This window comes from Paenibacillus sp. Y568 (genome assembly GCF_059445545.1).
This window is the reverse complement of sequence record NZ_JCAIUM010000001.1, coordinates 519045-616438: the sequence shown is the minus strand read 5'-3', so window position 1 is coordinate 616438 and position 97394 is coordinate 519045. Positions and strand designations below refer to the sequence as shown.

The window sequence follows — 97394 nt, the reverse complement described above, 5'->3', positions numbered from 1 at the left end:
CTGTATCGAATCATTTCACAGTATTCTTAAGAAGGAATATGTTTACTGCACGACATTTAAGACCAAGAAGCAAGCATATGATGGAATCTTTCAGTATATTGAATTCTTTTATAACCGTAAACGTATCCACAGTAAACTTGGTTATTTATCGCCGGTTCGCTTTGCTGCGCTCTTTCAAAAGAAGAAGAATGCATAATAAATTTCTTAACGGAGTGTCTACTTTCTTGACGGTGGTCCAGATTTCCAGTTAGTAAGAGAAATGATGGCCTATCCCACTCATTTAACAGGAAGATTTCCCGTTAATGAAACTCGAGAACTCAGCCAGCATTCAATCACAATAACAAGGGTCCTATTATCTAAACGGCCCAGTTCTTAACTTCGTTCAAGAATTGTATTCAACGTCGTACGGTCTAAGCCTTTTACTAAGGTAATCAAGAGCTCCTTAGCAGCTTCATAATCGTCTGTATGTATGATGGAAGACGATGTATGGATGTAGCGAGAACAGATCCCAATCACTGTTGAAGGAACACCGATCCCACTAAGATGAACTTGACCTGCATCTGTGCCACCAGGAGATACAAAGTACTGGTATTTAATTTTATGTGTGTCTGCTGTATCTTGAACATACTCTACCAGTCCACGATGGGTTAGCATAGTTGGGTCAAATATACGTAATAATGCACCATTACCAATATGTCCGAATGCCTGTTTGTCACCAGTCATATCGTTGGCTGCACTAGCATCTAAGGCAAAGAAAATGTCTGGTTGGATAAGGTTAGCTGCTGTGCGAGCACCTCTTAATCCTAGTTCTTCTTGAACCGTTGCACCGATGTACAATGTATTTGGAAGTTTCTCTTTGTGTAGTGCTTCTAGAGCTTCAATGGCAAGACCTAGACCGTAGCGATTATCCCATGCCTTCGCCATAATTTTCTTAGGATTAGCAAGAGGTGTGAAATCACAGATCGGTACGATCTGCTGTCCGGGATGAATACCGAAAGATTCAGCTTCTTCTTGGTTGTCAGCACCAATATCCAGATACATAGACTTGATGTCGACTGGTTTACTACGTTGTGCTTCATCTAATAGATGAGTTGGAGTGGAACCAACTACGCCAATAATAGGCCCATTTTCTGTGATAATCCGAAGGCGTTGTGAAAGTACGGCCTGACTCCACCATCCTCCAAGAGGTTGAAAACGAATCATACCTGTAGGGGTAATCCCTGTTACCATAAATCCAACCTCATCGAAATGCCCAGCAACCATTACCTTAGGACCATTCTCATCTCCCCGAACAACACCAAAGAGACTTCCTAGTCGGTCTTGTACAAACTCTTCCGTATATGATGACATGGCATCTTTGACCCATGCACGCAATTCTCTTTCAAATCCTGATGCAGCTGGAAACTCAGTAAGTTGGCGGAACAATTCCATCGTTTTTTGATTCATTGAAAGAAAACTCCTTTTCATGTGTGATTTTCATTGATAAGTATGAACTTTGTCTTGTCGATTGTCCACATTAGAATTGACCTTGCACTTTTCATGCTTGATAGGCATAACATGTCAATGGGTGAATGTTCTGTAGTAGCTATTGAGAAGGGGGCACATATCATGAACTTGACGTTGAGGAAACGTATTCTGATTTATGTGTTGTTTATTTTGTTGATCATTATTTTGATTTGGCTTTTTTAAATGAGGTTTAAGAAAAATTCTGTGAGCGACATCGTTATAAAGTCGAAGTCGCTCATCTGTCATGTACAGTTATTACGTTTCATTTGATTTCTTTTTTTACCGTTGTATTCTTACATTAAGATGAGATGACGATCAATTTAGGAATTATGCCCAATATACTTAAAACTATGCATCATGTACAATGTAATAAATGTAAGAAACAGGAGGATTTAAATAACTTATGCCGATCCGTAAAGAATCCATTCAAATCGTTAATGATCTTCAATCTAATCTTGAATCTTGTATCTTAGGGAAGTCTCTAGAAATACAATTATTACTCACTGCGCTTCTTGCGGGGGGACATGTTCTTATTGAAGATGTGCCGGGAACGGGTAAGACTCAATTAGTTAAAGCTCTCGCTAAATCAATAAGTGGCGATTATCGTCGTATTCAGTGTAATCCTGATATTCTACCTAGTGATATCACAGGGGTGTCTATATTTCATCCTCGCGATCAACAATTCTATTTCCGCCCTGGCCCAGTAATGACTAACATATTACTTGTTGATGAGATTAACCGAGCAACGACGAAGTCTCAATCCGCATTGCTTGAAGTTATGGAAGAGCGTAACGTTACCGTGGACGGAGAGACACATGATCTACCCCATCCATTTATGATGATAGCCACTCAGAATCCAATTGATTTCGAAGGTACATATATTCTTCCGGAAGCTCAGCTTGATCGGTTTATGATGAAGATTAATCTTGGATATCCAGAGGCTTCGGTTGAGAAAAGTCTGTTGTTGCAACATCAGATGGGACAACCTGTGAATCGATTAGAGTCTGTCACAGACATGGAGCACATTGCTACGATACAGCAAGAAATACGGAATATACATATGAGTGATGTAGTTGTTGATTATATGCTTGCATTAGTTCGGAGAACTCGTGAACATCAAGCCGTTCTACTTGGTGCAAGTCCCAGAGGCTCATTATCTTTTATGTTGGCATGTAAGGCTTTTGCTTTTCTTCATAATCGAGATTATGTACTTCCTGACGATGTTAAGAATCTAGCTCCATATATTTTATCCCACCGGATTTTACTCCGTCCAGAATCACGTCTTGAAAGTATGCATACAGAATCTGTTCTTCAGAACATCATCCAACAGGTTAAGATACCTGTAACCATGATGACGGGCGATCGGGGATGAATGCTATTCTGACGTCCATTAGAAAAGGGTTACGTAAGCCTAGATTGTGGGCGGTTCTTTTAGTATGGGGAGTCAGTCTGATGTATTTATTATTTCAAGGCGGAAAGACATCTTCCATGCTGTTCGCAATGTGTAGCTTAGTATTAGTGTATTTGCTACTTGGTGGATATAGTGGGGTTAGCCGAGCAGTGGGGAGACGTGAACTCACGTTATATGATGAACGATTGGATGTAGTTCATGCTGGAGAAAAGATCAATGTGAAACTCAATATTCATATTCCAGGGTTTCTTCCTTTTCCTTATATTATCGTAAGAGAAGTATTGAAAAGACATAATGGTCAGTCGTGGTCTTTTGAAGAGAGCGTGATCCCTAGCTTCCGTGGGAAGGCTCAACTCGTGTTTAAAACGCCCGAATTGGAACGTGGTCGATATGATTTCATGGATTCAGAATGTGTGAGTGAGGATATTTTTGGATTATTGGAACATAAAGGGGCAATTCACGCTCCCGGGCAATTTATCGTCCTTCCACGAAAGGTCTTTATTCCATATTGGGAACTGTTCGATCGTCATTCTCGCTTCGCTGGGCCTCAGACGGCATTATCTTCTTCACGCAGAGAGACGACACAAATTAACGGGGTTCGTGATTATGTTTACGGTGATCGTATTACACGAATTCATTGGAACGCGACAGCGAGGACTGGAACTTGGAAGTCCAAAGAATTCGAACATGAATCGGTTCCCAAAACAATGATCGTTCTGGATTCTTTAAAAGCGAATTATAGTTCAGATGAACAATTTGAACTTGCTGTTTCTACGGTATCTTCACTCTTAGAATACGGCATTCGTGAACGAATAGGTATTGGGTTATGTACTCTTGCAAGTCGGTCTCAAGTGTTTACTCCATCGGAGAGCTCGTTAGAGCGGCAGAAAATGCAACACCATTTAGTAGATTTGAATGCTGATGGAGTCGGCAAATTACTACCTATGTTAGAATCGGCGTCAAGTCTCTTTCCACGAGGCGCTTATTTTGTTCTAGTCAGTCCAACCAGTGGACAAACTGTGATGGAGTTGTTCCGATGGGCGGATACGCGTGGGATGAGTCCATCTCACGTGCACATTCTTCATACAAATGGGAATCCCGCAAAGGATTGGTCATCCGTGCTAAGAGCACGTGGTATTCGTGGGTGTGCTGTTTCCTCATTAGAGGAGTTACCTAACGCAATAGGAAGGGGATCGGTATGACCAAGCGTAAAGCTATTTTCAAATATGATTGGTTAACCTCAATCTCTTTCTTGTGGATATGGATAGTTGCTAAACAATGGGTATCCTTTACGGAAGAATTATGGTTTGAAGAGACAACTTCTTTAGTCAGCAGAACCATTGTAATAATTATCGTTATAGAAGTTTTACTCCCATTAAAGAGGGGGTATCGCCTTATTATTGAATGTGCATTGATATTACTGACCTTGTGGTCCACACTTATTGATTATAAGGTATATAATCCGACGGAAGAACTACAAAGTGGGATGAATAACTTTATATCTGCTATGCAGCCTTATGTGTGGTTTGCATTTAGCGCAGCAATATTATGTCTATTCATAGCTAAATTTATAAGAAGTCAACGTTGGATCCTTCTATTTATGGGTCTAAATGTTATCGCAATGGCCATACTCGACTCCTTCACAGAGACCATACTTTGGGATAAAGCTGCATGGATGGTATTTGCTATGATGGGATGGTTGGTGAGTCATCATTTTCAACGTTTTAAAAGTAGATATCCTGTAGGTTGGAGAAATTTACTTCGTTCACCTTTTGAGATGATAGCGCATATCGTACTGATTTTTGCTGTAATCTTTTTACTGGGTGTTAATATGCCGAAGGTGTCTCCTATACTTACGGACCCATACACAGCATGGACAGAGCGAAATAGCGATTCAACCGATGTAAATAGTAAGCAAGTGGAAGTTAAAATAGCTAATGCACAGCCATCTACTTCTGGATATAGTATGGAAGATAATCAGCTCGGGGCTGGGTTTGACTTCGACTATTCATTAGTAATGACAGTTAAATCGTCCCAGCGTAATTATTGGCGTGGAGAGACACGAAGTGTCTATTCAGGTACGGGCTGGAAGAATGAGACTCGCAAAGAAAGCTCTCTGGATGATGTGACGGCAGAAGAAGAATTGGAACGGGAATCGTCGTCCGCTATTATACAGACAGAGAAAGTGCAACAGCATATAACGATCTCAGATGGTAAAGAATATCCGGTATTATTTGGAGCATTTGCGATGTCTTCTGTTCAGACGTTAAACAGTGAGAAGGATATGAAAGGCATTCAGTGGAATGCCCCACAGGCAGAACTTCATTGGGATGCTGAGCAAAAGTATCCACAGAACTATCTTGTCACTTCAGAGATTCCTATTATTCGCGTAGAAGAATTAAGAATGAAATCTTTCGATGATTTATATGACAATTTCACCGAAAAAGATTATTTACAGATTCCCAAAGGTTTTCCCAAACGAGTTGGAGAATTAGCTGCTAAAGTCACAGAATCAGCCGAGACACCGCTTGAAAAAATCGCTTTATTGCAGACCTATTTAGGAGAGACATATGAATATACCAACACGCCTGATGTCTCTCGTAAGATTAGTGATGATTTCGTAGACAGTTTTCTATTTGAAATACGTGAAGGATATTGTGATTATTTCTCTACTTCGATGGTCATGTTAGCAAGATCTCTAGATATTCCAGCTCGTTGGGTCAAAGGATATGCTCCAGGGCGACAACCTCAATTGGACGATCTCCGCATGATGCAACAGGGACAGTCTGATTCAGGAACGTATATCGTGACCAATGCCGATGCTCATTCTTGGGTGGAAGTTTATTTTGGCCCATATGGTTGGGTACCAGTTGAAGCAACACCAGGGTTTGATATGCCACTCCTTAAGGAAATGGACAATACTGCTAATACTCAAGAGGTAGATCCGCAAGAAAAAGAAGAGAATGAGGATAAGACGCCAGTTGAATCCACAGATAAAGGTGTGAAATCTATTTGGATAAAAGGGATATCCGTAGCATCAATCCTTTTGATTCTTTCGTGGTTGGGGTATAAGGGATGGAAATCCCGTCATTCACTACACTTTTTGTGGCTTCGTCTTCGAATGGGAAAAGAACTATCCCCTGCTGAGAAAGTGGTTGCGGAAACGGAACGTTGGTTGCGGTCTGTACACAGACATGGCTTAACTCGCGGGAAGAATGAGACGTTACGTGAGTCCGTGGCGAAATGGCACAGTAGTATACCAGCACTAGGAGAATCTCTGGACGTCCTTCTGGAACATTTTGAAAAAGCTCGGTATAGTCCAGAGGCAATTGCAAGTGATGAATGGCATGTAGTTCAGAAGGTTGCGGAACAGTTAAAAGTCGCTCTTAGGGCGAAAAATAATACTTAGCCATACCCTCGTCCTTTTTGCCTATGCAAAAGGGACGGTTTCTTTTGTAATAACTCATGATATTATGGTATAGTTTGTCGTATGAAACTGAGGTGACTTGACTTGTTTGAAATGCTGATGCCTAAATTACGGGTGAATACAGTATTCGATATTGACTTGGAAGATTTATATGCAAAGGGTTACCGAGGGATTATTACGGATTTGGACAATACGCTTGTAGGTGCAAAAGCACCGCTTGCCCATCCGGAATTAATTGCTTGGTTTGAATTGGTGAAAAAGACAGGGTTTCAACTAATCATTGTATCTAATAACCATTTGGAGCGAGTATCCTCTTTTGCTACTCCATTGGACATTCAATATGTACATGAAGCCCGCAAACCTTCCCTTAAGCCTTTTAAAAAGGCTATGAAGATGATGGGACTTTCGAATACAGAGACGATCATGGTAGGCGACCAAATGATGACCGATGTGTTCGGTGGGAATCGGCTCGGACTACTTACAGTATTAGTGCTACCCATCTCGATTCAGGACGAAGGATGGACAACAAGAATCAATCGAAGAGTGGAGCGTATTGCGCTTACAAATCTTCGCAAAAAAGGATTATGGCTTGAGGAGGAACACAAAGAATGAAAGAAACAATTGGCGAGCAAGAAGCCAGGCACTGTAGTGGATGTGGTATTACATTGCAGACGGAGCAAACTGATTTACCAGGATATGTACCATCCAAAGCGCTAGAACAAGAACGGATTATCTGTCAGCGCTGTTTCCGTATTAAGAATTACAATGAATCCTCATCTGTTACCGTGGATCAAGATGAATTCTTGAAGCTGTTGAGCCAGATCGGCAATAAGAATGCACTTGTTATTCATATTGTAGATTTGTTCGATTTCCAGGGAAGTATGATTTCTGGATTACAACGCTTTGTTGGGAATAACCCTGTTATTCTTGCGGTAAACAAGATTGATCTACTTCCGAAAGTTACGAATTGGAACAAGATTAAGAATTGGGTTCAGCATCAGGCTAAAGAGAATGGTCTGAAAACGGAAGAAATCGTATTATGTAGTGCCAAGAAAAATCAGGGATTTGATCGTTTGCTTGAGACCATCGCTACGTTCCGTGGAGACCGGGATGTATATGTTGTGGGTGCAACAAACGTAGGCAAATCAACCTTGATTAATCGTCTCATCCGCGATTACAGTGACCTTGAACAGGAATTGACGACATCACGCTATCCAGGTACTACACTGGATATGGTTAATATACCGCTTGATGATGGTCACCACATTATTGACACACCAGGAATCGTATACCCTTGGCGTTTCAGTGAGCTTGTGAGTCGTGAGGATCTTGGAGCTACCATGCCAGAGAATCCACTTAAACCAATGGTGTATCAACTCAACGAAGGACAGACGTTATTCTTCGGGGCTATGGCTCGATTCGATTTCGTACAAGGTGAGCGACAATCATTCACTTGCTTCCTTAGTCCGCAGATTGGAATTCACCGTACGAAGTTAGAGCGTGCAGACTCTTTGTATGCAGATCATGCAGGAGAGATGCTCTCACCTCCTAACAAGGAGAACCTAACGAAACTTCCCGAGTGGACAAGACACGAATTCAGTATTAAAAGAGGGGCTCATTCCGATATATTTATCTCAGGATTAGGATGGGTCAAAATTAATAGTGATCAGGGTGCTATCATAGCAGTTCACGTGCCACGTGGTGTAAAAGTTCTATCTAGGCCTTCTTTGATATAGTGAAAGTCACCAATTTGCAATAGGGTTGGGCCAAGCATGATCTAGATAAATCAATATAAAAGCGGGTGAAATGGGAGTATGTTATGGAGAGACTTGCCTTCACAACCTAACAAGATGACGATGCATCTTGCGGTCATAGGAGATCCTATCGCACATTCTAAATCCCCATTGATGCATAACGCTGCTTTAGTTGAGCTTGGAATCGAGGGTGAATACGTTCCTGTACACGTTAGTCGTGAGGATCTCGGCAGTGCGATTACTCGCATGAAAGAACTTGGATTTAGAGGGATCAATGTGACCATTCCACATAAAGTTGAGGTTATGAATTATATTGATCAAATCGACGAATCCGCAGCCCGAATAGGTGCTGTAAATACGATTGTGAATGAGAACGGTATTCTTACGGGATACAATACGGATGGGATTGGTTATGTCCGGTCGCTGAAAGATGAGACCCAAATTGATTTACGTGGCAAGTCCATCATGGTCTTAGGAGCAGGTGGAGCCGCTCGGGGCATTGTCTACGCACTTGCGCAGGAAGAACCCAAGAATATAGTGATTGTAAATCGATCTGAAGATAAAGCCCTGCAGATGGTAGAGGAATGGAAGTCAATTGTGAATATCACCGCACTCGCCATGGACAAAGTCCATTCCCTAATGCCTGCAATGGATGTTGTCATTAATACAACATCCATTGGGATGCATCCTCATGTGTCACAATCGGTTATTGATCCAGAGATAATACCAGCAGGAATTATCGTGAGTGATCTAATCTATAATCCGCTCACAACTGAACTTTTGAAGAAAAGTCAGGAGAGAGGCTGTATCATACATGGTGGTCTCGGGATGTTTGTCAATCAAGGTGCCTATGCCCTTGAGTATTGGACAGGAATGCCTGCACCGATTGAGAGTATGCGAACTGCGGTCTTGAAGAGTCTTGGGAATGATAAGTAGTAGAACAATAGGCTCTGAATCTAACTAGTCCTTGAAAGCAATATGTTAATGACAGAACGTAGCGAAGGGGACGGAATTGTACTGAAGAAGCGATAGCGTTCGCCTACAAGCTTTCCATAGGAAAGCTACTTCGAAAGCATATACTTATCCTCTGATTTCTACCGCTATAAGCGGTTAAATCAAGAAATCAGAGGATAACAGCGATCGTAAGTACAATCCGCCACCGTAGCGGTCAGCTATAGCTTTGTTTTCAAACACTAGAAATGTTTTGAGCCACCAAAAGATTAATTAATTGAATTGAAGGAGTTTGGATATTACATGTTAACCGGAAAACAAAAACGTTATCTACGTTCATTAGCGCATCATTTAGATCCTGTGTTCCAAGTGGGTAAGAATGGAACGAACGATCATTTGATTCGTCATATTGAAGAAGCTATTGAGAAGAGAGAACTGATGAAAGTAACAGTTCTTAACACATGTCTTGAAGATCGGAACGAAATCGGAGCCGAATTGGCTAAAGAGTCTGGTTCTGAATTAGTTCAGGTCATCGGAAAAGTAATCGTATTGTATAAAGAATCAAAAGATAATAAACAAATTCAACTGCCATAAGTAGGGGAGGATTCAGCATGAAGATAGGTATCATGGGAGGGACCTTTGATCCACTTCATATCGGACACTTGCTCGCAGCAGAATCTGCAAGGGATTCTTATCAGTTGGATGAAGTCTGGTTCATGCCAAGTCATATTCCTCCTCACAAAGAAAAGGCAGGAGCAACGGGTGAAGAGAGGCTAGCGATGGTAACCGAAGCAATTAAGGACCATCCTTCCTTTCGAACTCTGGATATCGAGGTGAAACGGGGCGGTGTATCCTACACCATAGATACGATCGAAGAGCTTCATGAGATCCATCCAGGAGTTGACTTCTATTTTATTATTGGAGCGGATATGGTTAACTATTTACCTAAATGGGATCGGATTGAAGACTTGTCGAAGATCATAACCTTTATTGGTGTTGGGCGCCCAGGTTCTCCTATAGACCTGAGTGCATTACCATGTTACTTACAGGATAAAGTTTTGTTAGCTGACATGCCACTTGTAGACATATCCTCAACTGAGATTAGGGAGAGGGCAGAGACCGGGCATTCCATCCGTTATATGGTGCCTGATCGTGTATATGAATATATACTAAGGAGCGGGATCTATGGAATATAGCCGTGATGATCTTATTAGAGTTGTATCCTCTCAGATGCCTGAGATGCGCTGGAAACATACACAGGGCGTTATGGAGACAGCTGTAAAGTTGGCAGAACAATATGGAGCAGATCCTGTAAAAGCTGATTTAGCTGCGATTCTGCATGATGTGGCTAAATATTGGCCCGTAGAGAAGCTAAGAGCGATTCTAACCGACAATCAGTTATCTGATGATTTGTTATTATATAATAAACAACTATGGCATGCTGAAGTAGGTGCATATGTAGCAAGTCATGATTATGGAATAGACGATATCGAAGTATTAGATGCTATTCGTTATCATACTTCTGGCAGAATAGGTATGACTTTATTGGACAAAGTGGTATGTCTAGCCGATTATATTGAACCGGGTAGAGACTTTCCGGGTGTGAATAATATTCGAGAACTAGCCAACCATAGTTTAGAAGGAAGCCTAGTTGCTGGATTAGACTCTACAATTCATTTCTTGATGTCACGTACGCAAATTATTTATCCGTTAACAGTATTAGCACGTAATGATTTAATAAAGCAAATGGAGGCGAATTCATGAATCAAAAGTTTGTTAGTCCTGAGAAGTTGTTGGATTTGGCAGTAACTGGTGCACAAGATAAAAAGGCAATGAACATCGTTGCACTGGATTTAAGAGGAGTTTCAATGGTTGCTGATTATTTTGTGATTTGTCACGGTAACTCTGATGTACAAGTGCAATCCATCGCTACAGAAATTCGTAAGTCGGCTATGGAAGCAGGTACAACAATTCGTGGGATCGAAGGTATGAACGCTGCTCGTTGGGTACTAATGGATTTAGGGGACGTTATTGTTCATGTCTTCCACCGCGATGAGCGTGAATTCTATAATCTTGAAAGATTATGGTCTGATGCTAAGGTAGTGGAAATGGTATGAGTTTAGTTGCGGGTACAGTTGTCTCACTAGAAGTGGCCCGTGAAGTGTCTCCATACGGATTCTTTCTATATGGGGATGATTTCGATGTGTTACTTCATTACACGGAGATTACAGAAGAAATAAAACCAGGTGATATCGTAGAAGTATTCATTTTCTTTGATACCGAAAGTCGCTTGGCTGCAACGATGAAAAAGCCACTGTTGACACTGGGTGGAATAGCCAAATTGGTAGTAGCTGATATCAATCCACGTCTAGGGTGCTTCCTTGAAATGGGCCTTGGTCGTCAATTGTTACTTCCTATACGCGAGTTACCTGAGATTAAAGAACTACATCCACGTGTCGGTGATTCTGTGTTTGTTACCATGGAACATGATAAGCAAGGGCGTCTACTTGCCAAGTTAGCTGGGGAGTATGAGTTAGAGACACTGACTTTTGCTGCCCCTACCTCATGGATGAATCAGTGGGTGACTGCAACCGTGTATAAATCGCTCCAAATGGGCACATTTGTGCTTGTTGATGGTGGTGTAGTTGGATTCGGGGTCATTGGTCTAATTCACGCTACGGAACGCACTCGCATGCTTCGTCTTGGCGAAGAAGTGAAGGCACGTATTAGCCATATTCGTGAAGATGGCAGAGTCAATCTTTCCATGGCACCATTGAAAGAGGTTGGAAGAGATCTAGATGCAGAGCGTTTGCTAGAATTCCTCAAGGATCGTCCAGGTGGTGGAATGCCTTATTCCGATGCTACTCCTCCGGATATCATTAAAGATCGATTCGGCATTAGTAAATCTGCATTTAAACGGGCTATAGGTAAGTTGCTGAAAGATGGCCTAATTACGCAAAAAGAAAATTGGACGTACTTAGTGAATCCTGAATCGAATTCAGAATCGGATTCGAATGAAGATATACAGTCTTAATCCTATAAGTACGTGTTCAAAAAGTCGGATTTTCAGCACCAAGAGTACTTCGTGATCAAAAGATGACTTTTTGAACAACCTCTATAATGGATTCATAGTATTCCAAAGAAAGTGTGGTGTCATCATGTCATCCTACCGGAAATTTGCATATGTCTACGATGAGTTAATGGAAGACATGCCATACCCTGACTGGATACGTTTTGCGCGAACAGCTTGGGAGAAACATGGGATGCCTCATACTGTAGCTGAGCTTGGCTGTGGAACGGGTAGCATCACCATACCACTAGTGAATTCTGGATTTGAAGTAACAGGTATAGATCTTTCATCAGATATGTTATCCGTTGCACGTGGCAAAATGGATATGACTCCACAAGGTAGCCGCCTTTATCGTGAAGGTAGTATACGTTGGGTAAACCAGGATATGAAAGAGTGGGAACTGCCAGAACCAGTGGATTCTGTGATATCTTTTTGTGATTGTATTAATTATCTCGTTGAGGAAGCGGATGTCATATCTATGTTTGCACGTACATATGAGGGTCTAAAACCAGGTGGATCATTTCTTTTTGATGTACACCACCCCAACACGATGAAACGTTACGATGATGAACAACCATTTGTGCTGGATGAACGTTCAGTTTCATATATTTGGACTTGCGATTTGGATGTACAGAGCTATGCTATTGAACATCATTTGCGAATTTTCGTACGTGATGAACAAGGTAGCGATCAGTATCGACGTTTCGATGAGATTCATGTTCAGCGGGCTTACGATCCAGAGTGGATGAGAGTGGAGCTTACCAAAGCTGGATTCCGTGATATCAAAATATACGCTGACTTTGAATGGGTCGAAGCTGAAGATGATGCGCAGAGATTATTCTATGTTGCGATCAAATAAGTATGTGTATGAAGCCTTGGATAGATATCAGGGCTTCATTTTTTTAATATAGATCCTTTTTAGTATATACTTGAGAAGTGAGTTTGATTGAAGACTATCGATATAACACATATGAAGGAGTGAATGAAATGGAATTGAAGAATAGTACAGCCATTATTACTGGAGCAGGAAAAGGAATTGGTCTAGCTATAGCTACAACCCTTGCTAAAGAAGGTGTTAATCTAGGGCTAATCGCTAGAACAACGTCAGATCTAGAAGGACTTCGTAACACTTTGACTGAAACTTATGGCGTCAAGGTTAGTATTGCTACAGCGGATGTTTCTGTAAAGGATGAAGTGGACAAAGCAGTGGATAGTTTAAAAGAACAACTAGGTTCAATTGATATTCTGATTAATAATGCTGGATTTGCAGAATTCGGAACATTGTTAGAGATGGATCCTGAAGTATGGGAGAGAATGATGCGCGTTAACCTAATGGGAACTTATTATGTAACTCGTGCGGTACTTCCTACGATGGTAGAACAGAATAGTGGTAACATTATTAATATCTCATCCACTGCAGGTGAGAAAGGATTTGCAACAGGTTCAGCGTATTGTGCTTCTAAGTTCGCGGTATTAGGATTAACGGAATCCGTTCTGCAAGAAGTTCGCAAATTCAACATTCGTGTTGTTGCACTGACTCCAAGTACAGTGAATACAGATCTTGCTAAGAATGCGGGCTTAAAAATAGGTGATGAAGATCGCATGATGCAACCTGAGGATGTGGCAGAGTTAGCTCTGGCTACCCTGAAACTTCCACAGCGCGTGTTTGTAAAAACGGCTGGACTTTGGACAACAAATCCGCAATAATGGATCATCAAACAAGCCTTGGATCCTTTGATCCAAGGCTTGCTTTTGCGTGTGTTACTAAGGAGCATGAGATCAGATCTAATGTCCTTATTGTCTCTCCAATTTAACGATGTTCTACAAGGTCAATACTTCCAAGGATAATATGTGCTAGACCGAAGCCTAGTACGCCATACGCAGCAAGCTTATACTTACTTCCAAGTAACGCAGCACCAGATGCTGATACAACAGTTCCAAGAACAGTAGGAATCATCCCTTCGCGCATATGAACACTCCCTTAGATTGGTTTGGAAAGACGTATAGTAGTCTTTGTCAAAATATAATGAACTATACGCTTGAGACATGATCAGTAACCTATATATTTGTCGAGGGTCATTTGTTGACTTATCTTCCTTAATTCTGTATAATATGGTTCATCAAAATGCATATTTTAAACGTTGATGAGGAGTATTAATTTCGAGAAATATCACTCAGAGAGCCGGTGGTTTGCTGGAAGCCGGTTGATGATCCGAAACGAACTTACCTTGGAGTCATGATATGATTATGGAAGAGCTTAAACGTTCTACGATGTAGATCGTCAAGAGTTTCTATATCTAAAATATCGTCGTCTTGCCCGCGTTAAGGGTTCAAAGTGAGTGGAGAACAAAGAATGTATTCCACTAACTAGGGTGGTACCACGGGAATTCAGACCTCTCGTCCCTAGCGATCAAACGCTAAGGATGAAGAGGTTTTTTTGATGGGCAAATGTAAGAGGTCTGCTTTTCAGACAAATTACATATTACACTGCACGAATTTTGAAGGAGGACAAATAATCATGAGTGAACAGCAACAAGGTCAAGGTTATCAACCACAAGCGATTGAGCCGAAATGGCAACAATATTGGGAAGAGCATAACACATTTAAAACAGGGGAAGATCCAGCTAAACCGAAGTTCTATGCTTTGGATATGTTCCCATACCCATCGGGTGCAGGTCTTCATGTAGGCCATCCTGAAGGTTATACAGCGACGGATATTGTCTCTCGTTATAAACGTATGCGTGGATACAATGTGCTTCATCCTATGGGATGGGATGCATTTGGTCTACCAGCGGAGCAACATGCTATTGACACAGGAGAACATCCAAAGGGATTCACAGTTCAGAATATTAATACTTTCCGCCGTCAGATCAAATCTCTAGGTTTCTCATATGATTGGGATAGAGAGATCAGTACGACAGATCCTGAATATTATAAATGGACACAGTGGATATTTATACAGTTGTATAATAAAGGACTTGCTTATGTAGCTGAAGTGCCAGTCAATTGGTGTGAAGCATTGGGTACTGTACTTGCGAATGAAGAAGTCATTGATGGATTAAGTGAACGTGGAAGCCATCCTGTTGTCCGCAAACCAATGAGACAGTGGATGTTGAAGATTACGGAATATGCAGATCGCTTGTTGGACGATCTAGAGGAATTGGATTGGGCTGAGAGTATCAAAGATATGCAACGTAACTGGATTGGTAAATCCAAAGGGGCTGAAGTGACATTTGATATTCAAGGTCACGAAAAGCAACTCGTGGTATTTACAACTCGTCCAGACACGTTGTTCGGTGCAACGTATTGCGTTCTAGCTCCAGAACAAGAGTTAGTAGATCAAATTACGACAGAAGAACAAAAGGCAGCTGTAGAAGCTTATAAGATCCAAGCTTCACACAAAAGTGATCTTGAACGTACAGATTTGGCTAAAGACAAATCAGGGGTATTCACAGGGGCTTATGCTGTTAACCCAGTAAATGGCGCTACTATGCCAATCTGGGTTGCAGATTATGTTCTTGCTGGATATGGTACGGGAGCTATTATGGCCGTACCAGGACATGATTCACGTGACTGGGAATTTGCCAAACAATTTGGGATCGACATCGTGGAAGTGATTAAAGGCGGTAATGTTGAGGAAGAAGCATACAGCGGTGACGGTGAACATGTCAATTCCGATTGGCTTAACGGTCTAAACAATGTCGATGCTATGGCGAAGATGATCACTTGGCTAGAAGGGAATGGCAAAGGTCAAGGTAAAATCACCTATCGTTTGCGTGACTGGTTATTTAGTCGTCAAAGATACTGGGGAGAGCCTATTCCAATCCTTCATCTAGAAGATGGGACAATGAAGACGATTCCTGAGGACCAATTACCACTCGTTCTACCTGACGTTGAACATATCAAGCCATCTGGCACAGGAGAATCACCATTAGCTAACGTTCTTGAATGGGTGGAAACAATCGATCCTGAGACGGGAATGAAGGCTCGTCGTGAGACCAATACCATGCCTCAATGGGCAGGTAGTTGCTGGTATTACTTACGCTTTATTGATCCACACAATGATAAAGAGTTATGTTCTAAGGATAAGCAACAACAATGGCTTCCAGTAGATTTGTATATCGGTGGTGCAGAACATGCTGTACTTCACTTGTTATATGCACGTTTCTGGCATAAGGTGTTATACGATCTTGGCATCGTAGATACGAAAGAACCATTCCATAAACTTGTGAATCAAGGGATGATTCTAGGTACTAACAATGAGAAGATGAGTAAATCGCGTGGTAATGTCGTTAATCCAGATGAAATTGTCCAAAGTCACGGTGCGGACACACTTCGTATATACGAAATGTTCATGGGACCACTAGAAGCGACTAAGCCTTGGAGTATGAATGGTGTAGAAGGAAGCCATCGTTTCCTTTCTCGTGTATGGCGTTTAATCATCAATGACGAAGGCACTTTAAATAGTAAAATTGTCGATGGTGAAGGCAGTGATGAATTTAAACGTACTTGGCATAAGAGTATTAAAAAGGTAACGGAAGATTTGGAGAACTTACGCTTTAATACAGCGATTAGTCAGATGATGATCTTCGTAAATGAAGCATACAAGGTTGAAGAGTTGCCACGTGTCGCTGTGGAGAACTTTGTACAACTTCTGTCACCACTGGCACCGCACATTTCCGAGGAATTGTGGCAGCGCCTTGGGCATGAAGACAGCATCACGTATGCTGAATGGCCAACATATGATGAATCTTGGACAGTGGATTCAGAGATTGAGATCGTCGTACAAGTGAATGGTAAGATTGTAGAGCGTACCATGATTGCGAAGGATATGGATAAAGATGCCATGCAAGAGTATGCTTTGGCTCTTCCTAGTGTTCAGCAAGCTATTGCGGGTAAAAGTATTCGTAAAATGATTGCTGTTCCAGGTAAATTAGTTAATATTGTGGTCGGTTAATTTCACTGAAATATTCATTTAGCTTATCTACATCTTCATCATATTTATTGTGAGTTGTGGTAATAAGATTGTGAAATATACCATCTAAGCTGCGGTCTAATTGAGATAAGGCTTGGGCGGTAATACCACCAGGAACGGCTACCAGTTCTTGAAGTTGTAGAGGGGTTAACCCTCCTTGGGTTAACAGCTTGCCCGTACCCATCATCATCTCACTTGCAAGACAGGTTATTTCCTCTTGGGAAATGCCTGTCATTTCCACAGCAGCATGGATCCATTTTACTAAGAAGAAACTCATAAAAGCAGGCCCGCAACTTGTGAAGTCAGAGTTAATGCGTGCCTGCGATTCTTTTATTTCTATCGGCTTGCTGATGAAAGAGAGTAGATTATGCAGGAGTTGCTTATCTTTCTCTTGAATTCGGCTACCATACATAACTAATGAAGCACCACTTCCTACCTTATGAGTTACACTTGGAATCACCTTAGCAATCTTACAGGGAAGATGCTCCTCTAAATGCTGTAACTGTACAGGACTAGTGATCGACACGAATATTTGGTCATTTCGAACATGATCCTTAATTTCTTGAATTAAACTAACGAATTGAAGAGGTTTGACACAAACGAATAACACGTCACAATTGGTTACTGTCTCGATGTTGTTGCTGCACACATTTAGACCCTTGTGGCGTTCAGAGAGTAATAGTGGCTTTTCTATAGATCGATTACTTATAAATAACTGCTGAGGCTCTATTGCACCAAAATTGATGAAAGCGTCGATTAAGAGGCTTCCCATACTTCCGGTTCCAATTAGTCCAATCCTCATGGGACATTCCCTCCTTTCATAATTACGGTAATCACATAGTCCTTCTTCTTAACATATGCATTAGAACCTTTACAACATGACGAATTTACAGATTAGACAAGTAATTATATTTATTTGTATTAAGATGTTGCAGTCAAATTTCGTGATTCTATTCATTCCAATGTGATAGAGGTGTAGTGTAGTGAAACGTAAAGGGGTAGGTATTATGATTGCTCTGTTAGGCAGTGGGTGTATTCTTTTATCCGGTCTAGGGGGTAGCGAAGAAATTGAGGATTGGGAACCATTAAATTTACAAGTAGCACAAGCGTTAGGAGAAGAGATATCTTCTTCTGATCCAAAACAAGAGGAACAAGTAGCGCCCACAAAGACAGTGTTGAGTTCAACTACGGATTCGAAGGCTTCTGTGTCGAAGAACAATGTTAATGAGGTAAATCCGCCCGTTGCGGAGAATAAATCGGCGACGACGATTGTCGAACAGAACGGAGAGCAAGTTAAAGTTGACGCAAAGACGGACTCTAAGGAAACTTCAGCAGATCAATCGAATATTCATAAAATAAACGTGAACACCGCGGATGCCAAAGATTTAATGGAACTTCCGGGGATTGGAGAGAAAAAGGCACAGGCTATCATAGATTATCGTACACAGAATGGTCCCTTTCAAAAAGTAGCCGATCTTAATCATGTGAAAGGGATTGGAACGAAAATGATGGAGAAAATAGCGCCATATGTAGCATTATAGGATTATAATAAAGAAATATAGAGGGGAGGAGAATATCATGATAGATACACGAAAAGACTGGGACACGTATTTCATGGACATTGCATACATGGTATCTACCCGTTCTCGTTGTGCTCGCCGACATGTAGGAGCTTTACTTGTGCAAGGTAAGAAGCTACTCGGCACAGCTTATAATGGTGCTCCAATGGGGATGCCTGATTGTTCAGAAGCGGGCTGTATGATTACAGAGGAAGTATCCTTGTTTGAAGTAAATGGAGAACAACAGATGGTTACGAAGCAACGCTGCATCCGCACCATTCATGCGGAACAGAATTTACTGCTTTTCACAGACCGGATTGATCGAGAAGGAAGTACCGTATATGTAACAGACGAACCGTGTTGGACATGTGCGAATATGTTGGCGAATAGCGGAATTGTAGAAATTGTATTTCATAGATCCTATCCTAAAGATACCGACAAAGTGACAGAGATGATGAATAGTAAAGGTATTAATTTTCGCCACTTACAATCTTATGAACCACCGAAAGACACATTAACGTCCGTTTCGAACTAACTAAATAATGTAACCTGTAGGACTTTTCAATCTTATAGTGAAGTTTGATAGAGGAAGAACCTCTTTTGCGAGTTAGTCGCAAGAGAGGTTCTTTTTATTCTATATAAAAGGGATCGTGATAACGAATGCAAGGTAGGCCACTGTTGTTATTTACTCTCTGTTGGGTTATTGGAAGCAGTACAGCATGTCTATACTCAGGCATTGCGTTAGGTTTATTAATGGTTGGGATATCGGTTGCACTTCTAGTAGCTTTGATATTTATGAAAATAAGACGGGTAACGATTATGGTGTTGTGGCTAGCACTCACGGTTTCATGTGGATACTGGGAGTGGCATGATCACGCTAATGTTACTTCGTTACCTCAAGCTGTGAATAAAGACATAGCTAAGCTTACAGGGCTTACTGTAGATGTAGAAGGTATGGTTGTAACCACGGTGAATGTAGATGGAAATCGAGCAGATATGAATGTGTCACTCTCTGGATTGAATTCACATTCTGTATCAGAGAAGGTGATTGTGCAAGTGAAGTTACAGACAAAGGATCAGCAACGAGAGGCTGAGAAATGGCAACGTGGAGACATGGTTAAGCTAAGTGGTACTCTTGAGATTCCGGCAAGTGCTCGCAATTTTGGTGGTTTCGACTATCGAAACTATTTGCGTACGAAAGAAATTCATTGGGTCATGAAGGTCACAGGACTTGAGAATACGGTAGTCGTACCTCCTACTTCATGGAATAGAATCTCTCTATTTCGTGTGAATGATAGACTGAGAGAGAAGATGGCATCCAAGATTGAACAAATATTTCAAGAACCTCATGCTGGATACATGAAGGGTCTGATTATCGGAATGCAAGATGATGTAGATCCTGATACGTATAGCGAATTCTCTCAACTTGGATTGACACATATATTGGCAGTATCGGGCTCCCATGTAGCTGTTTTTGTAGCATGTATGATGATCTTACTTAAGGTGTTCAGACTTTCTCGTGAGACGAAACTTACGATTGTTATTCTGCTAGTCCCTTGTTATGTTCTTTTGACCGGATTTAGCCCCTCGGTTGTTCGCTCCGGAATCATGAGTATGATTACACTTTATGCAGCAAGACAAGGGTTATTAAAGGATGGACTTCATATTATTAGTGCTGCAGCTCTCATGATGCTGGTATGGGATCCTTATTTATTAGTAAATGTAAGTTTTCAGCTTTCTTTTATCGTTACTGTAGGCCTAATCGTATATGTACCCTTAACCATGCCATTATTGGGACGATTGCCCCGTAAACTATCAGGTGCATTAGGTGTGACCGTTATTGCTCAATTGACGTCATTTCCACTAACGATCTATTATTTCAATCAATTCTCATTGCTCTCTTTAGTGGCTAACTTTTTACTGGTTCCTTTAATCTCCATGCTAGTTATGCCACTAGGGATGATTTCATTAGCATTAGGTTCTATATGGTTGCCTCTGGGTCGATGCATAGCATGGATTACGGAGTGTCTTGATAACATTACCTTTACGGTGATCGAATGGATGAATAATTATCCAGCTTTTATAACTATATGGCGATCACCTTCTCTATTATGGATAGTTACCTACTATATTTTGGTATACGTACTCCTGAAATTAGGTAATATATGGGTCGATCACGTGCAACCGTTACCCATCAATACTGACGATACCGTTCCATTAGAAGTGTCTTTTTTGAAAAAAAGCCCATTAGAGGGTGAGGCCAATAAGCTTTCTTGGAAGCAATTTATGGTAGCTCCACTGATGATTTCGTTTATTATCTTACTGGTTATAGGGTATCGACCACAGTCATTGAAGGGTGCTGGATTGGTACAATTTCTAGATGTTGGACAAGGGGATAGCATTCTATTAACGACTCCTGAAGGTAAGAATATTCTTGTGGATGGCGGTGGGACACTGAATTTCAGCAAGCAGAACGACCAGTGGAAGATGCGTAAGGAACCTTTTGAAGTAGGAGCAAAAGTGTTAGTGCCTTTGTTGAAAAAGCGTGGTATTCATCATCTAGATGCTGTGATACTTACGCATGGTGATCAAGACCATGTTGGTGGATTGCAAGCCGTGTTAGATCAGATCCCAGTTCGGGCATTGTTATTTAATGGAACATTAACAGGAACGGCGACATTAGAGAAATTATTATCAACGGCTATAGCCAAAAATATTCCAATATATGCTGTTCATGATGATATGGAGATGCACCCCGATTCATTTACAAACATGATCTTCTTAGCTCCAACTATGACACAAGATGAACAGATAAAGTTGCCTATTGTAGAGGAACAGAATCATTCCTCCCTAGTGTTTATAGTTGAGATGAATGATGTACGTGTTTTATTAACAGGGGATATGGATGTGGCTAGTGAGGAATATATTTTAGAAGACGCAACGAATTCAACAAGGGTCTCTAAAGGTATAGATATTATAAAGATTGCACACCACGGAAGCAAGACATCAACGTCTAAAGAATGGCTGGCACGTGTGAAAGCTACAGTTGCTGTTATATCTGCAGGCGTAAATAATTCATATGGCCATCCTCATCCTGATGTGGTTAACCGAATTATAGATCAGGGCTTAGGCATATTTAGAACGGACCAACAAGGAGAGATACAAATGAAGCTTCATCATAAAAAGGTGTGGGTCAGGAATAAGCTAAAATAGATGGATTGAACTAAATTTTTGCATGGAAGGTGCTTCTTTGGTTCTATCAATATAGGCAGGGGACTTGAACTTCATCGCGTACTCTTGTAAGATTCCCATAGAGAGAGTTTTTATAGAACTTTTCATCATCAATCTCCATTGGGTTAGGGAGGTTGAGTTTTGTGTGATTAGATCATGTATATTTTTGGTACATAATACTATGAAATACTTTTTAAAAAATGGTTACAATTTGCAACAATTTGATGGTCTTACACGTCAATAAGATTGCAGGGAGAGGGGGATCCTTTGTGGTAGAGCTCGGACTCATTAGAGCGGCTCAATCGGGCGATCGCGACGCTCTAATTACCCTATTACGAGATATTGAACAACACGTATATCGTACAGCCTTTTATATTCTGAACAATGAACAGGATGCGCTGGATGCTGCTCAGGAATCATTAATTCGTATTTACACTCGAATTGACTCTTATGAGGAGAAGGCGAAGTTCAAGACATGGGTTCAACGGATTGTTACTAATATATGTATTGATAAATTTCGGCGTAATAAGCCAACTGTATCGATGGATGAGCATGATTTTGGTTTTCAAGATAAACAGGATGTTGAGCAACTTGTTCTGTCATCTTATATGGCACAAGATATTCAGGATGCGATTAATCAACTGCCGGAACATCATAAGACCGTTATTGTATTAAGGTATATACAGGATTTCTCATACAACGAAATCGCTGAATGTTTGAGTTTGCCTCTGAATACGGTTAAATCATATCTTTTTAGGGCAAGACAGCAATTACAGACTATGCTACAAGAGTATCAGAAAGGAGGTGTGTCAGGATGAAATGTCCAGAGGTGGTGGAATGGATGCACCGTTATTTAGATAACGACCTTAATGAAGTGAATACCTCTGAAATGATGGAACATATAACGCATTGTTCACAATGTTCAGAAACCTTTCGTATCTTAAAGTCGTTGTCCCATGAATTAGAAGAGCTTCCTCATGTTATACCTAGGTATAGCTTGGTAGATGCTATTATGCCTCAGCTAGATGCTATAGATCGTGCACGTCTTGAGAAGAGTGCCGCTCAGGAACGTTCGGCTGATGAAATGGTCCCAGTACCATTACCACGTGCAAGCGACCCTAGGAAACGGTTCCTTTCAAGTACGGCTGCTAGAACAATGATCGGAGCCGTCGCAGCCGTGGGGATCATAGGTGTAGCTATCTTTACCTATTCTCCGGAAGAGGTATCGGAAGCCGAGATTCAGTACAAAGAGGAAGCTACTACAAGTACTGATACTGGAGATGTAACGAATGATAAAGTTACGAAGAATGCATCTAATAATGTAAAGGGTGTAGCGCCAACTTCTTATGATACTGTGGAGGATACAGGATCGTCAGAACCTGAGGGTATATCTAATCAGGATAAGAACACGCCAGATTCAAATTCAACACAAGGAAATGAATTAGAAGCACCTACAGAATCCATAGAACCAATTTCACCATCTACTGTTGCAGAGGTTCCAGATTCAAGTTCAGTGAAGGTGGATGATCCAAGTCAGCAGGCGTTAGAGAATTCTAATCCATCAGCTAAAGTTGGAGAAGATAAAGCTAAAGCTAGTGGAGCAGATACCACAAGAGTAGCAGATACCTCACGAGTAGCGGATACCTCGCAAATAGCAGATACCTCGCAAATAGCAGAGTCGAACCCAGAGGATGCTCCAATGAGTAAAGTGAACGTTGACCCACCTAAGGAGGATAGCTCTAAGAAGATAACAGATGGGATTGATCCGATTCCAACTAAAGATAACATTATGTCGGGGATCACTTCATTTAGTGCAACAGTGACACCCCAGTTATGGGATTCGCCGGATGGAAAAGTGACTGCAGTTCTTGAAAATGAGAAGCTAGTTATATATCAATTACCCATTGAAGGGGAAGTTGAAAAGTCAGTTATTCAGAGTATTAAAATAGTGGGTACTTGGGTGACTGGAGGATGGTCTTCAGATGGCAAAGTATTTACGTATCAGACATCCGTGGATGATAAAGTAACTGATCACACCTATAATTATGTGCCGGAAGCTCCTACACCTTAATATTCGTTAGAAATGATGCACCGTTTGTGTAGCTGTGGAATATGTTGTGTTATGGAACAATTCGCAGAATCACTCAGATAATCAGCCATCCATATAAATGTGAAAGTCCTAGTCATTATGACCACTGGCAGAAAAGTTTCTAGAGCTTTTTGTTGTCGGTGTTTATATAGATGTGCTGGAACAAGGAATCTTGGGCGAAAGCTCGGGGTTCCTTTGTTCTGGTTGGAAAGTCTTTTTTTTGGTAGAATCATAAAAGGGGTTATGCGTAGAAGTATAAGAGAGGGAGCTACCATGGATATTAAAACAGCAACAAAAGCGATAAAACATGGAGACGTATCTCCTGTGTACCTGCTATATGGATCGGAGAAGTACCAAATAAAAAAGTTTACTACCTTGTTAGAGGAGCAATTGCTTCAAAAGGAAGATCGCGATTTTGCGATTGTGAACTATGATTTAGGAGATACTCCATTACAGGTTGTCATTGAAGAAGCAGAAACCGTGCCTTTTATGGTACCACGTAAGTTAATCTTTGTTCGTGATGCTTCTGTCTTTACGGCAGGCAAAGAAAACGGGAAGATTGAGCATCGTATAGAAGTACTTTTGGAATATATGAAGAATCCGGCTGAATACAGCATCCTTATATTTCTGGTACACCATGAGAAGTTAGATGAACGGAAGAAAGTAGTCAAAGCGTTAAAATCTGCTGGGGTAGTCCTTGCCTTCACTCCAATGGGTGGAGAGGAATTACTTAGTTGGGTAGCTAAGGAGACGAAGCAGAGAGGCTGTATGTTAGCACCAGGGACAGCAGAGGCTCTTATTAAAAATGCGGGTACACAACTTCAGACATTAACTGCTGAGCTCGATAAGCTATGTTTATATGCGGGTAACGGTGGAACGATAGACTGCGATACGGTGGAGCAGTTAGTAGCTAGGAGTACGGAGCAGAACGTCTTTGCTCTTATTGAGGATATTGCGAACCTGAGATTAGAACATGCATTGGGTATCTTTTATGAGCTTCTTAAGCAACGTGAGGAGCCGATTAAGATAGCGGCACTGATTACAAGACAATTTCGGATCATGCTACAAGTGAAGGAATTGGCGAGCCAAAGTTACTCCCAGCAACAAATCGCTTCACAATTGGGACTTCATCCTTATGCAGTTAAAATAGCGGGGGAACAAGCGCGGAAGTTCAACTCAGATAATCTTAGGGGAATACTGAATCGACTGGCTGATTTAGACTACCATATGAAGACGGGGCGAATTGATAAAGTGCTTGGGTTAGAGCTGTTCCTATTACGACTTGGACTTTAAAAAAATAAAATGCTAAAAAGTCCTGATCAGCGTTGCTGTTCAGGACTTTTGCGTTTGTCGTATGAATAGCGCATCTTAAGCTTGAGCATTAAGGGCGTTAAGTTTTTTCGCCAAGCGAGATTTCTTACGAGCAGCCGCATTCTTGTGGATTAAACCTTTAGTTACAGCTTTATCCAGCTTTTGGGAAGCCGTTTGAATGGCAGCATTTGCAGCTTCAACTTCATTATTTGCCAGCGCATTGTCAGCAGTTTTAACAGCTGTACGTAGAGCGGATTTTTGGGAAGCGTTGAGCGCACGGCGTTTGTCGTTCGTTTTTACGCGTTTGATAGCGGATTTAATATTTGGCATTGCATTCACCTCCTGAAAGACATTCGATAGATCGAAATGATTCACAACTTAAAATAGTTTAGCATGAGGCACTCTAAAAAGCAATACTTAAAAGGCTTTGTATAAACTTCCCCTTACTCTCGCACACTATCGTGAGAAGAAGAAGGAGGCCAAATTCGGATGACAATAGATTTGCAAAAATATACCGTTCGTACAGATCTTGCAGTAGATGCTAAAGAGATGGCTGAAAAAAAATACAATGCACCTCTTTCAGGTGTAGATGAAGAAATTTCCGAACAGGATGGAATCAAGGTTACTCGATTAAACGTACTTAATGATGAAGGATCGAAGATGATCGGTCGCGTGAAAGGGCATTATGTAACGATTGAAGTACCTGGACTCCGGGGTGGAGATACTGGATTACAAGAAAGAGTTGCTGAAACCTTTGCTCGTGAATTTGAAGACTTTCTAACACTAATAGGAATTAATAAGACTAGGTCAGTACTCGTTGTGGGTCTTGGGAATTGGAATGTAACTCCCGATTCCCTTGGACCACTTGTCGTAGAAAATATATTAGTTACGCGGCATTATTTCGAATTGGTACCTGACCAGGTTGCTCCAGGCTACCGACAATTGAGTGCCATAGCCCCTGGAGTACTAGGTGTCACCGGAATTGAATCCAGTGAAATTGTACAAGGGATTGTGGATCGTACGAAGCCTGATTTGATTATTGCAGTAGATGCTCTTGCATCGAGATCCTTGGAACGAGTAAATACTACGATCCAGATTGCTGACATCGGTATTCATCCGGGCTCTGGTATTGGTAATAAACGGCGCGGAATAACGAAGGAAGTGTTGGGGGTACCTTGTATTGCAATCGGTGTACCTACCGTTTGTTATGCATCTACTATTGTGAACAATGCCATTGATATGATGAAGAAACATTTAGATCAAGAAACAAATCATACAAAGGAAATTATGGGGATGCTGGATGATATGCCTGAAAATGAGAGATTAGGGTTAGTTAAGGAAGTGCTTGAACCCCTTGGTCATGATCTCATTGTGACGCCAAAGGAAATTGATGAGTTTATTGAAGATATGGCGAACATCGTTGCATCGGGGTTAAATGCTGCTCTACACGATGCTATTGATCCATCCAATGTCGGAGCATATACCCATTAAATTTAAATAACTAAGAAGTTCCGGAATCTATCGGAACTTCTTTTTTTTTGTGTTTTGGTTCTAGTGAATCTCTATAGTTCATAGATTTGAAGTATAAGAGAGTTCAGGAGGACATCAGAAATGAAAAGAAAATGGTTTCAAATTTGGAATATACACGAAATGAGAGTCAAATGGATGTCTATTCTAACGATGGGACGCACCTTTTTACTGCTGACGTTAAGTTCTATGGTATTTTTCGTGGTGTTAGGCATCGGAGGCATGGCTGAGAAACAGTTTAATTCATCGCCCGTGTCATCCATGAAGGGATTTGCAGCATCGCTTTCTAGTGGCTTTTTTCAGGATATGTTAGGAATGGAGATCCCCCACTTAAGTAGTGGAAAAGAATCCTCATCAACCCTATCTGGTGAAAAAATGACGACATTTGTGTTCCAATTACTAACAAGTGTGAATCCAAAAGATCCTAAAAGCCTGTTGGCACGCGAGATACCGGGAATGAATAGTCAAGATCCTGTCCTTCTCCGTAGTGCATCAGGGAATAAAGATATGATAGCCCCAGAAGATTACCATCCTGATTCTGCTAAGGTTGTGGCTAGTGCCAAATCCCAAGAAGGAATAATCGAACCTATAGAACCAATCGAACCTTCGGTCCCTGTTACGCCAGAGCCAAGTACGAAACCTAATGATGTTGACAAAGGTCCTGTAGATAACGGAAATACTAAAAATACACCCGTTAATAGTGACAGTCAGGTACTAATCTATCATTCTCATCCTCGAGAAGCTTTTAATCCATTACTAGGAACGATTAGTAGTAACCCGAACTCAGCAGTCCCTTCCAAAAATGTGATGAAAGTGGGGGAATTTATTTCCACAGAATTGAAGGCAAAAGGGGTTGCTGCGATACATCTACAAGATGATTTCCCATCTTATGTAAAGGACTATAGTCATAAATTCTCATATAAATATTCCCGTCAATCCGTGAAAAAGGTACTTGCACAAAATTCTAAAATAACCTATTTACTAGACATACATCGTGATTCTGCGCGGCATAAGCAAACAACGACTGTAATAAATGGTGTGAGTTATGCCCAATTGTACTTCATTATAGGTCATGAGAATAAGAACTGGCGGCAAAATGATGCCTATGCGAATGCTATAAATACACGTTTAGAAAAGTCATATCCAGGTATATCAAGAGGGGTATGGGCGAAAACAGCAGAGCAAGGTAACGGAGAATATAATCAGTCACTTTCACCAAACAGTCTGGTGATTGAGATGGGTGGAGTGGATAGTACGAAGGAGGAGCTTCAGCGTACAGCTCGTGTGTTAGCAGATATCGTATCCGATGTGTATTTTGAAGATCAAAAGGCGAAGAAGGCGAGTACCGTGAAATCTGGCATAAGTGCTAAAAGTGGTGGATAAATATAGATTGGATGACCAAGGGAGGTTTGTATATGTCTCGTTTTGCTAAAAAAATGTGGATTATAATCATTTGGACGGGACTAGGACTCCTGCTTGGTATGCAGTTAGCCAATCCTAATAAGGATTCGTCACCCCTACCTCAACAGAACATTAGTAAGGCGACTTCTAATGCACTACAGGAGATTACGGTACCATTGCCGCAGATCGATCAGAACTTGGGTGCAGGTTCTTATACGATTACGGTTCAGGCTAATCCTGGACAGGAACAGCAACAAGAACAAGAACAAGAACAAGTGGAGGTTCCCGCCTATTCTGATAAAACACCTCAGGAGATCTTAATACCCGATAGATCGAAACCTACAGTAGATGTTTTAGCAGATAAAACAGGCAACCTTCTTCAAAAAGCCTCTCAAGAGAGCATTCGTTTCGTCGTATCTCTGTTCAGTTCTGCGACTGAATAACAAAATAAAAGGCACCTATTTTTAAGAATGTGTGTGGGATTGCCGCTCTAACCCAATACTGTTATAATGAGGTGATTGATACATCAGGCTAGTTGTGGGGGTAAGGCATGACGGACGTATTCGAAAGACAAAAGAAAATTCGTAATTTTAGTATCATTGCACATATAGACCATGGTAAATCTACTTTGGCTGACCGTATTCTAGAATACACAGGTGCACTGACTTCTCGGGAAATGCAGGAGCAAGTGCTCGATAAGATGGACCTCGAACGCGAGCGTGGAATCACCATTAAGTTACAGGCCGTGAATTTAATATATCGTGCCGACGATGGTGAAGAGTATATTCTGAATTTAATTGATACACCAGGACATGTAGACTTTACGTATGAAGTGTCGCGTAGTCTTGCAGCCTGTGAAGGTGCCTTACTCGTAGTTGATGCTGCTCAGGGTATCGAAGCCCAGACGCTTGCCAATGTCTATCTAGCATTGGAGAATAACCTGGAGATACTGCCGGTTATTAACAAGATCGATCTGCCTAGTGCGGATCCGGAACGAGTAAGACAAGAGATTGAGGATGTCATCGGGTTGGATGCGAGTGATGCTGTATTAGCTTCAGCTAAAGCAGGTATTGGGATCAAGGAAATATTGGAACAGATCGTAATGCAAGTTCCATCCCCCACGGGCGATCCAGAACAACCACTTAAAGCTTTGATCTTCGATTCTCACTATGATGCATATAAGGGCGTTATCGTCTATATACGAGTAGTGGATGGAAGTATTAAGGCAGGAACCAAGATTAAAATGATGGCAACCGATAAAACGTTTGAAGTTATCGAAGTCGGTGCTTTCATGCCTAGCATGACCATCGTAGATGAATTGAAAGTTGGAGATGTTGGCTTTATTGTTGCTGGGATTAAGCATGTTGGAGATACGCGAGTTGGGGATACAGTAACCAATGCGAAGAATCCAACACCAGAAGCATTGCCAGGATATCGGACAATCAATCCGATGGTATATTGTGGGCTATATCCAATTGAGACTTCAGAATATGTTGATTTACGTGAAGCGCTAGAAAAGCTTCAGTTAAATGATGCATCTCTAAGTTTTGAGCCGGAGTCTTCTAGTGCGCTTGGCTTTGGATTCCGTTGTGGATTCTTAGGATTGCTTCATATGGAGATCATTCAGGAACGTATTGAGCGTGAATTTAATATTCCGTTGATCACGACTGCACCAAGTGTAATCTATCGGATTGCGATGACGAATGGCGACATCATTACGATTGATAACCCATCTAATTATCCGGAGATCGGTAAGATCGACCATGTGGAAGAGCCGTATGTTAAAGCTTCAATAATTGTGCCGAATGATTATGTGGGTATGGTTATGGAACTTTGTCAGAACAAACGTGGTGAATTCATCAACATGGAATACTTGGATGATAAACGTGTTACGATCATCTACGAAGTTCCACTGTCTGAGATTGTCTACGATTTCTTTGATAAGTTGAAATCCGGTACGAAGGGGTATGCATCGTTTGACTATGTCATATCTGGCTATCGCACGTCTAATCTAGTCAAAATGGATATTCTGCTTAACAATGAACAAGTCGATGCTCTATCATTCATTGTACACCGTGATCGTTCTTTCAATCGTGGACGTATTATTTGTGAGAAGCTACGTGAGATTATCCCTCGCCAAATGTTTGAGGTTCCGATTCAGGCTACAGTGGGTACGAAGGTAGTTGCTCGTGAAACGGTAAAAGCGATGCGTAAAAACGTATTAGCTAAGTGTTATGGGGGAGATATTTCCCGTAAACGGAAATTGCTTGAGAAGCAAAAAGAAGGTAAGAAGCGCATGAAGCAAGTCGGAAGTGTTGAAGTGCCGCAGGAAGCATTTATGGCGGTATTGAAAATTGACGATTGATCAGCTAAGGTAAGTGCGTATGAATGTAGAGTAATCTAATCACAGGGGAGCCGCTGCGGCTCCCCTTTTCTAACAATAAATAGGGAAAATGAGTATTGTGTTTGAAACTAAATTAGTGGAGTGAATGAATATGGCCGAACATCAGCACGACAAGCAAAATGGACAAATGTTAAGCCGTAAACCTCAAGCGGTTTATTTGCACATTCCTTTTTGCACCAATAAATGTTTTTATTGCGACTTTAATTCGTATGTTCTAAAAGATCAGCCCGTCATGGATTATTTGGTAGCATTAGATCGAGAAATGGAACTAACGGTGCAGCAAACGCCTCCAGGTCAGATCAAGAGTATCTTTGTTGGCGGGGGAACACCTACCGTTCTTAAGCCCGATGAGATGGCCTATTTTTTGAAATCGGTCCGTACACATTTCCCTGATTGGTCAGATGATATCGAATTCTCGATGGAAGCTAATCCAGGAACAACGGATCTAGAGAAGCTAACGGTGATGAGACAAGGCGGTGTAAACCGTGTCAGCTTCGGCGTACAAGCTTTTCAGAATGAACTCCTTTCAGGAATTGGAAGAATTCATAATACAGATGATGTCTATCATAGTCTCGAAAATGCTCGTAAAGCAGGTTTTGATAACATGTCGATTGACCTCATGTTTGGTCTTCCTAACCAGACGCTTGAGATGTTGTCGGAGAGTGTAACGAAGGCTTTAGAACTTAATCTGAATCATTATTCTATATATAGTCTGAAGGTTGAGGAGAACACACTCTTCCATACGATGTATCAGAAGAATCAATTACCTTTACCTCATGAAGATGAAGAGCTTCAGATGTATCTTTTGTTGATGGATCGGATGAAACAAGCAGGTTATAGTCAATATGAGATTAGTAACTTTGCTAAACCAGGGTTTGAGAGTCGTCATAATATGACCTACTGGTTGAACGAGGATTATTATGGTCTTGGTGCAGGTGCACATGGATATGTGGGACGTCAGCGCCATATGAATATCAAAGGTGTAAATCCCTATATAGAAGCTGTGAAGCAAGGACTACCCCGTTTAGATAGTTTTCCTATATCGAAAGAAGAAGCTATGGAAGATTTCTTAATGGTGGGATTACGAGTGATGCAAGGGGTATCCAAAGCCCATTTTGAGGAGCAATTCCAAGATCAGATGGACGTCATATTTGCACCACAGCTAGAAAAAATGTTGAATGCAGGTCTACTTGAGACGACACCTGTGGGTTATCGACTAAGTGAACAAGGAATATTATTCGGAAATGATGTATTTGCTGAATTTGTAGGGTCAATCGTGACAAATTAACGTCTTGAACTTTTATACGTGCTGTTGTATATTTATTCATAATGATGAGCAGCATGTGTAAGGGGGAAGAGGTATGTCGGTGTTATGCAGGAGAGCAGTACCTGAAGATGTTGAACATCTTTTTATAATGATTCAGGGTTATGCTGAAAGAGGAATCATGCTGCCTAGATCACGTAAGGTATTGGAGCAACAGTTGGACCAATTTGTTGTAGCAGAAATACTAGGTGAAGTCATCGGATGTGGTTCACTATGCCGACTTGGGGATGATTTAGTAGAGATCCGTTCACTAGGTATATTGGAAGAATACAAAGGCCGAGGGATCGGTTCCATGCTGGTAGACACCTTACTAGAAGAGGCGAGACAGCAACAGATTCCTAAAGTGATGGCTTTAACATACGAAGTTTCCTTTTTTGTGAAGAATGGGTTCGATGTCGTGGAGAAAGAGATTTTTCCGGAAAAAGTATGGACGGACTGCGTCTTCTGTAGCAAGCAACATTGCTGTGATGAGATAGCCGTTCTTAAGATTCTGGGTTGATTCAGATCATTCATCGTGAACAGAAATCAACTTCAAAGCATGAATAAACACTAATTTTTTTGGTTTTTTATATATAGATAACTAGGTTGGGAAATGACCTTTATTATTCTAGACCACAATGTCGTTAGGAATGAATATGACTAATGATGAGTGGTTTTTTTGTTTTTTATAACCATGTAAAATGAATAAATAACATATTAGCGTCATAAAAGAGTATTTAAGATATTGAACTGACTTGACAACAATTAGGTCAGTTTGGTATTTTTGTATTAGCAGTTAGCACTCATTGCATGCGAGTGCTAACGATAGCGGAATAAGATTGCTGCGAGGAGGAGAAAGAGTTGTTAACTGAACGCCAAAGAATGATTTTAAATGTGATTGTTGACGATTATATCCGTTCTGCCGAACCAGTCGGTTCTCGCAGCATCTCCAAGAGAGCTGATGTTGGATATAGCCCAGCAACAATTCGTAACGAAATGGCTGATTTAGAGGAATTGGGATTTCTTGAACAACCCCATACATCTGCGGGTAGAATACCTTCACATAAGGGGTATCGATATTACGTTGATCATATGACACCTTGGAATTCAATCCAGCCAGCTGAGCTAAATACGATACGAACCTTTTTTGCGGAGAAGTTGAATGCCATGGAGCAAGTTATCCAGGAATCAGCTACGATCCTTTCGCACATGACGAACTACACATCCATCCTGCTTGGACCCGAAGTTTTTCACACTTCACTACGTCACTTTCAGTTGCTTCCTCTTAATGAGACGACAGCTGTAGCGATTATCGTGACGAGTACGGGACAGGTTGAGAATAAGACAGTTGCAATTCCTCCAGGAGTATCTGTTTCCGAAATGGAGAAAGTGGTAAATCTACTTAATAGTAAATTGGTTAATGTTCCATTGTATAAGTTGAAGTCACGCTTGTATTCTGAACTTGCTGAAGAACTTGAGAGATACACCACCCATTATGAGGAACTTCTGATCGTACTGGATTCTGTATTAGATAGTGAACATGATCATCAAGTGTATCTAAGTGGTACAACGAATATGCTCACGCAACCCGAATTTAAAGACGTTGATAAAGTTAAAGGTATCCTTGATTTACTTGGAGAAACGCCTACACTCATGAAAATGATGGCGCCCACGGCTGGAGAAAGTGGAATTCAAGTAAGAATTGGTACGGAGAATAATCACCAGGCTTTCGCTAATTGTAGTTTAATTACGGCAACTTATTCCTTAGAAGGAGAGTCCTTAGGTACCCTGGGTATATTAGGACCTACTCGAATGGAATATGCCAGAGTGATGAGTATTATGGAGATTATCTCCAAAGATTTGACAACACTATTGTCACATTGGTACAAATAGGGAGTGGTAAAGATGAGCCAAGGACAGCAACCCGCTCGTGAAGGTGAGGAGCGATACGCAACCTTACTGAACAACAGCAATGCGGTCCGTGCCATTACTTCTGCAGTTGAAGGTACACTGGGTCCTAAGGGACTTGATGTGATGCTTGTCGGTGCCAGAGGGGAAGTAATCATTACCAATGATGGCGTCACTATTTTGGACAGAATAGATGTAAGTCATCCTGCTGCAAGCTTGCTTATTCAAGTGGCAAGATCTCAACAAAGAAAAGTGGGAGACGGTACAACCTCGGCAACAGTACTTGCAGGTGCATTAGTACAAGAGGGTGTCGCTCAGATTATGAGAGGTGTTCCAGCTTCCAAAGTTGTCTCAGGCATGCAACAAGGCATTGAATTCGCAATCCAGTCCATGGATCGTCGAAAGAGAATGATTACTGGATTAATGGACCCTTTGGTAGAGAAAACTGCCTATGTTGCAGGTCGAGAACGAAAGAACATTGTGAAGTTAATCATGGAAGCTGCTGTTAAGATAGGCATGGACAGATTAATGGATCCCACATTTAACTTTGCTGGTTGTGTGATCGCAATTGAAAAAGCTAACTATGAAGTATTTGAAGGGTTGTTATTGCGTCAAAAACCTATTCACTTTTTTGGGAATAAGGTTTTTGAAGATACACGTGTATTAGTCCTTCAGGATGCGTTAGAACCCGAAGTTTTAGATGAAGAAGTATTAACAACCGAAGCGGGATTTACCCGATATATGGAATTCCGAGAACAGTTCGGTAGAGAATTACTGAAGTTGACTAAACTAGGTGTGGGTGTGATTTTGCTTGAACGTGGAATTCATCCTGATGCTGAACAGTTTTGTCTCGATCATGGTATACTTGTCATTCAACGCGTAAGTCGTCTTGATCTAAATCGTGTATGTGAGATGACAGGTGCCGTTCCTATACGACGTACTGCTTTACATAAAGATTTAGATCAATTGCAACGTGTACTAGGGATATCACCGCGAGTGTCCTATGATGAAGATCTTCAACGTGTTCGCATGGAAGCAGAAGAAAGCGTTCGAGAAGCTTTTGTTACTGTGATTGTAGGGGCAAGCACGGCTGAAATTGTGGGAGAATCAGCACGGATCGCAGGAGATGCAGCATCTGCCATACAGGCTGCTGTATCAGGAGGCGTGCTACCTGGTGGAGGTACAACGGAGTTGGCTGTTTCCTATGAATTGGAGCGCCACCGGGAAATGGTTACAGGTATGGAAGCTTACGGTATTGAAGCCGTTTCAGCAGCTCTAAGGAAACCAATGTCCCAAATTATGCTGAATGCTGGTTACAATCCTCTTGAGAAATTAGAAGAAGCACGAGCAGCTCAAATTGCTGAAGATTGCGATAGCATGGGAATCGATTGTGATACAGGGCTTGTTATTAATTATGAAACTGAAGGAATTATTGACCCTGCCCTCGTCAAATCCCATGGTCTAAAGGCTGCTGGAGAAGTGGCAACCGCAGTGCTTCGTATTCACAATGTGATTAAGATGAGGGAAGAGGATGGACGGTCAAATATGTAATGTAATACCGTCGTTCTCATTGAACTCGTATAACATAATCAAAATCAATCATTTCATTTAAAGTTTTTTTAAGGAGGTGAAGACATCATGAAAGAAGAACAACAGGATATAAATGCGGTACCGGAAAATACAGATGTAGATACGGAAATCGTCGAAGAAGTAAACGAAGAACAAACGTCTTCGCTAGAACAAGAATCGAATCATACAGCTGAGATAGAACGACTACAAGCCATCGCGGATGAGAATCAGCAACGTGTTTTACGTACACAAGCCGATTTCGATAATTATCGCAAGCGTACGCAGAAAGAGAAAGAAGAATTCGCTAAATATGCATCGACTAAGCTAATTACTGAGCTTCTACCGGTAATGGATAACTTTGAACGAGCTTTTAGCACCGGCGTTGAGGATTTGAATGAGTCCTTCAGCAAAGGAATGAATATGGTTTTTCGCCAACTAGAAGCCGTGCTACAGGCTGAAGGATTGGCTTCTATGGAAAGTGTTGGGCAACCCTTTAACCCTGAATTCCATCAGGCAATTATGCAAGTTGAAAGTGAAGATTATCCAGAAGGCACTGTTGTTGAAGAAATTCAAAAGGGCTATCTGTTGAAGGATAAAGTACTCCGTCCTGCTATGGTTAAAGTAAGTCAATAGATGTTTAATTACATCCATAAATAAGTCAGTTTTTATAAACTACAATAAAAATGATGTCTACTATTTGAAGGAGGAATTTTATAATGAGTAAAGTTATCGGGATTGACTTAGGTACAACGAATTCATGTGTTGCAGTTATGGAAGGCGGCGAAGCCGTAGTTATTCCTAACCCAGAAGGCGCACGTACAACACCATCGGTTGTAGGTTTCAAGAAAGACGGCGAACGTATTGTTGGTGAAACAGCAAAACGTCAATCCATCACTAACCCTGATCGTACGATCATGTCTATCAAACGTCATATCGGTACAGATTATAAAGAAAAAATTGACGATAAAGATTATACAGCTCAAGAGATTTCAGCTATTATCTTGCAAAAGCTAAAATCAGATGCTGAAGCTTACCTTGGACAGACTGTTACACAGGCTGTAATCACGGTTCCAGCTTATTTCAACGATAGTCAACGTCAAGCAACAAAAGATGCTGGTAAAATTGCAGGTCTTGAAGTTTTACGTATTGTCAATGAGCCTACAGCTGCAGCATTAGCATATGGTATGGAAAAAACAGAAGATCACACAATTCTTGTCTATGACCTTGGTGGGGGTACGTTTGACGTATCGATCCTTGAACTTGGCGATGGCTTCTTTGAAGTAAAAGCTACAAGTGGAGATAACCGTCTTGGTGGAGATGACTTTGACCAACTCGTTATTGATTATCTAGTAAGTGAATTCAAAAAAGATCAAGGTATTGATCTAAGTAAAGATAAAGCAGCGGTACAACGTTTGAAAGATGCTGCTGAAAAAGCTAAAAAGGAATTGTCGGGTGTAATGACTACAACAATCTCCTTGCCATTTATTACTGTAGTTGATGGCGTGCCACAACATTTAGAAGTGAACTTAACTCGTGCTAAATTCGACGAATTAACAGCTTCATTGGTTGAGCGTACACTAGGACCTACTCGTCAAGCACTTAGTGATGCAGGTATGACTGCTACTGATATTGACAGAATCGTTCTTGTTGGTGGTTCTACACGTATTCCTGCAGTTCAAGAAGCAATTAAGAAATTGACAGGTAAAGATCCTCATAAAGGTGTTAACCCTGATGAAGTTGTTGCTCTAGGTGCGGCTGTTCAAGCGGGCGTATTGACTGGTGACGTGAAAGACGTAGTTCTTCTTGACGTAACACCATTGTCCCTAGGTATTGAAACTGCAGGTGGTGTATTTACGAAGATGATCGAACGTAATACAACGATCCCTACAAGTAAATCACAAGTATTCTCAACTTATGCAGATAATCAACCAAGTGTTGAGATTCATGTATTGCAAGGTGAGCGCCAAATGGCTGCTGGCAACAAGACACTAGGACGCTTTATGTTAGGTGACATTCCACCAGCACAACGTGGTGTTCCTCAAATTGAAGTTTCATTTGATATTGATGCTAACGGTATTGTTAACGTGTCTGCTACAGATAAAGGAACTAACAAAACTCAGAAGATTACCATTACATCTTCAAGTGGTTTGAGTGATGAAGAAGTTGAACGTATGATGAAGGATGCTGAAGAGCATGCGGAAGAAGATCGTCTACGTAAAGAGTTGATTGAAGCGAAGAACAATGCTGACCAACTTGTATATTCAACTGATAAAGTGATTAAAGACTTAGGTGAGAAGATCGATGCATCTGAAGTTGAGAAAGCAGAAGCAGCAAAAGAAAAAGTGAAGTCTGCTCTTGAAACGGATAACCTTGAAGATATTAACAAGGCTGCGGAAGAGTTAACAGAAATTGTTCAACAATTGTCTATGAAGCTATATGAGCAAGCAGCTGAAGCAGAACAAGGTGCTGAAGGTGAAGCAACAGGCGCTGCTAAGAAGGATAATGTAGTAGATGCTGATTACGAGGTTGTTGACGAAGATAAGAAACAAGAGTAACCTATAGAAAGTTTCCTTCATAAGGTATAGAAGGAGAAAAGGGAAGGTCAAAGCCGGGGGCATCCCGTGCTTTGGCTTTCCCTTTGTTACAATGTTATCATATCTACTTATAAGATAAATAAGATGTTGTGGGGTGGAAGAGTGGCTGAAAAGCGCGATTATTATGATGTGCTGGGCGTTAGTAAGAACGCATCAGATGAAGAGATCAAGAAATCCTATCGTAAACTTGCACGACAATATCATCCAGATGTGAATAAAGCGGATGATGCTGAATCCAAGTTTAAAGAAGTCAAAGAAGCCTATGACGTTCTAAGTGATGGACAGAAGAGAGCTGGGTACGACCAATATGGACATGTAGATCCTAACCAAGGAATGGGCGGAGGAGGTTTCTCCGGCGGCGATTTCGGTGGTATGGGTGATATATTCGATATGTTCTTCGGCGGTGGTGGCGGACGGCGTGACCCGAACGCACCACAACGTGGGAATGATCTACAGTACACGATGACGGTTGAATTTAAAGAAGCTGTATTTGGAAAAGAGAGTGATATTACTATTCCACGTACGGAAACTTGTGATACATGTCATGGATCTGGTGCGAAAGCAGGTACGAAACCTCAGACTTGCCAAGTGTGTCATGGTAGTGGACAAGAAGAAGTGGTACAGAATACGCCATTTGGCCGTATGGTCAATCGTCGTGCATGTTCAACATGTAGTGGTAGCGGTAAAATCATTAAAGAACGCTGCACAAGTTGCCAAGGCCAAGGGAAAGTCAAGAAACAACGTAAAATACATGTCAAGATCCCTGCAGGTGTTGATGATGGAGCTCAACTACGCATGACGGGTGAAGGCGAAAGTGGATTACGTGGTGGACCATCGGGTGATCTATATATTGTTATCCGTGTGAAATCTCATGACTTCTTTGAACGTGAGGGCGACGATATCTATTGTGAGGTCCCATTGACTTTTGCTCAAGCAGCATTGGGTGATGAGGTTGAAATTCCGACGTTAACGGAAAAAGTGAAACTTAAAATACCAGCAGGTACGCAGACGGGTACATTCTTCCGTCTTAGAGGTAAGGGTGTCCCTCGTCTTCGTGGCATCGGTCAAGGTGATCAACATGTTAAAGTTGTGGTTGTTACACCAAGTAATTTGAGCGATGAACAGAAAGATTTACTTCGTCAGATTGCATCCTTAGACGGAGAAAAGACACATGAGCATGAACAGTCTTTCTTTGATCGCGTGAAGAAGGCATTCCGAGGAGATTGATCTTTTAGTAAATCATCTTATATAAGTGCTGTGAAAAGAAAGTTCGTCCGAAAGGATTGAGCTTTCTTTTTTTTTGTCATTTATTAAATACGCATAATTAGAAGAATAGAGCGGTAAGCTACGGGTATGTGATTGTTAGATTCAATAAGATAAAAGTGTAGGTGACATGAGAATATGAGTGAGAGAAATATTCTGGCTTATTTCAAAAGCCCTGAAGAAGCTGATCAGGTATCACGAAAGCTGGAATCGTTACGAGTTGTTGAAATGTCTATCAATCGCTTCAGTGCGTTCCAAGGTAAAGAATTAGATGTTGCATCTAGCGGAATGAGTGATGGAGGTCTGGGGGAAACGACAGGGTATGATATTCTACTTACAGTTGTGGCAGAGGATAGCTCTTTCGACCAAGCTATAAGAAGTATTGAAGAGGCTGGTGGAAGGGTCTAATAACGATGGAGTTCAATACAGAAAGGGTGAGAAGAATGACTAAATATACGCATGAGAAGAATGTGAAATTGACAAAGACGGAGAAGATTATTGAACTGATGTCGAGGAAACAAGAGGATGTTGAATTCTCAGCACTTGAATCAGATGTAGAAGATGTTGAAGCACTAAGACGAAGTGAAGCAGCAGATAAGAGACAAATAAAGATGATGAATTCCGAAGAGTAAATTCCTCCGTTGTGTTATGGAGTGATAAAGATATGAATATGTTTGTATAAAGGCTATGACGTCTATAGAAAGGACGTCATAGCCTTTTATTATACCTAGGCTTGAAATGTTGAATGAAATTTTGTACACTGATCTCTTTGTATAGTACAATAATAGTTACGCAAAGGTACAAGGGGGATATTTACAACATGTTATTTCATGAATTTACGATACACACCACAGAAGAATCCGTTGAAATGATTTCTAATTTCTTACATGAGGCGGGCGCTGGTGGTGTATCCATTGAAGAATCAGGAACGCTAAATAAAGAACGCGATACGAAATATGGCGAGTTGTATGATACACCACTCAATGACATTCCAGAAGGTCAGGCAGTTATAAAAGGGTATTTCGCTGAAGAGACAGAACTTGACTCCATTATCTTAACGTTGAAACAACGTATTGAGGAGCTGAGTCAGTATGATATCGATACAGGTGATGTGCGGTATGAACATAAAATGGTCAATGAAGATGACTGGGCTAATGCTTGGAAGCAATACTTCAAGCCGATACGTGTTTCGAAGAGCTTAACGATTAAGCCAACTTGGGAAGAGTACACTCCTGAATCTGAGGATGAGAAGCTTATTCATTTGGATCCTGGGATGGCTTTTGGAACGGGGACACATCCGACGACTTCTCTTTGTCTACGTACGTTAGAGAATGTCATCAAGGGTGGCGAAGAAATTATCGATGTAGGAACTGGATCGGGTATACTGGCTATCGGATCTATTCTGTTAGGAGCGAAACATGTGTTGGCTCTTGATTTAGATCCTGTGGCAGTTCAGAGTGCACAGGAGAATACGGCCTTTAACGGGATGCAAGACACCATAACAGTGAAAGAAAGTGATCTCCTTTCGGTGTTCACACATCAACTAGAGGGTGTGAATTTAGGAGTGACCGTGCCTGTAAATATGGTCGTTGCCAACATTTTAGCTGAGGTTATTTTATTACTCATTGATGATGTGTACCAAGTGTTAGAACCAGACGGAATTTTTATAACATCCGGAATCTACAAAAATAAAGAACATGTTGTTCAAGAGGCGCTTAAGGAAGCTAATTTTGAAATCATCGATGTGAATCGTGAAGAAGAATGGATTGCCTTTGTGGCTAGAAAGAGGTAAGAATGGATTTTTTAAATGATATACTGGTCTACCCGATTGATCAAATGCCGTTCTTCTTAATTGCCATTGTTCTGGCTTTTACGGTGCATGAGTTCTCTCATGCTTACTTTGCAAATAAGTTTGGAGATCCTACAGCGAAGTTGTTGGGTCGTGTAACGTTAAATCCTGCCGTTCATTTTGATTTATTTGGGATTATATTGTTACTCATTGCTGGGTTTGGTTGGGCTAGACCTGTTCCTGTCAATCGTGATAACTTTGAACGTCCTCGAATCATGAGTATTATCGTATCGTTTGCTGGTCCGTTGAGCAATTTCTTACTTGGTGTCGTAGGGAGTCTTATTTATGCGGGGTTAGTTCAGTTCGGTGTGTTAGATTCAATATCGAATCCGAAATTAGTTGAAGCGATCTATACGCTCTTATTTTTTATTGTTTTTATGAACTTTTTTCTATTTCTATTTAATCTTATACCGCTGCCTCCATTAGATGGTTACCGTATCCTTGAAGATGTTGTTTCTCGTGAAGTGAGAGTGAAGCTTCAGCAAATTGAACAATGGTCTATGTTGATTTTTCTATTAATATTGTTCATTCCAGGACTTCGAGCTTATACGATAACACCACTATATAATGCCGCAATGTGGATGTATAGGAACTTTATACATATGTTCATGGTGGTGTTTGGTGCTTAATTATGTTGGGATAGGATGGGGATAATTCAATGCAACGATATTTCGTATCTGTAGAGCAGTTTAAAGAAAATACAGTTGAAATTAATGGAGAAGATGCACGACACATTTCCAAAGTGATGCGCGGTAAGGTTGGAGATAAGATCATCGTAAGTGATGGTCTATCACGTGAAGCATTAGTCGAACTAGATTCGCTAGAACAAGGGTTAGTTACAGCCACTATTGTTGAACAACTCGACATGCTACAGGAAGCGCAAGTAAAAGTGACTGTGGCACAGAGTCTTCCCAAAGGCGATAAGATGGAGACTGTGATTCAGAAATGTACAGAGATCGGAGCTGTATCTTTTGTACCTTTCCTATCAGAAAGAACGATAGTTCAATATGATTCGAAGAAAGAAGAGAAGCGTCTAGACCGTTGGCGTAAAATTTGCAAAGAAGCTGCTGAGCAGAGTCATCGCAATATTGTACCGACTGTCGAATCTTCATTGACGTGGTCTCAACTGATGAAGTCATTTGCGCAGTATGATGCCGTATTTTTTTGTTATGAGAAGGAACATGGGTTACAGTTACGTGATGCAGTGACACCGTTAATCCAACATGTAGCTGTGGGTAGTACGCCCACAATACTTCTCGTTGTTGGGCCAGAAGGTGGATTTAGTGAAGAGGAATGTCGTAAGGCTGAGGAAGCGGGCGCAACAAGCGTTGGATTGGGGCGTCGCATTTTACGCTGTGAAACCGCGGGCATGGTTGCCCTTTCTTGCATATTATACGATTTTGGTGAAATGGGAGGAGTTTAAGAGATGCCAACCATCGCATTTTATACATTAGGATGCAAAGTCAATTTTTATGATACGGAAGCCATTTGGCAACTTTTTAAGAACGAAGGTTATGAGCAGGTAGATTATGAACAGACAGCGGATGTATATTTAATTAATACGTGCACCGTTACGAATACAGGGGATAAAAAGAGTCGTCAGATCATTCGTCGTGCCGTCCGCCGTAATCCGAACGCGATCATTGCGGTTACTGGATGTTATGCACAGACTTCACCTGCAGAGATTATGGATATTCCGGGTGTTGATCTTGTCATTGGTACGCAAGATCGAGATAAGATTCTTCCTTTTGTAAAACAAATTCAAGAATCCCGTGCGCCCATCAACGCGGTTCATAATATTATGAAAAATCGTGTATTCGAAGAAATGGATGTTCCGGATTTTACCGATCGCACACGTGCTTTCCTGAAGATTCAAGACGGGTGTAATAACTTTTGTACGTTCTGTATTATTCCATGGTCACGTGGATTATCTCGCAGTCGTGATCCCAAGAGCATTATTACGCAGGCACACCAATTGGTTGAAGCCGGTTATAAGGAAATGGTCTTAACGGGAATTCATACGGGTGGTTATGGAGATGATCTTGAACAATACGATTTATCAGATCTATTAATGGATTTAGACAAGGTAGATGGACTAGAACGAATTCGAATTAGTTCCATTGAAGCAAGTCAGATCGATGAGAAGATGCTTGATGTGTTGAATCGTTCTTCGAAGATGTGTCGACATCTTCATATTCCACTTCAAGCTGGCGATGATGCCGTATTGAAACGGATGAGACGTAAATATACTACCGAACAGTTTTATCAAAAAATGGGTTTGATTCGCCAAGCTATGCCTAACGTTGGTATTACAACAGATATTATTGTTGGGTTCCCTGGTGAGAGTGATGAGATGTACCGCAATGGCTATGATCTCATGAAGGCGATCCAGTTCTCTGAAATGCATGTGTTTCCCTATTCTAAGCGCATAGGTACACCTGCTGCTCGTATGGAAGACCAGGTGGATGAAGAGATTAAGAATGAACGAGTTCATCATCTAATAGATCTTTCGGAACAAATGCAACTTCATTATGCGAATCAATTCGTTGGGCAGATTCTTGAGGTAATTCCAGAAGGGATCCGCAAAGGATCGGAGGGTTCAGGTAAACTTCAGGGATTCAGTGATAACTATTTGCAGCTTGTATTTGATGGCCCTGAAGATCTTCATCGCAAAATCTGTCGCGTTCAAATGATAGAAGCTGGTGTTAACGAATGTAAGGGGAAGTTAATTAACGTACTAAATCATGATCCAGCATTGGCATCTCGGTAAGTACATTCCTTACATAAGAATTAAGATGAAAGGTGGACGAGGATTTCATTTCCAATTAAATGGGAGTGAAATCCTTGTTGCTCTTATTTTTAATAATATGTAACATTGGGGGTCATCATATATGGCACGCAAAGAAATCTCAGCAGGTGGTGTTGTATACAGACAAGAGAATGGGGAACTTCAAATTCAACTCATTCTAGACCGTTATGGTAAAATATCTTTAGCTAAAGGTAAGATGGAGTCTGGAGAGACGATTGAAGAGACTGCGCTACGTGAGATTGAAGAGGAGACTGGCATCCTAGGAAAGGTTGTTTCTCCTGTAGATATTATTGCATATACGTATCAGAATCCTGTTCATGGTGAAGTGAATAAGGAAGTTCATTATTATCTTGTGGAAGCCAAAGGTGGTTATTTGAAACCACAACTAGAGGAGATTAATGAAGTGTCTTGGTATGATTCCCAAGAAGCTTGGAATCGGCAGCAGAAGGATGGATATCGTAACAATGATGCTATACTAAGGAAGGCTCTTTTGTTACTGGGTAAACATGTGTAATTGAGAATGCTAACCTTTAGATAATTTATGATCTATTCTTCTCCATATTGGAAGGTAACATAAAGGAAGTGCAATAAGCGAGCATAGAATGTTGAATATCGTCTGAGAATGGGCAATTTGACTGCCGAAGTCACTGGATAACCACGCGGAAGCTTGATGCAATTGTTGAATAAAGGGCATGAATAAAACGGCTCCCCCAACATTCAGTACAATATGAGTCCAAGCAACAAATTTGCCTGCAGTCGTACTACCTGCTGCAGCAATGACGGCTGTAACGCATGTACCTATATTAGAACCAAGGACGATAGCGATGCCAACCTCTACTGGAAGGGCTCCAGAACTAGCCAATCCCATGGCTAGACCTATGACGGCTGCACTGCTATGTATGAGTGCAGTTAGGCATGCTCCAGCAGCTATTCCCCAGAGAACATTGTGAGAGGCACGTTCGATGAACCAACCAAAGACGCCGTAGGTATCGAGTGTGGGTCCTATGGATTGCATAACACGAATACCGAACATCACCAGTGCAAATCCAGCTACAGCGAGCGAGATGAATTGTATAGGTTCGAATAGGTGTCTGAACCGACGAAGTCTCCATATATTACGATCATTTATGATGACAGCTATAGCCCATATCGTGAGAGATAACAGTAACAATGGTGCAGCAATCTGTCCTAGCTGTAATCCAATTAATTCTGTCGTCAGACAAGTGCCTATGTTACTACCGAGAATAATGCCAAGTGTTCTAGCGTAAGTCAGTAGACCCGCGTTAACAAGCCCCATGGTAAGGACGGTAACGGCTGTACTACTCTGTAGAATGGCCGTAATGATCGTACTGAATCCCATACCTTTGAGAGGGGATGACGTGGCTTTTCTTAGAAAAGAGGTCAAGAATGGCCCTGCCCAGCGTGCAAGAGCGATCTCCATGACTTTCATACCGAACAAAAAAATGGCAAGCCCATATATTATGGGGATGAGAATGGATTGAAACATGGATTGATTCTCCTTTAGTTCTTGTCCTATACATTTATTTATATGTTCATGGCAGGACAGCCATGACAAACATGACAACATGACAGAACCTGTGGCGACAAATCGTATGCGTGCAGGTATATATTAGGGAGTGAAGTATAGTGGCATCCGTTATTCTACATCGTAGTCAAAAGAAAAGATTAGAGCAGGGGCAACCTTGGGTATACAAAAGTGAAATTGCAACCGTTGAAGGTCAACCTGAGAATGGCCAACTGGTAAGTATTCTTAATCATCAGAGACGATATCTTGGGACAGGTTATTATAATCCTGCTTCACAAATCACTGTAAGAGTTGTTTCCTACAATCCAATGGAGTCTATGGACCAAGCCTTTTTTGTAGAACGTTTCTCGAATGCATTACAGCATCGCGAACGTTTCATCAAGGGTGAGACGGCCTATCGTCTAGTCTATGGGGAGGCAGATTTCCTACCGGGTCTAATCGTAGATCGCTTCGGAGATATACTCGTTATTCAATTATTAACGTTGGGTATGGATTTGTGCCGTAATGACATTGTAGCTGCATTGGTACAAGTCATGCAGCCACAGGGCATATATGAACGTAGCGATGTGTCTGTACGTGAGTTAGAAGGAATGGAACAAGTAAAAGGCCCAGTGTATGGGGAATGTCCACGTTATGTAACTGTCCGTGAGAATGGACTCCACATTCGAGTGGATATTGAAGAAGGGCAGAAGACAGGGTACTTCTTCGATCAACGTGAGAATCGTGCTTCGATTGAGCCTTTAATGACAGGTTGGGGTGGAAGAAGTGGCATCACCTTGCAGGATGTTGATCAAGATGGGATCACGCAACAATTACCTGTGAATAAGAGCGGTGGTGTCGTTACATTCCCATACTGGGATGGAGCGACGGTGCTTGAATGTTTCTCACATACGGGAAGTTTCACACTGCATGCTTGCAAATATGGCGCTAAGAAAGTAACCTGTCTGGATATTTCTCAGCATGCTATTGAGAGTGCACAGGAGAATGTGGAATTAAACGGATTCACGGATCGAGTAGAATTTGTTGTGGATGATGCCTTTCAATATCTCCGCACACAAGTTAAAGGTGTCGAAGAACGGGAGAAACGATCCAATACAGGTACAGGCAAGAATAAGATAGATACCTCTAAACCTATGACCCCCGGCGTGGGCCGAACATGGGATGTGGTTATTCTGGATCCACCAGCCTTTGCAAAGTCGAAGAGTGCCGTTAAAGGTGCTTGTCGCGGGTATAAAGATATCAACCTTCACGGAATGAAACTTGTAAACGAAGGTGGATTCCTAGTTACAGCAAGCTGTTCATATCATATGCGTCCGGATTTATTCCTTGAGACTATCCAAGAGGCAGCAATGGATGCGGGCAAGATTCTTCGTTTAATTGAATGGCGTGCCGCAGGTAAAGATCATCCACAGATCCTAGGCGTGGATGAAGGACATTATCTCAAATTCGCAATCTTTGAAGTACGTAGTAAATAATACCAATCCTATAAGCTGTCCATCTAGGATCAAGTGATTTATGGAAACTAGACGGATGTCCTATCCATAGCAGGTCAAGGTGACATTTCCTTGACCTGCTATTTGGTATATCTATTCTGTTGTGGTAGTTATGTTCTCCTCTTTTATATATCCATAGGTGTGAATTTATACCAAACATACGTTCCTTCAAATATGGGTTATGTTATAATGAGAAATAACTATTTTGATAGAATTTAATCGGCTTTAATTTATATATGAAGGAGGTATCCCATGTCGGTTCATTTCCTCTTAGGACGTTCGGGAAGCGGTAAAACCACGAATATAATGCAGGAAATCTCTACTCGACTGAGTAAAGATCCTCACGGTAAACCTATTATTCTACTTGTGCCTGAACAGGGCTCATTTCAAGCTGAACACGCTTTGGTAACATCAGGTCCTGTGAAGGGGATTGCACGAGCACAAGTACTTAGTTTTCAGCGACTAGCCTATCGGGTTATGCAAGAGACAGGCGGATCAGCTCGCGTGGGGATTAGTGAAGATGGTAAAAAAATGTTACTCTACAAAATCATTCAGAGACGGAAAGAAGAGTTAACATTATTTGGTCCATCGGGTGATCAAATGGGTTTCGTTGGAAGACTCAGTCAACTCTATACGGAGATGAAACGGTATTGTATAGATGCTACGCACGTTGAAGAACAACTATCACGAATGCAAACCAATGGATCGGGGACGCCTATTCTACGTGATAAATTAGGAGATATTCTCACGCTGTATCGCGATTTTGAGCAAGAGTTATCTCCTCTATATATGGATAATGAAGATCATTTAATGACATTAGCAGAAGCAATACCTAACTCCTCTTATGTGAAGAATGCAGATATCTGGATTGATGGTTTTCATGGATTTACACCCCAAGAATTTATTGTGTTGCAACAATTTATGCTGTGTGCTTCTTCGGTAACCATAGTACTTACGCTTGATAAAGCTTATGAACAGGGGATGGTACCCCATGAGTTGGATTTATTTCATCCATCTGCGACTACCTATGTGAAGTTAAAAGGAATGGCGACGGAATTAGGCGTAGACACCACCAATACCATTCTGACACCGGACGTTCTTCCAAGATTTGAAGATAGTCCAGAACTAGCCCATATGGAAAAGGGATTCGATCGCAGAATCCCTTGGCATCCTGAATCTGTGGAGAAGATGAGTAATCTTGGTCAACAGGGAGTCTCTATTCATGCAGCTGTTAATCGACGGTCAGAAGTGGAGGGTGCACTTCGTGAAATGCTTCGTCTGGTGCGTGAGGAAGGGGCTAGATTTAGAGATATCGCTATTTTTGTAAGACAATTAGGAGATTACGAACCCATTCTAGGCCCGTTATGTCGCGATTATGGCGTTCCTTTTTTCCTAGATCAGAAGCGAAGCGAGTTACATCATCCTTTAGTAGAATTTATTCGGTCTTCCCTTGATATTGTGAGTCGTCGATGGAGATACGAAGATGTATTTCGCTGTATCAAGACAGACTTACTGCTTCCTGTAGATGGTTCACTAGATCGTATAGATATGGACCGATTAGAGAACTACGTATTAGCTTGTGGTATTCAAGGATACCGTTGGACGGAGGGGCGTCCATGGCGAGCGATTCCTAGTCTTTCACTTGAAAGTGATGGCGTGGACCGACAGAAGAATGGTGAACAGCTACTTGAATTAATGGAACGCTGCCGTGCTGCGGTTACGGGTCCTTTGCTTTCTTTTGAGAAGAGATTAAAGGCAGGAAAGACAGCTCGTGATCTGTGTACAGCCGTTTATCTTCTTTTGGAGGATGCGGGTGTTCCACAAAAGTTAGATGCTCTTAGCCATGAGGCATTAGAATCAGGTCAACCTGAAGCAGCAAGAGAACATCGTCAACTATGGGGTGCTACGCTAGATTTATTAGATCAGATTGTGGAATTAATGGGTGATGAGAATATTGGTGTTGAACTATTTACAGGGATATTAGACACGGGCTTAACGGAGATGAAGTTATCTTTAGTTCCGCCATCTATTGATCAAATATTAATAGGAAATATGGATCGTACGCGTACAAGTGGTGTGAAGTATACCTTCCTACTTGGGTTCAATGACGGTGTAGTGCCCGCTGTTATTCAGGAAGATGGTGTATTAACGGAACAAGAGCGGACTTTATTAACAGACATAGGGATGGAGCTTGCCCCAAGTATTTCACGGAAATTACTAGATGAGAGATTTCTGATCTACAATGCGCTAACTTCAGCGAGCAAACATGTTTGGATTTCCTATGCATTGGCTGATGCGGAAGGGAAACTTCTCTTACCTTCGGAAGTGATTCGGCATGTTAAGAAAATGTATCCATTACTGGAGGAAGACATACTCTCTGGACAGCCATTAATAGAACAATCTCTTCGAGAGCAACAAAGCTTCGTTAGTAATCCACAGCAGACGTTGAGTCATCTCATTGTTCAGTTACGAAAATGGAAGAATGGTATTGAAATTCCTGATTTCTGGTGGGGCATTTATAACTGGTACTTACAACAAGCAGAGTGGCGTGAAGCACTATTTATGCTGCTTCGTTCTTTGTTCTATGTCAATGATACACTGCCGCTAGAAACAGATACGAGCCGCAAGCTTTATGGTACAAAAGTACGTACGAGTGTATCGCGGATGGAGAAATTTGTTGCTTGTCCTTTCTCCCACTTTGCATCGCATGGCTTAAAGTTAAAGGAACGTCAGATGTATCGATTAAAGGCACCTGATATCGGCCAATTATTCCACTCTGCGCTAAGTGACATGGCTACACAATTACAGAACCGTAGCGTTAGCTGGGGTAGCCTTACACCTGATGAATGTCGTCATGAGGCGAGTATTGCTGTGGATCGGTTAACCCCTCTTTTACAGGGTGAAATTCTACTTAGCTCTAAGCGTTATGCTTATATTTCTAGGAAATTAAAAAACATTGTAGGGAGAGCCTCGATCATTCTCGGTGAGCATGCCCGTCGAGGCAACTTTGAACCTATTGGTCTCGAACTTGATTTTGGACCAGGAAAGACCTTACCTCCGCTTATCTTTCCACTACCGAATGGCTCAGTGATGGAAGTAGTTGGACGTATAGACCGTGTAGATATGGCGCAAGGCGCGCAAGGAATCATGCTGAGGGTTATTGACTATAAGTCCAGTCAGAATGATCTGAAGCTACATGAGGTGTACTATGGATTGTCACTTCAGTTATTAACTTATTTGGATGTCTTGTTGACGTATTCTGAAGAGTGGCTGGGCCGAACGGCTATTCCTGCTGGAACACTATATTTTCATGTGCATGATCCCTTGTTGCAATCTGCCAATGGCATGAGTGCTGAGCAAGCGGCAGATGAACTTCTTAAACGTTTCAAAATGAAGGGCCTTCTGCTCTCAGATCGTGAAGTCATTGCACAGATGGACACATCTCTGGATAAAGGGCATTCAGCCATACTTCCTGTTGCTGTGAAATCGGATGGTAGCTTCTACAGTAGTGCAGCGGTCGCAACTTCAGAACAATGGGATAGCCTATTATCTTCGGTACGTAGCAATATTGTGAATATTGGAACCCGAATTACAGAAGGCGATGTTAAGATTGAGCCTTATCGAATTCAACATGAGACAGCATGCACGTTCTGTTCTTATAAGTCAGTCTGTCAATTTGATGAGAATATTGAAGGTAACCACTATCATTTGATGGGTAAACCAAACAAGGTACAAGTATGGGACATGTTGCAAAAGACACAAGGAGGAGATACACCGTGATCGGATTAGTTAAGCCGGAAGGCAGTATGTGGAGTGATGATCAGTGGAAGGCGATTTCGCTCAGCGGTGATCATATTCTTGTAGCAGCTGCAGCAGGTTCAGGAAAAACAGCCGTGTTGGTAGAACGAATTATTCGTAAAATTATGAATGAGGAGCAAGGATTTAGTGTTGATCGTTTACTTGTGGCCACATTTACGAAGGCAGCAGCGGCTGAGATGCGTCAGCGGATTCGTGAGGCATTGGATAAGGAGTTAGAGAAGGAACCTGATAATGCACATTTACGTCGACAGCTTGCTTTATTAGGAAAAGCATCCATTACAACACTTCACTCCTTTTGTTTAGAAGTGATTCGTCGTTACTATCAATGGATTCCATTGGATCCGGGATTCCGTATTCTGAATGAGAATGAAGCTGAATTGTTGCGTCAGGAAATTCTGGAGGAATTATTTGAAGAGAAGTATGGGGAATCAGAAGATGGCGGAATCTTTCTACGTCTGGCGGATTGGTTCAGTGGTGAACGTAGTGATGATGCGCTGTATCTTCTTGTGCAGAAACTGTACGACTTCTCACGAAGTCACTCATGGCCAGATGCTTGGTTGCGTAAGATGGCGTCAAACTTCGCTGTTACTGATCCAGCAGAACTTGATGATAGTCCGTGGGTAAAGAGTATTGTTAAGGATGCTAAACTATCTATGGCTGGCGCAGCTGGACTGTTACATCAAGCTATCTCTATTGCCATGTTGCCGGGTGGGCCATCGCCCTATGTAGATAATTTACGAGATGATTTGGAAATGGTTGAATCCCTTAGAGAATGTCTCGAGGATTTCCCGTGGAATGCTCTATACGATGCCTTCCAGACGGTTTCTTTTGGTAAATTGAAAAGTTGTCGTAAAGATGAGACTGATTCTGATTTACAGGAACGTGTGAAAGAATTAAGGGATAACGTCAAGAAAATATTGACTGATCTTAAAAGTTCCTTGTTCGGTCGATCATCAGAAACGTTTCTATCGGAGCTTCATGAAGTTGCTCCTGTGATGGCGGAGTTATCTGAGGTTGTCATACTATTCGGTCAACGTTATCAAGAGGAGAAGCGGTCAAGAGGAATTGTGGATTTCAGTGATCTAGAGCATTACTGTTTGCAGATTCTAAGACATCCCGAATCGTCAGTCGATCAACTTCTTCCTTCTGATGCTGCTGTAGAATACAGAAAGCATTTTGACGAGGTACTCTTAGACGAATATCAAGATACCAATAGCGTACAGGAAGATATCGTAAAGCTGATCTCTAGAGACCAGCCAGGCAATCGGTTTATGGTAGGTGACGTTAAGCAGAGTATATATCGATTTCGTCTAGCAGATCCAGGTCTGTTTTTGGACAAGTATGGTAGATATGGGCTGGAGGATAACGAAGGGACAGTTATCGACCTAGCTCGTAACTTTCGTAGTCGACATCAAGTGTTGGATGCAGTGAATGTACTTTTCCGACAAATGATGAATGAGAATGTAGCTGAAATAACTTACAATGAACGGGCTGAATTAGTATATGGTGCATCATTTCCCGAAACTCCAGATCACGAAAGTGATGTCTCTTATACGCCCGAACTTCTTCTGATTGACCGTGGAAATGGTGGGAAGTCAGGAGATGCTGAAGGCTCAGAGGGTGAAGATAACGCTCTATTACAAGAGGGCGAGTGGGTGGAGATGGAGACAGCGCAACTTGAGGCACGAGCTATTGCGGCTAAGATAAAGGAAATGACGGGAGAAACCGGAACTCCACCAGTGCTCATCTATGATAAGTCTTTAAAAAAGATGCGTCCTGTTATTCATGGAGATATCGTTATTCTTCTACGTTCCGCTTATATTTGGGGACCACTGATCATGGAAGAACTAAGACAACAAGGCATATCTGCTGACGGAGAACAGAATCAGGGATATTTTCAAGCAACAGAAGTTGCGATTATGTTATCGCTATTGCAGGTTATAGATAATCCTCAACAAGATATTCCATTAGCAAGTGTACTTCGCTCACCTATTGTTGGATTAACCGAGGAGGAATTAGCCCAGATTCGATTATGTGCTAGTGGTCCATTCTATGAAGCGATGATCGCTGCGGCAGGTATGGAGAAGGGTTCTAAGCACTATGCACAAGGGAATGGTCATGAGTTATTCCACGATGTAACTGGTGAGATAGCTGCAACGAAAGATTTTCCTATGAATAGGGATGATTTGAATGATGCGGTCCCTTTTCAGGGTGGCAATCATACATCAACAACGGAACCATTTTCTATCGAATTACAATTTAAAATACAGAGATTTCTAACCAAATTAGAAGAATGGCGTAAAGAAGCGCGTAGAGGCAGCCTAGGAGACCTAATATGGCATATATACCAAGAGACAGGATATATGGACTGGGTAGGTGGATTACCTGGAGGAGGGCAACGTCAGGGTAATTTGACAGCACTTTACGATAGAGCTGTTCAATATGAACAGACCACAGCTTCTCGAGGGTTATTCCGTTTCTTAACCTTCATAGCAAGGTTACGTGATCATGGGTCTGATTTAGGCAGTGCAGGAAGATCGGACAAGCAAGACAATGCGGTTAGAATTATGACCATTCATAAGAGTAAAGGGTTGGAATTCCCCGTTGTTTTCCTAGCAGGAATTGCGAAGACATTCAATCAACAAGACTTGAATTCACCATTTCTAATGCATAAGGATTTGGGGTTTGGACCGAAATTTGTGGATCTAGGAATGCGGGTTAGTTACCCCACATTGCCTAACCTTGCGATACGACGTCGAGCGCAACAAGAACTCCTAGCAGAAGAAATGCGAGTGCTCTATGTGGGACTCACGCGTCCCAAAGAGAAAATGATCCTTGTAGGTACACTTAAGGATTTGACGAAGAAAATATCATCATGGGCTCAAGTTCAAAGTCATCAACCATATGTACTACCTGATTATGTATTATCAAGAGGGCGCAGTTATATAGATTGGATCGGACCGGCTCTGATTCGTCATCCTGATGCAGAAATACTGCGAGCGATGGGTGGCGTAACTGAACCACCATCTCCTGTATTGAATGGGGATCCTTCAACATGGATGGTGTCTGTACTTTCTGCTGATGAATTATCACAAGGTATGATTGTGAGTATCGATGGAGATCAGGAGATTTCTCAACATCGTGAACAGAAGCTACAAGCCATGTTAAATCGAGAGAGTATACCTTCTTCAGCGATGGAAAATAACACTGAAACAGATATAGCAGACCTCAAAAAGATTGAGGATAAATTGGCATGGAAGTATCCATACGCTATCGCAAGTACACTTTCTGCCAAAACATCGGTAACAGAGATGAAGAAATTGCTCTCTTTACAAGAGCTTCCGTCTTTAGATCTGATGGAAGAGAAGCAGATTCAGCAGTACCCAGATGCGACGCTACAACTTCGCCGTCCTAAATTTATGGAAGAGAAAAATATGAGTCCAACCGAGCGTGGAACGGTGTACCATACCCTGATGCAACATATTCCTCTACATGGAGAAAGCGTAGATTCAGAGGTAGTTCAAGAGACACTTAACCGACTTGTTGAGTTACAGATTGTAACCCAGGATCAAAAGGATATGATCGGTTTAGATGAAGTGGTATCTATGTACGATAGCGAGATAGGAGCTAGATTACAATCTGCAACATGGGTTGAACGGGAATTGCCCTTTAGTTATGCACTTTCTGCTACAGAAGCCTATCAGGGACTCAGTTTTGTGAAAGAGCTGTCTTCCGCTGATGAGCAGGAATCTCTCAAGGTCTTAACAGGGTTGGAGAATGAGACGGTGTTAATTCAAGGGGTTGTCGATTGTATTTTTAGAGTAGAAGGAAAGTTAGTTCTGCTAGATTACAAGACGGATCGTGTTCTGGAACAACGTGGTGGGGTGCAGGCTCTGGCAGAACAATATCGTTTCCAACTAGAACTCTATGGCAAAGCATTAGAAGACATCATGGGAGAACCTGTAAGTGAGAAGTGGCTGTACTTCTTCGATGGGTCACATTTGGTTCAGATATAAATCGATAGTTTAGGTCAAGGTAAGACCATAGGGGGAGAGAACAATTGCGAATATTGCATACAGGTGATTGGCATTTCGGACGGACATTGGAAGGCCGTAGCCGCTTGAAAGAGCAGGAGGACTTTGTTGATGAATTAGTACGTATGGCAAATGATCAGCAAGCCGATCTCATATTAATGGCTGGAGATGTCTATGATTCAGTCAACCCTCCTGCAGCAGCAGAACAGCTCTTCTATGAGGCTTCAGCGCGGTTGAGCGAAGGAGGTAGACCCCTTGTTGTTATAGCTGGTAATCATGATCAGCCTGAGCGAGTAGCTTCTGTGTCGCCTCTGGTGACGCGTCAAGGCATCACACTTGTGGGGCTTCCTGCTACGAATGCTGTGAGTATTCATGCTCCTCGTACTGGAGAGATCGCTAAAATCGCTGCACTTCCCTATCCATCGGAAGCTCGACTTAATGAATTGCTAGTCTCAGAGGGTAATGAGGATGATCTGCGGCAAGCCTACAGCGCCCGTGTCGGCAAGTTAATGGGATTATTATCTCGTGAATTTACAAGTAAGACGATCAACCTTGCTATGAGCCATATTTATGTGTTAGGCGGCGTGGAGTCGGACTCTGAGCGTCCAATCCAGGTTGGGGGTGCTTATACGGTTGATCCGTCTGCGTTGTCTGTAGGGGCACAATATACCGCTCTAGGACATCTTCATAGACCTCAGGCTGTAAAAGGGGATGGCATGATTCGTTATAGTGGATCTCCACTGGCATATAGCTTCTCAGAAGCGGGTCAGGCTAAGTCGGTCGCCATGTTAGATATCGCACCCGGAGGACAACCGGTTCTTGAAGAGTTATTTCTATCCTGTGGGCGACCACTCGTACGTTGGAAAGCCAAAGGTGGTCTTGAAGAAGTTAATCGTTGGCTGGATGAGGGACTTGATGATCGTGCATTTATTGATTTGGAAGTATCTTTGACAGAAGCCCTATCTCTATCTGAAATTCAGAGACTTCGCAAGAGCCGTGAGGGATTAATTCATATTCGACCGATCTATCCAGACATGGACGTAGTAGAGATGGAAGTTGAGCGTTCACGCATGCCTTTGCATGAAATTTTCCGTAAGTTCTATCAGCGACAGACGGGGGGAGCCGTTCCCGATGATGCACTGGTACAATTGTTTCTTGAACTTGTTGAGGAGAATGGGACTGTCCAGGAAGAGGGGGATGACCAATGAAGCCAATCACTCTAAAGCTTGCTGGACTACAAAGTTATCGTGAACCACAACAGATAGATTTCGACGAACTCACACAGATGGGCCTATTTGGTATATTCGGTCCTACTGGTAGCGGTAAATCAACCTTGCTAGATGCGATAACACTCGCTTTATATGGCAAAGTGGAGAGAGCAGTCAATGGAACACAAGGAATTATGAATCATTCGGAGGATTCGTTGTTTGTCTCATTCACGTTTGAATTAAATTCTTCTGAAGGACCCCAACAATATCGGGTAGAGCGACGTTTCAAAAGAACGAATGAATTATCAATAAGTAATACCATTAGCCGGTTTATTGAAGTTACTCCTGAAGGGGATCAAGTGATCGCGGATAAATTAGCAGATGTTACTCGTTGTGTAGAAGACAAAATCGGACTTAAAATGGATGATTTCACACGGGCTGTCGTTCTCCCGCAAGGGAAATTTGCTGAATTCTTATCACTGAAGGGTAGCGAGAGACGGCAAATGTTGCAACGGTTATTTCATCTGGAGCAATATGGTGATCAATTAGGGCAGAAGCTAAGTCGCCGTGTGAAGGAAAATGAAGCGGCACTTCACAATATTGAGGCAGAACAACAAGGTTTAGGAAATGCTGGACGTGAGGCGCTGGAAGCTGCCAAACAACAGCGGGTGCAAGCTATCGCTGAAGCTGAAGCTTCGCGACGCAGGCTGGATGAAATTTCGGTGCAAGCTGAACAAATGACAAAAGTATGGGAATGGCAAATTGAACGCGCCAACAGGCAACAACAATTAGTACAACTTCGCTCTTTAGAAAATGAAGTTAGATTGCTTGAAGAGAAGCTTGCCAAGGCAAGTGTGGCAAAACATTTGATGCCTTTACTTGTTCAAATGCAAGAGAGTAAACAAGAGCATGCGAATCGCGAGGCGCAATTGGTATTATTGAATGTAGTATCACAGGAAGCTGAACAATCAGCACTTCTGGCAAGTGAAGCGGATGAAACAGCACAACTCGCTTTATCTACGGAAGAACCGAAGTTATTGGTTAGGCAGGAACAGTTAGAGCAAGCAGTGAAGCTTCAACTGGAGCGAGATCAGCTTCGTAGTGAGTGTGATGAACTTGAGAAAAAGAGATCGGACGTCGTGAGAACACAAGCTGAACTAAGTGAGAACCTTCTGAAAGAGAAAGTGCTACTTGGTAAGGGGCAGGCACGACAGGCGGAATTACAGGATCGTTTAAAGCCGCTAGAGACGCGCTCACAAGAGCGGGAGCTTATTCATAAAACATTACAGCGTAAACACCAAGTTCAGTCTATGGAAGAACAGGTACGGATTGTAAGCGCGGAGTTATCCCAACAAGAAAAAACAGTCGCTGACATGAATTCAAAATTAATGAGTTCTGATCTAGATTTAAAGAGCAACGATGACAAGCATAAAACGTTCTTAGCACAGCTTTCTTCACATGTCTCTGCATTGATTGTTCAAGAAGCTTCGGTAGGTCAAGCTGCTATTAGACTGGTTGGAGAAGAAGAACAATTAAGAGGAGAACTCAAGAACTCGGAGATGCATGCGCTATCACTTACGTTAGCGACGCAGTTACAGGCAGGCCATCCTTGTCCTGTATGTGGATCGGAACACCATCCCTCACCCGTGGAGTCTCTGGAAGATTCAGATGATCTTACGACTCTGACAGGTCGGTTGCAATCTTTACGTCATGTTCAGTCTCAACTTCAAGAGTTTCGGCTTACCTTTAGACAGCTCATGAATGAGAGCCAATCGTTAATCGATCAATCTGGAATAGTACTTCCTGAACCAGATGATTCACATGTAGCTGTAGCTAAAGAACAATCTGAAATAAACGAAGAATCTCAGATGCAATTCTCTGTTGCACACTGGACAAGTATCGTTGAACAGTTTGATGATGTAACTCGGAAGCTTACGAAGATGACCTCAAGCCTGCGGCAGGAAGCTGCAGAGATGAAGCAGACACAAGCTGTACTTCAACAGCAACACATGAAATATATGGCAGAAGTAGAAGCGTTTAGAAATTATCATGCGGATTCCAAGAACAAGCATGATCGCTTAACTGTTGAATTGATGAAATTGCAGCAAGCTTGGGACAAAGAGTTCCCCGAGCTTCCAATTCATCAGATTGATTCGATGTTCGAGCTTATGCAGAAGAAAGATAAGGAAGCTGAGACGATTAAGGAACGACTTGAGATCAGTATTCCTTTTCTAGAGAGTAAATTATCAGCTATTCAATCTCTAGAACAACAAATCGGTGACTTAGACAAGGTTCTTATTCAATGGAACACGCAATGGCATGCTAAAAGTGAACTGCTAAAAGAAAAGATGGAACGTCTCAAGTCCTGGATCGGTGATGGATCAGCAGAGGCTTTACTTGAGGAATGTACTCAACATCTCCTTCGGTTAAGAGCAGCAGTGTCACATACGAAGGCTGCACGGCGTACAGCTGAGGATAAGAAACATGAAGCCATCAAAGCAACTGTTATAGCACAGCAGGCTGTTACATCAGCATCAGATCATTGTAAAGCATCTGAAAGCCGTTGGGAGCAGATGTTGGCAGCATCAACACTATCTACTGGAGATGAAGTTGTTGCGTGTTGTTTACAACAGGAGGAAGAGGTTGAGTACACCGAGTCAGTAAGAAAACATCGTGAGAATGAACGGGAAGTTACGTTACAGCTTGCCTATGTCGAAGACAAGTTGTCAGGGAATTCTCTTACTGAAGAAGAGTGGAATACCCACAAGACTCGACTGGAAGAATGTCGTAAGAATGATGAAGCGGCCATCCAGTTCAAGGCAAGGGCTGAGCGCGATCTAGAAGATATATCTGAGCGCCATACAAGATGGATACAACTAGAGGATACACGTATAGAACGTGAGTCCACAGGAGAGCAACTCCATAAGTTACAGTCGTGTTTACGGGGGAATGCCTTCGTAGAATACATTGCGGAAGAGCAGTTAATGCAGGTAAGCCAGGCTGCGTCACAACGTCTTATGTTTTTAACTAGACAACGTTATGCATTAGAAGTGGATTCGGGTGGAGGTTTCGTGATTCGTGACGATGCTAACGGGGGAACTCGTCGACCTGTATCCACGTTGTCTGGAGGAGAAACATTTCTGACATCGTTATCTTTAGCGCTTGCCTTATCAGCTCAAATTCAATTGCGTGGTCAATATCCGTTACAATTCTTTTTCTTAGATGAGGGATTTGGAACGTTAGATCCAGAACTTCTGGAGATGGTCATCACCTCATTAGAACGTCTTCATAGTGATCATCTATCCGTAGGTATTATTAGTCACGTACCTGAGCTAAGAGCACGGTTACCACGCAAATTAATCGTCCTACCCTCCGAACATGGTGGGGGTGGTTCGCGTCTTGTGATAGAAAATATGTAACGATATTTAAAAAATGTGACGATGATCACAGTAACAGTTACAAGCCATTGTTATAATACAGTTAATAGCCGACATCACTTGAGAAGTACCTCGGCGGACTTATGGAAGGGAATTCAATTCCCTAACATAAGTCCGTACGTCAAGCAGCTTTTTCTAGCTGCTAGGTGCTTCTTCTTTTTTTGTATTTTTATATCTAGTTGGCTTAAATAAGTATCCATTCGCCTAGACCTGAATAGAATGTAAGTAGCAAATGCATTATTAGGAGGGCTAGAACAGATGGAGAAGGTTGAAGCCAAGCAACTATGTCATCACCACATGCATCGTTACGTGCGTGTAGTCATTATGGATGGAAGAGTTTATGATGGTTTTGTAGATAATGTGGACGATGAAAACCTACATTTAGCTGTGCCCGTAGATCATGAAATGTGCTGTGATCACATGGAAAATGCCAGTTATTCGAACGGAAACATGTCCCCTGTGGGAGCGTATGGAGGCAATCCCCAACTTCAACCAATATCATACGGAAATCAGCAGGCTGCTGGTAATCCGTCATGGGGATCCGGTGGATATCCGGGTCTAGACGTACGTGCTTTTGTACCTGGTTATTATCCACCAGGTCCCCCTGCTTATGGGTATTATCCGTATGGAAGAAGACGGTTTAATCGGTTGCTCTTGCCGCTTGCAGCACTGACCACGCTAGCGATCCTGCCATTTTATTAATATACATCCTTCTGTAACAAGAGAACTCACAAGGCCAGAGTAGTGTCCTTGTGAGTTTTTTTCTGATGAATAATCATCTTTTTTAGAAATAAATAGATGACGTCATTTTTTCTGTATGGGTCCTAGAGGAGTATTGGACGAGGCTATCCCATATCCAGTATGATAAATAAAGAGAAAGTATAGATTTAGGGGGCGAATAACTTGGATTGTTTATTTTGTAAGATTATCGAAGGTACTATTCCTAGTAACAAAGTATTTGAGAATGAACATGTTTTGGCCTTTCGCGACATTCAACCTGCTGCACCGGTACATGTGCTAATCATTCCAAAGATTCATATCGCTTCGATGAATGATGTCACCCCTGAGAATTTACCCTTAATTATGGAAATTCATCATGTTGCACAACAAATTTCACAAGATTTGGGTATTTCAGAATCAGGATATCGTCTTATTAATAACTGTGGATCTGATGGGGAACAGACGGTAAATCATCTGCATTATCACTTGCTTGGAGGTGCCAAATTAGGCGCTCTAACAGGCCTTTCAGCCTCTCATCAGTAACGACATGGTAAATAGTGTATTGTATCAGATTACGAAAAAAATAGCTGTAAGGTTGACACCCTATTTGACTTTCACCTATAATAAAAGTTGATGAACCGTGTTAATACTCTTGGACGGTCTGGTCGGAGGGAGGGAAAACTGGTGTCTGAAACGAAAGTTCGTAAAAATGAGACAATCGATGCTGCACTTCGTCGCTTTAAACGTTCCATCGCTAAAGATGGCGTCTTGGCTGAGGTGAAAAAACGCAAGCATTATGAAAAGCCAAGCGTTAAGAAAAAGCTAAAGTCTGAGGCTGCTCGTAAGAGAAAGTTTTAGGGGGATTTAACAACTATGAATCTTAGCGAAAGATTGAACGAAGACATGAAGCAAGCAATGAAGAGTCGCGATAAATTCAAACTCTCCACTATTAGAATGATTCGTTCGACAATCATGAATCTTGAAATAGATTTGAAAAGAACTTTGGATGATTCCGAGGTGCTTGATATCCTAGGTCGTGAAATCAAACAGCGCAAAGATGCCCTCCAAGAATTTGAAAAAGCAGGACGCGATGATCTTGCCGCTAGTGCTAAAGCAGAAATCGAGATAGTCGGCCAGTATCTTCCCGCACAGCTTTCTGAAGAAGAAATTAAAGTCATTGTACAGCAGACCATCCATGAAACCGGTGCTTCTTCGAAAGCCGAGATGGGGAAATTAATGAGTGCCCTAATGCCTAAGGTAAAGGGACTCGCTGACGGCAAACTTGTTAACCAAGTAGTTCAACAATTTCTGCAATAAACAATAACAGGAACATCCCTTGATTTTGAGGGGTGTTTTTTATTTTTTTTGAAACCTCTTTAGGGGTAGAACGTAGTAAGACTTATAAGTTTAGTACATAATATGGGGAAAATTTGGTTTTGATTATGAAGGAAAGGAGGGAATTATTTGAATAAAATTAAAAAAATATGTTCTCTTTTTGTCTTGAATCTACTAGTTATATCACTGATTCTTCCTGTTTTAGGTGAAACCGTACTAGCAACGTCTGTATCGACTTCAGAGCCCAAATCCGGTTCGGTATACATCATTCCTGTTGATCAAGATATTGAAAGAGGGCTTCAGAAATTCATGGAGCGAGGCTTCAAAGAAGCGACAGAAATGGATGCGTCCCTTATTGTATTGGAGATTAACACGCCTGGAGGAAGAATAGATACTGCTCATAATATTGTTGATATTATACGAAACAGTAAAATTCCTACGGTCGCATATATTCATGGGGATGCTGCTTCGGCAGGAAGTTACATCGCGTTAAATGCCAATAAAATAGCGATGGCTCCTGGAAGTATGATCGGTGCTGCTGCGTTAGTCGACGGTATTACAGGGAAACGAATCGAGGATCCTAAATTAGTGGCGTACTGGAAATCACTGATGTCTGGTGCAGCTGAGGTTAGTAAGCGTAATCCTAAGATTGCTCAAGGGATGACAGATGTCAATATGGTTGTTGAGATGCCCAAAATTAACGATACCAAGGAAAAAGGCGAGATTATCTCACTGACTAGCGAACAGGCGTTGAAAGTTGGCTATGCAGATACAATTGCTACAACGACGGAAGAAGTCGTATCTTGGATGGGTTACTCAACGGATGATATATTTCATGTTGAGCAATCAGGTGCAGAGAAACTTGCTGAATTTTTGACGAGTCCGATGGTAATGGCTTTACTTCTGTTTATGGGAATAGCTGGCGTCATTATAGAAATCATTGTTCCTGGATTCGGAGTGCCTGGTATTCTGGGCATCATAGGGTTTGTCCTTTATTTCTTTGGTAATTATGTTGCAGGATTTGCTGGGTCTGAGACATGGGTACTCTTTATCGTTGGGATTATTATGTTGGTTCTTGAGTTGTTCGTACCAAGCTTCGGAATTCTAGGTTTGCTTGGATCTGCCAGTCTCATTGTTGGTGTGGTACGCGCTGCTTATAGTACATCCCATGTGGCGTTATCACTGGGAGTTGCTAGTGTGTGCGCATTGATAGTTATCATTATCGTGGCTATCGTCTTCAAGAAACGTGGCGTGTGGAATCGATTTATTCTCAGTGACTCCTTAACGAAAGAGAAGGGTTATATACCTGTTTTAAGCAAAGATAACTTGCTAGCTAAAGAAGGTATCAGTGTCACCCCGTTACGACCAGCTGGAATGGTTATGATTGAGGGTGAACGGGTTGACGTCGTCACAGATGGTGAGTTTATTGCAAACAATACGGCGATTTGTGTGGTAAAGGTAGAAGGGTCACGTATTGTTGTTAAAGCTATTGGGAAATAATTTAGTATCGTGTCATATCATAGCCAATGGCTATGTGATAAATATGAATCTTGGGGGATAAGTAATCTATGGACGCAACATTAATTCCTATTTTGTTGATTGTGGTAGTCGCAATCATTGTGTTAAGTGTATTCTTTAGCTTTTTTCCTGTAATGCTATGGATTGCAGCACTATCATCGGGAGTGCGTATTAGTATCATTACACTCGTTGCGATGAGACTTCGTCGTGTAACACCAAGCAGAATTGTAAATCCTATGATCAAAGCTACCAAAGCGGGTCTAGGACTTGATATTAATCAATTGGAAAGCCATTATCTCGCTGGTGGTAATGTAGACCGTGTAGTTAATGCACTGATTGCAGCACAACGTGCGAACATTCCATTGGAATTCGAACGTGCAGCAGCTATCGACTTAGCGGGTCGCGATGTGCTTCAAGCGGTTCAGATGAGTGTTAATCCACGTGTAATTGAGACCCCGATTGTAGCTGCAGTAGCTAGAAACGGAATTGAAGTAAAAGTTAAAGCGCGTGTTACTGTACGTGCGAATATCGACCGATTGGTTGGTGGTGCGGGTGAAGAAACAATTATTGCCCGTGTTGGTGAAGGTATTGTAACTACGGTTGGTTCGAGTGATTCTCATAAAGATGTCTTAGAGAATCCAGATATGATCTCACGTACCGTTCTTTCAAAAGGGCTAGATGCAGGAACGGCATTTGAAATCTTATCCATAGATATTGCAGATGTGGATGTAGGTAAGAATATTGGTGCTTATCTGCAGACAGAACAAGCTGAGGCTGATAAACGGATTGCCCAAGCTAAGGCGGAAGAACGTCGCGCAATGGCAGTAGCACAAGAACAGGAAATGAAGGCTCGCGTTATAGAGATGAGAGCGAAAGTTGTGGAGTCTGAATCCGATGTTCCTCTAGCAATGGCAGAAGCGTTACGTTCAGGACAACTTGGAGTTATGGACTATATGAACTATAAGAATATCGAAGCGGACACTCAAATGAGAGGATCGCTTGGTAAAATGGGAGAAAATGGAGATAGTCCGAACAATCCCAAAAAATAATATGTAAGGGATGATGTATCCCATGGAATATATTTGGCCACTTGTTGTTGTCGCATTTGGGATTATATCTGCGGTAATGAACAAAGGGAAAACGAAATCAAATGAGAGCCCTAGTAATATGCCTACATTTGGAGGGGGAGCCGAACGTTCATTGCGACCTAGACCTTCTCAAGATAACGATGATTCCAACGAAAGAATGGAAACGGAGAATCGTAACCAACAGGAAGTTTACACCCCAAGGAATATGCAGCCGACGCTACATGAATCGGATAGTCGTAATGTGATGGATATCCCTGAATACGATGTGAGTGGTGAAGGCGTCTCTCAGATGTATGAGGATTCGATGCAGAGTCGAAATGATGACATGCAAAAGGACATTGATCGTGTCACCGCTGCTCTGGATAAAATCTCGGCGCCTACCTCGACAGAGTGGAATGCTTATGATAACTCTGATGAGGAATCGAAGCGCTCATATGCTTCAGACATATCACGTCAAGCCGCAAACGGTATTATTTGGTCAGAGATATTAGGACCTCCACGTGCTAAACGTTCGTATAATCATCGCAAATCTTAAATGAGATAGATTTGGTGATTGTCATAAAGAACACAACAAAACCCAACCTTGTTCACTAAAGGTTGGGTTTTGTTGTGTTTAGATATCAATTCAAAGGCTCTCCTGCCGTCTCCCTGCCATTCTGTAGGGATTTGAACACTACACATGTAAGTGTAAAGATGAGCTCGTATAACCCCTACTGTGCTCCTGTAAAGAGCAATATGTTTGAACATTTATAGGTGGCACAGCAATCCGACCATTATCCAGGCATAACAAAGGGATGGTGAACCAGTTATGATTCGAAGCATCATGTTATCTTTTGGAACGACGATATTATACATGACAATGTATGGACTTTTTCAGTTCCCTCGGTAATTGCAGTCTTTTTTAACGTATCCACGAGGAATTGCTTTCATAAAAATAGTGTTCCCCGCATATGGTTTAGAGTACAGGAAGGGGGAAGACCTTCGTATGACCCGGATCAGCCGTAAACTTCGAAATTGGACATATGAAAAACTAGATTTGCCCCAGGATATTGTGTTTAATCTACCACGGTTAACCTTGGTCGGTAACAAAGAACTGTTTATTGAAAATCATAATGGGGTCATTCATTTCTCACCTGAGAAGTTGATTCTTTCCCTTAGTCAGGGATCGCTTGAGATAGAGGGATCAGAGCTTGTGATTCGTTCTATTTTACCTAAGGAAGTGCTAATAGAAGGAACGGTTACCCATATAAAATACATAGAAACGGAGGAGAGTCATTGAAAATTCCAACATTAGTCTACTGGCGTGGATATGTCGAAATTACAGTTAGGAATGGACATCTGGAATCTTTTATTAATACCTTGACCCAGATGGGCATTCCGGTGTGGGATGTTAAACCAACTCCATTACAGACTGCTGATATGAAGGTGCTATTGTCAGACTTCTATGCTCTCCGCCCTATCTTGAAGCGGACAGGCTGCCGTGCGCATGTAAATAAAAGGATAGGTTTCCCCTTTGAGATGTTAAAGTTAAAGAAACGTAAGTTTTTTGCAGTGGGAATCGTTGCCTTTTTCGCCATTCTGTTTCTCTTGTCGTCTCTAATATGGGATGTCAAAGTGGTCGGAAATGTTAGAATTGCTACGGATGATGTGTTACTTGTAGCTAAGCAAGAGGGAATATACCCGCTACAATGGGTTGGTCGGTTGCAACATTTGGACGAGCTCTCACAGCAAATGAATAGAAAATTACCAGGAACAGCATGGGTTGGAGTCGATCGTAAAGGGACTACAATTACAATTCAAGTCGTTGAGTCCGCTCTTCCAGAGACGAAGCCACTTCTCAGTCCAAGACACTTAATTAGCAGGACAGATGCTGTGATCACTAGTATTTATGCAGAACAAGGTCGACCTTTGGTTGCGAAGAACAGTCGTGTTAAAAAGGGACAGGTCTTGATCTCCGGGTTATTAGGAGATACTGAGAATTCTCAATCTGTTGTTGCCAAAGGGGATGTAATGGGGCTAGTATGGCATGAGTATACCATTGAGGTACCCACTGTTCAGAAGCATAAAGTATACACTGGGGAAAGTAAGGATAAGAGTTATCTTGTCCTAGGCAACCGTGGCATCCAATTATGGGGATATGGTAAAGTTCCATACGCTAAATATGAAGTTGTCACAGAACAAGATCCTCTATCTTGGAGATCAACGAAATTACCTATGGGTTGGATGACGGAACATGTGATGGAGATTGAAGAACGAAGTGAAGAAATCACAATAGAAGAAGCAAAAAAACAAGGAATTGAAGGCGCAATCCGTGATATTATAGCGAAATACGGAAATGATTCACAAATTATTAGTCGAAAAATTTTGCATGAGAAGAAAGAGAATGGTAAAGTTTATATGAAGGTTCTTTTTGAAGTAGAGGAAAAAATTGCTGAAGAGTTACCTATAGTATATAACCAAGGAGAATGAGGCTATTTGTCAGAGAATATACACAGTATAAAGATGTCATTTCAGAGCGCAGGAGAAGGACTAGCTGTATTTGGTCCACAGGATATTTTTCTTAAAATGATCGAGGCAGAAATTCCCGCAAATATTGATTCGCGTGAAGCCGAAATTACAATACGTGGTGGGGACCGAGAGGTCCAAATGCTGGAACAGTTATTCGATGTGCTATTACAATTAGTACGCAACGGTTACGTTTTAACGGAACGCGATGTGAGTTATGCTATAGATTTAGCAAAGGACTTTAGAGCAGATCAGTTATTAGATTTGTTTAAGGGTGAAATAACTACAACCTTCCGTGGAAAACCTATACGGGTCAAAACGATTGGTCAAAAGCATTATGTGACGACGATTAAGAAACGAGATATTGTGTTTGCGATTGGTCCTGCGGGGACGGGGAAGACATATTTAGCTGTTGTATTAGCGGTTGCTGCATTAAAAGAAGGATCAGTTAAGCGAATTGTTCTGACTCGACCAGCTGTGGAAGCAGGGGAGAACTTAGGGTTCTTACCAGGTGATTTACAGGAGAAAGTAGATCCATATCTACGCCCACTATACGATGCTTTATTTGATGTAATGGGACCTGACCAGACTGCGAAAGCCTTAGAACGTGGACTTATTGAAATTGCACCGCTGGCATATATGCGTGGTCGAACACTTGACGATGCATTTATCATTCTAGATGAAGCTCAGAATACAACACCTGAACAAATGAAAATGTTCCTGACTCGACTCGGATTCGGCTCGAAGATGGTCATAACAGGTGACGTTACACAGATTGACTTGCCAAGAGGCAAGAAATCTGGTCTAGTTGAAGCTAATACTATACTAAGCTCGATTGATGAGATCGGTTTTGTTTATTTCTCAGAACAAGATGTTGTACGTCATTCATTAGTCCAAAAAATCATTGTTGCCTACGATCGAGCTGCAGAAAATCAAGGATAGAGGGGATTAACTCTATGGACTCGAAGGAAACGCCATCTGGCAAATCATTTTTATACAAAAATGCAAGCTACAAGTATAGCGTGTTGACACGCTATACTCTGTTTTTATTTATAGTTGTGTTAATTTACTTTACACTTGCACCCAAAATATTACCTCAACGCTATGATATACGGCTCGGTTCTTATAGTGAAAAGGAAATAATAGCACAGGGGCAAATTCCCAACAGCAAAGCAACGTTAAAGGCGCAAGAAAAGGCAGCCGAGCAAGTACAACCGATTTATAATATTATTCCGCTTCGAAATGATACATTAGTACTTCAAATTTTGGATCGAATAGATCGACTTAACCAAGATGATCAGGTTTCGAATCAGGATAAAGTTGCAATCTATCGGCAAGAAATTCCACAAAGAGCAGAAGACTTTGTTCAGAACTTCGTGAACAGTAGCCGAAGCTCAGGCGCCTATTCCGATAATCTATTAAACGAAATGGTACGGGTCATTAGTGAACAAGTCTATCGCATTCCAGATGAGACGTTTATTAAGATGCCTCGTCTTACAAGTGAAGATATTCAAGCGATGAAGCCCGTAGCTCGTGAGATTGTTTCTAAGTTAAGTAATGATCAGGTAGTGGATGCGCAGACCGTTAGAGCTAAAGTGGCGGAAGCCGTTAGTACAAGCTCTCTAAGTAATCGTATACCTCGTGAAGTCGTCCAAGAAATTGCACGGTTGACGCTCACGGCAAATAAATTTTACGATGAGGAAGAGACCAAAGAAGCTCAAGTACAAGCTCGAGAGGATACAAATACAGTTTTTATTAACCAGGGTGACGTACTAGTGAGCAAAGGGCAGCTTATTACGGAAGAGCTATACGCTCTATTAGACGATAATAAGTTACTTAAGAACGAGGTTAACTATTGGCCACAGCTAGGGTTATTGATGTTATCCCTATTGTTGGTAGCTGGACTACATATGTTTATTCGTCAATCTAGTATGAACACGAATAAATATAAATATAATAATTCACAGCTTCTTATGCTTGGCCTTATTTTTGCTATTACGGTTCTGTCCATGAATCTGGTAAGTATAGTACAAAATAGTGTCCATCCCTATATTGGTTATATTGCTCCAGTAGCACTAGGTGCAATTTTAGTGTCATTGCTTATGGATATGTCTCTTGCTTTCTTTTGCACTATGATATTTAGTATATTGGCAAGTGTGATATTAAATGTTAATCAAGGAGAAATATTTGATTTTCATTTTGGATTCTTTACGATGACCGTTTCTTACGTTGCTATTTCGGCAATTCATAAGGCAAGTCAACGTTCTACCTTACTAAAAGGTGGGATCATGGCAAGTTTGGTTGGTTCCATTCTTGTATTTGTTATGATCTTAATCGATGGCAAGGAATGGAGTCAGATCCAAACGCTATACACGATAGCCTTTGCATTTGCTGGTGGGTTGCTAACAGCAGTATTGGTCATAGGGCTAATGCCATTTTTTGAAGCAACGTTCGGAATTCTATCCGCATTGAAGCTAGTTGAACTATCTAATCCTAACCACCCTTTATTACGTAAGTTGCTAACTGAGACTCCGGGTACTTATCATCATAGTGTGATGGTGGGGAATCTCTCGGAAGCTGCTGCAGAGGCTATTGGTGCGAATGGACTGTTATGTAGAGTTGGTTCATACTACCATGATATTGGGAAAACAAAGAGACCTAGCTATTTCATTGAGAATCAGAACCATATGGAGAATCCCCATGATTCACTAGATCCGAAGCTCAGCAAATCGATTATCATTGCGCATGCTAGAGATGGTGTAGAGATGTTAAAAGATTATAAGTTACCGAAGCTGATTCGGGATATTGCAGAACAGCATCATGGAACGACGTTCCTACATTTCTTTTATCACAAAGCACTGAAGAAAGCAGAAGAACAAGGTATAGAGCCTGAATTTACGGAGTTTGATTTCCGTTATCCTGGTCCTAAAGCCCAATCTAAAGAATCTGCTATCGTAGGTATTGCTGATAGTGTCGAGGCTGCAGTACGTTCTTTGCGGAATCCTACGGTCGAGCAGGTTGAGACTATGATAGAGAAAATAATTAAGAGTCGGATGGATGATCATCAGTTTAATGAGTGTGACCTGACGTTAAAGGAACTGGATATTATCAGTAAAACGTTGAAAGAAAGCGTCATGGGAATATTCCACTCTAGAATTGAATACCCCGAAGAAATAAAGAAGACTACGAAGATATCTGAAGAAGATAACAGAAAGGGCGTTTAATATATGAGTCTACAACTGGCTTGGAGTAACGAGCAGTCGGAATATGAAATTCAGGAATCTTTAATTACTTTGCTTGAATCTGCACTACAGAAGGCGGGAGAAGCTGAAGGCGTAATGGATGGAGAGGTTGCCCTTACATTTGTGGATGATGAACAGATCCATGAATTGAATCGTGACTACCGCGGGATTGATCGACCTACAGATGTACTTTCTTTTGCGATGAATGATACGATAGATGATGAGCTTGAAATTGTCTATGCATTAGAAGAGGGAGAGAAAATGGAAGAAGTTCCTGAGGTGTTGGGTGATATTATCATTTCAATTCCCCGTGCCAAACTTCAAAGTGAAGAGTTCGGTCATTCCCTAGAACGCGAAATTGGGTTTTTGTTTGTTCATGGATTTCTGCACTTGCTTGGTTACGATCACCAAGATCAAGCTGCTGAAGATGAAATGATGGGTAAACAAGAGGCTGTTCTGGTTCAAGTGGGGTTGAATCGATAATGGTAAAGAAATCCTTCCTATCCTCATTTGGTTATGCGTCGGAAGGTATTAAATATGCGATGACTACTCAGAGAAACATGAAGGTACATGGGGTTGCTGCCCTAATTGTTATTATAGCTGCTGCTGTTTTACAGGTATCGCCTATGCGATGGTTGTTTCTGCTTCTTGCTATTACCTTAGTGATCACTGCGGAGATGTTTAATACAGCTCTGGAAGCTGTTGTAGATCTCGTATCTCTGGATATTCGTCCTTTGGCTAAGGCTGCCAAAGATACTGCCGCAGGAGCTGTGCTTCTTACTGCGGCTTTTGCAGTAGTTGTAGGTATTGTGGTATTCTACAGACCCCTTGTGGAGTTGTTTGGGGGATAACATATATCGAGGGAACGTTCAAAAACTAAGTAGATGCTTTCGAAGTGAGTTTTTTCGGAGTATAAACATGAGGTAACGCTCAAAAACTAGGTAGATGCTTTCGAAGTAGTTTTTTCGGAGTATAACAAGAGGGAACGCTCAAAAACTTTTAGGAGGTGTCACATGGATTCAGCAACATTGCTTAAAGAAGCTATGAAAGCTCGAGAAAAAGCATATATCCCATACTCACACTTTGGTGTAGGTGCTGCATTATTGGACAGCGATGGACAGGTACATCATGGATGTAATATTGAGAATGCTGCTTATAGTCCTACAAACTGTGCTGAACGAACAGCGATGTTCAGTGCTATAGCGAACGGTCATCAAGCGCGTAGCTTCAAGGCTATAGCCGTTGTTGCAGATACAGAAGGGCCTGTTGCACCATGTGGTGTCTGCCGTCAAGTGATGGTAGAACTGTGTGGACTGGACATGCTAGTTATACTAGGTAATTTAAAAGGTGATATTCGCGAAACGAGCGTTCGTGAGTTATTACCAGATTCTTTTGGTCCATCGGATCTAGACAATGTCAGTAAATAATCGAATGATAATTAAAAGTACAGAGTACCATTTTTAGGGGGACAACAAGTAAATGGCAAAATTTAAATCAGGTTTCGTAGGAATCGTTGGAAGACCTAATGTAGGTAAATCAACGTTAATGAATCAAGTGATTGGACAGAAGATTGCGATCATGTCAGACAAACCACAGACTACACGCAACAAAATCCATGGCGTATACACAACGGATCATAACCAGATTGTATTTCTAGATACACCTGGAATACACAAACGTCAATCTAAGCTTGGTGACCTCATGAATCAGACTGCACTGAATACACTAGGTGAAGTAGAGGCTGTCTTGTTCCTAGTGGATGCTTCTGAAGGAATGGGTGGCGGTGATCGTTACATTGTGGAGCAACTTAAGAATGTCCGTACTCCAATTATTCTTGTACTAAACAAAATTGACCGGATTGAGCCACAAGCATTACTACCTCTTATTGAGGGGTACCGTAAGCTCTATGATTTTGCTGAGATTATCCCTGTATCTGCGAAGAATGGAAATAATGTCAGTACCTTGTTGAAGGAATTGGAAAAGTATTTACCTGAGGGACCTCAGTATTATCCTGCAGATCAGATCACAGATCACCCTGAGCAATTCGTTTGTGCGGAATTGATTCGTGAGAAAATACTCCATTTAACAAGAGAAGAGATTCCTCACTCCATCGCGGTAATGATTGAGGATATGAAAGTACAAGACAATGGTGTGGTACATATCGGTGCTGTTATCTTTGTAGAAAGAAGCTCACAGAAGGGTATCATTATTGGGAAGCAAGGAGCCATGTTGAAAGAAATTGGACAATTAGCACGTCATGATATCCAGAACTTATTAGGGTCCAAAATCTTCTTAGAAATATGGGTTAAAGTTAAAAAAGATTGGCGCAATCAAGATCGAGTTCTTCGTGATCTAGGATTTCACCGCGAAAGTTAATACTTAATATCGGTTGGCAGGAATTGCAACACATATATCATCGTACAACGCACATCCTATTATTGAAGATGCAGATGCATTTCCCAAGGAAAGGATGAATACGTATGCGAGATTTTTCGTGGAAGTATTTTGCGATGACTGGAGATGTTGATGCTTATTTGTTATTTAAAGAAGCAGGTGGCACTCCAAATCAAGTGTTTGCAACAGATATTGTGGTGGAAGAGATGGTTGATTATGAAGAGAACGAATGATTGGCTGCTCCGTGAATGGTTGGGGGAAGATGCATGCTTTACAGGGTGGAAGGGATTGTCATCCGCAGCATGGACTACGGTGAGGGGAACAAAATCATTACGCTTTGCACCGAAAACACGGGGAAAATAGGAGTGCTTGTTCGTGGCGCAAAGAAGGTAAAGAGCCGACATGCTGCTTTAACGCAGCTATTTACAATAGGTGAGTATATTTTTTTTCGAAATGGTACGGGGCTAGGTACTTTAAATGCAGGCGAAATTACAGAATCCCATTATCGATTACGTGGAGATCTTTATATGGCAGCTTATGCGTCATATGCCTGTGAGTTACTTGATCGAATTCTCCTAGATGAGGAGACAGGAAGCTTCTGGTTTCATCAGTTAAAAGCTTGTCTTGTTGCTTTGGAAGAAGGAAAAGATCCTGGAATCATACTCAACGTATATGAAATGAAAATGTTACAGACTGCGGGTTATGCACCAGAGTTGAATACCTGTATCTCTTGTGGAGAATCACGAGCGGATGATGACCTACTGATCAGTCCTCGACTTGGTGGGGTATTATGTAAGTATTGTCGTCATCTTGATCCACAAGCAATGAAAATTACACCTCGTGCTCTAAAATTATTGCGGTTATTCGAACGATTAGATCTAAGAAAACTTGGGAATATTGATGTGAAGCAAGAAACCAAGCTGGAATTAAAAATGATAATGAGGTCATTTATCGATATGCAGTTAGGTGTAAATTTAAAGTCCAGAAATTTCCTTGATCAAATGGATAAATATGAAATTTGACGAATGGGACAATATCTATTAGTATATTATAAGATTATATTTAATATTGTCATGCATTGATCGAGATAGTAGCGATTTAATTTCTGGACTTAGCGAGTTGGGGATGGTGGAAGCTCAACGAAAGGAAATCGTGAAAGGCAACTCGGGAGCATGAATGAATGATAAAAAGTGGATTGTGTTGTTTCTTAAGCATAATCAAGTAGGGTGGAACCGCGGGAAAAGCTCTCGTCCCTATGTCTGTGCAGCAGGCCAGGCGTAGGAACGAGGGCTTTTTGCTGTACAGAATGGTAAAATGAAAGTAATGAAAATGAGTAAAGGAGCGAAGCAATATGAATTTTCAAAAGATGATTCTAACGCTACAGCAGTTCTGGGCAGATCATAACTGTATTATCGTCCAGCCGTATGACACGGAAAAAGGTGCAGGGACCATGAACCCTATGACTTATCTACATTCAATCGGTCCTGAACCATGGAATGTAGCTTATGTAGAACCGTCTCGTCGCCCAAGCGATGGACGTTATGGAGAGAATCCAAACCGGCTTTATCAGCATCACCAATTCCAGGTTGTTCTTAAACCTTCCCCTGATAATATTCAGGAAATTTATTTGGAGAGCTTAAAGCAGCTGGGTATTGACCCATTACAGCATGATATTAGATTCGTTGAAGACAACTGGGAAGCACCAACATTGGGAGCATGGGGTCTAGGTTGGGAAGTATGGCTTGATGGTATGGAAGTGACCCAATTCACGTATTTCCAACAGGTTGGGGGTATTGATGCAAGTCCTGTTGCTGTAGAAATAACATACGGTATGGAACGTCTAGCATCTTATATTCAGAATAAAGAAAATGTATTTGACCTTGAATGGGTAAATGGCATTACATATGGTGATGTGTTTCACCAAGCAGAAGTAGAACATTCTAAGTACACCTTTGAAGTGTCTGATGTGCAGATGTTATTCACGTTATTCAATATGTATGAAGAAGAAGCTAATAAAGCAATGGAGAAATTTTTAGTGTTCCCAGCGTATGACTATGTATTGAAATGTTCCCATACGTTTAACTTGCTCGATGCTCGTGGAGCCATTAGCGTAACAGAACGAACAGGTTACATCATGCGTGTAAGAAACTTGGCTCGCCAAGTGGCTGCCTCTTATTTAATAGAACGCGAGAAATTAGGCTTCCCGCTCTGTAAGAAAGGAGACGTTTAACGTGGCTAAAGACTTATTATTTGAAATTGGATTGGAAGAAGTTCCTGCTCGGTTTATACGTGCTGCTGTAGAACAGTTGGAAGAGCGTATGATTAAATGGTTGGAGCAATCAAGAATCTCACATGGACAAGTGCATGCCTATGCAACACCACGTCGGTTAGCGGTGCTCGTGGAAGGTGTGGCAGAGAAACAAGAGGATATTGAGGAAGAAGTTAAGGGCCCATCTCGTAAAATAGCTCAAGACGCAAGTGGTAATTGGAGCAAAGCAGCGTTGGGATTCGCACGGAGTCAAGGTGTTGATCCTGAACAGTTCACATTCCAAGAGTTAAACGGTGTTGAATATATATATGCAACTAAGAGCAGTTTAGGAGTAGAGACTTCATCTATTCTTTCAGAAGCCTTGTTGAACATCCTTTCTTCGATGACTTTTCCAAAGAATATGCGATGGAGCGCTTATGAATTTAAGTTCGTTCGTCCGATTCGGTGGCTTATCGCACTATTTGGAACCGATGTTATTGACCTCGATATTACAGGAGTGAAATCGGGTAATATAACTCGTGGCCATAGATTCTTAGGTGAAGAGGCTGTTGTTGCCGAACCTTCCGTGTACTTGGATGTACTTCGAAGCCAGTCCGTAATTGCATGTATAGAAGAACGGAAAAACATGATAGAAGAACAGATTAAAGCTCTTGCAGAAGAGAAACAATGGAAAATTGCAGTCAAAGATGATCTGCTTGAAGAAGTATTATTCCTTGTTGAGACACCTACGGTGTTATTTGGAACGTTTGATCCTTCCTTTTTGGAAATTCCACAAGACGTGTTAATCACTTCTATGAGGGAGCATCAGCGCTACTTCCCAGTACTGAATGATCAAGATCAATTACTACCCTTCTTCGTTACGGTACGTAATGGGAATAATACCTCTTTGGATATTATTGCCAAAGGAAATGAGAAGGTATTACGCGCACGTTTATCAGATGCGAAATTCTTCTACGAAGAAGACCAGAAGTTACACATTAAGGATGCTTTGTTGAAACTTGAAAATATTGTATTCCAAGAAGAATTAGGATCTATTGCTGATAAAGTCCGTAGAACTGGTCGTATTGCAGAAGGTTTATCATCCGCACTACACATTTCTCCAGAACATGCAGATGCAGTGTCACGTGCTGCTGAAATTTGTAAGTTTGATCTAGTTACTCAAATGGTTTATGAGTTCCCTGAATTACAAGGCGTGATGGGTGAAGACTATGCTCGAAGAGCGGGTGAGAAGGAGGAAGTAGCGAAGGCTGTCTTCCAACATTATCAACCACGCTTTGCTGGAGATAATACACCGGAATCGATCGTAGGAGCACTAGTTAGTATTGCTGACAAAATCGATACGATTGTTGGTTGTTTCTCTATAGGCATCATCCCGACAGGTTCTCAAGATCCCTATGCACTTCGTCGTCAAGCCCAGGGTATTGTACAGATTATGTTGGCTCAAAAACTACAGATTTCGCTCTCAGAGATGCTCAACATTGCACTTGATGTTCATGAAAACCTTCGTGAAATGAAACTTTCTGCTACTGAAGTGCGTACAACTATAGTTGAGTTCTTTGGACTTCGAGTGAAGAAGCTTCTTTCAGAGAACTTACGTTATGATATTGTAGATGCGGTGATCTCGGCAGACTTTGATGATATTGCCTCTGTAGTTTCACGAGGTGAAGCATTGATGGAAGCCGTAAATAATCAAGAGGATTTCAAGGTGACGGTTGAATCCTTTAACCGTGTGAGCAACTTAGGTGCCAAAGCAGAACAATTCGAAATCGATGAAGCTCTTCTTCAAGAACAAGGGGAAAAAGAACTTTATAAAGGTTGGCAATCGATTGTCGAAGGATATCATAACGCCTTGAATCAACGAGATGGGCACAAGGCTCTACAATTCTTAGGACAGATTCGTAATGTGATTACTGAATTTTTCGACTCAGTGATGGTTATGGCAGAGGACGAACAAGTCAAAAACAATCGATTGGCACTTTTGGCAGCGATCGATAAAGATTTGAAGGCATTTGCTGATTTCACAAAACTGGTGTGGTAAATAAAATAAAATAGAGAAATTGTATGCGGGAACCAAAATGCCTAATTTAAATGGTTCCTGTGTACATCTCTTGGTTCATTTACCATAAGTTGTTAAGTGGGTTGAAGAAGGATTTAAGCTATGTCAGAGCGTATATATATAGTTAGGAACTTAATTAAGGTTAAGAACTTAACTTAAGGTGAAATAGGTGATATTTCTGGCTACATTGACAAAGTTCCGAATTGTTGTCGACGGGGATGCCTGTCCCGTAAAGAACGAAATAGCTGTTACTGCACGACAATTTTCAGTCCCTGTCCTCATGGTCTCGTCGTATGATCATCTGATTCGTGAAGAAGAAGGTGTGACTGCCGTTCAGGTTGATCGTAGTGATCAAAGCGCTGATCTATATATTGCTAATCATATAAGCCGCGGGGATATTGTAGTAACGCAGGATTATGGATTGGCAGCATTGTGTTTAGCAAAAGGTTGTTATGTTATATCTAATAGAGGCAAGCATTATGGGGATAATGATATTGAATTGATGTTGGATCGTAGGCATCATCAAGCTAAAGCGAGAAGAATGGGTAAACATTCTAAAGGACCCAAACCGATCACAGCAGATGATAAAATATTTTTTCAACACAATTTGACAAGAATTTTGCAGGATTTGCAGGAGAACGATCAGTTATAGCGAATAATATTTACGTGCTAAAGAGATGAAGGTGGTAAAGATGAGTACCGGGCAAGGTAATATACCGGAAAAGGTAATTGATTCCGTATTAGAGCACAATGATATTGTCGATACGGTAAGTAAGTACGTTCATCTCACCAAGCAAGGTAAGTACATGAAGGGTCTTTGTCCATTTCATTCAGAGAAGACACCCTCATTTACAGTGACACCGGAGAGACAAATTTTCTATTGTTATGGATGCGGTAAGGGTGGCAACTCAATCAAGTTTATGATGGAGATTGAATCATTATCTTTTCCTGAGGCTGTCAAAATAATGGCTGAAGAAAGTCATATCGAGATGCCGGAATTGCAGGGAACAAGTACGATCTCGTCGAATCCTGAGAGAGAAAGATTGCTGCAAGCTTATGAATGGTCATCTAAATTCTTTCATTATTTACTTAAGAACACGGAACACGGTAAACCAGCAATGTCCTACTTACGTTCACGTGGTCTTAACGACAAAATGATTGATCAGTTTCAAATTGGCTATGCCCCTGACACTTGGAATACCTTGGTACAGTTCTTGACTAAGCGATCTTTCGATTTAGAGGAAATGGAAAAGGGAGGATTATTATCCACTCGAAGTGATGGCACAGGGTTTATTGATCGGTTCCGTGACAGGGTGATTTTTCCGATTAGTGATAGAAATGGTAGGGTTATTGCTTTTGGTGGCCGAGTTCTGGGAGAAGCGCAACCGAAATACCTGAACTCACCTGAAAGCAAACTATTTAACAAAAGTAGGACATTGTATAACTTGCACCAAGCAAAGAACTCCATTCGAAAATTACGCCAAATCGTATTATTTGAAGGATATGGAGATACAATTGCAGCTTGGGAGGCAGGCGTACACAATGGTGTTGCAACAATGGGAACTTCCCTGACGGAGAGTCATGTTTCCATGATGAAGACTATGGCAGATGAAGTATTAATATGTTTCGATGGCGATCGTGCGGGACAAGCATCAGCCTTGAAGAATATCCCGTTACTTGAAAGCTCAGGTATAAGAATCAAAATTGCTATTCTCAACGATGGACTTGATCCAGATGATTTTGTACGTAAATACGGTCCAGAGCGATTTATGAGTCAGATTATTGACGGAGCAGTTTCAACAACAAAATTTAAACTTATATATCTGAAAAAAAACCATATACTGCTAGAAGAAGATGGGAAAATAGCTTATATGAAGGAAGTTCTTCCGATTATTGCAGCTTTACCATCCTCTACCGAAAGAGAAGTATATTTGAGGGAATTATCTTCTGAACATCATCTTTCTTATGAAAGTCTTAAGCAAGATTGCAACCTGATTCGGCAGACAATGCAAAAAAACATGCCGGATGGGGATAATTTTGAACAGGGGTGGAATAATGGTAGGCATAAAAAAGGGCAGATTCCGGCTCCAACATTACTACCCGCTTATCACACCGCAGAGCGTCGGCTGCTATCTCTGATGCTTCAGGATGCTGAAGTTGCCCAGTATGTGGGTGAACGTCTCGGAGATGCTTTTAACATTGATGATCATGCAGCTATTGCTGCTTATCTATATGCCTATTATGCTCAGGGTAAACACCCGGATATAAGCCGATTTATGTCATCGCTTCATGACGATCGGTTAGAAAAGACACTTAGTTCAATATCAATGATGGATACACCCCGTGATTGGAATGTTCAAGTTCTCGACGATTATATTAGGGAAATTCGTAAGGTCCCACAGCAACAACAGGTAGAACTTAAAAAGGAAGAAATGATAAGTGCGGAGCGTTCCGGTGATTTTTTACGTGCGGCACAAATAGGTAGTGAGATTATTGCCCTAGAGAGACGATGATTGAAGTTATGGTATGAGTGTATCTAGGGAGGAGGGAGTCGAATATGGCGAATGATCAGCGTACTGAATTAGAGACAGAATTGACCCTTGATCAGGTCAAAGATCAATTGGTTGAGCAAGGTAAGAAGAGATCGACGTTAAATATTAAGGACATTATGGAGAAATTGTCTCCTTATGATCAAGATCCCGAACAAATGGAAGAGTTCTACGAACATTTGAGTGATCTGGAGATTGAAGTGGTCAATGAGAATGATGAAGAGGTGAATACTCTTCGACCAAATGAAGACTCCGAGGAACATAATGGGGAAGAAACAAGCTTTGATGATGACTTATCATTGCCACCAGGGATTAAGATTAATGATCCTGTACGTATGTATCTGAAGGAAATTGGTCGTGTACAATTGCTATCAGCAGATGACGAAGTGTCGTTAGCTAAACGTATTGAGCTTGGTGACGAAGAGGCGAAAAGACGTCTTGCAGAAGCCAATCTACGGCTCGTTGTCAGTATTGCTAAGCGGTATGTTGGACGTGGAATGCTATTCCTTGATTTGATCCAAGAAGGTAACATGGGGCTTATCAAGGCAGTTGAGAAGTTCGATCATAAAAAAGGGTATAAATTTAGTACGTATGCTACATGGTGGATACGCCAGGCAATTACACGTGCTATTGCGGACCAAGCACGGACGATCCGAATTCCTGTTCATATGGTTGAAACCATCAATAAGCTAATTCGCGTATCTCGTCAGTTGCTTCAAGAATTAGGACGTGAACCAGCACCTGAAGAAATCGCAGCAGAGATGGAATTAAGTGTTGAAAAAGTGCGGGAAATCATGAAAATTGCCCAAGAACCAGTTTCGCTTGAAACGCCGATTGGGGAAGAAGATGATTCGCATTTAGGAGATTTTATAGAAGATCAGGAAGCGTTGGCTCCTGCAGATGCAGCAGCTTATGAGCTTCTTAAAGAGCAGTTGGAAGATGTTCTGGATACGCTAACTGAACGGGAAGAAAATGTATTGCGTTTGCGTTTCGGTCTGGACGATGGACGTACAAGAACACTTGAAGAGGTTGGTAAAGTGTTCGGAGTAACCCGTGAACGGATTCGCCAGATTGAAGCTAAGGCGCTTCGCAAATTGCGTCATCCAAGCCGTAGTAAAAGGCTTAAGGATTTTCTGGAATAAAGCGTATAATTGGACCTTCTGTAGCTTATTAGCTCAGAGGTCTTTTTTCTTAAGATAATGTAAGTTCACTTTCATCCATTTCTTAATCGTATCTAAATGGATGAAAATTTGAAGTGAAAGAGGTATTTCTTTCTTTTGGCAATAATGTATCTAAATGTTTTATGGTTTTTATTTTAGCTCTTTTTCATGGCTATTGCAAATTATTAGGTGATGCTTTACCTAATTGGAATTCGTTAATACTTGAAATGCTTAATGATATTAAAGTTGCATTTGTACTTCAAATGTGACATGTTCTACGAAAAAAAAGGATTGTGTGGGTGGCTCATGAAATTATCAAAAAGACTACAATTTATTATGGAACAAATTCCAAATGGAAGTACTTTTGCTGATATAGGTTCAGATCATGCAATGTTGCCCGTAGTGGCAATTCATTCGGGTATAGCACTTCGAGCGATAGCAGGAGAAGTTAATGCAGGCCCTAGAGATGCAGCAGCTAAGCAGGTGGCTTCAGCGGGTCTCAATGATATGATTGCTGTACGGCTTGGGAATGGTCTAGAAGTGATTTCTCCTGGCGAAGTTGATGTGATTACTATTGCCGGTATGGGTGGAGGCTTAATCGCAAGTATTCTAGAGCAGGGAATAGATAAGTTGGTTGGGGTTAAAAAGTTAATATTACAACCTAATGTAGGCGAAGAAATCGTACGTCGCTGGTTATTAAGTCATGACTGGGTACTAACATCGGAGCACATTATGGAAGAGGATCGTAAAGTGTATGAAATATTAACTGCGGTTCCTGAGAATAAGGGTATAGATGGGCTTTTTAATGACGATGTTTATAAAGAATATGTACTCGAGACTGGTAACGGACCTGTTAAAATTACTAAAGAGATTTCAGTACGGATGGGTCCATGGTTGTTGCAAGAGAAAAATCCGATTTTTACATCTAAATGGCTGTCGGAGATCGAGAAGTTGGAGCGGATCGTAGCATCACTTGCTACGTCAACGTTATCATCGTCCGAGAGTAAATCTGAAGAAATAGTACAAGAAATTCAACAGATTAAGGAGGTGCTATCTTGTTCGCCAAAGGACAGACAGTAATTCAATATATGGAACAGCTTGCTCCTAAGCATGTAGCCATGCCTGATGATCGTATAGGATTACAATTGGGAACCTTACAAAAGGATATTAGGAATGTACTTATTGCACTAGATGTTAATGATGAAGTAGTGGAAGAAGCCATACGTTTGAATGTTGACCTAATCATTGCTCACCATGCGATTATATTTCGACCACTGAAGCAACTACAGACCGACACCCCTATGGGTAGACTGTATGAGAAGCTAATTAAGCATGATATTGCTGTATATATTAGTCATACGAATCTTGATGTTACTGAGGGTGGTATGAACGATTGGATGGCTGAAGCGATTGGTATTGAGAATGGCTCACCCATTGAGGATATCCATACCGAGCAATTATTTAAATTAGTTGTCTTTGTGCCAAAGAGCCATCATCAGCAAGTTCTAGATGCGATTCTAGGTGCGGGTGCAGGCTTCATTGGTGACTATAGCCACTGTAGCTTTAATATCGAAGGATTCGGAACCTTTATGCCTCATGAGGGAGCTACCCCTTTCATTGGTAAGCAAGGAAAGCTTGAGCAAGTGGAAGAAATACGTATTGAGACGATTGTGCCTAAGGGTATACGTAATAAAGTAGTACAAGCTATGTTGAAAGCTCATCCTTATGAAGAAGTTGCCTACGACTTGTATGCAATGGATCTTAAAGGAAGAACCTTGGGCTTGGGCCGCGTAGGCAAATTGAATACTCCGATGATACTCGCTGAATTCATCGAAGTAGTTAAACAGAACCTACAGGTAGATCATGTAAGGGTTGTAGGGGATCTACAACGTCCTATACGCAAAGCTGCTGTTATTGGAGGGTCTGGGGGACGATATATAACTCCTTCTATTTTCAAGGGAGCAGATGTACTTGTAACGGGAGATATTGATTATCATACGGCACAGGATGCTCTTATGGCCGGGATCGCCATTATTGATCCAGGACATAATGCGGAGAAAATAATGAAATTAAAAGTGGCTGAATGGATGAGAGAAAAGCTTCAAAGTGCGAAGGTTGAGACACAAGTCTATGCATCCGAAGTGAATACAGAACCCTTCCAATTTATGTAAAATGAAAGCTGAACAATGAGCAAAATAGTAGGGAATCCTTAAAATTCCCATAGTTACATGTTATTTAGGGTTGTTTCCAACATCGTTTCGCGGTATACTATCAAGTGTTGTCCCGAAAGTTTGACAGACAATCGCTGGTGATGCGTAAGGCATCACGAGAGGAAAGTCCGGGCTCCATAGGGCAGGGTGCTGGATAACGTCCAGTCAGCGCGAGTTGAAGGATAGTGCCACAGAAATGGACCGCCGATGGCCGCCACAAGCGGCACAGGCAAGGATGGAACCGAGGTGTAAGAGACCCCGAGGAACGCTGGTGACTTCGTTCCTGGTAAACCCCACTTGGAGCAAGACCTAATGGAACGCAGCTTCTCTGTCAAGAGGGCAGCCTTAGCCCGAGGCGCGTTTAGGTTGGTCGCTGGAGCCGTTCAGCAATGTTCGGCCTAGATAGATGATTGTCGTTTGGAGTGGGAGGGTAGTTCCCGTATGAACCACAATAGACACAGAACCCGGCTTACGGCAAACTTTCAGAACTACAACACAACTTATTGAATGAAATTAATACACATGTATGTAATTGCAAATGGTGATGTTCTAGTGGTTAATAACCGCAGAACATCACCATTTTTTATATGCCATGAATCGTATTCTATAATTATTCTAAAGCGAATGAAGAGCCTATTTCAGTCAGAAGCTCATTAATTAGGGTCAATCGTACAATCCAGAATTAGACACTTGTAATACAATATATCAAAATCACGAAAGGAGCGAATGAATATGAGTAATTCTTCTAATTCTTCTAATTCTTCTGGTTATCCATGTCCAGCGGCTGATCCCGTTATCTGCGATCCCATTGTAGTCGTGCAAGATTGTTATTATACCCAGGTGGTTCCTGTAATCCATACAATCCAAGTGGTTAAAAGAACTCATTGTGTTCCTATTGAGAAACATATTTATAATTACGTGACTGTTGAAGAAGGTAATAATGAAATGGCAGGCGTTTCAGCGCAAAAAGAAAAAAAACGTCATGCTACTGTTTCTAAAGCCAAAACGAAGTCAAAATCCAAATCAAAAAGATAAAATCTAAACAATCCGCGATCAAATAACTCGCGGATTGTTTTTTACAAGGTATTTGTATTGGGTTGTGTTTACTTTGAAGATTGTTCTTTGTGAATGACCGATTTCATCTGATTGTGTACATGCTGTGGCCAGAATTGAAGTGGAGATGAACCGTTTCCTGCGGCTTTAAGTGCTTTATAGATATCAACTTGTCCATATCCGAAGTATTTATCTCGTCCGGTATCCCCTAGATCAACAACACTTTCGCGCATCAGATTCATCACCTCTTCATTATCGAGATTAGGGTTTCTTGCCCTAATGAGACCGGCTAAAGCAGCAACATGTGGTGTCGCCATAGATGTTCCAGATAGTGCAGCGTATTGATTGTTTAAATAGGTGCTGGCAATACTTTCACCTGGAGCTACCACATCAACGTAATCCCCGTAATTAGAGAAGGACGCTCGCTTCATATTTGAATCTGTAGCTGAGACAGAGAATACTTCCGGATATGCAGCGGGATATCCAGGACGTTCTGTATTATCATTACCGGTAGCAGCGACGATGACGACATCTCGGTTGTACGCATATTTGATAGCATCATGTAGAAATTCTGAATCAGCATAATTACCAAGGCTCATGTTAATGACTTTGGCTCCATGATCAGCTGCCCAAATGACTCCTTCTGCTACTGAATATGTTGTACCAGCACCGGAACTGTCTAGTGCTTTAATGGGCATCACTTTATTGTACCAACTAATACCAGCGACACCTTCATTATTGTTAACTACAGCACCTATAATGCCGGCAACGTGTGTTCCGTGCCCCACATCGTCGGTAGGTTGGCTGGAAGGGTCAACAACATTATAACCATCGACTAGGTTTTCCTTAAGGTCAGGATGCTGTAGATCAGCTCCTGTATCTATTACCGCAACGATCACATTTGTACTACCTTTAGATAACTCCCAACCTTTATTTGTTTCTATAGCAGGTAAATTCCATTGATACTTTGCAAACAGTAAATCATTTGGAATGTTGGTTGAAGTAGATAATTTATCTTTATTGGTTACATCATTTGTTAAATATAGATAGTGTGGTTCGGCATAGTGGGGACTGTACTTTTTCATGAAATAAGCTTTAAGCTGTTGATATGACATATGATCTGCGTGAAATACGTAAGCGTAGCCCATTTTACGAACCCATTTACTCTTAATTTCACTGGAGATCGTCATTAATTCTTTGTCTGATAAATGGTTGCGGAAATGTACTACAATCTCATTTTCGTAATAATGACTTGCCTTTTCATTATCATGACCTGTCTTTACTTTGATATCTCTTAACGTATTCGTATCTACGGATTCAACGCGATAATTCCCTTCTTTAGGATAAGGTATGAGTCGTAGATTGCGTTTCTGATGATTCGATACTTCATGCAGAACTTGTTGGCTTATTAAAGCGATGATCCCTTTATGTCCTTTAGTTGAAGGCTCAGCCATAATGAAATACTGATAATCATTTACCTTAAATGAAGGCGATTCATATGAGCGATGGTTCCGTAATTGATTTTTGGCTAACTGTTGGTACGTGTTAAACTGCTTATTTGTTTTCGTGTTCCAAGTTAAACGGTCCGATGGATATGGGGTAGAGTGTTGTTTGGAGAAATCAATCCAGGTTAGTAATTGAATATGATCATGAGATTTTTGTAATTGTTGAATGTATTGCTTCGTTTGCTGTTCAGATGTTGTACTAAATTGCTCTGCCATCTTTGACAGATGTTCTTTTGCATCCGCACGGGTCAATCGATCTGTGGATGAAATATCATGGCTCATGATGGTATGTTTCAGGTTTACTTCTTGCTGTGGATTAGCAACTTTCGATGATGAACCTTGGTTTGAATGTGAATTGTTATCAGGAAGTGACGTATAAATTGTTATCATTCCCAGAGCTACAACGAGTCCTGAACCTAACCATATTTTGCGAGACACTTGAATACCTCCTTAACGATCTTTACCTTTTTTTATTGTTAGGAAGTAGCTAGTTTTTTATTCCCCTCGAATGATTTGATATTTTATGTTTTCGGTAATATATTTAAGCAGAAAAGGATACCGCTTCAAAGTAATATATGGTAGGATAATACTTGGAAAATCCATAGTAGTGGTTCATATGAACTTCCACTATTTTGACGTAGGTACAATAAGGGGGAGCTAACGATTATGTCAGCAGCCAATATTCAAAAATTGTGTGAGTCCACAAGAGAGAAATTAAAAACAGCCATTGAAAGAACAGAAATATTTCTGAACGAGTATGCACTGCCACAATTGACTGGAGAGCATCTGGATGAAGAAATGGTGGTATTCTACAAAGGGTTCTTATCTGAACTTCGCCATTTACTTGTCTTCTCTGAAGTATCATACGAGAAGTTAGGTATTGTTCTTCGTCGTGCGAATTTTGATATCGATTTTGCCGAGAAAGCTCTTTACAATGTATATCATCACTGCGTCAACAATTTCTTTTATCCTAAAAATGAAAGTTACTCTGAAGATGGCCGATACGCTTATACTGGGCAAGATGCCATTCGTTTCCGTATCAAGCCTATTCGTGAAGCCCGTGATATTATTCTAGATATTACAAAGGTATATGAAGAGTTAAGAGATGATCTAACGTATTATGAAAGTGATTATTTAACAGAGCGTCGGATGCATAATCAAAAAAGTCACGCTTAATGAAATGAAATTTAATCTAATCACCACTGAATTTTAACAACGACTATTACATAACGGTTGATTTGTTCCTTTTAAGGACAAGTCAGCCGTTTTTTATTTGTGCTGAAGAATCATATCGAAGAACGTTCTTATTCTTGTAATGGCATCAACTTACAGTGCGTTATTCGCATATCAGATTATCGTATCGGAGACAATGGAGAAGAGGTGATTTAATAATGATAAATGAGGCCAAAACATTAGTTAGGTGTAGCGTAAGCAATTGTCATTTCTGGGGAGAAGAGAATTTATGTCGAGCTAATAAAATTGTTATTGAAATTGATGAACACTCAAGTAGAAACTTGAATGAGGAATTTGCAGAAGAATCTTTTAATGACCATAAGGATACTGCCCGCTCATCGTCTTCCACATGTTGTTTGACATTTAAACCCAAGTCATGATCTTGTCCATCTAAAGAGGAGGTGCTTGATATGGAAACAGACAAACAACCATCAGGTGTTCAAAATGATCAATCCGAGAATGAAAGCATTCGTAAAGAAAGTATACTTCACAAGAAGCGTATAGATTATCCGCGACTGGAACAAGATCATACGGAGGAGTATGCAGCTGATATAGCACCCACTCCTTTACGCGTCTATAACGAAGATAATTCGGATAAAGATGTGGAGGCTATGGATTCAACAACAGGAAAATTGGCAGGATATGTCGGTCTGGCATTTGGTATTCTTTCATTGTTCTTGTGGTCCATAGTTCTTGGTCCTCTTGCAGCTGTTATGGGTTTTTATGCCTATACTCAGGGAAGAAAGGCAACCGGAGGATGGTCGATCGCACTTGGTATATTAGCTACATTAAGTTATTTTGTGCTTATGCCATTTACAAGGTGAAGTTTGAATGCAACGCTAAATTCGGCTAATTCAAACCTCTGTATAGAGGTTTGAATTAGCTCTTTTTTTATTGAAGTTCATTTTTTTTGCAAAGAGGAGGTAGCGCATGTCCTATTCCCATGATAATATGTAAAGAACTACATTATGATGGAAGTTGGGATACTAAACATGCAGATCGACTCAATAACTGCCAAACAGCTTATAACTCTACAAGAAAATGCTACGATACAGGATAAAAGTGCTCTTATACAGAGTATGCTAAATAATAATGTTGGAGGATCAGATTTTGATGTAATGTTGAAACAGGTCATGTCTACGACTTCAGAATTGTCCGCTACAGATAGCAGTGTTTCGTTAAATGCTGGAGTATCTTGGAGTGACGGGTTATTGTGGCAGCAACTCGGTGCCGTAAGTAAGACAACTTCGACTAATACAGAACATAGTACATATTCTGGCAAGTCGTTGCCTTCGAGTTACAATGATCTGATTGAACAAGCAAGTCGTAAATATGGCGTTTCTGAATCTTTGATCAAAGCTGTCATCGATACAGAGTCGTCCTTTAATCCCGGGGTTGTTTCTTCCGCAGGAGCGAAGGGCTTGATGCAATTAATGGATGGGACTGCTCAGGGATTAGGAGTCAGCGATTCATTTGATCCAGCTCAGAATATTGATGCAGGTACTAAATACCTTTCTTATCAATTAAAGCGGTTCAATGGTCAAGAGAAGATGGCACTTGCCGCATATAACGCTGGACCAGGAAGAGTATCCCGTCTTGGTGTATCTAGTGATGCAGAACTTATGAATAATATAAATTCACTCCCTGAAGAGACTAGAAAGTATATATCTAAGGTACAGAATGCTCGCTCTAAATACGAAGAAGTATAAATGATAATTGCATAGAGATATTCATTGGATCACACGGGGGAGGCACCAGGGTGAAGAGTTGTAAGAATGCTTACACCCTCTCTGACGTTTGATCTTTTTGTGTTGTCATGAGAAGGAAAGGTTGAGATATAATGATTTATTGGGATCATGCGGCAAGTACGCCACCCTATGATGATGTTATACGCACGGTAACTGAGATCATGAATAAGCATTATGGTAATCCGTCGTCTATCCATCAAATGGGTGAAGATGCGGGTAAGTTAATGAGTCGAACCCGCAAAGTTTGTGCAGATTCATTACATGTTAATCCTTCTGAAATTGTATTTACTTCAGGAGCAACAGAGGGGAATAATTTAGGTATTAAGGGCGCTGCAATGCAATATATGAGCCGTGGGAGACATCTAATCACGACTGTGATTGAGCATGCTTCCGTATATGAAAGTTTCCTTCAATTGCAAAAATGGGGGTTCGAAGTTACATTTCTTCCGGTTAATTCACATGGGCGTGTCGATGTGAAATCTCTTACGTCCGCTATAAGAAAAGATACGATATTGGTTAGTATTATGCACGTTAACAATGAAATGGGTGCTGTTCAGCCCATAGAAGAGATCGGCCATGAGATAAAACGCTCTAATCCACGAACGTTATTTCATGTAGATGGTGTTCAGGGATTCGGCAAGTTACCTGTGGAACTAAAAAAGTGGTGTATAGATTTGTACACGTTATCTGCTCATAAATTTCGTGGTCCTAGAGGCACGGGATTATTATATGTCCGAGATGGATTACAACTGACACCTCTTCTATCCGGTGGTTCTCAGGAGTTCGGATGGCGTGCAGGGACGGAGAATATGCCACTACTTGTAGCTATGGCTAAGGCAATGCGATTGGCTGTAGAGCGTCAACCTGCTTTCACGAGAGACGTTTCTATTCTACGTAACAGAATTTTTGAGATCATCAGAAATATTCAAGGCTTACATCTTCATAGTGATGAGGACGGTGCACCTCATATTATACAGTTCTCATATCCAGGGATGAAGTCAGAAGTGTTACTGCACACGCTGGAATCCGAAGGAATGTTAGTATCTACGCGATCAGCGTGTTCTTCTAAAAAGGCAGAACCAAGCCGAGTACTGCTTTCTATGGGATTAAGTATGGAAGAAGCAGTAAGTGGAATTCGAATTAGTCTTGGAGATAATCATACGGAAGAAGAAGTGAATCAGTTGGAACATGCTCTTCGTAGAGCGATTAAGCAGTTGCGTCCCATGGAAAAAGGAAGGAATGATAAATGATGATTTATGATATGTTGTTACTACGTTTTGGAGAATTCATATTAAAAGGCAAAAATCGTAGAAGATTCGAGAAATCGGTATTCCTTCATGTGAAATCGGTACTACAACCTTTTCCAAAAGTGAAATTACGAGATGAGTTCGGAAGAATATATGTATACCTTAATGGTGAAGACACAATGGAGCCTATCAAAGCATTAAAGAAAGTATTCGGTATTGCTTCTATTAGCCCTGTAATCGTATGTACCTCCGAATTGGACGATATTTTAAGTACGAGCTATCGGTATTTGGAAGAATTAAATCTACAAAAAGATACGACTTTCAAAGTGAATGCCCGACGTGTATGGAAGAAGTTTCCTCAATCCTCTCATGAAATGAACCATCATGTGGGTTCACTTTTGTTAAAGAATTTTGATATGTTGAATGTGAGCATGAACCAACCTGAGCTAGAACTAAGAGTGGAGATTCGGGAGAATGAAACCTATATATTCTTTGAAGTTATTCCTGCTATAGGGGGATTTCCTAGAGGGAGTAATGGAAAAGCGATGTTGTTGCTGTCGGGCGGAATTGATAGTCCTGTAGCTGCTTGGTCATCCATGCGCAGAGGACTAACGACGGAATGTGTTCATTTTTATAGTTATCCATTCACTAGTCAATTGGCAAAGGAAAAAGTCATCAATCTTGCAAAAGTACTATCCAGTTATTCTGGAGAAATAAAACTTCATTTAGTTCCCTTTACGGAGGTACAGACTTCCTTTACGGGACTTGGGCAAGACAAACTTATCATTACTTTAATGCGGAGATCCATGCTGCAGATTGCGACTTTACTAGCTGAACGTGAAGGGGCTTTGGCCATTGTAACCGGTGATAGTCTAGGTCAAGTGGCTAGTCAGACATTATCCAGTATGAATGTGATAGGACGTGCGACGGAATTACCTTTATTAAGACCTTTAATTATGATGGATAAGAATGAAATTATTCAGATTTCAAAAGATATCGGGACGTATGATCTTTCTATTCAACCTTATGAGGATTGCTGTACCCTTTTTGTACCGGATTCTCCTGCGACTAACCCAAGCTTACGGATTGTAGAAAGAATTGAAAGATCCATTACTAAACTTCCTGATCTGATAATGGATGCATTTTCGCGTACGGAGACCATTGTGCTTACGCCTGGAGATGATTATTCATTAACTGAAAATCCCGTGGAAGATGAGTGGTTTTAGATCCTTACTGTAAGAGTAGAGTATCTTTTATAAATGTGAAATTGAAAAGAGGTAGACCAAGTTTACTATCCTAGGTCTACCTCTTTTATTTTATAGGGTCACTGTCGTTCGTTTACGTTTTTTAGATTTGATTTTTAGGAATCCAGCAACCAGGATACCGACGGTGACGATGATGATGAAGACAATACGAAGTGCAGGGTGTTGTTCGAAAAAAGGTTGTAATTTCTTTTCTTCAGTCATCATGTTAGAAGCGGTATAGCCAAGAACGAGTGATCCTAAATAGATAATCCAAGGGAAGCGATTAATTAGTTTGATAAACAATGTACTTCCCCAGACAACGATAGGAACACTGATGAACAAACCAATGATAACTAAGATTATATTCTGATTAGCAGCTCCTGCAACTGCGATGACATTATCTAAACCCATAGCCGCATCAGCTATAATGATGGTTCTAACAGCAGACCATAATGTCTGACTTGCTTTGACATCGGTGTGGTCATCATCGTCAGTCATCAGCTTGTACGCAATCCAGACGAGCAGTATTCCTCCAACTATTAATAACCAAGGAATATTTAGAAGCCATACAACGACGATTGTCGCAATAATTCTAAGAATCACAGCCCCAGCAGTTCCATATATGATTGCTTTCTTCTGAGTAGCGGGTTGCAGATTCCTAGCAGCTAGTCCAATGACGATTGCGTTATCTCCTGCAAGGATGAGATCGAGAAATACGATGTTAAGTAATGCAGCGAGAAAACCTAATACAGATGAATCCATGAATGTGTCACTCCTTTATATGTATGTACGTGCCCCAGAATAAATCGGAGTCCTAACGTCACAATGAAAAATGCTATTATATAGCATACTCCTCTCCTTTTCTTCATACAAGTAAGAATGGAGGGGGTTGTACCATGGAACACATGTGGTTGTTATTGGAAATACTTATCATAAACTTAGTACTGAGTGGAGATAATGCTGTTGTTATTGCTTTAGCAAGTAAAGATCTACCTCCACTTCAACGTAAGAAAGCAGTATGGTGGGGATCCTTAGGTGCTGTTGTGCTAAGATGTCTTCTCACTTTTGTGGCAGTACTGATGTTAAAGATCCCATATCTCCAAGCCATCGGTGGGTTAATGTTAATATGGATTGCATTTCAACTCTTATCAGAAGAAAAGAAAGACATTCAATTAGGTGAAACACCAACGATTTCAAAAGCCATCCGAACTATTCTCGCAGCAGATTTCATCATGAGTTTAGATAATGTATTAGCTATTGCTGGTGTAGCTAAGGGAGATCTAGCTCTAATTGTTATCGGTACAGCCTTTAGCATTCCCATTGTGATCTTCGGCAGTAATATTATTGTTCATTGGCTACAGCGTTATCCCCTCCTAATTTATTTAGGTGCCGGGATATTAGGATATACAGGTGGAGAGATGATGCTTCAGGATTCTAGCTTTGGTAAATACGCCGCAGTTCTATTACCCATGGGACATTCATTGTTACCATACTTGTTTGCAAGTTTAGTTATCTTAGCGGGTGGATTTAAAAAAGTGTTGTATCATAGAGGGCAGCATTGAGAACAAATCCTTGGATAGTTTATCATAAAAAATAAACAAGCATAAGTTTAATGTCATATTCTAACGATTCATAAAAACGGATATCCTCTTATAAAGAGGGGTATCCGTTTCTTTATTTGTCATATGGTTTTTTTTATTTAATTCAGATACAATAATCTTAAATATAGATATAGGATTTAAGGATACTGGATTGCATTTTTGAGAAAAGAGGGTGTGAGATGTCTTTCAAAAAAGATGTGAAGCTAGGACTGTTCATTATCATTGCAGGTATCGTCATTTTATTAGGGAAACTGGGTATATTTAGTTTTCTTGGTCGCTCCCTCTGGCCATTGGTCATATTAATTCTAGGAATTCTTTTGCAAGCCCTTTATTTCCAGCGCCGTGGTCAATCGATATTTCTTATTTCTGGCGGGATCTTAACGATATGGGGCACACTCTTTGTGATATGTAATATATGGGGTTGGGGATTGATGTCTTCTCTATGGCCAATATTAATTACTGGTGTTGCTATCGGGTTGTATGAGTACTATAAATTTGAAAAGCCACGATCTAGCTTATCCTTATGGATAGCCATTGTTCTCGGAATATTTTCACTTGTTTTCATTCTTTTCAGTCTAATGAAGACGGGTGTAATATATCTGTTAGCTGCTCTACTGATTGTGATAGGACTATGGCTTGTTTTTGGAAAAAATGCGTCAATGAGAAGTAAAAGGTAATCATAAAGCACGATTTATTTGAATCATTTTCAAGAAAATGACTTGATTATTTCAGAAAAATCATTATAATATAAAAGATATGTTGAAGCGTCGGCATTATCGCCAGGCGCTTCTTTTGTGAGACACGTTGTATAGATGTAGAGACTTGAGAATGAAGGGATATGGATATTAGCCATGCAATCAAGAGATCAGATTCGCAATATTGCGATTATAGCCCACGTTGACCACGGTAAAACGACACTAGTCGATCAATTACTACAGCAATCGGGGATTTTCCGTGAGAACGAACAAGTACAAGAAAGAGCGATGGATTCCAATGACTTGGAACGTGAACGCGGAATTACCATATTAGCTAAAAATACGGCAATTACGTATAAAGATTTCACAATTAACATTATGGATACACCTGGTCACGCCGACTTTGGTGGAGAAGTAGAACGTATTATGAAAATGGTTGATGGCGTGTTGTTGGTAGTTGATGCGTACGAAGGTTGTATGCCACAGACTAAGTTCGTATTGCGTAAAGCACTCGAATCCAATGTAACTCCAATCGTTGTTGTAAATAAAATTGACCGTCCAGCTGCTCGTCCAGAGGAAGTTATTGACGAAGTATTGGACTTGTTTATTGAACTAGGAGCAACTGATGAACAGTTGAACTTCCCAGTAGTATATGCGTCTGCATTGAATGGTACTTCAAGTATGATTGCCGATAAACAAGACGAAACGATGCTTGCTTTGTACGAAACAATTCTTGAACATATTCCAGCACCAACTGAGAAAATGGATGAGCCTCTTCAATTCTTGGTAACGTTGATGGATTATAATGAATATATGGGTCGTATTGCAATCGGTCGTGTCAATCGCGGTATTATTCGCCAAGGACAATCCGTAACGGTTATTATGCGTGATGGAACAAGTAAAACTGCTCGAATTGAGAAATTGTTTGGATTCCAAGGATTGAAACGTATTGAGATTGAAGAAGCAGGAGCAGGAGATATTGTTGCCATTGCTGGTATTAAAGATATTAACATCGGAGAAACAATTGCAGATCCGAATCAACCAGAAGCATTGCCTGTACTGAAAATTGATGAGCCTACACTACAAATGACTTTTGTTGTTAACAATAGTCCTTTTGCTGGTCGTGAAGGTAAATGGGTTACTTCCCGTAAATTACGTGAACGTCTATATAAAGAATTAGAAACAGATGTTAGTTTAAGAGTGGATGATACTGACACACCAGAAGCATTCATCGTTTCGGGGCGTGGTGAGCTTCACCTTACGATTCTGATTGAGAACATGCGTCGTGAAGGATTTGAATTACAGGTTTCTAAACCTTCCGTTATCATAAAGGAAATTGACGGGAAGAAGAATGAGCCGATTGAACGTCTAATGATTGATGTTCCTGAAGAAAGTATGGGAGCGATTATGGAGAGTCTTGGCCAACGTAAAGCGGAAATGGCTAATATGGTCAATACCGGTTCAGGAAACGTACGTTTGGAATTCCTTATCCCAGCTCGTGGATTAATCGGATATCGTACGCAGTTCCTTACGCTAACTCGTGGATATGGTGTTATGAACCATGCTTTTGATAGCTATGGTCCTCTTGTGTCTGGTCAAGTTGGTGGACGTAGTAAAGGTGTATTGATTTCTAGTGAGAACGGAAGCTCCACATTATATGCTATGATGGGTATTGAAGATCGTGGTACGCTATTCGTGGAACCAGGTACTGAGATTTATGAAGGTATGATCGTTGGTGAGAACACACGTGATAGTGATATCGTCGTTAACATATGTAAAGAAAAAGCTGTGAATAACATTCGTTCTGCGAATAAAGAAGAAACAGTGAAAATGAAAACACCAATTATCTTCTCTATGGAACAAGCTTTGGAATACTTGAATGATGATGAATTATGTGAGATCACTCCTAAATCCATTCGTATGCGCAAGAAGATATTGAATAAGAGTGAACGTGAACGTGCTGAGAAACACCGTAAAATGGCTAATTCATAATTAAGTAAAAGTTCAGTGCCCCATTATGAAGGGAGTGAAACTTACATGCAGGTATGGTTTGCAGAACATCCTCTTGTTGCTTATGTTGTTATATTTGTACTGATCACTTATGTTTACAACAAAGTTTTTCGTGTTCATCAGAAATTACCTTTGCTGAAAGAGGTTATATTGTACATTTTAATGGCGATGGGCTCAGGGATGCTTCTCATTTTTCAACATGATAAGTTACCGATCATTCAATGTCTGTTAGTTGCCGTTGGATTGATGCTCCTGGTACGGGTTCGCTATTTTGTGGAGAGTCGGCAGAAGAAAGATGTCGATTCCTCTTCGGAAAACATGTGAATGCGGACCCCGTAATGGGGTCATTTTTTTTAACTCATAATAATGAAAAAGGTGTTTAAGATGAGCCGAATCAATCCTCAGCTTCCTCCAAGGAATCGTATTGGAGCAAACAAGCTACCCAAATTTCCGCAAAAGAAGAAAAAAAGTGCTTTTAAAACTTTTCTGAAATTATTATTAGTTGTAATTATTATGGCCTTTTTACTTGTTGCTGGATATCTAGGTTGGTTGGCGCTTAAAGTGGATGACACTATTCTTGATACGGGTAATCATCAGAAAGTGGCCCCTGAAGCATCTGCCAAAGTTAAGCCCATTACAATGCTTCTGCTTGGAACGGATTATCGTCCTAAGACAGGAACTCACCTGACAGATGTAATGATGGTGGCTGCCTTTAATCCTGACACTAAATCAGCTACGGTTGTTTCCATTCCGCGTGATACACGAATTGAATTGGATGGGTATAAGGTGAGGAAAGCGAATGCCTATTACCCAGCTTTTCTGGAAGCTGAGAAAAAGACTGGCATTACGGCCCAGGATGAAATGAAGAATATGTTCACTAAATATATGGATTTAATGGATCATCCCATTGATTATGTTACGGTTATTAATTTCCAAGGTTTCTCTGATGTCGTTGATGCATTGGGTGGTGTGGATGTTAATATCAGTATGGATATGTGTTATATAGACAACGCAGATGGGACAGATATTAATCTTAAAAAAGGCCCTGCAGAATTAAATGGTGAAGATGCACTTGGTTATGTGCGCTATCGCCATTCTGGGGCTGGCTGTAAACCTAGGACGAAAGAATCTGACGATTTCAGTCGGAATCAACGTCAGAACGAAGTTCTACATTCATTAATTGATCAGATGCAGACCTTCAGTGGTGCGGCTAAGTTTGGTAAAGTACTTGATGCTGTAGATGAGAATATGGAAACAGACATTGAGTCTGCCCAATTAAAGAACATTATTGCAACGTACTGGAATATATCTAAAGATAATGTAAAATTTGTTCCTGTAACAGGGGATTGGAAGAGCCCTTACGTCTATATTAATGATGACGAATTGGACGCAGCCAAACAGAAATTACAAGATGAGATCGCAGGTAAGGCTGTGGAAGAATTAAATCAAGATACGAATAATACGAATCCGTAAACTTGGATGCAATATTTAACCTATGGTATAATACAATGGAATATAATGAATTGAAGCGTATAGGAGGCTGGCTCAATGTCCGGATCCGTCACACAGATGACAGAAACTTTGTTAACGCAGTTGCAATCGGAGACGTTTGTTTTGTTAAGTACAGTTGATGCAGAGACCGGAGGACCTACTTCTAGTGCGATTTCATGGATTTATGCATTAAATGCTGCTACGTTACGTATAGCGATTGATCATCGATCTCGGTTAGTTGAGAACATTAAGAACAATCCTTTAGTAACCATTACTGTATTTGGGGATGGGACGGTACATGCTATTAATGGAAGAGCTGCTATAGCTTTAGATCCGTTGCCAGAAGTCCCCTTTAAGTTGTGCTGTTTTGACATCAGCATAGAAGCAGTGCGAAACGCGTTGTTTTATGGCGCACAACTTTCTTCTGCCCCTCAATACATTAAGACATATGACCAGCGTGCTTCAGATAAGTTGGATGGTCAAGTTTTCTCTGCCATGCAAAAAGCCTAGTGATTATTCACTAGGCTTTTTTTTAATATAAGAGATAATATATTTCTTATATGTTCCTTTTCGATTTACTTGTTCGTTTGTGAAGTCGGTTTAGAGCCTTTTGTGTCTTTTGTGGAAGGGGCATTTTGTTGAGTTTTGACGTCTTCAGGAAGCTGAGGGACGATTCGACCCATAATGTCTGCAAGTTCGGAAGCAAAACCAGATATTGGGCGGCCCGCCTTAACATGTTTTCCAATTTCGGCAATCCGAGTGGATAGATCCATATCAGCTGTTACTAATGATTTCATGCCTCGGGGATCATTCCGAAGTGTTTCAGCCACGGAATATTTAATGGTACCAACTCGTGAGCGAGTTAAGTTACCTTCTACATCGATACCGACAACAGCGGTGTTTCCAATGACAACACAATTTGCTTTTGTAACACCTGGTACTCTTTCAGCTAAAGCCTCTAAGTGATCTTTGACAGATAGATCCTTGTTGACATCCGTATTATTGGATTTAACGGATTGCGTATTCATTTGTTGATTCTGAGGAGAGGGTGATGCATTTTTAGTAGCTGTTCC

The 97394-nt window shown here is 41.2% G+C and carries 87 protein-coding genes, 1 other RNA gene, 2 pseudogenes and 1 other annotated feature (1 of these 91 only partly in view); of the genes and pseudogenes, 82 read left to right on the top strand and 8 right to left on the bottom strand.

Annotated features, from left to right (window positions below; translation table 11 throughout):
* Nucleotides 1-196, top strand: a 196-nt coding sequence (locus tag AC1D7X_RS03000; RefSeq protein ID WP_495474616.1) for an IS3 family transposase, incomplete at its 5' end; no start/stop codon positions are given.
* Between the two features lie 176 nt (nt 197-372).
* On the opposite strand, the gene AC1D7X_RS02995 is transcribed toward AC1D7X_RS03000, so the two are convergent.
* Entirely contained in the window at nt 373-1446 is a 1074-nt protein-coding gene (locus AC1D7X_RS02995; protein WP_495454128.1) for a M42 family metallopeptidase, read from the bottom strand.
* Nucleotides 1447-1909: 463 nt separating this feature from the next.
* Here AC1D7X_RS02995 and AC1D7X_RS02990 point away from each other — a divergent pair, with 463 nt between their 5' ends.
* The 13 genes from AC1D7X_RS02990 (at nt 1910) to AC1D7X_RS02930 (ending at nt 13826) form a co-directional block, all read left to right on the top strand.
* The gene (locus AC1D7X_RS02990) at nt 1910-2878 is read left to right on the top strand and encodes an AAA family ATPase (protein ID WP_495454129.1); all 969 of its coding nucleotides are present in this window, start codon (nt 1910-1912) and stop codon (nt 2876-2878) included.
* Nucleotides 2875-4119 (top strand): DUF58 domain-containing protein, encoded by a 1245-nt coding sequence (locus AC1D7X_RS02985; protein WP_495474615.1) that lies wholly within the window; start codon nt 2875-2877, stop codon nt 4117-4119. The genes AC1D7X_RS02990 and AC1D7X_RS02985 overlap by 4 nt, the downstream gene beginning before the upstream one ends.
* Nucleotides 4116-6326 (top strand): DUF4129 domain-containing transglutaminase family protein, encoded by a 2211-nt coding sequence (locus AC1D7X_RS02980; protein ID WP_495474614.1) that lies wholly within the window; start codon nt 4116-4118, stop codon nt 6324-6326. Before AC1D7X_RS02985 ends, AC1D7X_RS02980 begins: the two co-directional genes overlap by 4 nt.
* A gap of 102 nt (nt 6327-6428) precedes the next feature.
* Nucleotides 6429-6956 (top strand): YqeG family HAD IIIA-type phosphatase, encoded by a 528-nt coding sequence (locus AC1D7X_RS02975; RefSeq protein WP_495454132.1) that lies wholly within the window; start codon nt 6429-6431, stop codon nt 6954-6956.
* Complete coding sequence (yqeH, locus tag AC1D7X_RS02970; RefSeq protein WP_495454133.1) at nt 6953-8080, top strand: ribosome biogenesis GTPase YqeH; 1128 nt, start codon at nt 6953-6955, stop codon at nt 8078-8080. The genes AC1D7X_RS02975 and yqeH overlap by 4 nt, the downstream gene beginning before the upstream one ends.
* A gap of 78 nt (nt 8081-8158) precedes the next feature.
* Nucleotides 8159-9034 carry a shikimate dehydrogenase gene (gene aroE / locus AC1D7X_RS02965; RefSeq protein WP_495474613.1) on the top strand — a complete coding sequence of 292 codons (876 nt, stop codon included), beginning with the start codon at nt 8159-8161 and terminating at the stop codon, nt 9032-9034.
* A 318-nt stretch (nt 9035-9352) separates the two neighbouring features.
* Nucleotides 9353-9643: a ribosome assembly RNA-binding protein YhbY gene (gene yhbY / locus AC1D7X_RS02960; protein WP_495454135.1), complete on the top strand. Its 291-nt coding sequence runs from the start codon at nt 9353-9355 to the stop codon at nt 9641-9643.
* Nucleotides 9644-9660: 17 nt separating this feature from the next.
* Nucleotides 9661-10245 carry a nicotinate-nucleotide adenylyltransferase gene (locus tag AC1D7X_RS02955; RefSeq protein WP_495454136.1) on the top strand — a complete coding sequence of 195 codons (585 nt, stop codon included), beginning with the start codon at nt 9661-9663 and terminating at the stop codon, nt 10243-10245.
* Nucleotides 10235-10813 carry a bis(5'-nucleosyl)-tetraphosphatase (symmetrical) YqeK gene (gene yqeK / locus AC1D7X_RS02950; protein ID WP_495474612.1) on the top strand — a complete coding sequence of 193 codons (579 nt, stop codon included), beginning with the start codon at nt 10235-10237 and terminating at the stop codon, nt 10811-10813. Before AC1D7X_RS02955 ends, yqeK begins: the two co-directional genes overlap by 11 nt.
* Nucleotides 10810-11166, top strand: coding sequence for a ribosome silencing factor (gene rsfS / locus AC1D7X_RS02945; RefSeq protein ID WP_495454138.1), 357 nt, complete (start codon nt 10810-10812; stop codon nt 11164-11166). The genes yqeK and rsfS overlap by 4 nt, the downstream gene beginning before the upstream one ends.
* Nucleotides 11163-12083, top strand: coding sequence for a CvfB family protein (locus AC1D7X_RS02940; protein ID WP_495454139.1), 921 nt, complete (start codon nt 11163-11165; stop codon nt 12081-12083). The genes rsfS and AC1D7X_RS02940 overlap by 4 nt, the downstream gene beginning before the upstream one ends.
* Nucleotides 12084-12207: 124 nt before the next feature.
* Entirely contained in the window at nt 12208-12978 is a 771-nt protein-coding gene (locus AC1D7X_RS02935; protein WP_495454140.1) for a class I SAM-dependent DNA methyltransferase, read from the top strand.
* Between the two features lie 128 nt (nt 12979-13106).
* Nucleotides 13107-13826 (top strand): 3-ketoacyl-ACP reductase, encoded by a 720-nt coding sequence (locus AC1D7X_RS02930; RefSeq protein WP_495454141.1) that lies wholly within the window; start codon nt 13107-13109, stop codon nt 13824-13826.
* Between the two features lie 103 nt (nt 13827-13929).
* On the opposite strand, the gene AC1D7X_RS02925 is transcribed toward AC1D7X_RS02930, so the two are convergent.
* On the bottom strand, nt 13930-14088 hold the full coding sequence (locus AC1D7X_RS02925; RefSeq protein ID WP_068659360.1) for an asparagine synthase: 159 nt from the start codon (nt 14086-14088) through the stop codon (nt 13930-13932).
* 163 nt (nt 14089-14251) lie between these two features.
* Nucleotides 14252-14527: a binding site (T-box leader), on the top strand.
* A 110-nt stretch (nt 14528-14637) separates the two neighbouring features.
* Here AC1D7X_RS02925 and leuS point away from each other — a divergent pair.
* Nucleotides 14638-17076 carry a leucine--tRNA ligase gene (gene leuS / locus AC1D7X_RS02920; protein ID WP_495474611.1) on the top strand — a complete coding sequence of 813 codons (2439 nt, stop codon included), beginning with the start codon at nt 14638-14640 and terminating at the stop codon, nt 17074-17076.
* On the opposite strand, the gene comER is transcribed toward leuS, so the two are convergent.
* Complete coding sequence (gene comER / locus AC1D7X_RS02915; protein WP_495454143.1) at nt 17057-17896, bottom strand: late competence protein ComER; 840 nt, start codon at nt 17894-17896, stop codon at nt 17057-17059. The two genes, leuS and comER, sit on opposite strands and share 20 nt — an antisense overlap.
* 181 nt (nt 17897-18077) lie before the next feature.
* Here comER and AC1D7X_RS02910 point away from each other — a divergent pair, with 181 nt between their 5' ends.
* From AC1D7X_RS02910 to holA, 6 genes are all read left to right on the top strand, one after another.
* Entirely contained in the window at nt 18078-18635 is a 558-nt protein-coding gene (locus AC1D7X_RS02910) for a ComEA family DNA-binding protein (protein WP_495454144.1), read from the top strand.
* 34 nt (nt 18636-18669) lie between these two features.
* On the top strand, nt 18670-19188 hold the full coding sequence (locus tag AC1D7X_RS02905) for a deoxycytidylate deaminase (protein WP_495474632.1): 519 nt from the start codon (nt 18670-18672) through the stop codon (nt 19186-19188).
* Between the two features lie 143 nt (nt 19189-19331).
* On the top strand, nt 19332-21866 hold the full coding sequence (locus tag AC1D7X_RS02900; protein ID WP_495474610.1) for a DNA internalization-related competence protein ComEC/Rec2: 2535 nt from the start codon (nt 19332-19334) through the stop codon (nt 21864-21866).
* A 287-nt stretch (nt 21867-22153) separates the two neighbouring features.
* Nucleotides 22154-22702, top strand: coding sequence for an RNA polymerase sigma factor (locus AC1D7X_RS02895; protein WP_495454146.1), 549 nt, complete (start codon nt 22154-22156; stop codon nt 22700-22702).
* Nucleotides 22699-23955, top strand: a complete 1257-nt coding sequence (locus AC1D7X_RS02890) for an anti-sigma factor family protein (RefSeq protein ID WP_495454147.1) — start codon at nt 22699-22701, stop codon at nt 23953-23955. Before AC1D7X_RS02895 ends, AC1D7X_RS02890 begins: the two co-directional genes overlap by 4 nt.
* 291 nt (nt 23956-24246) lie before the next feature.
* Nucleotides 24247-25266, top strand: coding sequence for a DNA polymerase III subunit delta (holA, locus tag AC1D7X_RS02885; protein ID WP_495454148.1), 1020 nt, complete (start codon nt 24247-24249; stop codon nt 25264-25266).
* Between the two features lie 75 nt (nt 25267-25341).
* Here the strand turns inward: holA and rpsT are convergent, their stop codons facing one another.
* Nucleotides 25342-25614: a 30S ribosomal protein S20 gene (rpsT, locus tag AC1D7X_RS02880; RefSeq protein WP_495454149.1), complete on the bottom strand. Its 273-nt coding sequence runs from the start codon at nt 25612-25614 to the stop codon at nt 25342-25344.
* Between the two features lie 159 nt (nt 25615-25773).
* Here rpsT and gpr point away from each other — a divergent pair, with 159 nt between their 5' ends.
* The 18 genes and pseudogenes from gpr (at nt 25774) to AC1D7X_RS02790 (ending at nt 44425) form a co-directional block, all read left to right on the top strand.
* Nucleotides 25774-26775 (top strand): GPR endopeptidase, encoded by a 1002-nt coding sequence (gene gpr / locus AC1D7X_RS02875; protein ID WP_495454150.1) that lies wholly within the window; start codon nt 25774-25776, stop codon nt 26773-26775.
* A gap of 120 nt (nt 26776-26895) precedes the next feature.
* Entirely contained in the window at nt 26896-28194 is a 1299-nt protein-coding gene (locus tag AC1D7X_RS02870; RefSeq protein WP_495474609.1) for a stage II sporulation protein P, read from the top strand.
* Between the two features lie 32 nt (nt 28195-28226).
* A complete protein-coding gene (locus AC1D7X_RS02865; protein ID WP_495474608.1) occupies nt 28227-28655 on the top strand; it encodes a hypothetical protein in 429 nt (142 codons plus the stop codon).
* A 107-nt stretch (nt 28656-28762) separates the two neighbouring features.
* Nucleotides 28763-30577: a translation elongation factor 4 gene (lepA, locus tag AC1D7X_RS02860; protein ID WP_495454153.1), complete on the top strand. Its 1815-nt coding sequence runs from the start codon at nt 28763-28765 to the stop codon at nt 30575-30577.
* A 130-nt stretch (nt 30578-30707) separates the two neighbouring features.
* Entirely contained in the window at nt 30708-31904 is a 1197-nt protein-coding gene (hemW, locus tag AC1D7X_RS02855) for a radical SAM family heme chaperone HemW (protein ID WP_495474607.1), read from the top strand.
* Nucleotides 31905-31957: 53 nt separating this feature from the next.
* Nucleotides 31958-32439, top strand: a pseudogene (locus AC1D7X_RS02850) (N-acetyltransferase).
* 341 nt (nt 32440-32780) lie between these two features.
* Entirely contained in the window at nt 32781-33812 is a 1032-nt protein-coding gene (hrcA, locus tag AC1D7X_RS02845; RefSeq protein ID WP_495454155.1) for a heat-inducible transcriptional repressor HrcA, read from the top strand.
* Nucleotides 33813-33824: 12 nt separating this feature from the next.
* Nucleotides 33825-35378: a TCP-1/cpn60 chaperonin family protein gene (locus tag AC1D7X_RS02840; protein ID WP_495454156.1), complete on the top strand. Its 1554-nt coding sequence runs from the start codon at nt 33825-33827 to the stop codon at nt 35376-35378.
* 87 nt (nt 35379-35465) lie between these two features.
* The gene (gene grpE / locus AC1D7X_RS02835; protein WP_495454157.1) at nt 35466-36029 is read left to right on the top strand and encodes a nucleotide exchange factor GrpE; all 564 of its coding nucleotides are present in this window, start codon (nt 35466-35468) and stop codon (nt 36027-36029) included.
* Between the two features lie 83 nt (nt 36030-36112).
* On the top strand, nt 36113-37951 hold the full coding sequence (gene dnaK / locus AC1D7X_RS02830; protein WP_495454158.1) for a molecular chaperone DnaK: 1839 nt from the start codon (nt 36113-36115) through the stop codon (nt 37949-37951).
* Nucleotides 37952-38092: 141 nt separating this feature from the next.
* A complete protein-coding gene (gene dnaJ / locus AC1D7X_RS02825) occupies nt 38093-39217 on the top strand; it encodes a molecular chaperone DnaJ (RefSeq protein WP_495454159.1) in 1125 nt (374 codons plus the stop codon).
* A 174-nt stretch (nt 39218-39391) separates the two neighbouring features.
* A complete protein-coding gene (locus AC1D7X_RS02820) occupies nt 39392-39661 on the top strand; it encodes a hypothetical protein (RefSeq protein ID WP_495454160.1) in 270 nt (89 codons plus the stop codon).
* Between the two features lie 35 nt (nt 39662-39696).
* On the top strand, nt 39697-39885 hold the full coding sequence (locus tag AC1D7X_RS02815) for a YfhD family protein (protein ID WP_495454161.1): 189 nt from the start codon (nt 39697-39699) through the stop codon (nt 39883-39885).
* Between the two features lie 188 nt (nt 39886-40073).
* Complete coding sequence (gene prmA, locus AC1D7X_RS02810) at nt 40074-41045, top strand: 50S ribosomal protein L11 methyltransferase (protein WP_495474606.1); 972 nt, start codon at nt 40074-40076, stop codon at nt 41043-41045.
* A 2-nt stretch (nt 41046-41047) separates the two neighbouring features.
* Nucleotides 41048-41731: a site-2 protease family protein gene (locus AC1D7X_RS02805; RefSeq protein ID WP_495454163.1), complete on the top strand. Its 684-nt coding sequence runs from the start codon at nt 41048-41050 to the stop codon at nt 41729-41731.
* A 29-nt stretch (nt 41732-41760) separates the two neighbouring features.
* Nucleotides 41761-42525 (top strand): RsmE family RNA methyltransferase, encoded by a 765-nt coding sequence (locus tag AC1D7X_RS02800; protein WP_495454164.1) that lies wholly within the window; start codon nt 41761-41763, stop codon nt 42523-42525.
* 3 nt (nt 42526-42528) lie between these two features.
* A complete protein-coding gene (mtaB, locus tag AC1D7X_RS02795; protein ID WP_495454165.1) occupies nt 42529-43872 on the top strand; it encodes a tRNA (N(6)-L-threonylcarbamoyladenosine(37)-C(2))-methylthiotransferase MtaB in 1344 nt (447 codons plus the stop codon).
* Between the two features lie 121 nt (nt 43873-43993).
* Nucleotides 43994-44425 carry an NUDIX hydrolase gene (locus AC1D7X_RS02790; RefSeq protein WP_495454166.1) on the top strand — a complete coding sequence of 144 codons (432 nt, stop codon included), beginning with the start codon at nt 43994-43996 and terminating at the stop codon, nt 44423-44425.
* 9 nt (nt 44426-44434) lie between these two features.
* On the opposite strand, the gene AC1D7X_RS02785 is transcribed toward AC1D7X_RS02790, so the two are convergent.
* On the bottom strand, nt 44435-45418 hold the full coding sequence (locus AC1D7X_RS02785) for a Na/Pi cotransporter family protein (RefSeq protein ID WP_495474605.1): 984 nt from the start codon (nt 45416-45418) through the stop codon (nt 44435-44437).
* 140 nt (nt 45419-45558) lie between these two features.
* On the opposite strand from AC1D7X_RS02785, the gene AC1D7X_RS02780 reads away from it, so the two are divergent.
* The 31 genes and pseudogenes from AC1D7X_RS02780 to AC1D7X_RS02630 all read left to right on the top strand — a co-directional run bounded on the left by AC1D7X_RS02780 (nt 45559) and on the right by AC1D7X_RS02630 (nt 83529).
* Entirely contained in the window at nt 45559-46932 is a 1374-nt protein-coding gene (locus tag AC1D7X_RS02780) for a class I SAM-dependent rRNA methyltransferase (protein ID WP_495454168.1), read from the top strand.
* Nucleotides 46933-47202: 270 nt separating this feature from the next.
* On the top strand, nt 47203-50730 hold the full coding sequence (gene addB / locus AC1D7X_RS02775) for a helicase-exonuclease AddAB subunit AddB (RefSeq protein ID WP_495454169.1): 3528 nt from the start codon (nt 47203-47205) through the stop codon (nt 50728-50730).
* A 26-nt stretch (nt 50731-50756) separates the two neighbouring features.
* Nucleotides 50757-54785 carry a helicase-exonuclease AddAB subunit AddA gene (gene addA, locus AC1D7X_RS02770; RefSeq protein WP_495474631.1) on the top strand — a complete coding sequence of 1343 codons (4029 nt, stop codon included), beginning with the start codon at nt 50757-50759 and terminating at the stop codon, nt 54783-54785.
* A 44-nt stretch (nt 54786-54829) separates the two neighbouring features.
* Nucleotides 54830-56011: an exonuclease SbcCD subunit D gene (locus AC1D7X_RS02765; RefSeq protein ID WP_495454170.1), complete on the top strand. Its 1182-nt coding sequence runs from the start codon at nt 54830-54832 to the stop codon at nt 56009-56011.
* Nucleotides 56008-59430 (top strand): AAA family ATPase, encoded by a 3423-nt coding sequence (locus AC1D7X_RS02760; RefSeq protein ID WP_495454171.1) that lies wholly within the window; start codon nt 56008-56010, stop codon nt 59428-59430. Before AC1D7X_RS02765 ends, AC1D7X_RS02760 begins: the two co-directional genes overlap by 4 nt.
* Before the next feature lie 276 nt (nt 59431-59706).
* On the top strand, nt 59707-60150 hold the full coding sequence (locus tag AC1D7X_RS02755) for a hypothetical protein (protein ID WP_495454172.1): 444 nt from the start codon (nt 59707-59709) through the stop codon (nt 60148-60150).
* Nucleotides 60151-60351: 201 nt separating this feature from the next.
* Nucleotides 60352-60711: a histidine triad nucleotide-binding protein gene (locus tag AC1D7X_RS02750; protein WP_495454173.1), complete on the top strand. Its 360-nt coding sequence runs from the start codon at nt 60352-60354 to the stop codon at nt 60709-60711.
* Nucleotides 60712-60852: 141 nt separating this feature from the next.
* Nucleotides 60853-61026: a 30S ribosomal protein S21 gene (gene rpsU, locus AC1D7X_RS02745; RefSeq protein WP_036657994.1), complete on the top strand. Its 174-nt coding sequence runs from the start codon at nt 60853-60855 to the stop codon at nt 61024-61026.
* 15 nt (nt 61027-61041) lie between these two features.
* Nucleotides 61042-61485, top strand: a complete 444-nt coding sequence (locus tag AC1D7X_RS02740) for a GatB/YqeY domain-containing protein (RefSeq protein WP_495454174.1) — start codon at nt 61042-61044, stop codon at nt 61483-61485.
* Nucleotides 61486-61632: 147 nt separating this feature from the next.
* Nucleotides 61633-63003: an NfeD family protein gene (locus AC1D7X_RS02735; protein ID WP_495474604.1), complete on the top strand. Its 1371-nt coding sequence runs from the start codon at nt 61633-61635 to the stop codon at nt 63001-63003.
* A 68-nt stretch (nt 63004-63071) separates the two neighbouring features.
* Nucleotides 63072-64070 (top strand): flotillin-like protein FloA, encoded by a 999-nt coding sequence (gene floA, locus AC1D7X_RS02730; RefSeq protein WP_495454176.1) that lies wholly within the window; start codon nt 63072-63074, stop codon nt 64068-64070.
* Nucleotides 64071-64092: 22 nt separating this feature from the next.
* Nucleotides 64093-64644: a YqfB family membrane protein gene (locus AC1D7X_RS02725; RefSeq protein ID WP_495454177.1), complete on the top strand. Its 552-nt coding sequence runs from the start codon at nt 64093-64095 to the stop codon at nt 64642-64644.
* Nucleotides 64645-65094: 450 nt separating this feature from the next.
* Complete coding sequence (gene yqfC / locus AC1D7X_RS02720) at nt 65095-65388, top strand: sporulation protein YqfC (RefSeq protein WP_495454178.1); 294 nt, start codon at nt 65095-65097, stop codon at nt 65386-65388.
* A complete protein-coding gene (gene yqfD / locus AC1D7X_RS02715; RefSeq protein ID WP_495454179.1) occupies nt 65385-66578 on the top strand; it encodes a sporulation protein YqfD in 1194 nt (397 codons plus the stop codon). Before yqfC ends, yqfD begins: the two co-directional genes overlap by 4 nt.
* A 33-nt stretch (nt 66579-66611) precedes the next feature.
* On the top strand, nt 66612-67556 hold the full coding sequence (locus AC1D7X_RS02710; protein WP_495454180.1) for a PhoH family protein: 945 nt from the start codon (nt 66612-66614) through the stop codon (nt 67554-67556).
* Between the two features lie 14 nt (nt 67557-67570).
* Nucleotides 67571-69838, top strand: a complete 2268-nt coding sequence (locus AC1D7X_RS02705; RefSeq protein WP_495474603.1) for an HD family phosphohydrolase — start codon at nt 67571-67573, stop codon at nt 69836-69838.
* 3 nt (nt 69839-69841) lie between these two features.
* On the top strand, nt 69842-70339 hold the full coding sequence (ybeY, locus tag AC1D7X_RS02700; RefSeq protein WP_495454182.1) for an rRNA maturation RNase YbeY: 498 nt from the start codon (nt 69842-69844) through the stop codon (nt 70337-70339).
* Nucleotides 70339-70707 (top strand): diacylglycerol kinase family protein, encoded by a 369-nt coding sequence (locus AC1D7X_RS02695; protein WP_495454183.1) that lies wholly within the window; start codon nt 70339-70341, stop codon nt 70705-70707. The genes ybeY and AC1D7X_RS02695 overlap by 1 nt, the downstream gene beginning before the upstream one ends.
* A 159-nt stretch (nt 70708-70866) precedes the next feature.
* Nucleotides 70867-71283: pseudogene (locus tag AC1D7X_RS02690) on the top strand (cytidine deaminase); the annotation flags it as partial.
* Nucleotides 71284-71335: 52 nt separating this feature from the next.
* Nucleotides 71336-72232 carry a GTPase Era gene (gene era / locus AC1D7X_RS02685; protein WP_495454184.1) on the top strand — a complete coding sequence of 299 codons (897 nt, stop codon included), beginning with the start codon at nt 71336-71338 and terminating at the stop codon, nt 72230-72232.
* A 104-nt stretch (nt 72233-72336) separates the two neighbouring features.
* Nucleotides 72337-72483, top strand: coding sequence for a YqzL family protein (locus AC1D7X_RS02680; RefSeq protein ID WP_495454185.1), 147 nt, complete (start codon nt 72337-72339; stop codon nt 72481-72483).
* Nucleotides 72484-72516: 33 nt separating this feature from the next.
* Complete coding sequence (gene recO, locus AC1D7X_RS02675; RefSeq protein WP_495454186.1) at nt 72517-73272, top strand: DNA repair protein RecO; 756 nt, start codon at nt 72517-72519, stop codon at nt 73270-73272.
* A gap of 329 nt (nt 73273-73601) precedes the next feature.
* Nucleotides 73602-74480, top strand: coding sequence for a glycine--tRNA ligase subunit alpha (glyQ, locus tag AC1D7X_RS02670; RefSeq protein WP_495474602.1), 879 nt, complete (start codon nt 73602-73604; stop codon nt 74478-74480).
* A gap of 1 nt (nt 74481) precedes the next feature.
* A complete protein-coding gene (glyS, locus tag AC1D7X_RS02665) occupies nt 74482-76557 on the top strand; it encodes a glycine--tRNA ligase subunit beta (RefSeq protein WP_495474601.1) in 2076 nt (691 codons plus the stop codon).
* 187 nt (nt 76558-76744) lie between these two features.
* Nucleotides 76745-77227: a YaiI/YqxD family protein gene (locus AC1D7X_RS02660; protein ID WP_495474600.1), complete on the top strand. Its 483-nt coding sequence runs from the start codon at nt 76745-76747 to the stop codon at nt 77225-77227.
* 40 nt (nt 77228-77267) lie between these two features.
* Nucleotides 77268-79088: a DNA primase gene (dnaG, locus tag AC1D7X_RS02655; RefSeq protein WP_495454190.1), complete on the top strand. Its 1821-nt coding sequence runs from the start codon at nt 77268-77270 to the stop codon at nt 79086-79088.
* A gap of 44 nt (nt 79089-79132) precedes the next feature.
* On the top strand, nt 79133-80266 hold the full coding sequence (gene rpoD / locus AC1D7X_RS02650; RefSeq protein WP_495454191.1) for an RNA polymerase sigma factor RpoD: 1134 nt from the start codon (nt 79133-79135) through the stop codon (nt 80264-80266).
* A gap of 324 nt (nt 80267-80590) precedes the next feature.
* On the top strand, nt 80591-81364 hold the full coding sequence (locus AC1D7X_RS02645; RefSeq protein WP_495474599.1) for a tRNA (adenine(22)-N(1))-methyltransferase: 774 nt from the start codon (nt 80591-80593) through the stop codon (nt 81362-81364).
* Nucleotides 81340-82455, top strand: a complete 1116-nt coding sequence (locus AC1D7X_RS02640) for a Nif3-like dinuclear metal center hexameric protein (RefSeq protein ID WP_495474598.1) — start codon at nt 81340-81342, stop codon at nt 82453-82455. The genes AC1D7X_RS02645 and AC1D7X_RS02640 overlap by 25 nt, the downstream gene beginning before the upstream one ends.
* A gap of 115 nt (nt 82456-82570) precedes the next feature.
* An RNA gene (rnpB, locus tag AC1D7X_RS02635) (RNase P RNA component class A) lies at nt 82571-82981 on the top strand.
* Between the two features lie 245 nt (nt 82982-83226).
* On the top strand, nt 83227-83529 hold the full coding sequence (locus AC1D7X_RS02630; protein WP_495454194.1) for a hypothetical protein: 303 nt from the start codon (nt 83227-83229) through the stop codon (nt 83527-83529).
* 68 nt (nt 83530-83597) lie between these two features.
* On the opposite strand, the gene AC1D7X_RS02625 is transcribed toward AC1D7X_RS02630, so the two are convergent.
* Nucleotides 83598-85490, bottom strand: a complete 1893-nt coding sequence (locus tag AC1D7X_RS02625) for a S8 family peptidase (RefSeq protein ID WP_495474597.1) — start codon at nt 85488-85490, stop codon at nt 83598-83600.
* 228 nt (nt 85491-85718) lie between these two features.
* On the opposite strand from AC1D7X_RS02625, the gene AC1D7X_RS02620 reads away from it, so the two are divergent.
* The 6 genes from AC1D7X_RS02620 to thiI all read left to right on the top strand — a co-directional run bounded on the left by AC1D7X_RS02620 (nt 85719) and on the right by thiI (nt 90506).
* Nucleotides 85719-86228: a YpuI family protein gene (locus AC1D7X_RS02620; protein WP_495454196.1), complete on the top strand. Its 510-nt coding sequence runs from the start codon at nt 85719-85721 to the stop codon at nt 86226-86228.
* Nucleotides 86229-86443: 215 nt separating this feature from the next.
* A complete protein-coding gene (locus AC1D7X_RS02615; RefSeq protein ID WP_495454197.1) occupies nt 86444-86665 on the top strand; it encodes a DUF1540 domain-containing protein in 222 nt (73 codons plus the stop codon).
* A 30-nt stretch (nt 86666-86695) separates the two neighbouring features.
* A complete protein-coding gene (locus AC1D7X_RS02610) occupies nt 86696-87109 on the top strand; it encodes a hypothetical protein (RefSeq protein WP_495474596.1) in 414 nt (137 codons plus the stop codon).
* Between the two features lie 168 nt (nt 87110-87277).
* Nucleotides 87278-87994 carry a lytic transglycosylase domain-containing protein gene (locus tag AC1D7X_RS02605; protein WP_495454199.1) on the top strand — a complete coding sequence of 239 codons (717 nt, stop codon included), beginning with the start codon at nt 87278-87280 and terminating at the stop codon, nt 87992-87994.
* Between the two features lie 131 nt (nt 87995-88125).
* Nucleotides 88126-89283, top strand: coding sequence for a cysteine desulfurase family protein (locus AC1D7X_RS02600; RefSeq protein ID WP_495474595.1), 1158 nt, complete (start codon nt 88126-88128; stop codon nt 89281-89283).
* Entirely contained in the window at nt 89283-90506 is a 1224-nt protein-coding gene (gene thiI, locus AC1D7X_RS02595) for a tRNA uracil 4-sulfurtransferase ThiI (protein ID WP_495474630.1), read from the top strand. Before AC1D7X_RS02600 ends, thiI begins: the two co-directional genes overlap by 1 nt.
* 90 nt (nt 90507-90596) lie before the next feature.
* Here the strand turns inward: thiI and AC1D7X_RS02590 are convergent, their stop codons facing one another.
* On the bottom strand, nt 90597-91286 hold the full coding sequence (locus AC1D7X_RS02590) for a TerC family protein (RefSeq protein WP_495454201.1): 690 nt from the start codon (nt 91284-91286) through the stop codon (nt 90597-90599).
* 134 nt (nt 91287-91420) lie between these two features.
* On the opposite strand from AC1D7X_RS02590, the gene AC1D7X_RS02585 reads away from it, so the two are divergent.
* The 6 genes from AC1D7X_RS02585 to AC1D7X_RS02560 all read left to right on the top strand — a co-directional run bounded on the left by AC1D7X_RS02585 (nt 91421) and on the right by AC1D7X_RS02560 (nt 96831).
* Nucleotides 91421-92086 carry a TerC family protein gene (locus tag AC1D7X_RS02585; RefSeq protein WP_495454202.1) on the top strand — a complete coding sequence of 222 codons (666 nt, stop codon included), beginning with the start codon at nt 91421-91423 and terminating at the stop codon, nt 92084-92086.
* Nucleotides 92087-92304: 218 nt separating this feature from the next.
* The gene (locus AC1D7X_RS02580) at nt 92305-92802 is read left to right on the top strand and encodes a hypothetical protein (protein WP_495474594.1); all 498 of its coding nucleotides are present in this window, start codon (nt 92305-92307) and stop codon (nt 92800-92802) included.
* A 174-nt stretch (nt 92803-92976) separates the two neighbouring features.
* Nucleotides 92977-94812 (top strand): translational GTPase TypA, encoded by a 1836-nt coding sequence (gene typA / locus AC1D7X_RS02575; RefSeq protein WP_495474593.1) that lies wholly within the window; start codon nt 92977-92979, stop codon nt 94810-94812.
* Nucleotides 94813-94857: 45 nt separating this feature from the next.
* Nucleotides 94858-95154 carry a YlaH-like family protein gene (locus AC1D7X_RS02570; protein ID WP_495454205.1) on the top strand — a complete coding sequence of 99 codons (297 nt, stop codon included), beginning with the start codon at nt 94858-94860 and terminating at the stop codon, nt 95152-95154.
* A 60-nt stretch (nt 95155-95214) separates the two neighbouring features.
* Nucleotides 95215-96303 (top strand): LCP family protein, encoded by a 1089-nt coding sequence (locus tag AC1D7X_RS02565; protein WP_495454717.1) that lies wholly within the window; start codon nt 95215-95217, stop codon nt 96301-96303.
* Between the two features lie 75 nt (nt 96304-96378).
* Nucleotides 96379-96831 carry a pyridoxamine 5'-phosphate oxidase family protein gene (locus AC1D7X_RS02560; RefSeq protein ID WP_495454206.1) on the top strand — a complete coding sequence of 151 codons (453 nt, stop codon included), beginning with the start codon at nt 96379-96381 and terminating at the stop codon, nt 96829-96831.
* A 65-nt stretch (nt 96832-96896) separates the two neighbouring features.
* On the opposite strand, the gene AC1D7X_RS02555 is transcribed toward AC1D7X_RS02560, so the two are convergent.
* A protein-coding gene (locus tag AC1D7X_RS02555) for a YhcN/YlaJ family sporulation lipoprotein (protein ID WP_495474592.1) crosses the window boundary here: on the bottom strand, nt 96897-97394 show its 3' portion. Its footprint extends 51 nt past the window's final position; 498 of the gene's 549 nt are visible here — the last part of the coding sequence; its start codon lies beyond the right edge, outside the window; its stop codon occupies nt 96897-96899.

Excerpts from the sequence above, each read along its gene's own strand:
- AC1D7X_RS02585 (WP_495454202.1), top strand. The coding sequence starts at position 91,421 with ATGGAACACATGTGGTTGTTATTGGAAATACTTATCATAAACTTAGTA.
- AC1D7X_RS02995 (WP_495454128.1), bottom strand. The coding sequence starts at position 1,446 with ATGAATCAAAAAACGATGGAATTGTTCCGCCAACTTACTGAGTTTCCA.
- AC1D7X_RS02840 (WP_495454156.1), top strand. The coding sequence starts at position 33,825 with ATGAGCCAAGGACAGCAACCCGCTCGTGAAGGTGAGGAGCGATACGCA.
- AC1D7X_RS02710 (WP_495454180.1), top strand. The coding sequence starts at position 66,612 with ATGTCATTTCAGAGCGCAGGAGAAGGACTAGCTGTATTTGGTCCACAG.
- AC1D7X_RS02990 (WP_495454129.1), top strand. The coding sequence starts at position 1,910 with ATGCCGATCCGTAAAGAATCCATTCAAATCGTTAATGATCTTCAATCT.
- dnaK (WP_495454158.1), top strand. The coding sequence starts at position 36,113 with ATGAGTAAAGTTATCGGGATTGACTTAGGTACAACGAATTCATGTGTT.
- rsfS (WP_495454138.1), top strand. The coding sequence starts at position 10,810 with ATGAATCAAAAGTTTGTTAGTCCTGAGAAGTTGTTGGATTTGGCAGTA.
- AC1D7X_RS02630 (WP_495454194.1), top strand. The coding sequence starts at position 83,227 with ATGAGTAATTCTTCTAATTCTTCTAATTCTTCTGGTTATCCATGTCCA.
- AC1D7X_RS02935 (WP_495454140.1), top strand. The coding sequence starts at position 12,208 with ATGTCATCCTACCGGAAATTTGCATATGTCTACGATGAGTTAATGGAA.
- addB (WP_495454169.1), top strand. The coding sequence starts at position 47,203 with ATGTCGGTTCATTTCCTCTTAGGACGTTCGGGAAGCGGTAAAACCACG.
- typA (WP_495474593.1), top strand. The coding sequence starts at position 92,977 with ATGCAATCAAGAGATCAGATTCGCAATATTGCGATTATAGCCCACGTT.
- lepA (WP_495454153.1), top strand. The coding sequence starts at position 28,763 with ATGACGGACGTATTCGAAAGACAAAAGAAAATTCGTAATTTTAGTATC.
- AC1D7X_RS02800 (WP_495454164.1), top strand. The coding sequence starts at position 41,761 with ATGCAACGATATTTCGTATCTGTAGAGCAGTTTAAAGAAAATACAGTT.
- AC1D7X_RS02815 (WP_495454161.1), top strand. The coding sequence starts at position 39,697 with ATGACTAAATATACGCATGAGAAGAATGTGAAATTGACAAAGACGGAG.
- AC1D7X_RS02785 (WP_495474605.1), bottom strand. The coding sequence starts at position 45,418 with ATGTTTCAATCCATTCTCATCCCCATAATATATGGGCTTGCCATTTTT.
- AC1D7X_RS02805 (WP_495454163.1), top strand. The coding sequence starts at position 41,048 with ATGGATTTTTTAAATGATATACTGGTCTACCCGATTGATCAAATGCCG.
- AC1D7X_RS02985 (WP_495474615.1), top strand. The coding sequence starts at position 2,875 with ATGAATGCTATTCTGACGTCCATTAGAAAAGGGTTACGTAAGCCTAGA.
- yqeK (WP_495474612.1), top strand. The coding sequence starts at position 10,235 with ATGGAATATAGCCGTGATGATCTTATTAGAGTTGTATCCTCTCAGATG.
- AC1D7X_RS02790 (WP_495454166.1), top strand. The coding sequence starts at position 43,994 with ATGGCACGCAAAGAAATCTCAGCAGGTGGTGTTGTATACAGACAAGAG.
- AC1D7X_RS02890 (WP_495454147.1), top strand. The coding sequence starts at position 22,699 with ATGAAATGTCCAGAGGTGGTGGAATGGATGCACCGTTATTTAGATAAC.
- mtaB (WP_495454165.1), top strand. The coding sequence starts at position 42,529 with ATGCCAACCATCGCATTTTATACATTAGGATGCAAAGTCAATTTTTAT.
- AC1D7X_RS02955 (WP_495454136.1), top strand. The coding sequence starts at position 9,661 with ATGAAGATAGGTATCATGGGAGGGACCTTTGATCCACTTCATATCGGA.
- gpr (WP_495454150.1), top strand. The coding sequence starts at position 25,774 with ATGACAATAGATTTGCAAAAATATACCGTTCGTACAGATCTTGCAGTA.
- AC1D7X_RS02560 (WP_495454206.1), top strand. The coding sequence starts at position 96,379 with ATGTCCGGATCCGTCACACAGATGACAGAAACTTTGTTAACGCAGTTG.
- thiI (WP_495474630.1), top strand. The coding sequence starts at position 89,283 with ATGATTTATGATATGTTGTTACTACGTTTTGGAGAATTCATATTAAAA.
- AC1D7X_RS02580 (WP_495474594.1), top strand. The coding sequence starts at position 92,305 with ATGTCTTTCAAAAAAGATGTGAAGCTAGGACTGTTCATTATCATTGCA.
- AC1D7X_RS02930 (WP_495454141.1), top strand. The coding sequence starts at position 13,107 with ATGGAATTGAAGAATAGTACAGCCATTATTACTGGAGCAGGAAAAGGA.
- AC1D7X_RS02570 (WP_495454205.1), top strand. The coding sequence starts at position 94,858 with ATGCAGGTATGGTTTGCAGAACATCCTCTTGTTGCTTATGTTGTTATA.
- AC1D7X_RS02705 (WP_495474603.1), top strand. The coding sequence starts at position 67,571 with ATGGACTCGAAGGAAACGCCATCTGGCAAATCATTTTTATACAAAAAT.
- AC1D7X_RS02620 (WP_495454196.1), top strand. The coding sequence starts at position 85,719 with ATGTCAGCAGCCAATATTCAAAAATTGTGTGAGTCCACAAGAGAGAAA.
- AC1D7X_RS02645 (WP_495474599.1), top strand. The coding sequence starts at position 80,591 with ATGAAATTATCAAAAAGACTACAATTTATTATGGAACAAATTCCAAAT.
- AC1D7X_RS02615 (WP_495454197.1), top strand. The coding sequence starts at position 86,444 with ATGATAAATGAGGCCAAAACATTAGTTAGGTGTAGCGTAAGCAATTGT.
- AC1D7X_RS02680 (WP_495454185.1), top strand. The coding sequence starts at position 72,337 with ATGCGAGATTTTTCGTGGAAGTATTTTGCGATGACTGGAGATGTTGAT.
- AC1D7X_RS02740 (WP_495454174.1), top strand. The coding sequence starts at position 61,042 with ATGAATCTTAGCGAAAGATTGAACGAAGACATGAAGCAAGCAATGAAG.
- AC1D7X_RS02755 (WP_495454172.1), top strand. The coding sequence starts at position 59,707 with ATGGAGAAGGTTGAAGCCAAGCAACTATGTCATCACCACATGCATCGT.
- AC1D7X_RS02820 (WP_495454160.1), top strand. The coding sequence starts at position 39,392 with ATGAGTGAGAGAAATATTCTGGCTTATTTCAAAAGCCCTGAAGAAGCT.
- dnaG (WP_495454190.1), top strand. The coding sequence starts at position 77,268 with ATGAGTACCGGGCAAGGTAATATACCGGAAAAGGTAATTGATTCCGTA.
- comER (WP_495454143.1), bottom strand. The coding sequence starts at position 17,896 with ATGAGGATTGGACTAATTGGAACCGGAAGTATGGGAAGCCTCTTAATC.
- hemW (WP_495474607.1), top strand. The coding sequence starts at position 30,708 with ATGGCCGAACATCAGCACGACAAGCAAAATGGACAAATGTTAAGCCGT.
- glyQ (WP_495474602.1), top strand. The coding sequence starts at position 73,602 with ATGAATTTTCAAAAGATGATTCTAACGCTACAGCAGTTCTGGGCAGAT.
- AC1D7X_RS02605 (WP_495454199.1), top strand. The coding sequence starts at position 87,278 with ATGCAGATCGACTCAATAACTGCCAAACAGCTTATAACTCTACAAGAA.
- floA (WP_495454176.1), top strand. The coding sequence starts at position 63,072 with ATGGACGCAACATTAATTCCTATTTTGTTGATTGTGGTAGTCGCAATC.
- AC1D7X_RS02870 (WP_495474609.1), top strand. The coding sequence starts at position 26,896 with ATGAAAAGAAAATGGTTTCAAATTTGGAATATACACGAAATGAGAGTC.
- prmA (WP_495474606.1), top strand. The coding sequence starts at position 40,074 with ATGTTATTTCATGAATTTACGATACACACCACAGAAGAATCCGTTGAA.
- ybeY (WP_495454182.1), top strand. The coding sequence starts at position 69,842 with ATGAGTCTACAACTGGCTTGGAGTAACGAGCAGTCGGAATATGAAATT.
- AC1D7X_RS02610 (WP_495474596.1), top strand. The coding sequence starts at position 86,696 with ATGGAAACAGACAAACAACCATCAGGTGTTCAAAATGATCAATCCGAG.
- AC1D7X_RS02565 (WP_495454717.1), top strand. The coding sequence starts at position 95,215 with ATGAGCCGAATCAATCCTCAGCTTCCTCCAAGGAATCGTATTGGAGCA.
- era (WP_495454184.1), top strand. The coding sequence starts at position 71,336 with ATGGCAAAATTTAAATCAGGTTTCGTAGGAATCGTTGGAAGACCTAAT.
- yqeH (WP_495454133.1), top strand. The coding sequence starts at position 6,953 with ATGAAAGAAACAATTGGCGAGCAAGAAGCCAGGCACTGTAGTGGATGT.
- AC1D7X_RS02865 (WP_495474608.1), top strand. The coding sequence starts at position 28,227 with ATGTCTCGTTTTGCTAAAAAAATGTGGATTATAATCATTTGGACGGGA.
- AC1D7X_RS02980 (WP_495474614.1), top strand. The coding sequence starts at position 4,116 with ATGACCAAGCGTAAAGCTATTTTCAAATATGATTGGTTAACCTCAATC.
- AC1D7X_RS02590 (WP_495454201.1), bottom strand. The coding sequence starts at position 91,286 with ATGGATTCATCTGTATTAGGTTTTCTCGCTGCATTACTTAACATCGTA.
- addA (WP_495474631.1), top strand. The coding sequence starts at position 50,757 with ATGTGGAGTGATGATCAGTGGAAGGCGATTTCGCTCAGCGGTGATCAT.
- grpE (WP_495454157.1), top strand. The coding sequence starts at position 35,466 with ATGAAAGAAGAACAACAGGATATAAATGCGGTACCGGAAAATACAGAT.
- AC1D7X_RS02600 (WP_495474595.1), top strand. The coding sequence starts at position 88,126 with ATGATTTATTGGGATCATGCGGCAAGTACGCCACCCTATGATGATGTT.
- AC1D7X_RS02940 (WP_495454139.1), top strand. The coding sequence starts at position 11,163 with ATGAGTTTAGTTGCGGGTACAGTTGTCTCACTAGAAGTGGCCCGTGAA.
- yqfC (WP_495454178.1), top strand. The coding sequence starts at position 65,095 with ATGACCCGGATCAGCCGTAAACTTCGAAATTGGACATATGAAAAACTA.
- aroE (WP_495474613.1), top strand. The coding sequence starts at position 8,159 with ATGTTATGGAGAGACTTGCCTTCACAACCTAACAAGATGACGATGCAT.
- recO (WP_495454186.1), top strand. The coding sequence starts at position 72,517 with ATGCTTTACAGGGTGGAAGGGATTGTCATCCGCAGCATGGACTACGGT.
- yhbY (WP_495454135.1), top strand. The coding sequence starts at position 9,353 with ATGTTAACCGGAAAACAAAAACGTTATCTACGTTCATTAGCGCATCAT.
- AC1D7X_RS02725 (WP_495454177.1), top strand. The coding sequence starts at position 64,093 with ATGGAATATATTTGGCCACTTGTTGTTGTCGCATTTGGGATTATATCT.
- AC1D7X_RS02695 (WP_495454183.1), top strand. The coding sequence starts at position 70,339 with ATGGTAAAGAAATCCTTCCTATCCTCATTTGGTTATGCGTCGGAAGGT.
- leuS (WP_495474611.1), top strand. The coding sequence starts at position 14,638 with ATGAGTGAACAGCAACAAGGTCAAGGTTATCAACCACAAGCGATTGAG.
- AC1D7X_RS02925 (WP_068659360.1), bottom strand. The coding sequence starts at position 14,088 with ATGCGCGAAGGGATGATTCCTACTGTTCTTGGAACTGTTGTATCAGCA.
- rpoD (WP_495454191.1), top strand. The coding sequence starts at position 79,133 with ATGGCGAATGATCAGCGTACTGAATTAGAGACAGAATTGACCCTTGAT.
- holA (WP_495454148.1), top strand. The coding sequence starts at position 24,247 with ATGGATATTAAAACAGCAACAAAAGCGATAAAACATGGAGACGTATCT.
- rpsT (WP_495454149.1), bottom strand. The coding sequence starts at position 25,614 with ATGCCAAATATTAAATCCGCTATCAAACGCGTAAAAACGAACGACAAA.
- AC1D7X_RS02760 (WP_495454171.1), top strand. The coding sequence starts at position 56,008 with ATGAAGCCAATCACTCTAAAGCTTGCTGGACTACAAAGTTATCGTGAA.